Raw genomic sequence first — 115,343 nt, 5'->3', positions numbered from 1 at the left:
AATAGATGTTTTTTACCTTGATCGAAAAATTCACTATGTCGTATCTGCCAGCGTTTAGCCTTTTGTGGATCAGTCAATTGCCAGCTGTGTATATGTTCAAAGCCTAACCGCGTCGCAGAGCTAAACCTAACGGTTTGCCAAGGCTGCCCGAGTAGCTCTACGCAGGCAGGGTTGCCATGACTCAGTTGCTGGCGATGATCAAAAATGAGAATTGGCGTGTTGAGATGCTGGATGAGGCGATAGAGTAAAAAGGACTGTTCGTCTACTTGCTCTTTTTGTTGCTGCAACTGCTCACACAGTGAGAATAGCGCCTGTTGTAGTCGGGCTGACTGTCCACTTGAGTAGAAAGACTTGTGACGAAGACTGTAATCACAACTGCTGATAGCTTCGACTTGCTTTGTGGCGCGAAGCATAAGTCGTTGATGATTTTTTGTTAATTTGTAGGCGACGGTAACAACCGCGAAGCCCCAAATACCAGCTAGCGCGAATAACATGGTGAGTGAGAGCGTGAGTAACTCAAGCACGACCGCCGACACTAATAACGTGACGGGCAGCAAAGCTAGGCAAAGCAAATGCCAGCCGAGTTGCCGTTCAAATGAGTGGCTAAAGTAACGCATACTTCTCGAGGCGCCGGTATAAAGATTGTTTGGTTATTCCCAAGCGGTTGGCAGCTTGAGCCTTGTTGTTGCTACAGGCGTGTAGTGTATTTTTAATATGCTGTTTCTCGATGTCAGCAAGCGTCATATCGCTGCTATAGTGGCTCTGCGGTTGTAGTTGTGTGGTGTCGAGATTAATGTCTGTTGCAGAAATAACCTGATTTTGACTGAGTAGTACGGCGCGTTCTAATACATGATTCAATTCGCGGCTATTACCGGGCCAATGGTAGTCTAAGAGCAGTGCCGTAGCACCTTGGCTGAGCGTGTATTGCGGTTTACTGTAGCGTCGACAGTGATTGGCAATAAATAGCTCTGCTTGCGGTAGAATATCTTCAGTTCGATCACGTAAAGGTGGAATAGTAAAAGTCAGTGTATTGAGGCGAAAGAACAGGTCCTGACGAAAACCCCCTGCGCGGATTAACTGGGCAAAGTCTGCGTTGGATGCACTGATGATTCTGGCATTCGAAGATTGAGTTTTGTTGTCACCGATGGCTTCAAATTCTCCGCTCTCAAGCACCCTTAACAATTTCGCTTGTTGAGTCAGTGGCAAGCTAGCAAGTTCATCGAGAAATAAAGTGCCATGTTGAGCTTGTTCAAAACGGCCAATGCGTGCCTCTTTGGCATCGGTAAACGCGCCTTTTTTGTGACCAAATAGTTCACTTTCGAATAATGATTCAGGAATAGCAGCCATATTCGTAGCGACAAAGGGCCCTTGTGCAGCAGTCGACTGCTGGTGGACCCAATAGGCCAACTGACTTTTGCCAGTGCCATTTTCGCCAAGCAGTAAAATATTCGCATCACTTTTGGCAACGGCTTGAAGTTGGTTGATGATGGCTTGCATCGCAGGGCTTTGCCAAATGAGCTGTTCAGCAGAGGCTGGCGTGCTTGTCTTGACTTGTTTAGTTAATTGATTGACTTGTAGCTGCTGCACTATGACTTGTCGTAATCTTTGGTTGTCCCATGGTTTTTCAACAAAATCATTGGCTCCCAGTTGCATTGCAGTGACGACCAATTCGGTATTTGACCACGCCGTCATAGCAACCACAGGTATAGTGGCTGCGTGCTGTTGTTTCCAACGTAAAAATCTCAACCCTTCTTCACCAGAAGTAGAATCAAGGGTAAAGTTCATATCTAACAAAATCAAATCGGCATGCTGGTGTTGTAACCATTGTTGAGCCTGTTGAGGGTTATCAACTTCTACCGCATCAAAACCAAAGTCTTGCAGTACAAAATGTGCTGCTAGTCGAACCTCTCGATTGTCTTCAACAATGAGAATCTTAGCTGTCATCGCTTTTACATCTTCCTGAATTATTATTGTTATTTAACATTGCACTATAAATCTCCATGCAGGTACAGACAATGCTATTTGCTGGTTATGCTAGACTAAATAGCAGCCTTAAAGTAGGTAAATTGTTCTGCACAGGTAAAAAATAATGCTGCATAAACTTTCATCTACCGCGTTATTAGGGGATAATACGCCACTTTTAAATCCTAGCGGTCTATTATATGGGCTGTTTTGCACAATTAGGTGCACAGGATTAACCCACTCTTTCGAGTAATTATCTGAGTTATAGACATGAGCATTGAAAAATTACGTAATATCGCGATTATCGCCCACGTAGACCACGGTAAGACCACCCTAGTTGATAAGTTGCTTGAGCAATCAGGCACACTAGAGACACGCGGCGGTAATGAAGAGCGTGTAATGGATTCAAACGATATCGAGAAAGAGCGCGGTATTACCATCCTAGCAAAAAATACCGCAATCAAATGGAATGACTACCGTATCAACATCGTAGACACTCCAGGACACGCCGATTTCGGTGGTGAAGTTGAACGTGTTCTTTCAATGGTTGACTCAGTATTACTACTAGTTGATGCGCAAGAAGGTCCAATGCCACAAACGCGTTTCGTAACGCAAAAGGCATTTGCTTTAGGTCTTAAGCCTATCGTCGTTATTAACAAAATCGACAAGCCTGGTGCGCGTCCTGATTGGGTAATGGATCAAGTATTTGATCTATTCGACAACCTAGGTGCAACTGATGAACAGTTAGACTTCCAAGTTATTTACGCGTCAGCTATTAATGGTTGGGCAACTCTGGATTTAGACGAGCCGTCAGATAACATGCAACCAATGTTTGAAGCGATTGTTGAGCAAGTAGCACAGCCTGATGCGGATCCAGCGGGCGCATTCCAAATGCAAATCTCGCAGCTTGATTACAACTCATATATCGGTGTTATCGGTGTAGGCCGTATCAAGCGTGGTACTGTGAAAGTTAACCAACAAGTAACGGTTGTTGGCGCTGATGGCAGCAAACGTAATGGTAAAGTAGGCCAAGTATTGACTTATTTAGGCCTAGATCGTCATGAAGCACAAGAAGCGGAAGCGGGCGACATCATCGCTATTACTGGTTTAGGTGAGCTGAAAATTTCAGACACGGTTTGTGATGTAAACAATGTAGAAGCATTACCAGCGCTTTCTGTAGATGAGCCAACTGTGACCATGACGTTCTCAGTGAACACCTCGCCTTTTGCTGGTCAAGAAGGTAAATACGTCACTTCACGTAATATTCTTGAGCGTTTGGAAGCTGAACTTGTACACAACGTAGCGTTACGTGTTGAAGAAACAGACAACCCAGATAGCTTCCGTGTATCGGGTCGTGGTGAATTACACCTAGGTATCCTAATTGAAAACATGCGTCGTGAAGGTTACGAGCTTGCAGTTTCTCGTCCAGAAGTAATTTTACGTGAAGTTGATGGTCAGTTAGAAGAACCGTATGAGACAGTAACGGTTGACGTACAAGAAGAGCACCAAGGTTCTATCATGGAGCAACTAGGTCTTCGTAAAGCTGAAATGACGGACATGTCTCCAGATGGCAAAGGCCGTATTCGTATGGACTTTATGATGCCTTCACGTGGTTTGATAGGTTTCCAAACTGACTTTATGACGCTGACTTCTGGTTCTGGTTTGATGTACCACACGTTTGATCATTATGGCCCGCATAAAGGTGGTAACATCGGTCAACGTAAGAACGGTGTATTGATCGCCAATGCGACGGGTAAAGCACTGACTAACGCACTATTTAACCTACAAGACCGTGGTAAGCTGTTTATCGGTCACGGTGTTGAAGTGTACGAAGGTATGGTGATCGGTATTCACAGCCGTGACAACGACTTAACTGTAAACGCGTTGAAAGGTAAGCAGTTAACCAACGTTCGTGCATCAGGTACTGACGAAGCGCAAACACTTGTGCCACCAATCAAGATGACACTTGAACAAGCGCTAGAGTTTATCGATGATGATGAGCTGGTAGAAGTGACACCAGAGAGCATCCGTATTCGTAAGAAGTTATTGACTGAAAGTGAGCGTAAGCGCGCTAGCCGTCAAGCTAAGTAATTTACGCTTAGTTCTTATACTAGAAACGCCGCATTATATTGCGGCGTTTTTTTATGTCTCTAGTGCACTATCCGCCTAGAATAAACCATAAGCTTCGGTTTCTTCTGGTTCATAGTCCTGCAAATGAGTTGGGCGGAAGATTGCGCTGGGGTCAATGACTAAACTATGCTTTTTGCCTAACTTAATCAGTCCTTTCATTAGCTGCTTGGTTTGTTTATCTACTTCAAAGCCAATATCGGTCACTTCTGACAATGATTTAATATCGCTCTCTTCACAATGAATATTGTCTTCAACGCGGTCGACCAACAACCCTATGTAAGGTGTTTGTCCATTTTGTGTGGTAAACACAATAATCGGCTTGTGATCCAAAATTATTTGCTCTTTGGTTGCCTCGAAGAGTCGCATTAACTTGTTGTAAGTCGTATTTTTTTCTTTTTCAAACTGGATGATTGCTTCTTGTTTTTTATCTTTGGCACATAAAGTAAGCAATTTGTCGGCCAGCCCATGCAAACGGGTATGGGGTTCTTCAAACCGCGCAAGTAACGCTTTTAAATCTTCATTTTCGGTCTTAAAACTGTAATACCATTGACCAAACTTACACTGTTTTGGATCTTTGGTTTTTTCAAATGGGGCACCGTGATAAATGCTTTTCTCTAGCGCCGTCAACCACTCCTTGTGGTCTTGTTCTCGTTCAGAAAGTAAGTTTATAAGCGCTTGGTTTTCTTCATTAGACGAGTGCTTATTAAGAATTATACTGAGATCGAAGATTGGCGTTGGTTTGCCCATGTAATCTTTGATCCCCAAAAAGCTCGGGTTGTCATTAGGCAATGAAGTTAAATCATCGTCAAAGCGTTCAGTCAGAAGAATGTCGAGAATTTGTAGTGAAATAGTTTTTTTGCCGACTCGAAAATTGATCAGGTCCATATCATCTCCCCATGCCTTGAATCTTGTCTAAGCATAGAACAAGATTAGAAATATGAGCGATAAACCGGCAATTTATTCTGCTCGGGTTTGAGCATAAAAACAGAACGGACTTGTTGATTTGTATCGAGTACCTTGGTGAGTGCATTAAGCACACAGGCATTTTCTATTGGGGGTTGGCACATGGATAGCGCTTGCGTTAAAACATAGGCATTTAGGTACCCCTCAAATACTTGCTCATTGATGGCGATACCTTGTTGTTTTGCCAGCCTTCTGAAATCTTGACAGATAACGGCGCTACAGCGGCTGGGATCTGGGACCACCTCTGTCACCATGAGTTGTACAGTGGGTTGAGTAATGCGTTTGAATAGCTCTTTTGAAGAAGCAAACGAGACGGTCGTATACGCTAAATCGTGACCCGTTTGTGTACTGTTGTTGATAAACGTTGCCAGTGGTTCATAGGTTCCCACCATCGCAATAGCCTTGATCCCTGAGCCTTCTAGTTGGCTCAGTGCTTTGTCAAGATCGGCTGTATTGCGACGAAACCGAGTGATCACTGTGGGTTGTAGGTTTCTGAGTTTTAACGCAAGGGTAAGGCTTTTTTCGACGGTTAGCCCGAATTCATCTGCTTGAATTAACAATCCTATTTTGTTGATATTTTTCTCATCAACTAAGTACTTGATGGTTTCTTCTGCTTCGTCTGCGTAGCTTGCTCGCAGGTTAAATACATTGAAATTAAACGATTGATGGAGAAAGTCTGCACCAGTATAAGGCATCAGTAATGGTATTTTAGACGCTTCTAAAAGCGGCTTAATTGCAAAAGTAGTGGGTGTGCCCATGGTGCCGAACAAAGCGTTGACCCGTTCTTGGTAAATAAAATACCGTGTGTTTGCCACAGCTCTATTTGGTTCGTAACCATCATCTTTTACCAGCAACTCAATACTGGTATCTGATTTTTTAAGGCCTTGGTTAAATTCAGTAAAGTGCAACATTGCACCGGCTGTCAGCTGTTGTCCGATCTCTTTTGCCGGTCCAGAAAGCGCGGTAGACATACCAAGCTTGAATTTAGGTTGGGCAACACAATAAGCACAGTTTAACAGCAACAAAATGCCAGTAAGTAATTGACTAGCGTTGAATTTGATCATTGATTTTTCGCAATGCGTTCCTAAGCTCATTAGTGAGGCTTTTTTTCCCCGATAGTTTCAATTCTTCGAGTACTTTAGTTGGCTTGTGTTGCTGTAATATTAGTCTAATTATTAATGATTTGGAAAGGCTGGATAAATTAGTAACGACGCTTGGCTTGATTTGGATCAGTCGCAATAACTGAGGAGCGAGTTGATGCTCTGAAGCCTGTACCTTTTCTAAATGCGCTACGCGCTCAAGTAAGGGCTTTGGGATAGGCTGATCTTCCAAAGCGCATAGTAAGGCTTCTACGTCTGAAATTGAAAGCGATTGATATAGTCCGGCAAGGTGGTAACACAAACTGAGTTTAAATTCTTCATTAAGCTCGGTTGGAAAGGGAGCGTTCTTAACCATTAAAAGCGCATACTCGCCGCTGGCTTTGTCTTTTTTAAAGCCTAGCTTAACAGCTTGATAGCCAACTCCTGACCAGAAGTTGGCCAGTGTCGCAGTTAAACCAAAACTAGTACCGAAGTAATCGACTTCGCTGGCGAGCTGCTGTTCTGAAAAGTGAACAAGTTCCTTACCTATGCCTTGATGTTGCCTTGATGGATGAACCGCGATACGCACAATCCGAGCAGCTGACTTGCTCAATAACGTAGACTCTCCCAAAGTTGTGGCTAGTTGCTGTACTAGCATGTGTCCGCTGGGTCTGCGCTTTCCTGCAATGATGGCTGCTGCCATTGCGGGGTCAATATTACCTTCTAGATGGATGACGCAGACCGCTACCAAAACACGACCTTGTAATGCTACAAAAATACGGTTATTGGGTGCATCGAGTAGCTGTCGTAAGTCGTTAACACTGGTTTGATAGTGAGCGAGTACAAGTAACGAAAAAACTTGCTCAAGCAGCACCTCGTTTTCCACTAAATGCTGCTGTGAAATAGCGACATATTGAATGGGTTCGCTGGTTGACGCTAAGCTTTCCTGATGCTGACTATCGAGTATTAACAGCTGGTTTATCTGCCGCTCTAGCGGATCATGTTGCGCGTATCTAATTGGGGCATCAAGATGAAACTCTGCAAACTCAGAGTAGTGAGCCTCCAGATAGCGCTTAAACCTCAGGGTATAGCCTCTGCCATTACCTTCATAACCCACTAAAGTGCTGGAAAAAACGCAAGGATAACCAAGTTGGCATATTGCGGTGAGTAGCGGGACTGGCAAAGTGGCGGCTTCATCCACCAGAATAATATCGACTTCAGTCAATGCCTCGTGACTGAGCGCTAGTAAAGCATCTGGCGCAATATATTCAAGGTTCAACAGACGCTTTTGTTTACCGTCATACTGATGGTTAGATAATTGCGCTCGCATTCTAAAAGCACTAGTTAACGCATGATAGTGACGACTGCAGATCAAGACTCTTTTTTGCGGATGTTTAGCTGCTAACATACCTAGCAAACTACTCTTTCCACGGCCACGGTTAGCACTGAGCAAAATAGGAGTTGGTGGCTGCTGAAGCAGTTTTGCGCTGATTTTTTCCAGCACGGCTTGTTGTTGAGCGTTACCTAACGCAGGTGCTAGAGTTTGGTAATACTTAGGAAGTTGCCATCCTGAGCGCTCACTACACAGCCAGGGCGGAGTGCTTTGCCACAGACTTCGCCAACGCGCTAAAAAATGACTTCGGGTAGCGTTTGCGCCGTAGCAGCACCAAGTTTTGATTGCAGGATCAACCCAGGTGTCTAGTTGTTCAACTTCTGGTAGTAATAGTATCAGCAAGCCACCCGCTTTTACTGTGCCACTCGCTGCGGCAAACTTGTTGGGAATAATCCCGCTGAAACCGTCGTACACAACTAAGTCAAACTCTTGGCCTAAAATTTGGTGTAAATGTTCAGGCCAGCAAGCCTGTTCAAGCAGCTCACAGTGCTGACTTAACACCAACGAACTGCACTGTGTATGTTCAAACAATTGCTTGAATTGCCCACAGACCCAAGAATGTGATCCCGTAAATAACAGCAGCTGACGATGCTTCGCGTTATAAAGCTGTGCTAGAAGCGCGTTAAGTTCAGAGTGATTGCAATCGAGCATAGGCGGTGACGAGCCATTTACTGCCAACATCATCAAAATTAACTTGAATACGTGATTGTGCACCACTGCCTTCATAATTTAGTACCGTACCGGCACCGAATTTGGCGTGTAGTACGCGTTGCCCCAAATTAAAACCACTGTCTTCAAATGCTGCATGCGTAATCGATGCGCTGAATCGGCCGCTATTCATTGGTCGGGACACCTGAGTTTTGATGCGGATCTCTTCAGTGCAGTCTTCAGGTAGCTCACGTAAAAAGCGCGATGGACTGTGGTGTTTTTCTTGGCCATACAGGCGACGGCTTTCAGCATGGCAAATATACAGTTTTTCCATAGCGCGGGTCATACCAACATAGCAAAGGCGACGTTCTTCTTCCAAGCGCCCGGATTCTTCATGGCTTTGTTGTGACGGGAACATCCCTTCTTCAACACCCACCATGAACACTAGCGGAAACTCGAGGCCTTTAGCTGAGTGCAAGGTCATCATTTGCACAGCATCTTCGTGTTCATCAGCTTGGCCTTCACCAGCCTCTAGAGAGGTATAGGCTAAAAATCCCTGCAATGGCGAGGAAAAGTCTTCATCAATCGGCAGCTCGTACTGGCCACAGGCGTTAATTAGTTCTTCTAAGTTTTCGACTCGCGCGCGGCCTTTTTCACCTTTTTCTGCCTGATACATGGCAAGGAGACCCGATTGCTCGATAGTGGTTTTAGCTTGTTGCTCAAGTTCTAATTCTGCGAGTTTATCATCGAGAGACTCTACAAGTTCAACAAACTTAGTCACTGCGGTTGCGGCACGACCAGCTAAATGTTTTTGTGCCAGAATGGTTTTGGCGGCATCCCATAGCGACATTGAATTATGACGTGCGCAGTCGCGAATATGGCTTAACGTTTTATCACCAATGCCTCTTGCTGGCGTGTTTATCACGCGTTCAAAAGCGGCGTCATCATTGCGGTTACTGACAATACGTAAGTACGCAAGTGCGTCTTTGATCTCTTGGCGTTCGAAAAAGCGCATACCGCCATAAATACGGTATTTTATACTTTCTTGCAGTAAAGCTTCTTCTAATACCCGCGATTGCGCATTATTACGATAAAGTACAGCGGTGTCACTGAGTGCATTCCCCGCTTGCAGCCAAGTTTTGATTTTACCGACGACAAAGCGTGCCTCATCTAGTTCATTGAAAGCGGCATAGATTGAAATCGGCTCGCCTTGATTACCATCGGTCCAAAGGCTTTTTCCCATGCGCTCTGCATTGTTCTCAATTAAAGCATTTGATGCTTTGAGTATGGTTGCAGTCGAACGGTAGTTTTGTTCTAGGCGGATCGTTTGCGCTTCGAAGTCAGTTAAGAAGCGTTTGATATTTTCAATTTTTGCACCTCGCCAACCGTAAATACTCTGGTCATCGTCGCCGACAATCATAATGTCATTGTCGCCGCCAGCTAGCAGTTTTAGCCACATATATTGGATGCTATTGGTGTCTTGGAATTCGTCGACTAGCATGTGTCTAAAACGTTGCTGATAATGTCTTAACAAGGTGGGTTGTTGCTTCAATACTTCGTAGCAGCGCAGCAAAATTTCAGCGAAATCGACTAATCCGGCTCTGTCACAAGCGTCTTGGTAAGCTTGATAAACACGCAGCATTAATTGTTCGTTGACATCAAAAGCTTGAATATCTTTTGGTCTTAGACCTTCATCTTTTCGGGCATTGATATACCAGCATAGCTGCTTGGGAGGCCATTTTTTCTCATCAATATTCATAGCCTTAAGCAATCGACGGATCATACGTTGCTGGTCATCAGAGTCTAGGATTTGGAAGGCTTCCGGCAAATTGGCTTCACGATGGTGTGCGCGCAGTAGACGATGGGCTAACCCGTGGAAAGTACCAATCCACATGCCACCAACTGAGGCTTCTAATGTTGACTCTACGCGGGCACGCATCTCTTTTGCGGCTTTGTTAGTAAAAGTCACGGCAAAAATGCTGTAAGGCGAAGCCTGTTCTACTTGCATTAACCAAGCAATACGATGGACTAACACTCGGGTTTTGCCCGATCCTGCGCCTGCTAATACCAGCATATTCTGGATAGGAGCTGCTACAGCCTCTCGTTGCTTGTCGTTTAAGCCATCAAGTAGTTCAGATACGTCCATTACATCGCCCAATAGTGCAAATAGCAGCAGTATACCGAGTCACTCACGTAAATCCCAGCAACAACCTCAGATAACAAGGCATCCTGGGAGTAAGTGACTGACAAATAACAAATTTAAACACTGTTTTTTTATACAGTTTGCGGTGAGCTTGTCGCTATTCTTTGTCGAGCACGTCGCGCAGACGATTTTGGATCTCGTTTACCAGTAAGTCAGGTTGGAATTTAGATAAAAATGCATTACAACCCACCTTTTCCACCATGGCATGATTGAAGCTGCCGCTTAAAGACGTGTTGAGAATGATATATAAATTTTTGAGACGCGCGTCATTGCGAATTTCATAAGTAAGGCGGTAACCATCCATTACTGGCATTTCGGCATCGGTGATCACGGCGAGTAATTCTTTTTCAACGTCGATGCCCTCGTCTGCCCAATGCTGCAATAGCTTGAGGGCTTCATAACCATCGGTAGCTGGGATAATTTCAACCCCAAGCTGGGCAAGCGTGTCTGCAACTTGTCGCCTAGCGGTGGGGGAGTCATCGGCATGGAGGATTTTACGACCCTCTAGTTCTCCAATGATACTTTTATCTAAAATATCTTCAGGTATCTCAATATTGTACTCAACAATTTCGGCAAGGACTTTTTCGACATCAATGATCTCGACGATATGTTCGACGCCGTCACGTTTGATTTTTGTCAGCGCCGTTAAGTAGTGATTGCGTCCCACCGATTTGGGCGTAGGCATAATCTCTGTCCATGCGGTGTTGATAATTTGATCCACCTTACCGACTAAAAAAGCTTGGACGGTTCGGTTATATTCTGTGATGACGAGGTTACTATCAGCGTCTTTTTCGCAAGGTGGCATGCAGATAGCTTGGCGTAAGTCGATCACAGGAATAGATTCGCCGCGAATAGTTGTGACACCACAGACTTTTGGATGCGCATTAGGCATTTTGTTCATGTGAGGCAGCTTAACCACTTCCTTCACTTTGAATACATTTAATGCGAAGAAATGGCGGCTGTGTAGATGAAACAACAACAGTTCCAAGCGGTTTTCACCCACTAACTGTGTTCTTTGATCAACCGAAGCTAATACACCTGCCATTGTTTCCCCCCAACTTCATTGTTCACTTTTTAAGACTATATCAAAGTACTCGCAATGTCGTACTGTTTTTTAGTAAACACATACAGTAATGTATTGATGTAAGTCGATTTAACCGACTAGAGCAACAAAAAACTAAAAAGGAAGCAATATGCCTTTTATCTTGAGGCGCTTTGCGATATTGCTGCGCGCGCATATCGACAAAGCAAGTTGGCAGCTGCTAATAACGGCGACGTTAGCACATATGTTGGTTGTTTGGGGGCTACTTAATGGTGCAGGGGAAGCTGAACTATTAGACCCTAGCCGGTTTTTTTATTATTACGTCGTGACTACTTCCACAGTAGGTTACGGTGATTTTAGCGCCACAACTGACTTGGGCCGGTGGATTGTCGCCTTGGTGCAAATACCGTTTGGGTTAGCATTATTTGGGGTGCTATTGGGGAAAGCTGGGCAATTGGTAACTTATTGGGTGAGAAGAGGTATGACAGGAGATAAAGATTTCGCACATTTGCAAAACCACATCATTATTTTTGGTTGGCATGAAGTGAGAACCAAAAAAATGGTTGATTACATATTAGGAGACAAAAAACGCGAAGCACGGAAAATAGTACTTGCGGTTACGGACAACATTGAGCACCCACTGCTAAGCTACCCCGATGTATTGTTTGCTAAGCTCACCAGTTTTACCGATGATGAGCAACTTGCTCGCATCGGACTCGCGCAAGCTGACAAAGTGATTGTGGATGGGTTAGATGATGATCAAACTTTTACCACCGCGCTCAAACTCAGCCGAGTGGTTAAATCTGAGGCACATATTAGTGCGCATTTTTTAGATAACAGCAAAGCGAGCTTATTAAGGGAGCATTGCAAAAATGTTGAATGCTCAGCAAGTATGTCGGCGGAAATCTTAGTTCGTGCAATGCAAGATCCTGGCTCTAGTCGAATACAGGAAGAATTGTTGTCTACATTGCGTGGTGATACCCAATTCAGCTTACAAATACCTCATCAAGTCAGTGCCATGACCTTTGGTGATATATTTGGATATTTTAAGCAAAATCACGATGCGACTTTGCTGGGCGTTGCGCATGACTTGAATGGTTTTGATATGGATTTAAATCCACCGCTTAACTATGCTTTGAAAGGTGGTGATGTACTTCATTACATCGCACCACAAAGAGTATTAGCCAGTGAAGTAGCGTGGCAGTCATTATGTTCGACGAACTCTTCTTGTTGATAACTTTAATCTGTATTTATCTACTTCCGGTTGCTTTAGTTGCCGGAAGTAAACGTACAAAGAGACATGAAAAAAACGGCTGGTTAATTGCTACCTTAGTGTTTAGTTGGTTAGCTTTACTGCTGTATTTTTCAATGATACCCAAAGGTGGGCGAAAAAAGCGGCGTCGCTAGTTTTGCTGCGACATACCTAAAATAATTTGCCATTCCTTTTGGGTGACAGGCATGATGGAAAGCCTACCGCCTTTTTTCAACGCAAGTTCGGTGATGTCGTTATTTGCCTTAATCGCTTTTAATATCACTGGTCTCAGGTGTTGCTGATACTGTAGCGTCACACCAACCCAGCGAGGATTTTCTGGACTGGATTTCGCATCGTAATAATCACTATGTAAATCGAACTGATGAGGGTCGGGTTCAGCTGCTTTAACCACCGTTGCGATACCGACGACAGCAGGAACTTTACAGCTTGAGTGATAAATAAAGACATGGTCGCCGACTTTAACTTGGTCACGTAAAAAATTCCGTGCTTGATAATTGCGGATCCCTTCCCAAAAAGTTTGTTGTTTTGGCGCTTTTTTTAAGTCGTCAATTGAGAATGCGTCGGGTTCGGTTTTAAATAGCCAATAAGTCATATTCAATCCAATCTATTGAGATATAGTGTATTATTAGGTTTAGCTAAGCGGATCACAACCTCGGAGTAGAGAATGAGTCAAGTATTACAAAACCTGCTCGATTTACTAAGTCTGGAAGAAATAGAGCAAGGGATTTATCGAGGACAAAGCCAAGACTTAGGGTTTCCTCAAGTGTTTGGCGGTCAGGTTATGGGGCAGGCGCTGTCAGCAGCTAAATATACCTTGCCTGAAGGTCGCTACGTTAACTCGTTACACTCTTACTTTTTGCGTCCAGGTGACTCCAGCAAACCGATTGTATATGACGTAGAAAATATTCGAGATGGGCGTAGCTTTAGTACACGGCGTGTCAGCGCGATTCAATATGGCAAACCGATTTTTTATATGACGGCCTCTTTTCAGGGTGATGAGCCCGGTCTATCACACCAGTCTGCAATGCCAAAAGTACCTGCGCCTGAGTCACTGAAACCATCACTGCACTTCTACCAAGAGCACTCAAAACAGATCCCCGAGAGACTCAGAGCTAAATTCACCAAAGAGATGCCGATAGATATGCGTCCGGTGGATTTTCAAAACCCGTTTAGTCCTAAAAAGCAAGAGCCAGTTAGGCATGTGTGGTTTAAAGCGAATGGCGAGATGCCTGACGATAGGCGCATTCATAACTATCTATTGGCTTATGCGTCAGACTTTGAATTTTTGCCCACAGCCTTGCAACCGCACGGTTTGTCGTTTATGCAGCCTGATATGCAAGTGGCGACCATTGACCACGCAATGTGGTTTCATAGGCCATTTAGATTAGATGATTGGATTTTATACAGTGTGGATAGTCCAAGTGCTTCTAATGGAAGAGGATTGGTTCGGGGCCAGTTCTTTAACCGTAGCGGAGAACTGATTGCATCAACGATTCAAGAAGGGGTGATGCGCCAGCGAAAATAACCTCAGTTGAGGCATAAGAGTCGCTACAAAAAAGCCGTCGAGATTGACGGCTTTTTTGTTAAAAGTTTAAAGAATGTTTTGAATTGATTGATGGATCCTAGCTGGTAGCAATTCTTGCAGATGCTTTTCTAATTCAATAAGCGCATCGGTGGCTTGCATGCCTGTTGACTCAGAATGTTGAATGTAGCCTTGCTCTTTCAAACTAGTGACGAACGCGGTCAACACCTTCTTGTCAAAAAATTCAGGGCTTTTGATCCCATGCAATGTACCAAGTCGGGTAGCAAGGTCAGTACTGGTCTTTTCTAGCTCGGAGCGGGTCATACCTTTATAGTGCTTCACCAAATTAATTGTGATGGCGTAACGTTCCAAGGTGAGATGCAATACTTTACCGAGCATCTCAAGTTGAGAAAGTACCTCACTATCTTTATTCACCATCGCGACATGACCATCATAAGTAATTAAACCTTGCTCAGCAAAATAGCGGAATACATCGTCAATGTAATTGGGTTTCAAGGGGGTTAAAAACCACTCGTTAGCGAATAAAGGATACAGGACTTCTACTTGTTTTCGGCTTTCTTCTACCGTGATGCTGTAGCGGTTAAATAGTTGCTGAGCGAGTAAGCTTGGCAGTGCAAACAAGTGCAGTGTGTTATTAATGTAATAGGTCATCAAGGCGCGTTCTTTTTCCTTGATGCTGATGATTTCGCCAAAACCATCTTCAACAATATCAAATTTATCAAGTTTCAGTGCGTGAGTTAATAACTCTTCAGCGCTGCCCTCAGGCACTGTCACGTTTTTGTGATATGGCGCTTGGCGGTGTAATCCTTGATACAAACTCAATTGCTTTAGTAATAGAGACTTTGACAGTGCGAATTGCTCGTTATTAAGCAAAATTGTTGCCAGTAAGTTGACCGCATTTAATGCGGCCGAATTATTTATCTCGGTCATGATGTCATCAGCAAGATTGGCAACTTGGGTGTTAAGCCAGCTGGGCTTGGCACTGTCTGTTTTACTAATTGCGTCACGCCAATTCGGTTGATGCTGGTTTAAGTATTGGTTAAGGCAAATAGGTTCTCCAAAGTTGAGATAGCCTCGGCCATAGTTTTTCAGGTTTTTAATCGCCTTAAAGATACCGAGCACCGACTCTTTCTTTTTCGAACTGCCGGCCAGCTCTTTCAAATAGGTGTTTATTTCCATTACATGCTCGTAGCCCAAGTAAACCGGAACCACGGTTACCGGTCTGTCAATTCCTCTGAGCATGGATTGCAATGTCATCGCGAGCATACCTGTCTTCGGTGGCAGCAGACGACCAGTGCGGCTGCGTCCACCTTCAGTGTAAAACTTCACCGAGTAGCCTTTGATGAACAATTGCGTTAAGTATTCTTTGAAAATCGCGGAATAGAGTTTGTTACCGGAGAATGAACGACGTATAAAAAACGCGCCACTGCGTCTAAAAATCGGCCCCGCAGGGAAGAAGTTAAGGTTTACTCCAGCGGCAATATGCGGTGGTACCAAGCCCTGATGGTAAATGACGTAAGTGAGCAGCAAATAATCCATATGACTGCGGTGGCACGGGACATAAATGATTTCGTGACCTTTATCTGCGAGTTCGCGGACTTTGTCTGAGTTGTTTACCTCGATACCATTATACAACTTGTTCCACAGCCAAGTCAGTGCTCTGTCTGCGACACGTACCATGGCATCTGAGTAATTGGCAGCGATTTCGTCGAGCAGTTCAAGAGCTTCAAGTCGAGCTTCTTGATGACTGAGGCCCTTGGCTTTCGCTTCATCGGCAATGGCCTTTTTGATACTTGGAGCAGCAAGAATAGAATTAAACAGCTTTTCTCTTGAGGGCAGTTTGGGGCCTGTGGCGGTGAGCTTTTGACGGCGGAAATGTACGCGAGCAACACGCAGTAGCTTATGCGGTAAAGCATCTACATCTGCTTTGTCATTCAGTAGTGTTCTCAACTCGATGGGTTGAGAAAAACGTACAAAGGTATCGCGACCAGAAAACAACACCACAAAACACTTTCTTAACCAACTTGGTGTTAACGAGCTGGACAGCAGGGTACCAACACCCGGTTTTTCTTTGCCCGGATTGCGGCCCCATAATATCGTGATCGGGATCACTTGCGCTTGTAGTGTGGCGTCGGCATTCAAAGCTTCGAAAATAGCTTTACTTTTCTCTATTGCGTCGCTGGGTCGGCTCTTGTCGCTAAACACGCTTGGCGGATTTTGAATAGCAACGAATCGGTCTAATTCAATGTTGCCCAACTTTTCCTTTTTAGATGCCGCAGGCAGCCCTAGTTGTTTACACATGTTATCTAACGCGGCTAAATCAGATGCTGAGTTTAATCGGGTTAAATAAAAGGTCGGTAGCTCTGGATTGAGTCCGTAACTTTCAATGGGGTTGGCTGGCAAAACTTTGGTTTTGACAAAAATATGATTACTCCAGCGAGCCAGAGTTGTAAGCAAGTATGAAAACACGCGCATATGAATACCAAACGGTTTACTTTATTATAGAATACCAAGCTTTAACTGGACTGACCATTTATACTCACTTCATGGACTGCTTAATCCAACTGCTGATTGTATCCTGTAAATGGCTGCGAAATTATGACAGTAATTCAAGGTCTTTAAAATAACTTAGCATTAGTTGTTGCATTTATCACCAATCTCATTATAATGTGCGGACTTTCTTTGACCCTCGGGTTATAGGAAGTAAAGTAAAGGTCTGGATTTCAGACCATTAAACAGGAACTCCAATCGAGAGTTCAACGGTAGAAATAAATTAACAACCGACTTCTCAGGATTAATTGAGTTAGTCTCGGTCGTTTCTTTATGCTCTTTTTAAATGCTCTTTTTATTTTGAGGTTTAAGAATGTCAAATCAACGCATTCGTATTCGCCTAAAAGCTTTTGACCACCGTTTGATTGACCAATCAACGGCGGAAATCGTGGAAACAGCGAAGCGCACTGGTGCTCAGGTTCGTGGTCCAATCCCACTTCCTACGCGTAAAGAACGCTTCACCGTATTGATCTCTCCGCACGTAAACAAAGACGCGCGTGATCAATATGAGATCCGCACCCACAAACGTCTGATCGACATCGTAGAACCAACTGACAAGACTGTAGACGCACTAATGCGCCTAGACCTTGCTGCTGGTGTTGATGTTCAAATCAGCCTGGGTTAATCGGAAGATTAGAGAGGTTTTAGGAAAATGGCATTAGGTCTAGTCGGTCGTAAAGTGGGTATGACACGTATCTTCACTGAAGATGGTGTATCTATCCCTGTGACAGTTATCGAAGCGACGCCTAACCGTGTTACGCAGATCAAATCTGACGCAACAGACGGTTACAACGCGCTTCAAGTTACTGCAGGCGAGAAAAAAGCAAGTCGCGTAAACAAACCAGCAGCGGGTCACTTCGCTAAAGCTGGCGTTGAAGCGGGTCGCGGCCTGTGGGAATTCCGTCTTAACGGCGGTGAAGGTGAATTTGAAGTAGGTTCAGAACTAACAGTTGAACTATTCACTGAAGTGAATAAAGTTGACGTTACTGGTACTTCAAAAGGTAAAGGTTTCCAAGGTGGTGTTAAGCGCTGGAATTTCAGCATGCAAGACGCAACTCACGGTAACTCTCTATCTCACCGTGCTCCTGGTTCAATCGGTCAAAACCAGTCTCCTGGTAAAGTTTTCAAAGGTAAGAAAATGGCTGGTCAAATGGGTAACGTGAGAACGACTACTCAGAACCTTGAACTAGTACGTGTTGACGCAGAGCGTAACTTGCTTTTAGTTAAGGGTGCAGTACCTGGCGCTATCGGCGGCGACGTTATCGTTAAACCTGCTGTTAAAGCATAAGTCCTGGAGATTTAGTGATGGAATTAGCAATTAAAGGCGCTGGCGCGCTTGAAGTTTCCGAAGCTACTTTTGGACGTGAGTTTAACGAAGCATTAGTACACCAAGTAGTTGTTGCTTACGCAGCAGGTGCTCGTCAAGGTACTCGTGCTCAACTGACACGTTCTGAAGTACGCGGTGGTGGTAAGAAACCATTCCGCCAAAAAGGTACTGGCCGTGCACGTGCTGGTACAATCCGCAGCCCAATCTGGCGCAGCGGTGGTGTGAGCTTTGCAGCTAAGCCGCAAGATCACAGCCAAAAAGTTAACCGTAAGATGTATCGCGGTGCGATCAAGAGCATTCTTTCTGAGCTTGTTCGTCAAGATCGTCTAGTAGTTGTTGAAAACTTTGGTCTAGAAGCACCAAAGACTAAAGAACTAGTAGCTAAGCTTAAAGAACTTGAGCTTAAAGACGTACTAATCGTGACTGAAGAAGTAGATGAGAATCTATTCCTTTCTGCACGTAACCTTTACAAGGTTGACACGCGCGATGTAGCTGGCATCGACCCAGTAAGCCTAATCGCTTTCGATAAGGTACTTATTACTGCAGGTGCTGTTAAGCAACTTGAGGAGGCGCTAGCATGATCCGTGAAGAACGTCTTTTAAAAGTAATCCTTGCTCCACACATCTCTGAGAAGAGCACTGTATCTGCTGAAGAAAACAACACAATCGTTTTCAAAGTAGCGAAAGATGCAACTAAAGCTGAAGTTAAAGCAGCTGTAGAAAAGCTTTTCGAAGTAGAAGTAACTGGTGTTCGCACTCTAAATGTTAAGGGTAAAACAAAGCGTACAGGTATGCGTTTTGGTCGTCGTAGCGATTGGAAAAAAGCCTACGTTACTCTTAAAGAAGGTAGCGAGCTAGACTTTGTCGGCGGCGCCGAGTAATAAGGGGAGTTAGAATTATGGCACTTCAAAAGTGTAAACCAACTTCTGCGGGTCGTCGTCACGTCGTTAAAGTGGTTAACCCTGATCTACACAAGGGTAAGCCTTACGCTCCGCTATTAGAGAAAAACTCTAAATCAGGTGGTCGTAACAACAACGGTCGTATCACGGTTCGTCACATTGGTGGTGGTCACAAGCAACACTACCGTGTAATCGACTTTACACGCACAAAAGATGGCATTCCTGCTAAAATTGAGCGTCTAGAGTATGATCCAAACCGTAGCGCAAACATCGCTCTTGTAGTTTATGCAGACGGTGAGCGTCGTTACATCATCGCACCTAAAGGTCTTAAAGCGGGTGATGCTATCCAATCTGGTGTTGATGCACCAATCAAGGTTGGTAACACATTACCTATGCGTAACATCCCTGTAGGTACAACTGTACACAACGTTGAACTTAAGCCTGGTAAAGGTGCACAAATTGCACGTTCTGCAGGTGCTTACGTTCAGATCCTTGCGCGTGAAGGTCAATACGTAACACTACGTCTTCGTTCTGGCGAAGTTCGTAAAGTTGAGTCTGACTGTCGTGCGACTATCGGCGAAGTAGGTAATGCTGAGCACATGCTACGTTCACTAGGTAAAGCTGGTGCAAATCGTTGGCGTGGTATCCGTCCTACAGTTCGTGGTGTTGCCATGAACCCGATTGACCACCCACACGGTGGTGGTGAAGGTCGTACTTCTGGTGGTCGTCACCCTGTTACTCCTTGGGGTGTGCCTACTAAAGGTTATAAGACTCGTAAGAACAAGCGTACAGATAAGTTCATCGTACGTCGTCGTACTAAATAATAGTTGAGGAATTGCCATGCCACGTTCTCTCAAGAAGGGTCCATTTATTGACCTACACTTGCTGAAGAAGGTAGAGAAAGCGTTGGAAAGCGGTGACAAGAAGCCAATTAAAACTTGGAGCCGTCGTTCAATGATCATCCCTAACATGATCGGATTGACCATCGCTGTCCATAATGGTCGTCAGCACGTACCTGTGTTCATCACAGACGAAATGATCGGTCACAAACTAGGTGAATTTGCACCTACACGTACTTACCGCGGTCACGCTGCGGATAAGAAAGCTAAGAAGCGTTAATCGGAGGGTATGATGGAAGCATTAGCTAAACACAAATTCGCCTCTGGTTCGGCGCAGAAAGCACGCCTAGTGGCTGATCAAATCCGTGGACTTCCGGTAGATCGCGCGCTAGAAATCCTAGCGTACAGCCCAAAGAAAGCGGCTGTATTGGTTAAAAAAGTACTTGAGTCTGCTATCGCGAACGCGGAGCACAACGAAGGTGCTGACATTGATGAGCTTAAAGTGGCTAAAGTTTTTGTAGACGAAGGTCCTACAATGAAACGTATTATGCCACGTGCTAAAGGACGCGCAGACCGCATCCTTAAGCGTACAAGCCATATCACTGTTGTGGTTTCGGATAGCTAGGAGATATAAGTAATGGGACAAAAAGTTCATCCTACTGGTATTCGCCTAGGTATCTCTAAGCCTTGGGTATCTACTTGGTACGCGAATACAAAAGATTTCTCTGAACAGCTTTTTGGCGATCACAAAGTACGTTCTTACCTTACTAAGGAACTTAAGAGCGCTTCTGTGTCTAAAATCGTTATCGAGCGTCCAGCTAAATCAATCCGTGTAACAATTCACACAGCTCGTCCTGGTGTTGTTATCGGTAAAAAAGGTGAAGATGTTGAAAAGCTTCGCCAAGCTGTAACTAAGCTTGCTGGTGTACCTGCGCAAATCAACATCGCGGAAGTACGTAAGCCAGAGCTTGATGCACAACTAGTTGCTGACGGTATCTCTTCTCAGCTAGAGCGTCGTGTTATGTTCCGTCGTGCTATGAAGCGCGCAGTACAAAACGCAATGCGCCTAGGTGCAAAAGGTATCAAAGTTGAAGTAAGTGGCCGTCTAGGCGGTGCTGAAATCGCACGTTCAGAATGGTATCGTGAAGGTCGTGTACCTCTACATACTCTTCGTGCTGACATCGACTACGCAACTTCAGAAGCTTTGACCACTTACGGTATCATCGGTGTTAAAGTTTGGATCTTCAAAGGCGAAGTAATTGGTGGTCTTCCACTAGTTCAAGAGCAAGAGAAGCCAGCTAAGCGTGCGCCGAAGAAAGCTAAAAAAAGTGCTAAGTAAGAGGTAGCGACTAATGTTACAGCCAAAACGTACAAAATTCCGCAAGGTACACAAAGGCCGCAACCGTGGTCTTGCTACCAGCGGTAACAAGGTTAGCTTCGGTTCTTTCGGCTTGAAAGCGACTGGCCGTGGCCGAATGACTGCTCGTCAAATCGAAGCAGCTCGTCGTGCTATGACACGTCACGTCAAGCGTCAAGGTAAAATCTGGATCCGTGTGTTCCCAGATAAGCCAATTACAGAAAAGCCGTTAGAAGTTCGTATGGGTAAAGGTAAAGGTTCTGTTGAATACTGGGTTGCTGAAATTCAGCCTGGTAAAGTACTTTACGAGATGGAAGGTGTTTCAGAAGAGCTTGCTCGCGAAGCATTCAACCTAGCTGCTCGTAAATTACCTTTCAAAACAACATTTGTAACTCGGACGGTAATGTAATGAAAGCTAGCGAACTTAAAGACAAAAGCGTAGAAGAGCTAAATGCTGAGCTTCTAGAGCTTCTTCGTGAGCAGTTCAACCTGCGCATGCAAGCGAGCACTGGTCAGCTAGCTCAAACTCACGAGCTTAAGAAAGTACGTCGCAATATTGCGCGTGTTAAAACGGTTATCAACCAGAAGGCAGGTGCATAATGAGCGATAAGATCCGTACTCTACAAGGTCGTGTTCTAAGCGACAAAATGGACAAGTCAATCGTTGTTGCTATCGAGCGTCAGGTTAAGCACCCGATCTACGGTAAATTCATCAAGCGCACTACGAAAGTACACGCGCACGATGAGAGCAACACGGCACTAGCAGGTGACATCGTGACTATTCGCGAATGTGCGCCTATTTCTAAGACTAAGTCTTGGACTCTAGTTGACGTGATTGAACGTCCTAAGAAAGCTTAATTTTAGTTTTTAACTAAATTAGACTTTTGATAAAGCCCCGGCATTCGCCGGGGCTTTTGCGTTTGGGGGTGGAATTTTTGAACGCAGCTATCAAGCGTCAGGTTAACCACCCGATCTACGGTACTCTTTATGAGAAGAAAGCATCAAGCGTACAACTAAGTTGCACGCGCACGATGAGAGCAACACGTCTACTGACAGGTGACATCGTGACTATTCGCGAATGTGCGCCTATTTCTAAGACTAAGTCTTGGACTCTAGTTGACGTGATTGAAAGTCCTAAGAAAGCTTAATTTTAGTTTTTAACTAAATTAGACTTTTGATAAAGCCCCGGCATTCGCCGGGGCTTTTGCGTTGTAGACCTGATACATGGCAGCGTTATCATCATTTGGGCAGTAGTGTCCGTAATTAATCTCAATCTTAATTTGGATCTACATAATTAATCTGAAGTTTATTCGTTATCTAAGATATATTGGATACATTTGCAAAACAATTTGGTCATGTTATATTTACTTTCAATTCTCTAAAAAAGGAAATTTAGTATGAAATTATTACCATCTATCACCTTCCTCCTGCTACTCTTTTCGAATAGTGTATTAGCATCATTTGGAGGAGGTACTTGGACCTTTCAGCAAGAGACAGAACGCTGCATAACAATGCAAGGTAGAGGATATTTCAATGAGTGCCTGCAAAGAGGTTACTCATATGAAACACTTGAAACATCTTCATCTACAAGTTTTGGTGATATAACATTTTTAACTGATACCATTAAGATTGGTGGGACTGTCGTATTTCAAGGGGCTTATAAGATCCAGTTTATTTGTTCCGAGTGTAACTATAGTGATGCTAACAGTAACTTTCGCTTAGCCTTTAAAGAAGCGGCCTTAACCACAGCTTTCTCCACGAGAGCAAGATCTAGGAATGGCAGCCAAGTTAATGAACAACCCCAAAACAATAATGGAGGCTCTTTTTCTCAAGACTTTAAGAACTTCGGGGATGGTCTTAAGTCGTTCAGTGAGGCATTCCGCGGATGGTTTAAAGATGAAGTAAAAAATGAAAGCAGGATGGTAGTTGTAAAAAGCCCTCATGGGGTGATCATCATTTCATACAATGCGCAGACTGGGACACATAAAATCGTTGCAGATTTGCGAAATTCGAAGCGAAACGCAGATGGCTCAATCTCGTTTACCGCCAATATCAGTACTTCAGAATCTGGGCAGTATCTTCAAACTTTGCGAGATGTATTCGGCGCAGATGTTTTTGAAAGAGGTGGTTGTAGGTTAACGTATACGGGGTCTGGTGACAGGTACACTGTTGACACCACCTGTTGGTAGGAGGTTATGAATATGATATGGAAAGTAATTTTGTTGTTAGCTTCGTTTCAGTCTGTTGCGAGTGACGGGTTTTCCCAATGGTTTGATGAAGGCGCTGGTTGCGTATTTGTATTAAAAGGTGTTGATAAAAAAGGTGTTATAGCCGATTGCTCAGGAATGATTTGGGCAGATAGTGATCCATCGGTGTCTGATAAGAAGGTGATTATAGTTACAAGATTGGAGCAAGTGACTCTTGCTAATATCTTGGAAAAAGATCCTCACGATAATCTGACCCTTATCGCGACTATAGATAGATCGAATGAAACATCAGAGGGCACTATTCGTTTCACGGCGCGTCATCTTCTTAGGGAAGCAACTGCGTATAAACGATTTCTTGATAAACAATTTGATGGGAAATGCGAGGTTAGTTACAGCGGCGACCTCGAAGAGTTGGTTGCAGAAACAACCTGTAAAAATATTGGCAATTTGTTCTCGGAAAAGTGACCCAGTGAGCGCGGCTATCGAGCGTCAGGTTAACCACCCGATCTACGGTACTCTTTATGAGAAGAAAGTATCAAGCGTACAACTAAGTTGCACGTGCACGATGAGAGCAACACGTCTACTGACAGGTGACATCGTGACTATTCGCGAATGTGCGCCTATTTCTAAGACTAAGTCTTGGACTCTAGTTGACGTGATTGAACGTCCTAAGAAAGCTTAATTTTAGTTTTTAACTAAATTAGACTTTTGATAAAGCCCCGGCATTCGCTGGGGCTTTTGCGTTTCGGGGGGGATGTTTGAACGCAGCTATCGAGTGTCAGGTTAACCACCCGATCTACGGTACTCTTTATGAGAAGAAAGCATCAAGCGTACAACTAAGTTGCACTATCTAATCCATTGATTCTGCAACCGGATTCCCCAACAAGTCAGTATGGATAAAAATCACCTGTTCGCGTTTATCTTAACCATCATCCACGACGTACAGGTGCCATCACTAAAACACACTTTAATGCGATAAACTTTGCCCTCAGGGTTGCGATATGCTTGCCTCGCCATTTTCAAGTTTTTTCAACGGACTCCAGTTAAGTGAAGCCATATCACAGCTATCAATACACGTCGCCCTTGCTATCGCTTGGCCTTACTTCATATTTAATCTAAATATCATTTTTTATAACCATTTTTATAGATTTAGCATTTTTTTAGAACAAAAAGCAGAAAGTCAGGAATGTGATTCACCGATATTTCAAACACCGATAAAATGTTCCCAGGGGGGATTTTAAACCCAGAAAATCCGTTAAAAAACAATGTGTTAACTGTATTTTTGTCTCTTGTTTTTATGAGGTTTTTCAGCTACGGTAAATTCGGAGCTGAGGAAATGCTATTTCGAGCCTCAGTAATTTGAATATTTATTTGAGAGCTAATAATGAATCTAGAAAAATCGACATATAATCGACGTTCGAGAGGTCAAAAAATTCGCAGGCTGTTTCGAGATATCAAGTCTGGGGCGATTAAAGCCCTCGCGTACAGTGTGGCTCGGTGGATTTTTGACCATGTCAGAAAATTTATAGCTGAAAACTAATGCTATGTTATTACGCAGTATGAACTGTCGGTATCTGCTGCGAACTCGCTTCGTTTCTTTTTTAGGTCGCTATTTGTTATAGTCAAGTAAACACAATAATAACTTAACTCTATGAAGTACATCATCATTTCTACAGTGCTCTTGTTGTCGGCTTGCTCTAATCCAAATATCGTCAAACAAGCATATTCTCCGCACCAAGTCTTAGTTTACTCCAGTCATGAAGGATACGAAGACCGTTTTAGTAATCACTATAAAAAACCTGAAAAATATCCTGTGAACTGTACAGAAAATTGTTACCCAAAAACGGAGCTTATCAAGTGTGAGCAAGAAATGGAGCAATGCAAGTTCGTGGGAACAAACCCAGTTTTACCATCACGTACTGGATTTGAAATTCAATGGTTAGGTCATGCGACGTTCGTGGTGAAAACGCCAACGGGGGAGGCGGTGTTAGTTGACCCGGTTAGGCATCAATTTGATTGGCCAGTTGATTTAGGGTTTAAGCTGACTGGTGGATTTTATCGCAATGAAGTTAACTGGCCGAATGATTTAGAACAGCAAGTAGATGGCGTTGTTTACTCACATATACATTACGACCACTTCTCAATCGAAACTATCGAGTCACTCAACAAAGACACTCACTACTTTACGCCTTTAGGGTTTGCCGAGTACTTTCCAGACGATGGTTACACAATTACCGAGATGCCGTGGTTTACTTCAAAACCATTAGGCGGATCGCAGATTCACTTTGTTCCTGCACATCACTTCAGCAGTAGGGTGATCGTACCTTTTATTACCGAAGATAACAATGCAACCCTGTGGGGTGGATGGGTACTCGAATCTAATGGTTACAATGTATTTTATGCCGGTGATACAGGGTATTCTGAGCACATAGGCGCAATTGCTGAACGCTTCGACTCCTTTGATATTTGTTTAATGCCGATTGCTTCCTATTTTCATGAAGAACACGGTGAGTGGTATCGGAAAGTTCATATGACGCCAGAAGATGCACTTTATGCCGCTAATGAGTTGAACTGCAAGGTGATGATCCCATGGGGACATGGTAATGCGTCTTGGAAAATGGGTGATAAAAGTAGTCATGCGCCGCTATTTCGTTTGCTTGGTCAATATCAGCAGCTAAACACTAAAATCCCACTGATTGTATTAAATGAAGGCGAAAAAGTGAGCCTGTAAAGCGTAGCCCTAAATAATAGAGTATCAATATGCTAAATCAATTACTGTCGCCTCTTTGGATAATGGCACTGAGCTTTGTCGTTGTTTGGGTCGTTGCAAAATACTTTACTGTAAAAATAAACGTTCGTTGGCTGCTAGTTAGTGCATTGTTAGTTATCTTTCATAGCTGGGCTGGAGCAGTCGGACAGGTTTTAGCACCATTTGGTGTCATGCCACCCGGTGCTGACTGGGGCAGTAGATTGTTTTCCTTACTGTTTGTGGTTAGTGCTACTTTGTTATTTAAGCACTTCTCTAAAACACTTTCATGGACTCAATTTGGGCTGACTTTTAATCAAAAAGCCGGGGCAGTGAAAGCGGCACTGGGTGTACTGATCCTATTACTCAGTATTCGTTTTGTACTTGCCGTATTGCTAGGTGGAGACGATGGAGTGATGTCTCCAGAAGAGCTATTGTACTTAGCAGTTTCGCTGGGGACTGAAAAAGAGGTGTTTTATCATGGGATATTACTGTACAGCCTAACTCGTTCCATAACCTCTAGCTCCTATTCGATATTGGGTGTACCTGTTACTTTTGCCGGTGTGTTGTCTGTGGGTATTTTCGCCCTGGATCAAAGTGTTATAACCTCTGCTACCTTTCCTCAGTTTCATTGGGTAAGCCTGCTAAGCACGAGTGTTTTTGGGTTCGGCTATTTATGGCTCAGAGTGAGAACCGGTAGTCTTGTTTGGCCTATCATCGTCCACTGCAGTGTGGTGTTATTTTCGCAATTCCTATGATGCTGGATTGAGCTAAACAACTTCAACTGCGGATAAGCGAATTTGCCCAATAATGCTATTTTGCCCACTTTCTTCGTTGCTTTCACTTGTCATAGCTAGCTATGACAAGTGAAAGCGCCTTGATATTGAATAAAATCCCATCATTGGTATTAGAAAACTCATGGATACTTCAGTATTGACACTTTCAAAACTCTTATCCGCAGCTGAGGTTAAATTTAATCGGTTGCATGGCAAGCAAGGTTCTCGTATCTTTAATTGAAACAATAAATCAACAGGATCCCGCTTTATGTACACGCTTCACATTGCTAATAAAAACTACTCGTCTTGGTCACTACGCCCGTGGGTATTAATGACAGAACTGGGTATCCCTTTTGAGGAGAAGGTCTCTCCATTTGGAGAGACATCCAATTGGGAGGCATTTAGAGAATTCAGCCCAACAGGGCTTGTACCTTGTTTAAAAGATGAGGACATTGCGGTGTGGGACTCTCTTGCTATCACGGAATATTTAGCGGAAAAACATCAAAGCGTATGGCCTGAATCAGCGGTTGCTAGAGCTTGGGCGCGATGCGCTGCCGCGGAAATGCACTCTGGTTTTTTTGCGTTACGTAATATATGTCCAATGAATATTGCCGTTAGAGTCAAATTAAATGACACAATACCTGCACTTGAAAAAGACTTGAACCGCCTAGCTGAATTATGGAGAGAAGGATTGACTCGATTTGGTGGGCCATTTCTGGCCGGTGAGCAGTTCAGTGCGGTAGATGCATTTTTTGCACCTGTGGCATTTAGAGTGCGTAGCTTTGGTTTGCCTTTACCTAAATTGGCTATGGAGTATGTCGATAAACTGTTGTCACTTGAGTCTATGCAGCATTGGGAACGCGAAGCATTAGCTGAAGAATGGCTAGAGCCGAGCCATGAGCGAGAGACCACTGAGCACGGTGAGCTGATAGAAGACTTGCGGATAAAATAATAGTGGAGGGGCGCTGGGCGCCCCAAATAACTAAGAGCGGGTCGCGTTCATTTCTTCAATAAACTTGTTGGAATCTTCAATTGAGCGATTCATATCGGCGATTAATGCGCTGATGTCTCGTTTTAATGTATTAAACTCCCCTTTTATTGCAGAAATAGCCTGGGCGTTAAGATTGTGTTTTAAAAACAGTACGTTGTCTTGCAAAGAGTCTAACACGGGCTGCATTTTTGCCTCACTACTGCGCATCGAGCGAAGTAAGCGCTCAAATTGGCGCTGAGTATCGTTGAGCTGGCGACTACTGGCTCGTTTTAACTTTTCACTTGAGTACTGCTCTAATTCATCTTGCCACTCATTGAACAAAGCATTCGCAACGTCTTCGACCTTATCAATATTGCTGGTCACAAGTTGTGCGGATTGTAGGCTTGCTTGATAGTCATCATTGAGCTGATCATAGACACTTTGCAACTCACCGCCGTCAAAATTAATTAACGTAGATAGTCGCTCCAGTGCAGACTGAAATTCCTGTTGAGAAGCTTGTTGTGATTCTTTCGTTGCCTCTACGCGGTCAACGAGTATTTCCCGTTTGTGTACACCAAATTTTTCCATGGTGGCATAGTAGGCACTTTGACATCCAGATAATACAATTAAACAGAGCACGCTCATGATGAGTCTTTTCATACATGTTCCCTCGAAAGTTAGTTCGCTACCAATTATGGTGGGGCTTGGTATGATGTGTAAAGTTTAGATCTACGTAAAAAGTGAGTTTATGGAAGATAAAATGGCGTTAGTTAAACAGCAACTATGGCGCTTCTTAAAGTTGCAACCAAGCTGGTGGCGACTGTATGTAAGGCGCTGTAAGGAAGATCAAATTGCTGTCAATGCTGGCTATTTAGCTTATGTAACGCTGTTGTCCTTAGTGCCGCTTATTGCTGTTGGTGTGGCGGTATTTTCTGCATTTCCAGGTTTCGAAGACGCAAGACTTGCCATTGAAAATTTTATTTTTACTAACTTTGTGCCCACTTCCACAGATACGATTAAAGATCACATTAGTGCGTTCACCGGTAACGCAAACAAAATGACAGCCGTCGGGGTGAGTTTTTTAGCTGTAGTTGCATTGTTGCTCATCCGCAACGTGGATACCACATTAAATCGGATCTGGCGGGTACAACAAAAAAGACCGCTAATGATTTCTTTTGCGGTGTATTGGATGGTACTAACTTTGGGACCCGTGTTACTTGGCGCCAGTATCGGTATGACATCTTACATTGTGTCTTTGGTGTCGTTTGCCGATAAAGGGATCCCTGGATTCAGTGGCTTTTTGATCAAAACTTTGCCGTATGTCATTTCCATGGCTGGCTTTATTATGCTCTATACTTTAGTTCCAAATACCAAGGTCTCGTTTCGGGCGGCGATCCCCGGAGCGCTTTTTGCGGCGTTATTGTTCGAGTTAACAAAGAAAGGATTTGCCATGTACATCAGTCACTTTCCTTCGTATGAGGTGATTTATGGCGCTCTGGCAACGGTACCCATTTTGTTTGTATGGGTGTATCTGTCTTGGATTGTGGTGCTATTAGGGGCTGAGTTCACGGTATGCCTCACCCACTACATGAATGAACAACAGCAGGAAGCTAACTCGGAGCTTAACCCACCTCAATAAGGGGGGCGAATGAGTTTAGTTTATCAACATGGGGACCCGTTACACCAATTTCACCTTGCGGTTGGTGATGGTCATCAAATAGCAGTAGAAGAGTTTGGTGTATCAAATGGAGTGCCCGTACTGGTTTTACATGGCGGCCCGGGCACTGGTTTATGCCGCAATTCATTACGTTTTTTCAATCCTAACAAATATCGAGTCATTTTATTTAGCCAACGAGGCTGTAAAGATTCAACTCCCCATCAATTTGATCACATCACAACAGACTCGCTGCTAAGAGATATACAAACTCTTAAAAATCATTTCGACATAGATAAAACGCTCCTTGCTGGCGGCTCTTGGGGAGCAACATTGGCATTATTGTTTGCACAGCAGTATCCAGAGCAAATCAACGGACTCATTTTATGGTCGACATTTTTGGCAAGTCGGGAAGACTTACACTGGTTATATGGTGCAAATGGGGCTGCTGCACAATTTTATCCTGAGCAATATCAACAGTTTTCGATGGGCGTTGACGGTACTGACGAGTTATTAGAACGATACCGAAAAGGTTTATTTTCTGAAGATGAGCTGCGACGAAATAAACTGGCTACGCTTTGGTGTGATTGGGATCACCTGATCACAACTAATGGAAATGAACACGGCTTGCGACTGAATTGTATGGACAGCCAACTACAAAAGGCAAAATACATGAGCTACTTTTTTTCTCATCAATGCTTTATCAATCAACGCCAAATTATTGAAAACGTAGCTGAGCTCAAAGGTTTCCCTATCTGGTTTATTCACAGCCGTCATGATTTAATGTGTCGATATGCAGCGGTCTATGAACTTGCAACACGGTGTAATGCCCAATTGTCGATTTTAAATGGCGTCGGTCATGACAGTAATGCAGAATGCTATTCTGAAGCAGTCAGACGTGCTGCCGATTTGATGTTATGCAAATTAAGCAAGAGGTAAAAGTGCAGGGGTTAATTCAAAGAGTAACAGAAGCTCAAGTGGCTGTGGACGGGGAAATTGTAGGGCAAATTGCGAAAGGGGTTTTGTTGCTATTGGGTGTCGAAAAACATGATGATCAAACTTCGGCAGACAAGTTGCTGCATAAAGTCACTAATTATCGTATTTTCACGGATGCAGAAGGAAAAATGAATCTGAGCTTGAAAGATATTTCTGGTGAGTTGCTGGTTGTCTCACAGTTCACCTTGGCGGCAGATACCAAAAAAGGCATGCGTCCAAGCTTTTCAAGTGCTGGCACACCACAACAAGCGAATGACCTGTATGAATACTTTATTGCTCAAGCCAAAGCGTTAGGCATACGGGTTGCGACCGGTCAATTTGCCGCGGACATGCAGGTGAGTTTGACGAATGATGGGCCGGTGACTTTTAACCTCAGCGTTTAACCTCAATAATCATATTGCTGTAATCTGGCACGGTTTCTATTAAAGGTTTCATGCCAAAATTAGTGATCAACAAATGCTGAAGTTGGCGGACTTGTGACTCGTGCTCCGCCAAAAAGTTAATATACAATCGACCATTTTCATTTAAGGCAGCACGTATCAAGCGGTAAAACTGGTGTTGGAACAAAAACATAGGTGCATCAATACCACTGAACAAATCAAGAATAATCCAATCATAACGCTTGTTTTGTTGTAGCGCGCCCAACACGTCTGCGCAACTCACGTCACACAGAGGATCACCGCCGAAGTATTTTTTATAGCAACGAATGACTTCTGGGTTGTTATCAATCGTGGTTATTTTGCAATCTGGGTAGGTGGTATTCAAGTAGTCGCGGATGGCTCCCGCTCCTAATCCTAGTTCTAGCACGTTCTGCGGGGCTGGTAGCTGTTGCCACAGTCTGGCGAATACTTGTAAATGAGGAAATAATAGGTGCTCCGGGTGGTTTAACTCCACAACGGATTGTAAAGTGTCGTTTATCAGTAACCATCTAAGCGATTTTTCTTGCCGGACTTGAATGCTGCTGCGGCCCTGTTTATGCCAGTATAGCAAGTGTCCAAGCTGATGACTTTGATTCACAAAGTCATTACTAATGGTGCCTGAATGTGTAATGAAATCTCCCATGATTACATCATGATAGTTCAGCTTTTTATTAATGCCAGCTTGTCCAGCAGTTTTTACAGTCAAATACATTCGTTTTGTATGGTTTTGTTCCAAGCGCTTTGATTATCTTGTAATCTAGCCTGCACAATAACAGTGCTAGCTCAGCACTAAAAAATACAAAACAGGAGTCTTTATGTTTGAGGTTTCATCACCACAAAGTAGCGAGGAGTGGCAAGCCTATTATCAGTTGCGTTGGCAAGTATTGCGTGCCCCATGGGATCAACCCAGAGGAAGTGAACAAGATGATTTAGAGCAAGAATCTGAACACCGCTATATCAAAGATAATGAAGGCAACGTGCTCGCAGTGGCGCGATTGCATTTTAACAACCATAAACAAGCGCAAGTCCGTTATATGGCCGTCGATGAAGCACATAGAGGCAAACATTTAGGTAGTCGATTATTACATGAGCTTGAGAAGCTCGCTTGGAGTCAACAAGCCGAAGAGCTTGTGCTATTCGCTCGAGAGCGTGCTTTAGCTTTTTATGAGCGACACGGTTATGCGGTGATCGAAAAAGCACATTTAGCTTATGATGACATCCAACACTGGAAGATGGTGAAGCAGCGACCTGTCGAGCCTGGTTGGTTTAGACAACCGGATTGGACTCAGGTATTACAAGACATTTGGAGAGAATCGATTCCAATTAGCGATGTGATGGGTATAAAGGTTGATACCTACACGGATTGGCAGTTTTCTACTCGAGCTGACTTGAAAGCTAACCTTAACCCTCATAACTCAATGTTTGCTGGTTCTATATATAGTATGGCGACGTTAACGGGGTGGGGAGCCACTTATCTGGCACTACGAGAGCGAGGACTAGACGGTGATATTGTTCTTGCAGATGCAAATATAAAATATATGAAACCATTGATGAAAGAGCCTTCTGCCTCTGTGACAATTAGTGAATGTGTCGGAGAACTGGAAACGCTTACGACCGAAGGCAGGGCACAATACACGGTTCCTGTTAAAGTTTATAGCGGTGATGTGTTAGTAGCTAAGTTTGAAGGTCAGTTTGTCGTTTTACACAAGTAACTTTAGTTACGAATAAGCAAGAGATGATGGTGGTAAATTAGAACTTACCGCCATCATAGCACTACAAAATATCAGTCAGTAACACACCAATGCCCAGCCTTTGCGTGTGAGTATTGTAGTCGATGAGACTCTCACCATAACCGTTAAAGTATTGGGTGTAGCCTCTCAACCTCCCCCAAATTGGAAATGACCAGTCGAGGCGAATTGCACCTCGGTTGTCACCATTAAGGTTATTGCGCCACATAAAGCCAAATTCATGATCACGATATCGATAAGCACCACCAAACTCAAAGTAGCCTAAGTATTTATAGATATCGGGGTTATCATCCCCTTTGGGATCTAATAGGTCGGTTTTGTCATCTTCAGGCAGTCGATACCAAGGCTTCAGACTGAAGACAAAGCCGTTATTTTCCCAAATAAAGTTAGCGTAGATGCGATTCCAAGAGCGTGAATTAGGCTGGCTGCGACCATTAGATTGATGCGATATACCAACAGCAACAGCCATCTCATCGCCCCAAAACACGTGCTCTTCATCCAAAAAATTTATCCAAAAGATTTCTGGTTCATAATTGGTTTCTCGAAACGGTGAAGAGACGTCTTTGTTGTATAACTGCCAGAACGATTGCAACGTAAATGCGAAGTAGACGGCCTGATCTTTATCTGAAAATCCGTTGTAAATTGGTGCTTTCAGAGATATCTGGTACTTGGCTTCAAAATTATCCAGTGGCTCGCCTTGCTCGTCTGTGATTGCCTTTAAGCCATCAAATGGTCGGCTGTTCACGTTGGTCATGTACGAGATGGGTAGAATGTAGTTACGTTTATGCGGAGTGATTACGTTACGGTTTTCTTGGGTAAGACGTTCACGTACCATACGCTTATCAAGAGCGGTCACCTTCTTTGCAGGTGTAGTCTCGGCACATGCGGCACGCACCTGTTGGACTGTTTGTGTTTGATCGCCAGTTAAAACGGCATTCACGATACACTGCTTGATCAAGTCAACATCATCTTGTTTTTCGTTAGCCTCCGCGTGAACACAGCCAATGAGTGTAAACGCAGCTAAAAGCCATTTTGAAGATATCATCATTATGCAGCCAGTTGCTTGAATTAGATGATTGTATTATCGGGGAATTAGGCTGAAAGTGAAGTGAATAACAAAAAAAGGTTGGCGGCCAAGCCGCCTCACCTTGGTAAGTTAAGATCGCAGTCGATCTAGACTTACTCTCACGCAATAAGACTATAGAATTTCGTATTTGGTAAAAAACTTAAATAGCTCAGTACCTTGATTCACACTCGCTGAGGCAAAGTGCAAAATTGTGATGGCATCTTCATCGATGCTAATTGTGTTTAGTGGATTTTCAGAGAGGTAGCGTTCCATGCGTAATATTTTTGCGATGGTTTGTCCAGCCTCTACTTTATCACCGGGCTTTGCTGTGTACTCAATCATGCCACCCATCGGCGCATAAAACGTACGATAGTTTTCTAACGTACAGGCATAGCGTGTCATCTCTTCGGGTTGCTGCGGGCTGCCAGAAAAAGCTTGTTTATAAGTCAGATAACTAACAAGGCTGTTTGCATCGTTAAGCGCTTCTTCAAGATCTATTTTTTCTTGAGAGCCAAGTTCTACGGTAAAAGCTTCAGTAAACACTGGAATTTGACGACCTTTTTCTGCATAGGCTTGTTGTAACTTCCACCAAGGACAAAAACTTGCCTCATCCATAGCCCCGTCAAAGTCATTTGGGATCAAAAGCACATGAGGAATGTTAAAGTAGCTCGCGCTTGGTTTGGCATATTCTGGGCAATAAAGGTGTTTTGCCGAAATGGGACCGGTGTGCAGATCTAGCACGATGTCAGCCTCATGCGCGAGCCGTTGTAAGTTCAGTGCAATGCGTTTTCCGGTATTTATTCTGTCATGGGGTTGCGCAAGCTGTGTATTAGTGTGATCGAGCAATCGCTGGCGAAAGGAAGCTTTTATTTGCTCTAACGAACAATCCAAGTGTGTTTCGATAAACTCCTCAACCAAGTGAGAGTGGTCGACATACATTCGATTCCAATTAGTTCCGGTAATTGGATCAAAGCGGCCTAGCGTGAACTCTCCCGATTTTTGGTTGCAGCCGATTGGGTTTGCATAAGGCACGAGTGTCACATCGGCTTTCAACGGGAGGTGTTTAAGTTGTTCAAGTAATTGATAAATAACCGCATTCCCTTGCACTTCCGCACCATGCATATTGGCCTGGATATAGACTTTAGGTCCACTGCCATCACCTTGAACTCGGTAAACGGGAATGCTCAGAGGCAGGCCATTGGCAATTTCACCAACTTGAATATTTTCTTGTGTTATCTGGTTCATATTTACCTCAAATAACTCGCCGCCGGTTCAGATGGGCGAACACAAATACTTTTGCCGTTTTCGATGACATATTCTGCGGGTAATTCATGGCATAAAAAGAATGGCATGCTTTCCGTGTAGCCGTAGGCACCACATTGGCTGAATACTAGCCAATCACCGCTGCTTGTGTCTGCGGGAAGCGGCAAATCACCAAGATGATCCAAAGCAGTGCAAAGCGGTCCATGAACATGGAATTTCTGTTCACTTGCTGCGGAATCTCTGAGTAGTTGCGCAGGAAATGCTTGTCCAGTAACAGCTGGTCTAAGCAAATGATTGATGCCACCAGAGACAATTAACTGCAGTTCACCATAGTTGGTTTTTTGTTCAACAACAGGATTCAAATAAAACCCGCATTCGCCTACGGCGTAACGACCTAGCTCCATCCAAAGCTCTTCAACCCCGGTCTGTTGTTTTATTTGTGCTAGTGCTTCGACGAGTGATGGCCAGTCTAATGAAGCTTGCTGTGGCTGATAGGGGATCCCTAAACCACCACCTAAGTCAAGGACTTTCAGTTCGATACCAAGTGTATCTGCTAATTCAAGCAATGGTTTAACCATGGCTTGCCATAGCTCAGCAAGTGTTTCAGTTGAGAGCATATTGCCCCACTGAAATATGTGCAGGCCGACAAACTCGAGCGCCTTAAACTCCTTTAGGTCTAATTGTTGCCATTGCTCACAACCTAATCCAAAAGGAGTCAGTGTATTGCCTCCTAAGGGGTTGTGTTCAGCTTTGTCGAAGCGCAATTGTACGCGCAACAGTACTTGAAGCTGTATATCATACTCATTCGCCACTTGATTTAACCAAATGACTTGGTTGTGGCTTTCGGCAACAAAAATACGCACACCTTGTGCAACGAAGTGGCGGATCTGCTGAAGCGATTTTGCAGGGCCAGTATTGAGCACGCGTTCGGGGCTGATACCTTGGGACAACACTTGATTCAATTCACCGTTAGAGGCTACATCAAAATTGAATCCGGCTTTATCTAAGGTCTGTATTATCCGCGATAAAGGGTTAGCCTTTACCGCGTACCATAACTTAACAATTTGTTGATCAACCAGCGGAATGAGATGCGCCGCGAGTTGGTCCAAGTCATAACAGAAAAATGGCGTGGTCTCTCGTTGTGTTAAGTTTTGTGCAATGGCCCTTTGTGACGTGCTCAAACAGTGCATTATCGCAATACCTCTTCAAGTGCTAAAGAGGCGTCGCTCTGTTCGTCACGATACTTGACGATTAATGCACACGACATGCTAAGGCCTTGAGATTGAGCCCATTCGCTAGACGCTGGACGAGAACCAGGGATCACGATTGCGTTTTCAGGGATTGCTTCGCCTTTATCGAGCATTCTCTCGTTTACACAGTCGTAGACAGGAATGCTCGCTGATAGGCGAACGCCTGGTGCTAATACCGCCCCTCTTTTTACGACGACGCCTTCTACCAATACGCATCCGGCACCGATGAAGGCATCGTCTTCAACAACTACTGGGCTTGCGCCAATTGGCTCAAGTACACCACCAACTTGCACAGCAGCACTTAAATGCACATTCTTACCAATTTGTGCGCATGACCCCACTAATGCATGACTGTCCACCATAGTGCCTGAGTCGATGTAAGCACCAATGTTGACGTAGGCTGGAGGCATGATGATGGTGCCTGCTGCGACATATGCGCCGCGGCGAACACTACTGCCACCAGGTACCATTCTTACCCCGTCTTGTGCAGCAAAACCTTGAGGGGCTAAGTTATCCTTGTCAACGAAGCCACCTGGATACTCAGTGTTTACACCGTTTTTGAACGCTTCTAATATACCTTGCTTTACTTCAACGTTAGCATGCCATTGGCCTTGCTCGTCTTGTGTTGCTGCTCTAACGGTACCGTTTTCTAAATCGTTTAATAATGCTAACCAGCTCATGTTACTTTACTGCCTTAATTCCAAGATAAAATGCTGTCGTTTGCGCGAAGAATCGCGTCTGTAGTTGTGAGTTCTAAATGTGTCAGTGGTGGACGTAAGTGTGGTGTTTTCAACTTGCCTTGCAGGTGCATCAAGGTTTTCACTGGGATAGGACTGGCAACAGCAAATAAGCTATCGACGGCCGCTGACCAGGTGGTAAATAAGTTGGGAGAAGTGCCACTTAAGGAGCGCTTCACAAACTCTGCGGTTTGTTGCGGCCACGCATTGGCAGCGACAGAGACAAGTCCTTTAGCACCGGCTTGCGCGAAATACGGCATTAATCCGTCATCGCCACTATAAATTTCAATGTTTGGTGCGGCTTGACGAAATGCTTCGAAGTTATTGATACAGCCACTGGCTTCTTTTACGGCCCAGAGGTTAGGGTGTGATGCTAGGTTTTTTAGTAGCTCAGGTGCGATTGCGACGGCGCTCCGTCCCGGCACATTGTACAGCATGCATGGCACACTACTGGCGTCTAACAATGTGTTAAACCACTGAGTCTGGCCAACTATTCCTGGTTTCGCATAGATGGGAGTACCAAGTAATAAGGCATCAACGGGTTGCTGATTACAAAACGCAACCCACTCGAGTTGATGAGCCAAGTTGCTACCACCAACCGCAACCATCAATGGTACTTGAGGCGCAAGATTGCAAACAAATTGAACAATTTCTTTTTGTTCTTCAAAGGTGAGTGCTAACCCTTCACCTGTGCTACCAAGTAGTAAGATACCATTGCCTGCCGCTTGCTGTTCCAAAACGAGCGCTTCCAATACGGAATAATCCACTTGGTCTTGAGCCGTAAAGGGCGTAACTAACGCTGTCCACAATGGATAGTCAGACAAATTATATTGTGATTTCATCTCTACCGAACTTAAATCATGTTCGGAGTTTAGGCGGGTATAAGACGTCCAAACTTCGAACCGTTAAAATTCGAAGAGCAATGGACTTAAAAAAACGATAAGGCAAATGGCCTTATTTTTTCTAAGACCAGAAGCTCTCCACCATGTATTTTGGTGACAGTCGATGGGATTCAGCCCAATCGCCCGAAACACGTTATAGCAAATTAACGTATTTCTCGGCGTGTATTCCCCTCATTAAGCGTCGATGGAGTTTGCTCTCCTCAACTTAACTACCTGAATAACGCACCTCTTCCAGCCCTTAAGTTCGCCGATAAGGGCAAACTTTGTGAAATAGGGTGAGCGCGCATTGAAACATTTTGGCCGTCTAAGTGTCAACACTTCGGATGTAAATAATGCAATTGTTAACTACACTAAGCTCAATACCATAGGATCTGACTTAGCAATGCACAATGTAAAAACTAAATATAGAATGGCGCTGTTTGTGATGGCATCGCTAATCACCACCAATATGGTGATTATGCAATATTTGTTTATACAACAAGCAGATGACGCCAATGTGATTAACATTGCTGGGATGCAGCGGATGTTATCCCAGCGCATTGCACTACTGAGTGATAGTGTGGGTTCTGAGCAATACACGCAATTTAAGAACAGTATCGAACGATTCGAGCAAAATCACGACTTTTTACTTCAAGACGATGGACGAGATTATAAGTTTCTAACGCCAGAGTTGATGCAGTTATATTTTTCAGCTCCTGTTGAATTAGATAAACAAGTTCAAGCATTTATTCAGTTAGCCAAAGTACAAATACAGACGCCAAGTTCGGAGAGTAAGCGTTTATTAATGGCAACATCACAACAAATTTTACCTCGATTAAATGATGCAGTAACGCTTTTTGAGCAAATGTCGGAGGACAAAACGCAGCGCTTGAGAGAAGTTGAAGCGGTGCTATGGCTGCTGGGGCTTCTGGTTCTGTTTATTGAACTGAGATTTGTTTTCAACCCAATGCACCAACGGATCCATAGTACCTTGAAGCAAATTACGCAGGCCAAACAAGAGGCCGAAGATGCATTGCAATCTAAATCAAGATTTTTAGCGAGGGTTAGTCATGAGCTACGTACGCCACTGCAAGCTGCTCAAGGATACTTGCATTTGTTTAGAGAGAACAAATCGCAGAATTATTTACAAGAAACAGAGCGCTCAATTCAGCAATTAGGCCACTTGATTGCGTCTGTTGAAGATTTTAATAAGCTTAAAAATCAAGAAATAGTCATTGAGAGTCAGCGAACACACTTACAAGAAATCGTAAAATCTGCTTGTTTGCCCTACCGTTTGAAAGCTCATGAGAAATCATTGAATTTTAATTTGGCACTTAGCAATGACTTGGACGTTTGCTGTCATTGTGATCAAACTCGAGTCGCGTGGTTAATCGGTGAGTTGATAGAAAATGCGATTAAGTTTACCGAACGAGGGAGTGTGCAAATCTTTGCAGATCTACTCGTGTTGGAATCAGATACATTTTTAGAAATCCTTGTGGAAGATTCTGGCCCTGGTTTTGATTATGAAACATGGCTTGAATCTCATCAAAATGAGCACTTTCAAGGAATACAGTTAGGACTTCAGCGCTGTAAGTTGTTGGCTTCTGCGATGGGAGGAAGTTTGAGTTTTCACCCTATTGAACCAGTCGGGACCCGTGCGTATTTGTCACTGCCGCTGAAGTTTGAACACAATCATCAGTTGGAAAGCTGTACTTCGGTGTTGGGAGCAAAGTTACTATTGGTGGAGGATAACACGTTAAACGCCAAGGTAATTGAAAAAATGTTGCAAAGCATTGTACGTTCTATTGATCATGCAGAGCATGGTAAGCGCGCTTTAGAGTTGTTTAGTGACAATGACTATGACTTGATCATTATGGACTTAAATATGCCGGTGATGAATGGGTTTGAAGCAATAGCTGCGATACGAGAAACGGATCATACTATCCCGATTATTGTCGTTACTGCTAATACTTCAGAAGAAGATATTTTAAAAGCATACAAAATGGGTGCAACAGCTCACTTATTTAAGCCATTGCAACCAGATGCATTACAGCAAAAAACGTTAATGTTACTGAATCCTGTCGCTCAATCAGCGACTTCTTAACTTAACGTTACCCACCCCCGACTCTGCATCAATAATGAATTGCCCTTGACCGGAGTAAAAGCTTTCGGAGCCAACCATGCTCTTTCTCTTGTCATCACCGGTGAACCCTTTCAACGCCGTTTTACCTACACCTGATGCTAATTCAATGGACCTAAAATCTGAAGAATGGGTTGTGATGTTGATATTACCCACACCCACCTCGATGTCAGCAGAATTTTGCAGTTCGCTAATTTCGATATTGCCAACACCAACTTCGATATCCAGTGATAATGATTTAGGTACTCTAACATGCCAAGTTAGGTCATAATCGTCATTGTTTATTGCTAACGCAAGTTCACCTGCCGTACGTTTGGTCTCCAATTTGGCATCATCAACGCTGGTTGAATTACCAAACCAACTGTCTTTGTTACCTGGGTTTACAATGATTTCGACTTCGATATTTGAGCCTGAATACACTTCTAAGTCTAACTTTCCTACAGGAAAGTCGATCTCTAATTGCGTGGCATCATCTAGCGAAAATGATTCTTTAATGGTTTTTGAATCTGCTGCATGAGCAAATACACAAAGAGATGAAATAACAACGGCTAAGGCAAGTTTTCTCATAACGATTTCCTTTATTCAACTTATATTCAGTAAGTCGCAACAGAAACTACAAAAGGTTTAAACTGTTGCAAAAATAACAGCTGAAAAAATCGTTATGAGAATTTAAAATTTTGTTTCTTTATATTTTTTTAATATCAAAACCTTGTTGTTTTAACTGTGTGATCAGACCATGTTCACCAACGAGATGGAGAGCACCCACCGCAATAAATAAAGATTGCTGTTTAAGCAAAGGTGCTAATGTGGCGACCCAAGCATTATTACGTTGTATTATCATCTGTTTTTCAGCCAGTTTACCGTATTCTGAATCATCAAAACTTAACTCGTAGTAGTGTTGTAGTTTGTTCAGATCACCATTGCGCCAAGCAGAAACTAAATCTAGAAAATAGCTATCGACATCAGTGAGTTGTTCAAAAGTTTCTCTGATCATGTCATCACCGTATTTACCTAACATCGCAAACATTTCTAATTGTTGCTCCAGTGATTCAAGTTCCATAACTGGCTGATTATTTTCGTCTGCAAGCACTAGGATTTGTTTGTCTATGCCATTTGCTTCACTGAAACCTAAGCGCTGATACTCAATTTGCAACATGCTGACCATAACTGCCCAAGGGGCATAACGCTCAAATAAACCAATATCAATGTTTTTATTGGCAAAGTACTTTTTAAGTTGAAGATAGGTTTTTGGCTTTAACACTTGCTCTAGTGATTGGTTGGCAGGTAATAGCATAAAAGGTGCTGAACGCTGTTGAATCTCAACAGGAGAAAGCTGCTCTAAATTGATTTCTACAACTATTTTCTCGCTTTGTTTTAGTGCAGTGGACACTTTTGTTGGTAAGCCTTCCATTTGTTTGTCACCAACATGGACAGTACCAAATAGGTAGGAGGTTGAATTTCCCTTAGTAATTTGCCACAAACCCACTTCTGCATCGCTTTTTCCGCTGATAAAAAGCATAACGGCGCAGATCGCGAACCAAAATATAGAAAAACTCCGAGTCTTCATTTTTTCCTCTGAATATGAAATTTTCAGTATTAATTGCTCCCTATTGTGCCTTTATTTTGAGTGGTTGATAACCAAAAGAGAAAAATTAACAAATATTTCGATTGAATAATTAGGCAATAATCAACTGCTTATAAAAAAGTCTCCTTGCTCATTTTAGGTACTTGAGGGGGTTTATGCTCAATTTGCTTTAAATGGGGATATTCGTTTCTTTTATTGAGTTTTTGCTCTTGGTTTTGACATAAAATCTTTTGTTGACTTAGTGGCGTTAAACGCGGTATTAATAAAAAAAGAACGATGTTTAGTACATCAAACAAGTAAATATTTTTGGAAATTCGTAAATGCTATTAACAGTATCTATCCTAGTCGTGATTATTAACGTGGTGATTATTATTACCGCGGGGGCTAGTTAGTGCTGTAAGAAAAGTATCAGCATAAACGCCCCCCGCACCAAAAGGTTCGGGGGGCGTTTTCGTTTTAGGGCTAAACCAAGGCAAATTGAGAGCAAAAACAATGACTAATTCACTAACAGGAGCACAACTTGTCATCAAGGTGCTTGAGCAACAAGGCGTTAAAGAAGTATTTGGCTACCCAGGTGGCGCGATTATGCCAATTTACGATGCGCTTTATGGTGCACCTGTTAAACATTACCTTACTCGCCATGAACAAGGTGCGGGTTTTGCCGCCGTTGGTTATGCGCGCAGTACCGGAAAATTAGGAGTATGTTTTGCAACGTCAGGTCCAGGTGCCACAAACCTCATTACCGCGCTTGCTGACGCGATGATGGACTCAGTGCCGCTAGTTGCTATCACGGGTCAGGTTCCAACTGCAGCCATTGGCTCTGATGCGTTCCAAGAAGTGGATGTATTGGGGATGTCGTTATCTTGTACAAAACACAGTTACATGGTTGAAAGAGCTGAAGATTTAGCGGAAGTGCTGCAAGAGGCCATGTACTTAGCCCAGTCGGGCCGACCAGGACCTGTTTTAGTTGATATTCCTAAAGATATTCAACTTGCCAAAGTGCCATTCCATCCTTACGAAGTTCCAAGTGACGCGCAATATTCTGATTTATCAGCTTCGCAAGTCGAAAAAGCCAATGCGTTGCTGAGAGAAGCCAAACAGCCTGTTGCTTATATCGGGGGGGGAGTTCACAACGCCAATGCTCAACAGCAATTGATGGCGTTTTTAGAAACTACTCAGATGCCAGCCGTTTCAACTCTAAAAGCACTAGGAAGTGTGTTACCTGAATATGAATACGATTTGGGCATGCTTGGCATGCATGGTACCCAAGCCGCTAATTTGGCCGTGCAGCACTGTGATCTGCTGGTTTGTATTGGAGCGCGATTCGACGACCGAGTCACCGGTAATCTCACTAAGTTTGCTGCAGGTGCTAAGGTAATTCACCTTGATATTGATGCCGCAGAGGTGAGCAAACGCAAAAAAGCGGATGCGGCTCTAATTGCTGATTTAAAAAGCTCACTGGTGGCATTGCAGGGAGTGAAGACTGATGCAACTTGGCTTGATCATATCCTGACCTTAAAAACCCAGCATGCTTGGCGTTATGACTACCCTGGTGAAAAAGTCTATGCCCCTTATCTTCTTAATAAACTAAGCCAAGAATTGCCAAAAAGTGCAGTGGTTTGTTGTGATGTTGGACAGCATCAAATGTGGGTCGCACAGCATATGCAATTTTCTCATCCAAGTAATCACTTAAGTAGTGGCGGTGCGGGTACCATGGGCTTCGGTTTACCTGCAGCTATCGGTGCTCAGATTGCCAGACCTGAAGACATGGTGATCACTGTCTCCGGTGATGGATCGATCATGATGAATATTCAAGAGCTAGCGACGATTAGACGTAATAATTTACCGGTAAAGATTTTAATTTTGGATAACCAAAGGTTAGGCATGGTGAGGCAATGGCAAGAGTTGTTCTTTGAAGGTCGCTACAGTGAAACAAATCTATCAGACAACCCTGACTTTGTAGCGCTCGCTGCCGTGTTTGGTATACCAGGTCAAACCATCACACTTGCCAGCGAGGTAGATGCAGCTATTGATGCGCTTGTTCAGGCCCCTGGCCCATATATTTTACACGCGTGTATTGATGATAAAGAAAACGTTTGGCCGCTGGTGCCGCCAGGCGCAGCAAATGATGAAATGATGACGGAGAGCCTATCATGAAACATCACCTAACGGTTTCAGTTAAACAGCAAAGCATCGCTGTGGAGCGTTTTTTACGTGTTGCAAGACATCGTGGATTTCGTTTGACCAATTTGGAATTACAAGGTCAAGATGACCTGTACCAGGTCAAAATGACAGTAGATAGTGACAAACCTATCTATTTATTAACCTCACAACTGAGTAAGCTAGTAGAGGTGCAAAGTGTGAATTTGCACACACTACAGAAACAGGCAATTTAGAAGAATTAAGGTAGTTAATAATGACACAAACATCTGAAGTAATTTGGCACAACGGGGAAATGGTTCCTTATCACAAAGCAACCACACATGTGCTAAGTCATGCAATACATTATGGTAGCTCGGTTTTTGAGGGGATCAGAGCTTACGACACACCAAACGGCCCAGCGGTATTTCGTTTAACCGATCATATTCAGCGCTTATTCGATTCTGCAAAAATTTATCGTATGGAGATCCCTTTCACACCGGAAGAGGTGATTGAGGCTTGCAAAGAGACGATTCGCGCTAATGAATTTACCAATGCTTATTTGCGTCCGTTTGCGTTTCTAGGTCACGTTGGTCTTGGTTTGAATCCAAAATCGCACCGTGCAGACATGACCGTTGCAGCGATGGAGTGGGGAGCTTATCTTGGTGAAGAAGGGCTTGCACAAGGTGTGGATGTTTGTGTGTCGTCTTGGTCGCGTTTGGCACCGAACACGATGCCAACGGCTGCCAAAGCGGGTGGTAACTATTTATCTTCACAGCTTATTTCAGGGGAAGCTAAGCGTAATGGCTACGTTGAGGGGATTGCACTGGACGTTAATGGTTATCTCAGTGAAGGTGCAGGTGAAAATCTATTTGTGGTTAAAAAAGGCGTGTTATACACCCCACCAACTACAGCGTGTATTTTACCTGGCTTGACCCGCGATACGATCATTCACCTTGCTAAAAAGCGCGGCTATGAAGTACGTGAAGAGCCGATTGCTCGTGAAGCACTTTATCTTGCTGATGAGTTTTTCATGGTGGGAACTGCGGCGGAAGTCGTACCGGTGAGAAGTGTAGATAAAATCCCGGTCGGCAATGGTGGTCGAGGTCCTATTACTGAAGAACTGCAAACTGCTTACTTTGCCTTGGTGAAAGGTGAAGCGGAAGACGAAAACGGTTGGTTGGAATACGTTTAACAACCAATATTGAACTGGAATGAGGAAAAGCACCGCACAGCGGTGCGCTATAAAAAATAGGTGAAGCATGGCTAAATTACGGAGTAAAACAACAACTGAGGGCAGACAAAGAGCGGGTGCTCGAGCGCTGTGGAGAGCAACCGGCATGACCGACAGCGATTTTCATAAACCGATCGTCGCAGTGGTTAATTCTTACACCCAGTTTGTTCCGGGCCATGTACACCTTAACCAGCTCAGTGCGTTAATGGCAGATGCGATTTCCGAAGCTGGTGGTGTGCCGAGAGAATTTAACACCATTGCGATAGATGACGGTATTGCCATGGGACACGGCGGTATGCTGTATTCGCTTCCGTCTCGTGATTTGATAGCGGATTCTGTGGAATACATGGTGAATGCGCATTGTGCGGACGCCATGGTATGTATTTCTAACTGTGACAAAATTACGCCAGGAATGTTGCTGGCTGCACTGCGTCTTAATATTCCCGTTATCTTTGTTTCTGGTGGACCGATGGAAGCTGGAAAAACCCGTTTGGCGGATATCGACCTGAAGCTTGACTTGGTTGATGCCATGGTTAAAGGTGCCGATCCATCCGTTAGTGATGAAGATTCAGAGCAAGTAGAGCGCTCAGCTTGCCCAACCTGTGGTTCATGCTCAGGTATGTTTACCGCAAACTCTATGAATTGTTTGTTAGAAGCGCTAGGTCTGGCCCTGCCAGGTAACGGCACCACACTTGCCACGCACAAAGATCGTGAACAACTGTATTTAGGAGCTGCGCAGCGTATCATGGCTCTTTGTGATGAATATTATGGTAAAGACAACGAGCAGGTTTTACCGCGTAATATTGCTAATCAGGCAGCGTTCACCAATGCGATGACACTGGATATTGCGATGGGGGGATCATCAAACACGGTACTGCATTTATTAGCCGCAGCGCAAGAAGGCTTTGTTGATTTTGATATGAATGATATCGACAGGCTATCCCGAAGCACGCCATTTTTATGTAAAGTCGCGCCCGCGACACAGCAATATCATATCGAAGATGTTCACCGCGCAGGTGGGATCATGGCAATTCTTCATGAATTGGCGCAAGGGGACAAGCTTGATTTGAGTGTTGGTCATGTTGCCGGTGGTACTTTAGGTGATGTTATCAGTCGTTGGAATGCTTCAGATAGTAGCAATGAAAGAGCACAGACTTTTTATCGTGCCGGACCTGCCGGTATTCGAACAACGCAAGCAATGAGCCAAGAGTATCGCTGGGAAAGCCTTGATTTAGACAGACAAGAAGGCTGTATTCGCAGCATTGAACATGCTTTTAGACAGGATGGTGGGTTAGCAGTATTAAAGGGCAATTTGGCCCCTGATGGCTGTATTGTAAAAAGTGCTGGTGTTGCTGACGAAATGCTATGTTTCACAGGGCCTGCGGTGGTATTTGAATCTCAAGACGATGCAGTTGAAGGTATCTTGGGTGGCAAAGTTCAAAAAGGCGACGTGGTCATTATTCGCTATGAAGGGCCCAAAGGTGGCCCGGGTATGCAAGAAATGCTTTACCCGACCAGTTATTTGAAATCCATGGGATTAGATAAAGATTGTGCACTACTTACTGATGGTCGTTTTTCAGGCGGTACGTCAGGACTATCAATTGGTCACGCTTCGCCAGAAGCGGCAAGCGGTGGCAATCTGGCGTTAATTGAAAACGGCGACCTAGTAGCGATAGACATACCGAATCGCAGCATTGACGTAAAACTCGATGCAACAGAACTATCACTCCGCCATGAAAAGCAACTAGCGCGTGGTAAAGATGCTTACAAGCCTCTTAATCGCGAACGTTACGTTAGCCCTGCCCTCAAAGCGTATGCATTACTGGCAACAAGTGCAGATAAGGGAGCCGTGAGAGACTTGAATAAACTCGAGGAGCTTAGTTAGCTATGGTTTCTCAAGAACTCGACTACTTTCGAGCCATCATTCAAGCCAATGTCGCGCCTTTAGTCGAAGTGACTCAAGTGAGTCACCTTGAACAGCTTTCAAGTCAATTAGGCAACAAGATATGGTTGAAGCGCGAGGATCAGCAGCCTGTCTATTCGTTCAAGTTGCGTGGTGCATTTAACAAACTGAGGCAGCTACCCAAAGGTACGCGAGTATATACGGCGTCTGCAGGTAATCATGCGCAAGGGGTGGCGCTGAGTGCGACTTACTTAGGGCAGCATGCAACTATTGTAATGCCTGTGACAACGCCTGAAATCAAAGTCAATGCAGTGCGTAAATTAGGCGCAGAAGTGATTTTGCATGGTCATCATTTTGATGCGGCTAAACATCATGCATTAGCACTTTGTGAACAGCAACAAGGTGTATTTGTACCACCTTTTGATGATAGAGATGTCATCGTTGGTCAAGGCACCGTTGCGCGTGAACTAATTCAACAACTTGATGAACTCGATGTGGTTTTTATTCCCGTCGGTGGTGGTGGGTTACTTGCTGGCATGGCGGTTTATTTGAAATCACTCAGGCCGGATATTCGGGTTATCGGTGTTGAAGCACAAGACAGTGCTTGTCTTAAAGCCGCTTTGGAAGCTGGGGAGCCTGTGGAGCTGGAACGCGTGGGTGGATTTGCCGATGGCGTAGCAGTAAAGCTGGTTGGCACAGAAACGTTTCGGTTGGCACAAAAGTTTTGCGATGAAGTGGTCACCGTATCAGCAGACGAAATTTGTGCTGCCGTGCAGGACATTTTTATCGAAACCCGTGCAACGGCAGAACCATCAGGTGCACTTTCAATTGCGGGGCTGAAGAAGTGGATTGAGCAGAATAAAGCGCAAGGTCTGAATTTAGCGGCGATATTATCAGGGGCTAACTTAAATTTTGATCGCTTGCGCTATATCGCCGAGCGTACCGCGCTTGGTGCAAAACACGAAGCGTTGTTTGGGGTCACCATAAGTGAAGAAAAAGGCAGTTTTAAGCAGTTTTGTCAAACCCTTGGTGGCCGCGCGATAACCGAGTTTAATTATCGATATGCAGGACCGGGGCAAGCGCAAATTTTTGTTGGTGTGGGGTTGCGTGCAGGCCAGCAGGAACTTGATGAGCTTAAGCAAACGCTGACAACGCATGCGTATGGTTTTGAAGATTTGTCTGATAATGAGCTAGCCAAACTACATGTGCGATATATGGTCGGTGGCAAACCGCCGGCTGGACTGCATGAGCGCTTGTTACGTTTTGAGTTTCCGGAATATCCAGGTGCGTTGGCGCGATTTTTAGAAATGCTGGGCAGTGATTGGAATATTACCTTATTTCATTATCGTAATCATGGGGCAGCACAAGGCAATGTGCTTGCGGCATTTGATGTTCCGCCTTGTGATTATGCCAAGTTTGATGCCCATTTAGCTAAGCTAGGTTATGAATTTCAGGATGAAAGCGATAATCCCTGCTTTGCTCGATTTCTGCAAGGGCAGCAAGTGCATGCTCATGATCAAAAAGCTGGGTAGATAAGCAAACCCGGAATTGGTTTGTTTTGGGATTGTTTAGGGTTCTCAATTATTGCGAACTCTAAACCATAAACTATAGTTATCCATTATTTACAAAGGATAGTGGAAACATGACATTAAGGGCGTTTACCTTTGTATTGCTGTGTAGTGTCACGTATGCAACCCAAGCCCTTGAGCAGGTCAATCTGCAGTTAAAGTGGACCCATCAATTTCAATTTGCCGGTTACTATGTTGCTAAAGAAAAAGGCTTTTATGAACAAGAAGGATTAAAGGTCAATATTTTACCAGCGGATCCGAGTAACCCAAACCCCGATTTTAAAGTGCTTTATGGGCAGGCGCAGTTTGGCATTTTTCATTCTGGTATCTTAAAGCAGCGACTCAGTGGCAAACCTTTTGTCGCGTTAGCGGCAATTTTACAATCTTCTCCCTACTGCTGGATGGTAAAAGCCGAGAGTGATATATACGAACCAGCCGACTTCAAAGGCAAAAAGGTCAGCCACCTAGGGCATATAGAAAATGCTGAGCTGCTTTATATGTTGCAACGCGCAGGGGTAAATGTGCAAACGCTGCCGCTTTACGCCGGAGAAAACCCTATCCAAGATTTTATTGCAGGACGCTTTGATGCAATGCAAGTGTACAGTACCAATGAACCGTATGTGATGCGACAGCAGGGTATTAAAGTCAGAGAAATCTGTCCAAAACACTATGGATTAAACGTGTATGGTGACATTTTATTTACCACCGAAAACGTTATTGCTCAGCGGCCGGATCTGGTGCAGCGGTTCCGAAGAGCTTCTTTGAAAGGCTGGCGTTATGCATTTTCATATATGGATGAAGCATTGCGTATTACTCACCAGCAGTACGCTACTCATAAGACCATGGCGCAGTTAGCGTTTGAAGCGGAACGATTGGGAGCACTGGCGAACTTAGCCAATCTGCCAATTGGAAATATGTCTGATGCCAAGTGGGCTTGGATTGCTGAATTATACCAACTTGACACCGCTCAGCTTCAAAGCGAAAAAGCGAACTTTATTTACAGTGAAACGGTAGAAAGTGAAAATAGCTGGTCTTGGATGCTGATTATCGCGGCAATTTTAACCCTGATCTGTGTGCCGATGTATGTGAAGCTGATCTTTTTAAAGAAAAATAACTACCAATTGCGCTAAAATAGCGAAAAAACAGTCAGAGTAGTGATTTTTGTGTCTTTGCTTCAACAATTTCTCCAGCTTGATGCTTTATTGCGGCAAACCAAACCGTATTGGCAGCTGATGGCATTTCAACATCATACATTGCCATGGTTGGATCTTGCCCCCGTGCTTGAGCAACTCAGTGATCAAGAAGTGAATGACATTGACTCGTGTGAGCAACGGCTACACGCACTGTTTTTACCGTATATTGAGCCGCTAGTAACGCTTAATAAACTATGTCATTTACCTCACTTACACGCGCCACGAACTGAGTTACCATTTTGGTTGAGCAACGGTGTAAAAGGGCGAAAACTAGCGCAATTACAAGACTTCGTTAGTGCGGTAGACGAACAGCAACTACCCGTATTGGAATGGTGTGCAGGAAAGGGACATTTAGGACGTTTACTGGCGTTTCACGGCGCGCCAAAGGTGGATAGTGTTGAGTTACAAGCAGGGCTCTGCGAACAAGGGCGGGCTGCGGCAAAAAGTCAGGAGCTAGCCGTTCAGTTTCATTGTGCAGATGTACTAAATGATCAGGTTGAGCATCTTTTTAATGAACATCAGCACGGCGTTGCGTTACATGCGTGTGGCCAACTACATAGGGTATTCTTAACTCATGCGGTCACGCAGCAAACCAAGAAGCTATCGTTATCGCCTTGCTGTTATCACCTGTTCACCCCCTCACTATATCAATCTTTGAGTCAGGCTGCACAGACAACAGAGTTAGCGTTAACTCATCATGATATGAAGCTTGCGTTGCAAGAAACCGTGACTGCACCTGCACGAGTAGCATCAATCAGAAAAACGGAAGTCAGTTGGCGGTTAGGGTTTGATGCATTACGTAAAGATCTGACCGGAGAACAGAGTTATATCAGCGTTCCTTCCGTTAACAAGGCGATTTTCTCAACCAGTTTCAAGGAATTTTGTGAGTGGGCAAGTGAGCAAAAACAACTTCCTTTGCCAACAGGAATTGATTACGAAAAGTATCAGGCATTGGGAGAAGCGCGTAAACGCATCACGGACAGAATCGAATTGGTTCGACATTTGTTTCGACGCCCGATTGAAATGTGGTTAGTGCTAGATAGAGCTTTATATTTACAAGAGGCTGGGTATGATGTTCGAGTGAGTACGTTTTGTGACAAGCGACTCACACCAAGGAATATTTTAATACAGGCCACTAAATAGGTGGCTGGAGAATAAAAATGTGTAAACACCCTACCAGCCAGTTGGAGCACTTGCTTCAAAACAACAAGAACTGGGCAGCGCGAACAGAAGCCGCAGATCCCGAGTTTTTCAAAAAGCTGTCGCAACAACAAAACCCGGATTACCTGTGGATTGGCTGTTCTGACTCGAGAGTACCCGCCAATGAAATTGTCGATCTTATGCCTGGCGAGCTGTTTGTACATCGTAACGTAGCAAATGTGGTTGTACACACCGATCATAACTGTCTGTCGGTAATGCAATATGCCGTGGAAGTTTTAAAAGTCGAGCATATTATGGTGGTTGGTCACTACGGTTGTGGTGGTGTGCAAGCCGTATTAGATGAAGCTAAATTTGGTCTTATTGATAATTGGCTGCGTCATGTTGCTGATGTTAAAGAAAAACATCAGTCGATATTAGAAAAAGTATTAGCAGATAAGCAGTGTGCGGTCTTGTGTGAACTGAATGTTATCGAGCAAGTTCGCAATGTATGTATGAGTAACATTGTTCAAGAGGCTTGGCAGCGTGGACAAGCTTTATCGGTACACGGTTGGGTTTATGGTCTAGCTGATGGGCTACTTAATGAAGTAGCGAATGCGGTGGACGCAGCAGATACGGTTGCTTTAAATTACGAAAAGGCGCTGCTAAAACTAAATCAGCGCTATGTAGAGAAACAATGAGTAAGGGTTAACCTTACTCAGCACTTTCTGTCGGAGTTGCTTGTTTCGCTTCCAATTCAGCAACGCGCGCCTCTAGCTCGGCTAGCTTTTCACGCGTGCGGATCAGCACTTTGCTCTGGATATCAAATTCTTCACGACTGACAAAATCCATCTCAGATAATTTAGATTGGATCACTTGCTTTGTCTTGGCTTCGAATGTATCCGCCAGGTTTTTTACACCTTGGGGCATGTTACTTGAGATCTGCTTGGCGATTTCTTCGAGCTTTGCTGGGTTAATCATATTTATACCTTTGCTTTTCGCATCATATATCTGCATCTTACCTCAACAGCGGGAGAGGGAAAAGTATACGCTTATGATTGCTTCATAGTTAGCCGTTGATGCGGTAAAATGCCGCGCTGTTTTACCTTAACACTAGAGCCAACCGGAACACCACGATGAAACTGAATCCAAAACAAGATGAAGCTGTTAAATACATCAGCGGTCCCTGCTTAGTACTGGCTGGTGCAGGCTCTGGTAAAACTCGTGTTATCACCAATAAAATAGCGTATTTGGTGCAGAAGTGTGAGTACAAAGCGAGAAATATTGCCGCGGTTACTTTCACCAATAAAGCGGCGAAAGAAATGCGAGAGCGCGTTTCACAAACTCTGGGTAAGCAAGAGGCGAAAGGACTGTGGGTTTCGACTTTCCATACTCTTGGACTAGAGATCATCAAAAAAGAAGTGAAAACATTAGGCTACAAGCCGGGCTTTTCTTTATTTGATGATCAAGACACCAATCAACTGTTAGCGGAACTTACGGAACAAGAGCTTGATAGAGATAAGGACTTGCTCAACCTACTAAAAATGCAGATCGGTAATTGGAAGAATGAATTAATTTTACCCGAACGCGCTATCCGAGAAGCAAGAGAACCACAAAAAGCATTATTCGCACAACTCTATGCGCGTTATCAAACTCAGCTCCGTGCTTACAATGCATTGGATTTTGACGACCTCATCATGATCCCAACTTTATTATTGAACCAATCTGTAGAAGTTAGGGAACGTTGGCAGCAGCGCTTTCGCTATCTGTTGGTTGACGAATATCAAGATACCAATACCAGTCAGTATCAGTTGGTAAAGCTTCTGGTCGGCGAACGAGCGCGCTTTACTGTGGTTGGAGATGACGATCAGTCGATTTATTCTTGGCGTGGCGCTAAACCGCAAAACTTGGTACTGCTAAGTAAAGACTTTCCAGGGCTAAGATTAATCAAATTGGAACAAAATTACCGCAGTGCTGGACGGATTCTGAAAGCGGCAAATATTTTGATTGCTAATAATCCGCACGAGTTTGATAAACAGTTATTCAGTGAGTTGGGCTATGGAGATCCACTGCGGTTAATTGCAACGCGAGATGAAGAACATGAAGCCGAACGCGTTGTTGCAGAGATCATTTCTCATAAGTTTATGAAGCGCACGAGCTTTAAAGACTATGCTATTTTGTATCGCGGTAACCATCAAGCTCGGGTGTTTGAAAAAGCGCTGATGGCAAACCGTATTCCCTACAAGATCAGTGGCGGTATGTCATTTTTTGCGCGCAGTGAAATTAAGGACATCATGGCCTATTTACGCTTATTGGTGAACCAAGATGACGATAATGCATTTCTGCGTATCGTGAACACACCAAGGCGTGAAATAGGTCCAGTGACACTTGAGAAATTAGGCAGTTTAGCTAATGAGCTACATATTAGTTTGTTTGCAGCATGCTTTGAAACGTCTTTGGCTGAGCGTTTGGGCGGAAGAGGGTTTAATGCGTTGATGGGTTTTGCGCGCTGGGTTGTGGAATTATCGGATCGAGCTGTGCGAGGAGATACCCTCGAAGCTGTGAAAGACATGGTACGAGAAATTAACTACGAAGCTTATTTGTATGAGTCTTCACCCAGTGCCAAAGCGGCTGAAATGCGAATGAAAAATGTCTCTGAACTTTATCGCTGGATCAGTGACATGTTGACAGGTGATGCAGATAACCCAGCAATGACTTTACCTGAGGTAGTCAGCAAACTAACCCTAAGAGACATGTTAGAACGCAATGAAGAAGAAGATGATTCGGACGCCGTGCAATTATTGACGTTACATGCCTCTAAAGGACTTGAATATCCCCATGTGTTCATGGTGGGTATGGAAGAAGGGCTACTACCTCATCAAACCAGTGTTGACGAAGATAACGTGGAAGAAGAGCGGCGCTTAGCATATGTCGGGATCACGCGAGCCCAACAAACCCTCACGATGACCTATGCGAAATCAAGGCGGCAGTTTGGAGAACAGATCACGCCAGAGCTGAGTCGTTTTGTACAAGAACTACCGCAAGATGACATTCAAGTTGAAGGAAAACAAGCCGTCGCGTCGCAAGCGGAAAGAATGGAAAAAGGCCAAGCTAAGGTTGCAAACTTAAGAGCGATGTTAAGACGGGATTGATTCGCTGGAAAGCGGTTGGCTGTATGAAGTTGCTTCCGTTTCCGTTTTCGTTTTCGGATTCAAGGTGCGTTGCTTTCCAAAAAACAGCTCTAGTCCATGTTTTTCCAGTAGACTTCTAAAGTTTAAAATCGCTGGACCTCTGGCGATGACTTTGACTCCCTTGGCTTTAGTCACTGCTAAGATACCATGCAGCTGGATCTCATAGCTGTTTTGTTGCAACACACGTTTGCTGAATGTGGAGCTTAGTAAAAGATAAGTAAAGCCGACTTGACTTAGTAATGTCAGATCACAGCGATCTTTACCATAATTATTTAAGCCAACTGAAAAGCCAAGTTCCGCGAGCACTTTTAAATTAGTTAACTGTTGGCTTGATGCATGGCGAAGTTCACTTTCCTCAAATAAGATACAAATGTCGCAATCGTACTTGTGAAGTTGCTTTTTCAGTACATCAAAATGAATGCTTTCAAGTAATACTGCAGAGCAACAAAATAACACTTCATGTCTTAAAGAGAGCGCAAACTTTTGCGCTTGATTTAGCAGAGATAGCTCTATCTCTAATAGCTGTGCTTTTTGCGCCGCGAATTTTTTCAGTACGTCAAAACTGGTGCTACCTAAAATGGGGTGTTCACCAAAGGCTTCTAAAAATGAAATTTGTTGGTTGGTATCAGACCAGTTAACTATTTCTGTGCCTCTAAAGTGAGTTGGTAACTCATCTAGGTGGTGTTGCTCTATCTGTTTACTCGAGCCGCTACCAGCGGTAAGTAGAGGGTGATAGAATTCGTATCGGCCTCGTCCCGCATTTTTTGCGTAATACATGGCAGCGTCAGCATCACGAATGATTTCATCGGTATTTTTGTACTGCTTATTACTGTATGTGATCCCAATACTGGCACCACTTTGCATACACACTCCCTTCATACAGAAAGGTTGTTGCATGACTTTAATAATGCGCTTGGCAACGTCTTCAGCTTGTTGTCGTTCGGATAAATGATCCAATAAGATCACAAATTCGTCTCCAGCAAGGCGAGCAAGCAGATCGTGATCACGAATACACTGTGCAAACGACTGACTGACACTGACAAGAAATTGATCACCAGCTTGATGACCAAGTTCATCATTGATCTCTTTAAATTTGTCCAGATCAATAAATAGTACAGCAAAATTGTCTTCGGGGTAGCGGTGATGCTTTTTCAGGGTTTTGTCTAGTTGCATTAAAAACAAACTGCGATTAGGCAAACCGGTGAGTGAGTCATGGTGTGCATCGTGGTAAAGTTGTTGTTCTACTTTTTTACGCTCTTCAATTTGCATTTGTAGATGCAAATTGGTTTGCTGTAGCTCTTTGGTTTTTTCGGCAACGCGGTGCTCTAGTTGCTGGTGACTGGTTTTAAGCGCTTGATTTGCAAGATGAGTTTGTAATACCGAAGCTACTTGGTTGGAAACAAAAGAAATTAATTCAACATCTTCATAATTAAATTCATAGCTATGATTATAGGCTTGGCAAGCGATCAATCCGATAACACCAGATGCGGTTTTTAGTGGTGCGCCTAACCAACTTGTGGCAGAGCCTGTCAGGTCATAGTGTTTAGGGCGCACAACCTCGCCACTTTTCAGTAACTGCTTTGCTCTTTTGGTATCGATAAGTTGGCTTTGTTCTGAGCGAATGACCAGTTCACTATAGCCTCGGTCAAATGGACGAGGCTTATATTGAGTGACTTCATCGACACTATAAGGGAAATTGAGCCAGTTGTTATCACGGTCATATAAGGCGATATATAAATTATCGGCAAACGTGATTGAACGAATGATGTCGTGTACTTGCTTATATACATCATCAATGTCCGTAAATTGCGTTGCCAGTTCTGAAATCTTAAATAGGATCTGCTGCCGATCAAGCGCGCGTTTGCGGTTTTCTATTTCTTTATTTAAAGCTTCATTACTTTGCATGAGTGCACGAGTGCGGATTTTGACTTCTGACTCTAAAAGCTCACGTTTTTTAACTCGTTCAATGGCTGTCGCAAGATAAAGCGACATCACCTCAAGCAGCTCGATTTGGTGCTCGCTGTAAGGTTGATCGAGATGATAGCTTTGAGACACCATAACGCCGATGATGGTGCTTTCACGATAAATAGGTACACCGACCCAATATTCTGCCATACTTCCCATGAGTTTAAACTGACCCGCTTTGGCGCGGTCCAGCATATCAGTTTTATTCATGTACACCGTTTCGCCTGTACGGAATACAAAGCCAGTTACGCCTTGATTAAAATGATGAGACTCATTGAGGGGAACGGAAATACCATCTTTTTCGTCAACAAAATATGATAACTCAAGTGCTTGAGTAAACTGGTTTTGTAGTACGACGTAGAAGCTTTTACTCGGAAGATATTGGGCAAGAATATTATGAATAGCTGGATACAACAGGGTTAACTCAGCAACAGTACTGGCCTGTTCTGATAACTGAAGAAGCGTATGTTGAAGTTGAGACTTTCTTTTGTACTTTTTTAATAAAGACTCTAACCGAGTGGTTCTTCTAGAGAGTTTCTCAACCTGTTGCGTTAGGTTTGCCAATGATGAAACCAATTATTATTTTTGTCTAATTATTGTACGTAATAGTTTCACTTTTAGGGGGGTGGGTCAAGTGCAAAATTATAATGAAAGTGCAGCGAAAATGCTGCACTTTGCTTTGTAAACATTCTGTTTACAAATGAACGTGTTTTTTATTGTTTGGTCATGAAATCAATTGCTGCTGAGATTTCTTCATCAGAACAAGTTGTACATGTACCACGCGGTGGCATCGCGTTAAAGCCATTGATTGCATGGTCTAGCAATACATCCATACCCTTAGCGATACGAGGTGCCCAATCGTCTGCCGTTTTAGGTGCACCAAGCGCGCCAGTACCGTGACAAGCAAAACAAGCAGCTTGATAAACTTGTTCACCAGAGCGAGGGCCAGTTGGTGCTGCTTCTGCTGCACTTTCAGCGCCAGCTAAGTAAACTGAGCCTACAGGTTGTAAACGTTTTTTAATCGCTTCATCAGTTAAAGCATTGTCGAATGGCTGCGCGACTGCCGCAGTAGATAGCAATAATAGTGCTGCTGAAAGTTTTTTCATTTGCCTTGCTCACTTCGTTTGAATGTGTTCAATCACGATAATGGATGACGGAATTAGCGGGATTATAACGTCACCTGTTCATTTATAAAACGTAAACTTGAGTATAAATCCCTAAAAACTATAATTTGTTGTGCTAGGGCAAAGATATTGCCCTTTTTGATCCATGAAGTTCACAAAGCTAGGCAAGCTCGATAAGCTTATTCACTGCTTTCTCGATCCCTTTAGCAGCTTCCAGTATTGAAGTCGCCAACATATAGGCTGGTGTACTAATCACTTTTGCTTGTACGTCAAAGACGATATCTTCGACATTACAATTGACGTGTTTTGCGCCCAATGCGTTTACTGCAGAAGCAGTATCTGGATCGTTACCAATGGTAGCAAGTGTATTCTCTGGGTGAATGTGGCCAATAAGTGCAGGTGCGATACACAAGTAAGCAATTGGTTTATGTTGAGTGCTAAAGGCCGTACAAGCAGCTTTGACAGTTTCCAGCACATGCGATTCGGCGCCTTTGAAAGCAAAGTCAGAAAGATTTTTGGCAATGCCAAAACCGCCAGGAAGTAGCAACGCGTCAAATTCGTCAGGGTTTAGTGAGGCAAGATCTGCGATCTCACCTCTGGCTATACGAGCAGCTTCAACCAACACATTTCTAGTTTCCGGTTGTGGCTCACCGGTAAGGTGGTTGATCACATGGTACTGCTCGATATTAGGAGCGAAGCATTGGTATTGAGCACCAGCTTGCATGACATAAAGCATCGATAAAGTAGACTCATGGATCTCAGCACCATCAAATACACCGCAGCCACTCAGGATGATTGCAACTTTTTTCATTTTATTCTTCCTTCTAAATCAAGATACACGCGCTATATGCATAATAGTTACGTTAAACGAAATAAAAAATTATAAAGGATCATCTATGATCTTTGATCAATTGTGGTAGTATACTCGTCCTCTCAAAAATAGCAGTTCGTTTTTTATTCATTTGAGGGTTTAGAAGTATCTGATTTATTTCCTTATTCACAATGTAGGAAAAATAATAACAATAAAAGAGCCGATAAACTCTTTTTAAAATCAATAAGTTAATTTTTTTAGAGCCACTCGGTTAGAGAATTGGTTCTCTTTTTCGTATTTATCTACAAAGTTATCCACAGGTTTTCTTTCTGTTTTATCCCTTGCCGTTAACAATCAAACTCGTTTTATAGTTGGGCTTGTGGCATGCTATCGCACTACTTAATTGTTGGACTTAATTTAGGATCCTTTTCTATGTCGCAGATCCCAGAAAATCCTTTGATCTTGGTTGATGGCTCTTCTTATCTATTTCGTGCGTATCATGCGCCACCACATTTAACTAATTCTAAAGGTGAGGCTACTGGTGCAATTTATGGTGTGATTAACATGCTGAAAAGCTTGCTTAAGCAATATCAGCCCAGTCACATGGTGGTTGTATTTGATGCGAAAGGTCCAACGTTCAGAAACGACATGTATTCTGAATATAAAGCGCATCGTCCACCGATGCCGGATGATCTGAGAACGCAAATTGAACCCATTCACGAGATCATTAAAGCGATGGGATTACCGTTGGTAAGTATATCGGGTGTTGAGGCCGACGATGTCATTGGTACATTTTCTCGTATCGCGACGGAGCAACAAAGGCATGTCTTGATCAGTACCGGTGATAAAGATATGGCTCAGTTAGTTAATGAACACGTTACCTTGATCAACACCATGACGAATACCATTCTAGATCCACAAGGTGTGGTAGAAAAGTTTGGTATTGGTCCTGAGCTTATCATCGATTATCTGGCATTAATGGGAGACAAGGTCGATAACATTCCTGGTGTACCTGGAGTGGGTGAAAAAACCGCTTTGGCTATGTTGCAAGGGTTGGGTTCAATAGACCAGCTTTATGAAAACTTGGACAAAATCGCTGCGCTCGGGTTTAGAGGTTCGAAAACCATGGCCAAGAAGCTGGAAGAACACAAATCCCAGCTGGAATTGTCTTATGAGCTCGCAACAATCAAGTTAGACTGTGACGTTGAGCAAGATTTAGAGCAGTTCAAAATTGCAGAAATGGACAAAGACCGGTTGATTGAATTGTACGGTCAATGCGAGTTTAAACGTTGGTTAGCTGAATTACTGGACGGTAAGTCACAAGCTGCTATTACAGAAGTAGAAGCACAAGGCTCAGCGCCTCTCGTTGATGATATAGAGGCGAGTTACGAAACTATCTTAACGGAAGCACAACTTAGCGCGTGGGCTGATAAGCTGAGATCCGCAGAGCTTGTTGCGTTCGATACCGAAACGACCAGCCTAGATTATATGCAAGCTGAGCTTGTGGGCATGAGTTTTGCGGTCGCTCCAGGCGAGGCCGCTTATCTACCGATTGCACATGACTATGTTGGTGCACCAGAACAGTTGAGTAAAGAACTGGTGTTTTCAGTTATGGCACCAATCTTAGCAGATGACTCGATAAAAAAAGTCGGACAAAACCTTAAATATGATCAAAGCGTCCTTGCTCGTGCGGGCTTAGCGCTTAATGGTATCGCTTTTGACACAATGCTTGAGTCGTATGTGTTTAATAGTGTGGCTACACGACACGACATGGATTCATTGGCGTTGAAGTATCTAGGCCACAAAAACATCAGTTTTGAAGACATAGCAGGTAAAGGTAAAAAGCAACTTACCTTTAACCAAATTGAGTTAGAAAAAGCTGCGCCTTATGCCGCTGAAGATGCCGATATCACACTGAGGTTGCACCAGCACTTGTGGCCGTTGCTCACTAAAGAACAAACGCTCCAAACGGTCTTTAACGATATCGAGCTACCTTTATTGAGTGTGTTATCTCGGATCGAAAGAACAGGGGTGCATATCGACTGTGAGATGCTTGCACAACAAAGCTTAGAAATTGAAAAGCGTCTACAGGAACTCGAGCAAGAAGCGTTTGCATTGGCTGGAGAAGAATTTAACCTCAGTTCAACTAAGCAATTGCAAGGGATCTTATTTGAGAAACAGGGGTTGCCGGTAATTAAAAAGACGCCTAAAGGGGCACCTTCGACTGCTGAAGATGTGCTGCAAGAATTGGCGCATGATTATCCACTGCCTAAGTTGATCATCGAACACCGAGGATTGGCTAAGTTAAAGTCGACGTATACAGACAAGCTGCCAAAGTTAATCAACCCTGAAACTGGTCGTGTGCATACTTCTTATCATCAGGCAGTGACCGCGACGGGTCGGTTAAGTTCTAGCGATCCTAATTTGCAAAATATTCCAATCCGCAACGAGGCTGGACGAAAAATTCGTCAGGCATTCGTCGCGGATAAAGGTAAACAAATCGTCGCCGCTGACTATAGCCAAATTGAATTGCGGATCATGGCTCATTTATCGCAAGATAAGGGACTGCTGAACGCCTTTGCCGAGGGCAAAGATGTACACAAAGCAACCGCCGCTGAAGTATTTTCAGTGCCCCTAGAAGAAGTAACTTCAGATATGCGCCGCAAAGCGAAAGCGGTAAATTTTGGTTTGATCTATGGTATGAGTGCGTTTGGTTTATCGCGGCAACTCGATATTCCTCGCCATGAAGCACAACATTATATGGATAAGTATTTTGAGCGCTTCCCAGGCGTATTGGAATATATGGAGCGAACCCGCGCGGAAGCCGCGGAGCAAGGATATGTTGAGACATTATTTGGCCGCAGGCTCTACTTGCCGGATATCAAAGCAAGAAATGGTGCTAGACGTAAAGCTGCAGAGCGTGCCGCGATAAATGCACCGATGCAGGGAACCGCTGCAGATATCATTAAAAAGGCAATGATCAACGTTGATAAGTGGTTGCAGACATGTAGTAGCGAAGATATTCAGCTGCTGATGCAGGTACACGATGAACTGGTCTTTGAGATAAAAACCGAGAAAGTGGATGAGTTTAGCGAGCAAATTTGTCGGTTAATGAGCGGGGCAGCGAGTTTGGATGTACCTTTGTTAGTTGAGGCTGACAGTGGAGATAACTGGGACCAAGCTCATTGATTAATTGTTGTTTGACCAAGTTTGTTGGAGCAAATGCAAATAGCTGAACTTGAAGTTAGATAAATCTGGTGGCACAGTAAAAACTAGACAAACTGTGCTACCTTGTCGCATTACGTAGCGACAGCAAGGACATTCTCGCGTTTATGTTTCGCAAATTAATGCGCGAGACGTTACAAATGTTGGAAAATATAAAGGATTAACTATGAACAAGACATTGATTGCTTTGCTTTCTCTGGCCCTGATTGGATGCCAGTCCCAAAAGGATAAAGCGCCACCGTCAAAAAAATTAAATCAGCCTTTAAACTATCTCGATTTTTCTGATGACCAAAATGTCTCCAAAACAGACCTGTATTGGCAAGTAAAATCTTCTCAGCACCCACAATATCCAGCGTCTCAACTCAGCAAAAGAGCTTCTGGATGCACCATAATAACTGTTGGCATTGGACCAGATGGCAATCCAGTAGGGTATAAAATCAAAAAATCTTTTCCAGAGGGGGCGTTTGATAAAAGCGCGATCCAAGCGCTGAAAAATTGGCAGTGGGAACCCACGGTTTCCAATAAAGATAGGCAACCTGTATTGACTTCAATTAAATTGGATTTCTATGTGGATGGTTCAAGAAACAAACGAGAGGCTGAGGAGCACTGCGGTAAGCGGATTTGATACCAGCTTAAAGATCATTGAATCATATCCAGTGGGGTGCGGACTAGTTCAATTGCTATCGAGTCGGTCAATTTGTATTTACCATAAAAAAGTAACTTCGTGCCTAGTACGCGAGTGGTTACTATCAACAAAGCGTTATAAAAAAGTACCGCTGTTAAACTTTCGTAAAATAGACTAAGTTTGCGTTGATATTACATCAAATTGGCGCAAATTTTGCTTTTTAATGTTTATTTCCTTTTTTCTATTTGATAGAGTTCGCGCCGTCCTCATCCTGTAGGACATCCTGTTGATGATGTATCTCTCGCAAGAGGATACAGTGTATTGATAGCTTCTCCCCAGATTGCTATAGCGGCTCGCCTATCATAGCGAGCCGTGTTTTTCTGATCTTTCCGTGTTTCGCCTTCGTTAATTGTTTATTCTGATGAATAATCATTTACACTATAAAAAGTGATTTTATCGTGCTTAAATTCGGAGTGTGCATGTTTAAACAATTTCTTATCGGCTGTGCTTTATTTTCTGCCCAAGCATTCGCTGGCTGGCAGTTTTCCCCTGCGCAAAGTGACTTAAGCTTTGTGTCTATCAAAAAAAACACGATTGCAGAAGTTCATCACTTTAAGCGCTTTGATGCGCAACTAAGTGAAAGTGGCGAGTTAGCAGTAACCATTGATCTCGCAAGTGTTGAGACAATGATCCCGATCCGCAACGAGCGTATGCGCGACATGTTATTTAACGTTGCTAAATTTCCAACGGCTGTAGTTAAGGCGGAAGTAGCCAAGACTTTGCAGGCATTAAAATTCGGCACGCAACAAGTCAATTCGGTATCAGCTACATTAACGCTTAACGGTGAAACGCAGCCATTGTCTTTAGATTTGCAGATCACTAAGAGTAAACAGGGTCTGCACATAGTACCCATCCGAGCGGTGATAGTGAACGCGAACCAGTTTGGCTTGGGCGACGGTATTGAAGCTCTAAGAAAAATCGCGGGGCTTGACAGTATTGCGACCAGCGTACCAGTAAACTTCCAATTGGTTTTTGATGCAAAACCTTGATTCATTAGTTGAGTATTACAAGCAACATCATGCGCCGACAGAATCTTGGACGGCGCAAGACTGCGCGAGTAGCAACATAAGTATCAAACGTGATGGAACGTGGTATCACGATGGCGCACCCATAAAGCGACAAGCGTTGGTTAAGTTATTTGCTAGTCTTTTGAGCTTTGATGGCGATGGGCATTGGTTGAAAACGCCAGTTGAAAAGTGTCTGGTAGATGTCGAAGACAGCGCGTTTGTGATAGTGAGCTGGTATCATTGTTCGATAGCTGACGCTTTGGGACTTGCACCATGCATTGTTGCAGTGGACAACGTGCAAAGAAGCTGGCCGATTTGTGCTACATACCCACTACAGCTTAGGCACGTCAACGGCTGTGATGTCCCTTATTTAAAATTAGATTACGGCTTGGAGGCGAGGGTCTCTCGCAATGTTTATTATCAGTGGGTTGAACAATTACAGGCTGACAAAAGTGGCGCGCATTACTTGCTGTCAGCCCAATCGAAGTTCTATTTCGAATAATACAGAAAGCTACGCCTCTGGCTCCGTGCTTTCAGGCTTGACATAAGGACCTAGAAACCAGTCATCCAATTGCCATGCTAATTCATTCAAGCCAATCCCTTTCAACGATGAGAAAGCATGTACAGTGATATTTCCGTCGAGCTCAGATAATGCTCTACGTACTTGCAATACTTCTGCTTTTCTTTTTCCTTGTTTTAACTTGTCTGCTTTGGTCAGCAGTGCCAATACTGGTATTTTGCTGCCAACGGCCCAGTTAATAAGATCCATATCCAAGTCTTTTAACGGGTGACGAATATCCATTAATACCACGATACCTTTTAAACATTGACGCTTTTGTAGGTATTCACCTAAAGACTTTTGCCATTTCTTTTTCATCTCTATAGGAACTTTGGCAAAACCATAGCCGGGCAAATCGATTAAACGCTGATCTTCGCCTAAAGAAAAGGTATTAATAAGTTGGGTTCGGCCTGGTGTTTTACTGGTACGAGCCAGCTTTTGGTCAGTTAGGGCGTTTAACGCACTTGACTTGCCTGCATTTGAACGGCCTGCAAAGGCAACCTCAATACCGGTATCTGCAGGCAGTTTACTGATATCTGGTGCGCTGGTGACAAATTCTGCCGTATTATACTTAATGCGAGACTTTAACACGCGAACTCCTACTAAAGTGGACTGAAAATTAAAGCTAATAAGGTATTTTATAACAGTCTCGTGGTTTTCTAAAGCACAACAAGTTTGCGCTGACGCTTGGTTTCCGGCGGTAAGCGTAAATTATGACTGTTTAATACTTAATCTAGGTCAAAACCCTATAATTTATAAGCCTAATATGGGTAGAAAACGTGCCACACAATCTAATATCGTGTAGAATGTAGAAATTGCATCGTCAATCTAGTGTTTGTACCGTCAGTCATAACACTTAACAGAGATTGCGTGCTGGAGTTTATAGGGTTGATCCGCATTGCTTCAAGCCTTGTAAGTTCTGGTTATCAACATAGTTTATATATAGTACTGATTGGTATCATCAGCTCAGATAAAAGCATAGACACTTTTATCGGGTGAAAATTACAGGGTCGGAAACAGAGAATTTACCATGAAAAAAATAGCATTAACTTTAACAATGTTGCTTGGTACGTTGTCAGCAAGCAACGCAACGGCATTCGATGGTGACGCAGAAGCAGGTAAAGCTAAATCTGCTACATGTGCAGCTTGCCATGGACCAGACGGCAATGCTCCTGTAACTATGTATCCAAAAATAGCAGGTCAGCATGCTGACTATATCTACAAACAGCTACATGAGTTTAAACTGGGCATGACGTCCGGTGGTAGTGAAGGCCGTATGGACCCAGTGATGAGTGGGATGGCTATGCCGCTTTCTGATCAAGATATGAAAGACCTAGCAGCATACTTCGCATCATTAAACATGTCAGCAGGAACTACTCCTGAAGATGTCGTCGTAGCAGGTCAAAAACTTTACAAGGCGGGTGATGCAGAGCGCGGTATCCCATCTTGCGCGGCATGTCATGGACCTCGTGGTAACGGTACATCACTTGCGAAGTTTCCAAAAATTTCTTTCCAGCATCCAGAATATATCAAGTCTCAGCTTGAAAAGTTCCGTGACGGTACACGCAGTAACGACCTAAATGGCATGATGGGTGATATTGCGAAGAAACTAACGGATAAAGATATAGAAATTTTGTCTAAATACTTGGGTGGACTGCACTAAAGTATTATATAGACGCCAGCACTGTTTTGATAAGCTGGTATCATTGTGAAAAAGGCAGCACAAGCTGCTTTTTTTGTGTGCCAATCTGTGAGATATATCTCACTTTTGGTGTGAGATAATCGCCCTCCTTCTGTGTGAGTTTTAGCTCATTTTACAAAATAATTAAAATGTAAGTTTATGTAATTTATCTTGTTCTTTATTTACAAAAAATACTTTGGTAAGAAAATTGTTATTACACAGTTGTAACTCGCGCTCAGAAGCGTAGATTATTCGTTGTCGCCAGGCAATACAAAAAAAGGGACAAGGCGCATAGGAAGCGTAGGTGGCAGTTTAGTGTCTAAATTTGGATGCAAAGGATTATTAAGAAAGCGTTAGGAAGACCGAGAAAAATAAATCTCATGGAAGTCTCATAATAAAAACAATATGGAAAGCGTCACGGAAGTATCAAATAAAAACAATACGGACTGACAACAATTAAGAAGAATAATAATAACAGACTTTTAAAAGTCGAAGGGAGAAGTGTCCAGTTGTGACGCTCAGATTAGTAGGCGGTAGAGAGCAATCTCTGCCGCCTTTTTATTTGGTTGGCGTCAAGTAACCTGATACAATAGGCGCCTTAATAAGCAATTTTTAGTTTATGCTGCAAAATCCATATCCAACGCAATGTGGCTTATGTCAAAGCACTCACGTTATTTCATACTATCAAGACAAAAAACGCAGTTACTGGCAATGTCAGCAATGTAGCCTTGTTTTCGTTGATCCGCGAGAGCGGCTTTCACCTGAGCAGGAAAAAGCTATTTATGATAGTCACGAAAACGATCTGGAGGATGCGGGTTATCGGCGTTTTTTATCGAGAGTGTTGGAACCACTATTGGCTAGATTAAAGAAGCCTTCTCGCGGGTTAGATTTTGGTTGTGGTCCAGGCCCTTTGTTGGCAAAAATGTTGGCAGAAGCGAAACATGAAGTTGCTTTATTTGACTTATTTTATGCAAATCACCCTGAAGTACTGGAGTCACGATATGACTTTATTGTTTGTACAGAGGTGATTGAGCATGTGGCGGAGCCGGGAAAAGTACTAGCCAAGTTGTTGTCTATACTTGAACTCGGAGCGCCTTTGGCATTAATGACTAAATTGGTCATTAATAAAGAAAGGTTTGCGAGTTGGCATTATAAAAACGATTTGACGCATATTTCGTTTTTTAGCCGCTCGACATTTGAGTATGTGGCACGACACTTTGATTGCGAACTTGAGTTTATCGGTACCGACGTCATCATACTCACCAAGCACGCAAGTGCGCTAAACAATGGTAATTAGTTATGACGAGAAAGAAAAAGACCCGCAAAGTAGCTTCTAATGGCACGCCTAGACTGAGCAAAGATAAGCTAAAAGAACTTCGTGCGCTAAAAGAGCAGCGCAGTAAAAAGCTCAAAGGTAAAAAACCGGGCTCACGTAATGCACCCGCTGTTAAAGCTGTTGATGATGGTAAAGCGTCTAAGAATACCGATCCACGTGTTGGTAGTAAAAAACCGATTGCATTAGTAGCTGGGACTACATCATCAAATGAAAACAACCAGCCAGAGTTGAAACGTCATTTACAACCTCAAGTTCAACTGCGAAAAGTACAAGAGACACTCTCACCAGAGCAAGAGCTAGAGCAACTTGAGAACGATGAGCGTTTAATGGCATTACTTGATCGCCATGAACGCGGCGAGTTACTGACAGGTAAAGATGCTAAATACTTCAATCGCGGTATAGCACGTCATCAGGAGCTATGTGAACTACTTGGAATTGACGACGAGTTTGAAGAGCAAGATATGCAAGACGATGATCCATTAGAGCAGTTTATGAGTAATGATTTAGCCAATGAATGGTTAACTGACGACTTTGAAGGTGAAGATAAGTAATGACGACAGCATGGATCATCGCCATCATAATTGGCGCGATAATCATTGCAGGTTTGGCATTTTATGCAGGAAGATTACTTTGGCAGTTGAAGGTGCAAAAAGAGCAAATTGCAAAGTACCAACAACAAAAAGCAGCAGAGCTCGCAGAATCGCGCCAAAAGCGTAATGCTAAGCTAGCTGATAGTATCAACCTCATTGCCAGAGCAATGAAAGAACAGCAATGTGAGTATTCAGAAGGCTGCTTGCGTGTCTGGGTGTTGGTGTCTCAGTACAGCTTTGATCAAGAAATCACGCTAGAGGAAGCGTATCCTGGTGTGTACAAAATGTACGATGAAGTAAAAGAAATGCCAACCCATGATGCGCGAAAAAAGTACTCCAAGAAAGAAATCTTCAAACTAGACTCACAGCGTTGGCGAGCAGAAGAAGCGCTAGAGCAAGAAATACTGGCGGACTGTGAAAAGCTGATTAAACAGTTTAAAGCAGCACCGGGAAGCGACAACGTTGTTTTCCAGTAACAGAATGGATGAAGTTATAAAGCGCGCTTAAATTGGCGCGCTTTTTTATTGTGTGTTAGATAACTCTAGAGAAGCGAGTATTCATAAGTTGCTTTTGTAGATAAGCATCAAAACACATACAAATGATACGAATAAACAAGTTACCTTTATCGGTGACTTGGATTTGTGTTGGTGTATTCACTACTAACTCATCTTTAACCAGAGGTTGTAGTGCTTCCAGAGCAGTTTGGAAGTAGTCATCAAAGTTGATATTAAATCGAGCTGAGAACTCGGCTTTATTAAGACTAAAGTGACAGATAAGTTGTTTGATGACTGCAGCTCTTATTTCATCATCATGATGTAACGTAATGCCTTTTTTTATGGCACTTTGGTTTTCTTCCAAGGCATGGTAATAAGCCCGAAGCTCTTTCTCATTTTGCAAAATTTGGTGTCCAACTTGCGAGATAGATGAAACGCCCAAACCTAGTAAGTCGCAGTCGCCATGGGTGGTATAGCCTTGGAAATTTCTATGCAAATGTCCTTCCCGCTGAGCAATCGCTAATTCATCATCGTGCTTGGCAAAGTGATCCATGCCAATAAATTGATAGCCGGCAGTCGTCATTTGCTCCAGCGTTTGTTTGAATATTGCCAGCTTGTCAGCAGCACTTGGCATGTCACTTTCTTTGAGTTTTCGCTGCGCGGCGAAACGTTCTGGAAGGTGCGCATAGTTAAACACTGAAACACGATCAGGCGACAGCGCAATGAGTTGCTCTATCGTTTTCCTGTAGCTGGCTACAGTTTGAAAAGGAAGCCCATAAATCATATCCATATTGATAGATTTAAAACCTAGTTCGCGAGCGTGACTCAGCGTGGCCAATACATCATCAATTTGTTGTGGTCTATTTACGGCTTCTTGCACTTTGTCGTTAAAGTCTTGGACACCAAAAGAAACACGGTTAAAGCCTAGCGTTTTTAAGGTATCTAACATGTTGTCAGCGAGCGAACGAGGGTCTATTTCTATTCCTCTTTGTGCCTGCTCAGCAAACAGAAAATGGTGTTCAAGTAGCGCAACTAAGCGCGTCATTTGTTCGGCTGTCAGAAAAGTTGGCGTACCACCACCTAAATGCAGTTGGTGGACCTGATAGTCTTTAAATAATGGCGCTTTTGCTGCGATCTCTTGCTCGAGATGATCAAGATACACATCGGCTTTTGACTGATGTCTGGTAATTATCTTGTTGCAGCCGCAGTAATAACAAAGCTGGTGGCAAAACGGAATATGAATATATAAAGAAAGTGCACGAGTTTTTGAGCGCGAGATCGCTTCACAAAGGTCTTTTTCTCCATAGCCTTCATTCAGTGATAAGGCTGTGGGGTAGGAAGTGTATCTGGGACCAGAGATATTATATTTTTTTATAAGGGGAGCATCCCAAATTGGTAAGTTAATCACGATACGCACACTCAAGTAATTTATTTGTGCGGTAGTGTAACTTGGGATGGGCGCCGTGCTTTTGCCTTAGATCAAAACACGCCACTTCTGCGGCGTGTTTTGATATCCGTAGCGATAGTAAGTTACAGTTTGAACTGATTCACGGTAGCATTTAACGCTTTTGCTAAATCGTTCAAGTCCCTTGCTTCGTCTGCTAACACGCTGGCATGATTAGCAGTGCTGTTAACTAGCTCGTTGATCTGATTTAAGCTGTTGTTGATGTCTTCTGCAACGACCGTTTGCTGCTCAGTTGATGTGGCGATCTGATGGCTCTGATCTTGTACAGTATTGACAGACTCGGTGATTTCTTTCAACGCGTCTAATACAGCTTGTGTTTCTTCTACGGAACCTTCGGCTCGTTGCTGGCCTTGTTGCATCATGGTCGATGCTTTCTGCGCGATTTGTTGTAGGCGAGAAATCATATTACGAATATCGTCGGTAGACTCTTGTGTGCGGCTAGCCAGAGAGCGAACTTCATCGGCAACAACAGCAAATCCTCTGCCTTGCTCTCCGGCTCTGGCTGCTTCAATCGCTGCGTTCAGAGCAAGTAGATTAGTTTGCTCAGCAATACCATTGATGACATCAATTACTGCGCCGATACTGTTTGCCTCTTGCTCTAGTCCTGCCACGACCTTAGATGCCTCACCAATGTGTAATGCAAGTTGAGTCATTACCTCTTGTGCTTGAGACGAACGGTTTGCGCCATCGGTGGTGATGCGCTGTACATCGTCAGCGGCTTGGTTGGTTTCTTGTGCATTTCTTGAAATCTCTGTGACTGTTGCGGCCATTTCAGTTACCGCAGCGCTAACGCTATCGACTTGCTCTTTTTCTCGCTGGATTTCACTGTTGGTATTGTTTGATACTTCACGTAGCTGCTCAGCTGCGCTACCCAGTTGTTCAGCTTGCGCCGCGGTGTCGATCATCATGGCACGAAGTTTATCGATAAAAGTATTCATGTGATGGGCGAGCTGGCCGACTTCATCTTTACTGTTGATCTCGATACGACGAGTAAGGTCACCCTCACCTGACGCAATATCTCTCATCGTATCGGTGAGAGTGGTAATGGGACCTGCAATCATTCTTGTGGCAAAGAATATCATCGCCACAATTATGGTCAGTATAATAATAACCCCAGTGATAGTACTCATCACCGCAGCATTCACTGGCTCTTCGATCAACGAGACCGGTATCAACATACCAACATGCCAATCAACAATTGGACTATCTAACTTAACGTTGTCGAACACAACATAATAATCGACCCCTTTGAAAGTGACAAAAGCACTACCTGCTGCGTTGGCTTTCATTGCTTTATTTAGCGCTGAAAAACCCGATGTATCAGCAAACTGACTTTCTAATCCGTCCAACCCTTCTTTGCCCTTAGGACCTTCATCGGTTGTTGAAAGCTTATGGTTCGTACGCTTGGATAAATGTACCACATTGAGATCACCATCAAGCAAGAATCCATAACCTTGGTTAGCAAACTTAATAGACTCAACAAGGGCATTAAGCTTGTTAATTTGTAAGTCAACACCACCCATTGCAATCAGTTTTCCACTGGCGTTATAGACAGGCTTTCGGATCACGGCTGAGACATCACCAGTGTTAATATCCACAGCGATAGGGCCTACGTGCAGTCCGCCATAATTTAGGGTGTCTTGCCACCAAGGTCTTTGGTATGCGTAGTAAGGACGACCATCCCCATATGCTGAAATGCGCTCATTTTCTTTAAAGTATTCGCCTGTACCTGCTGAGGCGATAAATGCAGAAAGGATGTTGTCATCCCCTTTCGCAATACGCACCAAGTCATTGTTCATTTGCTGGTAATCATCGTCATTGGTTAGGTCAACACCGCGAGTGTTGTAACGTTCAAACCACCTAACTGTATGCGGAGTGCCAACAAAAGTTTCAACAACCCTGCCGTATTGTGCGAAAAAGGTTTCCATCGCGAGTTTTTCAGAATGAATATAGCTTTGGGCTTCGCGCTCGATGCTGCTTCTGGATAAAGTCGCAATATGGTTGACAAAAAAGCTGGATGCGATGATAAGCAATACCGAAATGGTACCACCGATCAATAGCAGAATTTTCTTTCTTAACGACAGATTCTCTAGCATGATTCTTTTCTTTTTATTTTTACTCAGCAAACTTTAATAAAATCACAGATAAACAGAGAACACCATAGTTTGCGTTAACTCGCAGTATCTGGATACACTTATTACCCAGTTTAGTTATTTGGCAATGAAGTGACAATGACAGTGAAAGAAAAACAGCTAGTTGTCTTAGGGGCAGGATGGTTAGGTCAGCCATTATGTTCACTATTTAGCAACGCAGGATGGCATGTTGAAGGAACAAGAACAGAGCAGCACCATAATTTTTCATGGCAACGACAATTTAAGCTTGAAGAAAGTAACTTATCACATAATTTAACCCTAGCAGATGCCTATTGGGTATGTGCAGTACCACCGCGTGCCCGTCATGCCGATTCAAACTATCTAAAAACACTGGAAGTGGCTTTACAGTTAGCTGAGCAAATGCAATCGAAAGGCTTTTTGCTTTGTTCAAGCACTGGCGTTTATCCAAGTACGGGGGGTTGTTATGATGAGAGTTCAGAACTTGCGGATAAATCAAACTCTCGAGTCTCAATATTGAGAACTGCTGAAGAGATGGTTTTTAATGCACAGGGTAAGGTGCTGCGGTTAGCTGGTCTACAGGGTCCACAACGGGAGCCCGGACGGTTTATCGCTGGTAAAGAATTGCCAAGTGCAGCGCAAGGTTGTGTGAACATGGTCCATCAGGGGGATGTGTTAAATGCCATTAAAGTGGTACTAGATAATTGGGATGAAGCAGAGACAGTATACAATATCTGTTATCCAGAACATCCAACTCGCGAAGACTTTTATCGTCATCATTGTGCATTACAAGGAACTGAACTCCCTACATTTAGACAACAACATGAACATTCGCGAATCATTGATGGTTCACGTATTACCAAGTTAGGTTTTAGTTACCAGTTTCCGATCTGTTGAGTTTTACTTCTTACGCTTGAAGGTGAGGTGTCCACCAAGACGATATTTACTGCCTGGAGAGATCAGGCGAGCAAAGCTGACAATTCCGTGTTCAGACCAGGTACGGCGAATAAGTTGAAGACATGGTTCTTCGTTATACATATTGAGCCATTGACAGACTTCAGGTGAAGGAGCAATGGCTTCTACTGTATGCCTCGCTTCTGTGAGTGGTGCTACCTGTGATAAGTACTCATGGGGTGTTATAAGCTCAAAATTCTGATCTAAGTACTCTGGTGCAAGCTCAGGATTGACAAACCTTTCCTCGACTTGCAAAGGTAGCTCATTTTCGTTGTGTACAATGACACTTCTAAATACGGGGGATTCTACTTCAACCCCTAATGCAATCGCGATAGGAGCTATTGCTGCAATAAGCTCAAGGTGCAATACCGTGCATGAATATTGGCCATTTCTTTCATTGACTTCTTCGGAGATATTGCGGATCTCCAATAATGATGACTGAGACTTTAAGCTCGCAACAAAAGTGCCTAAGCCTTGGCTACGCGTCAGTATTCCAGAGTCTGTGAGCTCACTCAGAGCGCGTCTGGCGGTCATGCGACTGACGTTAAATTGTTCTGCTAGTTCATTTTCCGAGGGAACTCGTTCGTTTTCGAGCCAATTTGCAGCTCTGATATTATCGATTATATGTTGTTTTATTTGAGCAAACTTAGGTAACTCATGCACTGGAATCGTCCTCGACAACGGTAACATCATGGTAAAGATGGCATGCTTTTCTTGTATATACAAGTTTCCCTGTTACACTCTGAAAGAAATTATTTTGTACGCTTTGGTTACGAGGAACAATCGATGTTGGAAGCAGATCTGGTCATTGTAGACGTTAATATTGCCACCATGGATAGTACTATTGATAAGCCCTATGGGCTTATTGAGCAAGGGGCAATTGCAGTTAAGAATGGCACTATAGTTTGGCTTGGGGCGCAACGCGCATTGCCAGAAATTGACGCAATAAATACTCCGATACTAAATGGCCGCGGGCAATGGATTACGCCGGGTCTGATTGATTGCCATACGCATATCCTGTTTGCCGGTTCCAGAGCAAATGAGTTTGAACAACGTTTGCTGGGGGCGTCTTATCAAGAGATCGCTGCACAAGGGGGCGGCATTGCGAGTACTGTAAAATCGACTCGTTTGGCGGATAACGAAACCTTATTTGTGCTGGCAAAAGATCGCTTGAACAGTTTGCTCAATGAAGGGGTCACCACCGTTGAAAGCAAATCAGGATATGGCCTAGATACCGAGAACGAGTTGAAGCTACTAGAAGTGAATCAATTACTAAATGAACATCACCCCATCGATATTCAGAGTACGTTCTTAGGTGCCCACGCATTACCTCCTGAATTTAAGGGGAATGCCGATGGTTATATTGATTTGGTGTGTGAGCAAATGATGCCAGAAGTTGCAAAACGTGAGCTTGCCAGTGCAGTGGATGTGTTTTGTGAAAATGTAGGTTTTAGTTACGAGCAAACCGAACGTGTGTTCAATAAAGCAAAATCGTTAGGCCTAAAAGTCAAATGCCATGCAGAGCAGCTATCTAATCAACATGGCACTGAATTAGTTGCTAAGTTTAAGGGGTTATCAGCGGATCATATTGAATTCCTCGATGAACAAGGCGTGAAGGCGATGGCAGCAGCCGATGTGACTGCAGTACTGCTACCTGGTGCATATTATTTCTTGAGAGAAACACAACAACCACCTATTGAGCTCTTGCGAGAATATCAAGTACCGATGGCCATTGCCAGTGACTTTAACCCTGGTACCTCACCGCTTTGTTCGTTGCGTCTGATGTTAAATATGGCTTGTACATTATTTCGAATGACGCCTGAAGAAGCATTACAAGGGGTCACATGTCATGCAGCCAAAGCGCTTGGATTAAATGATCGAGGCGTGCTCAAAGCCGGGATGAGGGCGGATATTGCAATGTGGAATATCACTCATCCTGCTCAGTTGAGCTATCAATTTGGTGTAAACGAACTATCAAATCTGTGGATCTCGGGTACACTTATTAAATAGCCGAACCACTATGTTGGTCTAACATGCTGACAACTTTTATTGCGCTAGGGTCGCAAATAGGGTTGCATGAAGGAACATCAATCAATATAACGCCAATTGCCTCAGGGTTAATTGGCGCTGTTATTGTTGCTATCTTAACACTAAACATTCGTATTGTTTCACTACCGACTAAGTTGACGTATACGCTCAGCGCCGTATTGACAGTATTGCTGTTATTAACCAATAGTAGCGCGCTGGTGTATGTGTTATGCGCTCTCATGCTGTTACCAATTTACTTGGCTGTAATAAATCAGCAGAACACTTTGATCGTATGTCATTGTCTAAGTACTGTGCTGATGGTGGTACAGCTACTCTTAGTATTATGGTTGGACCTACCATATTACTACTTTGCGATTGGCGTACTACTTTGGTTCTTTGCTCTGATGTTCATTGAATTAACTCCGCAAAGCACAATGGATGTAGTGCCAGGAGGTGCGATTGATTCGCATACTGAGTTAGGGCTGCCAGATACTGAAGCACTTCGTGATGCATATATGCAGTATGATCGAACAGCGGCAACCAGCATCTTAGTGTTAATTCGCTTGGAAGGGTTTATACAAGTGAATCAGCATTTGGGGAGGGAATTTGGTGATTTACTGCTCACTCAATCGGCAAATAGAATTGCAGAATGTGTCCAACTGATGGATGTGATGCCGATCGGTAGTGGTCGATATATCAATCGGGTAGCGCATTTAGGTGGCTTGCAATTTGCGTTTATTTGTTCACTCATTCAAAGTCGGCATTTTCACAAGCAGCTGATTGAAGAAATCATCGCGAAAACAAGAACGCCCTTTAATGTAGGTAACTGCACCATTGAAATATCTGCACGAGCCAGTTATGTAAATTGTGAGGAAGAGTCTGGAGAGTTAGACGCCTTATTGGCATGTGCGTATCTTGCGCTTGACCACTACCCAAACAGAACAATCAGCCCTTACCAACACAAAATGCGGATCGAGTGGTTAGCTCAACAAGAAAGACTAAGTGAACTTACCAAGGTGAAATTCCATCAAGACTTTGCTGTGTATTTTCAACCAGTCATTAGACACAGTGATCAAGGGGTTGAATTTGTAGAGCTTTTACTACGTTGGCATCACCCAACCCAAGGTTTGTTGAGTGCTGCGGAGTTCATTGCAGACCTTAAATTAGTAGGATCAGCCATTCCTGTGGCAGAATTTGTTTTCGAACGAGCATGTGAACTTGCTATGGCACTGCGTGTTGAAGATCTGATTACGCCTATCAGTATCAATATTTTTGGCCCGGAATTGCTCAATGAAGCATTTATTGAGTTTGTAGATACCAAGTTGCACGAGCATCAGCTAGATCCCGGCGATATTATTATCGAATATCCGTCGTCACTTATCGCTGAAATTTCTCCAGAATCGGTTGCTATGATGAGTCGTTTGAAACGCTTGGGCGTTGGGTTGTGTGCAGACCGTTTTGGCGAAGCACCGTTAGTCTTAGCCAAAGTCCCAGAACTAAGGTTCGATTACATTAAACTTGCAGCATCAATGACTAGCTCACCTGAACGCGTCGAAGCAGTCAAAGAGGTCGTACAGGGAGTCGTAGAAGTCCACCTCAGGCACGGTTGCGAAGTGATAGGTGAGTGCATCGAAACGCCCCAGCAATTGGCTTTTGCAAAATCATTGGGCACCACGGCTGCACAAGGTAACTTACATTGTGAGCCGAAAAGTAGCGACAAGTTGATAAGCTGGATAAAATCTCAGCAGCGTGTCGATTAAAACCTCGTTACTCGAGTTGAAACCGGTTACCTGGCTGCAGATAAAAACGCATTGACTAAGGCCGCAAGGATTTGTGAACAGTGCAGCATACCTGCTTCTTTACCTTGAGGATGTTGTGCAGGTGCAGCTTCACACAGGTGCAAGTATGCGGCTCGTTTGTCACTGGCACATAGATGCACGAAATGCTCAGCATCTTGGCTTGAAAAGCCTTGATAAGTCAGAGCGCTAGCCGGCATACCAACAATAGCGTCAACGTCTAATTCAATACCAAGTGGAGACGTAATTGCTCTTGAATCAATCGCCTGTTGGCAAGCTCTAGTAATAGAAATCGTTCGTCTGACACAAATTTCTTGATAGCTGGTATAAGAGAAACCTGCGGTATTTAAGTTATCCAAGATGGTTTGATTATTCTTTTGCTCATGGAGTCCAATGACATGATAATCATGCAGTGCGCCGTTGGAAAACGCATAGCTGAATCCATTGCCACTATGGCGACCTTCATGGGCTCTAAAATCGGCATGCGGATCAAAATTTATTGCCCCCGCAGGAGTCGCTTTAGCATTCAAGTGTGCTTGTAATATCCCAAAGGCGTTATTATGACCACCGCCAATGACGATAGGTATCAAGCCGGCGGCAAAGATATCGCTCAACACCGCAATAACCCTAGAATCCACATGCCCACATAATTCTCGCAATTGAGCTAATTGCTCTTTATCGCGGTTGTCCAGACCTTCGCTGGTAGTTTGGAGATCTTGCACATCCACTTCGCCAAGCAGTAGCACTTTATCGACGTTTAAAAATTCATTCACGGGTTGGTTTAAAAAGCGCTTCAGAAAAGCATGCCAACCTTCATGACTTCCACCTTTGCCACAATTGGCACGAGGGCCGATATCTTCGGCAATGCCGACAATCACATATCTAATGCCAAACTGTGCCGCATCTTTTAGAGCGGCAGAGAAGTCATTGGCAGCTTGTAAAAAGCTAATAGATTGCCAAACACGAGTTTCCCCTGAGCGTTCCTCAACAAGCGCAGAAATGCTGGTTTCATTATATATTTTTGCAGGATTGTTCATTTGGTGCGTTATTCTTCGTCTTCTTCTAAAACCAGCTCTTCAGCAGAAATCAAAATACCTGTTGAATCGGCATAGACAAAATCATCTTCGTAGAAAGAGACACCTGCAAAGTTGACAGGGATCCCGACTTCGCCACTGCCTTCACTGTCGGCAGCTACCGGAATTGACGCAATCGCTTGAACACCAAGGTCACACTCTTCCAGTTCATCGACATGTCTTACAGCACCATAAACAATGATGCCTTGCCAGTTGTTTTCGACTGCGAGTTCAGCAAGATCTATATCGATAAGTGCACGACGCGTTGAGCCGCCACCGTCTACTAGTAACACTCGGCCCGCTCCATCTTGTTGAAGTACTTCTAAGATTTGTTCGTTGTTCTCAAAACATTTTATTGTCGTGATGCGGCCACTAAATGCTGATTGACCACCAAAGTTGATAAACATCGGTTCTAAAACATCGACGACATCGGCAAAGTGATCACACAAATCAGAAGTGCTGTATTCCATAACTAACCCTCGAGTATTAACAGTCATCAATCAGTATACTCTCATACTCTTGCTAAGCAATGCTTTGATTCAACATACATATTTGTGTCTTAAAAATGTCACGGGATTGTTATTTTGCTCTTCTATGCTGAGAATGTGAGCAATTTAAGTAGAGCAGCTATGAAAACGAAACTTGCTGAACTCGATACCGCATTATATTTCATCGTCTTTTGTCCTCGGCCAAAACATTGGCAGAGGTTAGCGGCTCTAGGCCTATCAAAAAGCGGTAACGGTGGTTTATACGTTTTGGTAGCGATACTGTGTGCATTATTTTTAGAACAGCTAGGTCAGCGCTTCGCGTTAACAGCCGTGTTAGCGTTTCTGATTGAACGACCGCTGTATTTTTATTTAAAAAATCGCATTGCGCGGCTTCGACCATGTGATTGTCATGCGGTGCAGGCATTATTGACCCCTAGTGACAAATTTAGCTTGCCTTCCGGTCATAGTGCGGGAGCTTGGTTATATGCAACTTGCTTAATGGAGCAGATCCCGGTTTTGTCTTTACCGTTGGTGATTTGGGCCTCAGGCGTTTCGGTATCACGAGTAGTTGTAGGGGTGCATTACCCTCTTGATGTAATAGTTGGCGGTCTAATGGGAACCGCTTGTGCGAGCGTGGCGATAGTAATTATAGGAAGTATATGAAGATTTTATATGGTGTTCAGGGAACAGGGAATGGCCACACTACACGTGCAAGAGTGATGGCAAGTGGTTTTGAAAAGCTTGGTATTGAGGTCGATTACTTCTTTTCTGGGCGTGCATCTGAAGACTACTTCGATATGTCTATTTTTGGTGATTACCGCAGTTGCAAAGGATTATCTTTTGTTACCGAGCATGGTCAGCTGAACCATCTAAAAACGATTAAGTCACTTAAAATTGGGCAGTTTATCAAAGATGTGAAGCAACTGGATGTTTCCAGTTATGACTTTATTTTTAATGACTTTGAGCCGATCAGTGCATGGGCGGGAAAAATGGCTAAAAAGCCAGTGATTGCGATGAGCCATCAGGCTTCCTACTTGTTCAATGATGTTCCTCAATATGCGGTGCAACCTTGGCACCGAGGATTAATCAAGTATTTCGCGCCGGCGGATGTACATTTGGGTGTGCATTGGCATCCGTTTGCTGAAAATATTATTCCTCCGTTTATTCCCTACAATCCTCCAGGTGAGCAATGTCCGTCAGTTGCAAACAAGGTGTTAGTGTACTTACCATTTGAGGACCTAGATAGTATTGTTGAGTTGTTAAAAGACTTTCCTGACAAAGAATTTTATTGCTATCACCCTCAAGCGCAAAACCATTCTATACAACATATTCATTTGCGCTCTCCAAGCCGGGAAGGATTTATCAATGATTTGACGAACACGAGTGGCGTTGTTGCCAATGCCGGATTTGAACTTTCCAGTGAAGCGTTAAAATTAGGAAAAAAGCTATTATTGAAACCGTTGGATGGCCAATTTGAGCAGCAGAACAACGCCCAAACATTGGCCTCGCTTGGCCTAGCGCAGGTCATGAATTATCTAAGCAGCAATGCGTTAGAGGAATGGCTTGGCACTAATAAAAATAGCTCAATACATTTTCCATCAGATCCAACGCCATTGATCCAGTGGTTGCTACGTAAAGATTGGCAAGATGTTGCTTCATTACATCGACAATTGTGGCTTGGTGTTAACCACCATGCTGTTAAAGCGGCATGATGTAACTCTTTGTAATATAAAATATAAAAAAATAATATTCTGAGGCAGCTTGTGCGTCAGTCGGCTATACTTGCAAATAATTAATTTATATTGCAGGTGAGACGATGGCTTTATTGGAAAACTTAACCATTAAACGTCGATTGCAAGTGAATGCACTAGTGGTAGGGATTGCCTTAATTATCATGCTCATAGTAATCATCTATGAAGCCAGAACGATGTTGAGATTTAATCAAACCATACAAGACGCGGAAGAAGTGGCTGTACATGCGATTTCTATGCGCAAACATGAAAAAAACTTTCTCTTCTATAAAGATCAAGACTCTTTGATCGAACATGAAAATGATTTTAATAAACTCAACAGTCAGCTTGCTGATTTGCAAAGCATGTTTGCAGACTTTGATATTGATGCTAGCAACGTAGAAGAACTCAAGCGTTTGGTTGATGCCTATCATAAAGATTTTAAAAATGTCGTTGCTTTGCAAAAAACCATTGGATTACACCCAAAAGACTCTCTTTACGGTGAGCTTCGTTCGGCGGTACATGAAGTAGAAACGCTTCTGAAAGAGCAAGAAAACTATCAGCTGTTGTCTAGCATGCTGCAGTTAAGGCGAGCAGAGAAAGATTTTATGCTGCGTTTAGATAAAAAATACTTAACTAGTTTTAATGACGCGGTTAGTACGTTTACCAATGAGATACGTGGTGCGGGGTTCACTCAAGATTATCAACAGCGGTTACTTGGTTTTCTGAATACGTATCAGAGCAAATTTGACCAACTTGTCAAAGCGCAAGAAAAGCTGGGCCTTGATCTCGAAAGTGGAGCGCTGGGTAAAATGAAAGCCAGCGTTGAACGCAGTGATAGTCTTGTGGTTGAAGTTGTCGACCAAGCTAAGGCTGAGATCGAAGCCCATGTGGGCCGTACACAAATGATCGCCATTGCGGTATTTATTACTGCTGGTGTGATTGTGATGGTGTTGGTGTTATCGACTAGTCGGTCAATTGTTGAACCCGTTGAACGAGTGTACATGACGATTGAAAGGATCAGAAAAGAAAACGACCTGAGTCTACTAATCGACCAAACAGGCAATGATGAAATTACCATTATGACGAGGGACTTTAATAGTTTGATTTCTGATTTTAGAGATCTGATCGCCGAAGTGAATGTGGCCCTATCTACCATTAATGAAGCCACAAATCACCTTACAGAAACGACAGCACAGACCAGTTCTGGCACGCGCGAACAGTTACATGAAGCGGATATGGTGGCTACTGCGGCAACGGAAATGCAGGCGACTATTCAAGATATATCGAACAATACCAATGAGGCAGCACATAAAGCCGAGTCAACCAATGGTAACGCACAGCAAGGTCGTAGAGAGGTAACAGCAACCATCGAGTTAATTATGGAGCTGTCTGAGTCATTAGGTGGCGCGTCTGATGTCGTCGCTCAGCTGGAAAAAGATGGCGAAACCATTGGCTCGGTGTTGGATGTTATTCGTGGTATTGCCGAACAAACAAATCTATTAGCACTCAATGCTGCTATTGAGGCAGCCCGTGCCGGAGAGCAAGGCAGAGGGTTTGCTGTGGTTGCTGACGAAGTTCGCTCACTGGCACAACGGACTCAAGACTCTACTCGAGAGATTGAAAATATTATATCTACGCTTCAGCAGCGTACTCGAGAGGTCGTGAATATCATGGAGCAGTGTCGAGAGCAGGGTAGCGAGAGTGTTTCGCAAGCCGAAAAAGCGGGTGAGTTACTTGGTATGATCACTGAGGATGTACAAACCATCATGGAAATGAGTACTCACATTGCCACCGCGATTGACGAGCAAAACCAAGTTGCTTCCGAGGTGAATCAAAACGTAGTTAAAATCAGAGATATTGCGCAGGTTGCGTCTGAACATGCCAGCTCTAATGCGCAAAGTAGTGAAGAAGTCGCTGAACAAGCCAGAGTATTACATGAGGCGGTAGCGAAGTATAAAGTTTAGAAACCGATAATTAAACGCGTCTTTTGAAGGCGCGTTTTTTTAAGGTATAAATTTGATAGGTACACTATCTTTTTGCTCACTATACTCTTGAACCGCGTGAATATAATCCTGCCATAGTTGATCCTGATTCAGCGCGAGGTGGTGAAGATATTGCCAGCTAAATAATCCCGAGTTATGCCCATCATCAAATGTTAATCTTACAGCGTAATGACCAACAGGCTCGATGTGCGTGATTGCAACTGATTGTTTATTCATAACCAGTTGTTTTTGTTCAGGGCTGTGGCCTTGGACTTCTGCGGAAGGGGAATGTGTACGCAGCAATTCCGCCGACAAAGTGTAACAACAATCATTGTCGAAATAGACATCAAGTATTTTACTTACAGCGTGATAATGAAGTTTGGTTACTTGTTGCATAGTGTTAGCCTAAAAAAAGCGGGTATGAATACCCGCTTGCTTGCCATATTTATGACTACTATAGAATAAAGCGACTTAAGTCTTCGTCCTGCACCAACATATCTAAATGTTGCTCAACATACTGAGCGTCGATGGTGAAAGTATGGCCTGCTTTTTCACTGGCATCGAACGAGATTTCCTCCATCAGCTTTTCCATAACGGTATGCAAACGACGAGCACCGATATTTTCGGTTTTTTCGTTTACTTGGAAAGCGGCCTCAGCAAGACGTTCAATAGCATCATCAGTAAACTCGATAGTAACGTCTTCGGTTTTCATCAATGCCAACTGCTGTTCTGTGAGTGAAGCATTTGGTTCAGTGAGAATACGTTTGAAATCACTTGCCGTCAGCGCTTCTAATTCTACACGGATCGGTAAACGACCTTGCAGCTCAGGGATCAGATCAGAGGGTTTTGCCATTTGGAATGCACCAGAGGCAATAAACAAAATATGGTCTGTTTTCACCATACCATGTTTGGTATTGACGGTTGAGCCTTCAATCAGTGGCAGTAAATCGCGCTGAACACCTTCACGGCTCACGTCTGGACCAGAAGACTCACCGCGCTTACAAATTTTGTCGATTTCATCTAAGAACACAATGCCATTTTGTTCAACTGCGTCGATAGCCTGCTCTTTCAACTCTTCAGGATTAACCAGTTTAGCGGCTTCTTCTTCCACAAGCAGTTTAAGTGCTTCTTTAATTTTCAGTTTACGTTTTTTCTTTTTGTCTCCACCCATGTTCTGGAACATGCTCTGCAGCTGGTTGGTCATTTCTTCCATTCCAGGTGGTGACATGATCTCCACGTGAGGTGCGGCTTCAGCGATATCGATTTCAATTTCTTTATCGTCTAAAGTGCCTTCGCGAAGCTTCTTACGAAATACTTGGCGGGTTGAACTGTCTTCTGTTTGCTGTGATTCACCCCAAGCGTCTTTCGCTGGTGGCAATAGTGCGTCCAAAATACGCTCTTCCGCCGCTTCTTCTGCACGATAGCGGTGCTTTTTAGTTTGCGCTTCACGGGTCATTTTGAAGGAAACTTCCACTAAGTCGCGGATAATGGTTTCAACTTCTTTACCTACATAGCCGACTTCGGTGAACTTTGTCGCTTCCACCTTAATAAATGGGGCATTAGCAAGCTTTGCTAGGCGTCGTGCGATTTCGGTTTTACCCACACCGGTCGGACCAATCATGAGGATGTTCTTTGGTGTCACTTCTGCGCGCAGCTCCTCATCAAGCTGCATACGGCGCCAGCGGTTACGAAGTGCGATCGCGACGGCTTTTTTTGCTTTATCTTGACCAATAATGTGTTGGTCAAGCTCATGTACGATTTCTCTTGGCGTCATTGCTGTCATGACTATTCCCTACTTACAATTCTTCAATAGTTTGGAAATTATTAGTGAATACACAGATATCACCAGCGATTTTAAGGCTTTTTTCTACAATATCGCGTGCGCTTAACTCTGTGTTTTCTAATAAGGCTGTTGCCGCTGCTTGAGCAAAGTTGCCACCACTGCCGATGGCGATTAGGTCGTGTTCAGGCTGCACAACATCACCATTACCCGTGATGATCAGTGACGCCGTTTCATCGGCCACAGCCAATAGTGCTTCTAATCGACGTAATGCGCGGTCAGTACGCCAGTCTTTGGCCATTTCCACGGCAGCTTTAGTTAAGTGGCCTTGGTGCATTTCAAGTTTTGCTTCAAAGCGTTCAAATAGGGTAAATGCATCGGCTGTACCGCCAGCAAAACCCGCTAGTACTTTACCATTGTATAGGCGGCGTACTTTGCGTGCATTGCCTTTCATTACAGTGTTGCCAAGAGAGACTTGGCCGTCTCCGCCGATAACAACTTTGTTGTCGCGGCGAACACTAACGATGGTAGTCATAGTGATCCTTTTCTAGGCATATTTTGCCTTTGTAACTCATGATTAATGGGAGGTATGGGTTTTATTGCAAAAATCAAGTCCAACCCCAGATCGCACACCCAAAAATACCAACACGTCTGAGCTTATTCTTATCACTCTCCGCTTGGCGTTTCGTATCAAAAGGACCTAATCTAACTCGATACCAAACACCGTTACTGCCTTCTGTTTGCCTGATTTCTGAAATTAACCCAGCAAATGCAATTTTGGCTTTCATTTCTTCCGCTTGTGCATATGTTTTAAAAGAGCCGCATTGCATTTGGTAAGGACCCTTACTTTCTATCTCTTTGACTTCAACTTGAATTTCATGGTTCTTTATTTGTTCTATGAATTCTGGTGGTCGTGGCTTTGGCTTGGCTTTTGGTTGTTCCACTACCTGAGTTGGATGCTTTGCTTGCTCGACTTGTTCAGGATCCGCGTTGGTCTTGATATACCAAAGGCCATAGGCGAATCCGCCTATCAGCACGAGCGCCGCAATAATCGCAAAAACCGGCAGCTGCTTTGCTGGTTTGGTCTTTTGCTGTTTTTTGTTGGTCGGTTTCTTATTGATGTAGTCGTGTTGTGCCATAACTGATTAATAGGTATCCATCGGATCGACATCTATACTCCATTTGACTCTGTTGGCCAGTTCATGCTCACTCATATAGCGAGCCAGCTGTGCCAGATAGTCATGCAGTACAGGGCGTTGTTGTGCATGTATGTGTAACTGATATCTATACTTCCCTGCTATACGTTCAAGTGGTGCAGGGATGGGTCCTAGCAATTGTATACCAGGGTAGGGGGTAGCAGGAACCAAATCCGACAAAAAGCGCAGAACAAAGTTCACATTTGTTGCTTCTGCTCGAATTATCACGAGGTGTGCAAAAGGAGGAAGTAATGCTTCTTCACGTTCTTGCAAGGCATAACGAGCAAAGTCACCATAACCATTATTAATTAGATCTTGTAGTAATGGGTGTTCTGGAAAGTGCGTTTGTAATAACACGGTACCGGCTTCACCTGCCCGGCCTGCTCGACCAGCAACTTGAGTGATCAGTTGTGCCATTTGTTCGGTGGCTCTGAAATCACAAGAATATAAACCCGAATCAACATCTAAGATTATCACCAGGCTCACATCGGCAAAATGATGTCCCTTTGCAAGCATTTGTGTACCAACTAGTATTCTAGCGCCACCTTGATTGATTTCATCCAGCGCAGATTCTAGGCTGCCTTTTTTTCGGGTGGAGTCACGATCAATGCGAGTCAATGGAATGTCGGTAAACTGCTCAGTGAGAAATTGCTCTAATTGCTCAGTACCAACACCATTTGGAATAATTTGGGTGCTGCCACAATCAGGACATTGTTTTGGCACAAAATCTTGTTCGCCACAGTGGTGGCAAACTAAACGGTTCATTGCGCGGTGATAGGTGGCACTCGTCGAGCAGTGCTGACACGTGTTGAGCCAGCCACATTCATGGCACATTAACGTTGGTGCAAACCCTCTGCGATTTAAAAACACCATGACTTGTTTGCCACGATTAAGCGTTTTTTGCATCCAATGGATACTCATTGGCGATAGGCCACATTGTTGCGGTTGACCCTTCATATCCACGAGGTGGAATTGGTTGTCTTGTTGCGTTTGTGCTCGTTTGGTTAAGCTGAGCAATTGGTATTTGTTACTTAATGCTTTTTGTAATGTGTCCAGTGCAGGGGTCGCTGTTCCCAACAATAATGGACATTGTTGCTGATGCGCGCGATACACCGCTAAGTCTCGGGCGTGATACTTCAAACCATCTTGTTGCTTGAAAGAACTATCATGCTCTTCATCAACGATGATCATGCCGAGATGTTTAAACGGCAAAAAAATCGCTGAGCGAGTGCCGATCACCAGTGCGTTGCTGCCTTGCTCTGCTCGCCGCCATGTATGTAGTCGTTCGTTGTCGGTGAGGTTGGAGTGCCATAAATCAATGGGCATGTTTTGAAAGCGCTTTTTGAAGCGGTTAACGGTTTGCGGAGTCAACCCAATTTCAGGGACCAGCACCAGAGCTTGCTTGCCTTGGGCTAAGACATTTTCCAAGCATTGTAGATAGACTTCCGTTTTTCCGCTGCCAGTAACCCCTTCGACTAAAAAAGTACGATATCCCTGTTGCGCATTGACTGCGCTACAAATGGTTGCCTGTTGCTCGTTTAACGTGGGTTTATCACCAAGTGCCAAAGTTTGTTCTGTCCAGTCTTTGTCGTGAACAATGGTTTGCTCTATCAGTGCTTTTTCTTCGAGTGATTTAATGGTTTGAGCCGCAAAGCCCAGCGCTTTTAATTCGCTCAGTTTTATTTCCCCACCATGAGTTAGCTGACTCAGTAAGGCTTGTTGCTTTTTAGAACGTAATGTAGGTAACGTTTTGCCTTTTTCCGTTAGACTAATGGTTGGGATTTGTGTTTTATCAGGGTGTCCACCTTCTCGTAGTACCGCTGGAAGTGCGGTAAAAAAAGTATCGCCAATCGGGTGGCAGTAGTATTGCGCGACAAACTGCAAAAAAGCGATATGTGGTGGCGTTAACACTGGCTGTTTATCTAATACCGAAGAAATTGTTTTTAACTTTTCTGGCGGTACATCGCTATGACTTTTAATCGCCAGTACCAAAGCCGTGCATTTTCTGTTTGCAAACGATACTTGTACGCGCATACCTGGGCGCAGATCACCGATCTCCGATATTAAATAATCAAACGTACGGTGTAGCGGTAGTTTTATTGCTACTTCAAGAATGGGCATAGAAATACGGAACAATTGTCGTAGATGCGGTTAGAATAACGTTGGCACACTGGGAAATAAACCTCTACTTTTGCATACTGAACTGGTCGCAGCCATAAGCTGGTTAAAAAACTGCCAGAGAAAGAGAAATAGTGCTTGTGGATTGAACGGTTAAGTCCTAAAATACGCGTCCACAATTTTTGTATAACTACGTATGGTGCCAGACTTCGGGTTTGGAGAGCGATACGGCCTTAACTAGAGGTTGCTATGAAAGAAGGTATTCACCCTAATTACGAGACGATCACAGCATCGTGCTCATGCGGTAACAAGTTCGAAACTCGTTCAACGCTTTGTAAAGATATTCACCTAGACGTTTGTTCTGCATGCCACCCGTTCTATACTGGTAAGCAGAAGATCCTTGACACAGGTGGCCGTGTAGATCGCTTCAACAAGCGTTTCGGCGCACTTAGCAGCAAGAAGTAATTCTTGTCGTCTAGCAAAAAAAGCACCTTTTGGTGCTTTTTTTGCGCCTGAAATCAGCGTTAAAGCGCGTTTTTCTTTTATTATTTTTTCTCCGTCCCTATTTATTGATAGCTTTTTCCAATAGCTCACTTCATTAAGTGAATTGGTATAATTAGCATTCAAATCAATGGATACTAGATTTCTCCTGCTAGTACCGAGTCAGCAGCTCAACATAGTCTATTAGTTATGTGATTAGAAAAAGCAGAAATGGCAGGTTTTCTTTACTAAAAAATTAGAGTTTTTACTTTATTTTCTTCTTGAATGGTGGCTATTTTTTCAGGTGTTTTGAATGAGAGATTTATGCATCTATAGTGAATTGTAGTAAATAAATTTTTCTGCTCTAAAATTGCTCTTTGGCTATTATTTGTTTTAATAAAGCGCTTAAAGTCAGTAAAAGTAAGTGAAAATTCACTAAAATCGAGTTTTATCAATAATTATCTAAAAGTGGATAAAAATACACCATTAAATACTCAAATTTCACTAGAAATAGACACTTTAAAGAAACTGAAATGTGAAAACTTTGCGTAAAAATTCTGGTAATTTCGACGAAAAATAACAGAATTTGCTTGATGCTGGATCGACCTGATTTTACTTGAATATCTCTTTAAACTCGGTATCGTGTAGCTGCGGTCGATTAACTATGTGCTCAATTAGCAATACGTTTTTAGTATAAGTATGGCAAGGTAGAGTTTACATTGCTCATATAGTTAATCGCACTGTTTGATGCTTAACTGCACCGAGTAGCCCAGTGCTACGTTTATTGCGTCACGGTTACTCATCCAACAATGCGAATGTTACTCACACTCTCACAAAAACATCGTAGGAATAGAACGCGCCATGACCGATTTTCGTCAACAAGCTTTAGATTATCACGCTAAACCCGTTCCAGGTAAAATCAGTGTTGAGCTGACCAAACCCGCCGAAACCGTTAAAGACCTTGCGCTTGCATACAGCCCCGGTGTGGCTGAACCTGTCCGTGAAATTGCTGCCGACCCAACGAATGCATATCGTTACACAGGCAAAGGTAATTTGGTGGCAGTGATCAGTAATGGCACCGCGATTCTTGGTCTGGGGAATCTGGGGCCGTTGGCTTCGAAGCCTGTAATGGAAGGCAAAGCTTTACTGTTTAAACGTTTTGCTGGATTAGACTCTATAGATATCGAAGTTAATCATAATACGACAGAAGATTTCATTAATACGGTAGCAAATATCGCTGATACTTTTGGTGGGATTAACCTAGAAGATATTAAAGCTCCAGAGTGTTTTGAAATTGAACGTGCACTCATCGAGCGCTGTGACGTACCGGTATTCCATGATGATCAACATGGTACCGCTATCGTTACCGCTGCGGGCATGCTAAACGCGCTAGAAATCCAAGGTAAGAGTATTCATGATGCGATCATCGTGTGTCTTGGCGCGGGTGCAGCAGCAATCGCGTGTATGGAACTTCTCATCAAGTGCGGGGCGCAGCGTGAACACATTTATATGCTTGATAGAAAAGGGGTGATCCATACTCGCCGTGACGATTTAAATGAGTACAAAAAACTATTCGCCAACAATACAGACAAGCGCACTTTGCAAGATGTTATTGAAGAAGCAGATGTGTTTGTGGGTGTATCTGGTCCGGACTTGTTGTCGGCAGAAGACTTGAAACTTATGGCAGATAAACCGGTGGTGTTTGCTTGTTCAAACCCGGATCCTGAAATCAGTCCAGAAGTTGCTCATGGTGCTCGTGATGATTTAATTATGGCGACGGGTCGTTCTGATTATCCAAATCAGGTTAACAACGTGTTGTGTTTCCCGTTTATCTTCCGTGGTGCGCTGGATGTGCGCGCGACCGCGATTAACGATGAAATGAAAATCGCGGCGGTCGAGGCGATCCGTAGTATTGCCAAAGAACCGGTACCTGCTGAAGTGCTCAAAGCTGCAGATGTTGAAAGCTTAGAGTTTGGTCCTCATTACATTATTCCAAAACCGATGGATCCAAGGTTGCTACCGCGTATCGCAAGAGCTGTAGCAGAAGCTGCGGTTGACTCTGGTGTGGCCCAAGTCGAAATGCCTGACACTTACATGAGATAAGTAGTCAAAAATCGCGTACCGTTGCTTTGCGGTGTCGCTACGAAAAAAGCCTCAATTGAGGCTTTTTTATTATTCTTCGTTTATTTCTGGAATTTCCAGTCCACGCTCTATCATGATGTTTCTAACCTCTAGCGGGATCTTTTCTGGGTTATCTTTTCGTAAATCTTCATCGCTGGGTAGTGGTTGCCCAGTGAAGGCGTGAAGAAATGCCTCACATAAAAGTTCACTGTTAGTTGCATGACGTAAGTTATTCACTTGACGGCGAGTACGCTCATCAGTGAGTACTTTCAGTACATTGAGTGGTATAGATACGGTGATCTTTTTAACCTGTTCTGCTTTTTTACCGTGCTCTGCGTATGGGTGAATATATTCACCATTCCATTTTGCCATAATTGTGTACTTGCCTCAGTTACATCAATGCCAATATGACTAGGTTCTGACAGGCTGAACTTTACGCAGCTTGGCGTGATTGATAGTTCTCTGCCATAGTTTCAAAAACTCAGTCGTATTAGCATATTAAACGCCTAAAATGGCGAAATTTTATCGGTTTAAAAAAGATAGTCAAATACTAGTTATTTAGCCATTTAGCAGTATAAATGTTTTGACTTCTCTATTTTGTTGAATTAACCTTTTAGACGTCTAAACATCCAATTATCTAGGTGGCCAAATGAGTCAACGCAACAAATCTACAATTGCAGTACGCCACGGCATAGAAGCTGACAAAGCCCACGGTGCAGTAGTGCCCCCTCTTTATTTATCGACCACTTACTCGTTTGCCGATTTTGATACCAAACGAGATTATGACTACGGACGCAGTGGCAATTTCAATAGAGACGTTTTGGCTGAAGCGTTAGCTGAATTAGAAGGCGGTCAGCGGGGAATTATTACCGCAACGGGCATGGCAGCGGTCCATCTAGTTACTCAGTTACTTAATCACGATGATACGCTAGTGATCCCACATGATTGCTATGGTGGTAGTTATCGGTTGTTTACGTCATTAGCAAAACGAGGACTGTTAAAAGTTGAGGTGTTAGATTTAACCGATTCAGCCAGTTTAGAAAAACTCGGTGCTATCAAACCTAAGTTGGTATGGATAGAAACGCCGAGCAATCCAATTTTACGCTTAACGGATATTGAAGCGGTAGTAAAGGCTGCAAAGTCGGTCGGTGCACTTGTTGCGGCTGATAATACTTTCCTATCTCCTGCGCTACAAAATCCTATTTTGTTTGGCGTAGATATTGTGGTGCATTCCACCACCAAATACATTAACGGCCACTCAGATGTTGTTGGTGGCGCGGTGATCACAAAGACTGCTGAGCTGGGCGAGGAGCTTGCTTGGTGGGCAAATAACATTGGGATCACGGGTGCACCTTTTGATAGCTATCTCACGCTTAGAGGCTTAAGAACGTTAAAGGTGAGATTACGCCAGCATCAAGAAAATGCATTACAAATAGCACAATACCTTGAACAGTCACCCTTTGTAAGCCAAGTGTATTACCCCGGTTTAGAATCACATCCTCAACATGAATTAGCCAAAAAGCAACAGTTCGGCTTTGGTGGTATGGTTAGTTTTGATATCAAGGGTGACCTGACTACATCTGCGAAGTTCTTGACTTCTTTAGCTCAATTTTCACTGGCTGAGTCGTTAGGTGGTGTAGAAAGCTTGATTTGTCACCCTGCAACAATGACGCATGCGGGTATGGATGCACAGGCAAGACTAGAAGCCGGAGTCGGTGATACTTTAATCCGAATTTCGGTGGGCATTGAAGACGTGCAGGATTTAATTGCGGACTTAGAGCAGGCATTTACTCAGTTAAATGAGCAACCAGCATCGGATGAAGCAAAAGGCTTTAAATTAACGCCAGCCCACACGGCATTATGGTGATCAAATGGCAAAAGTAGTACATAAATTCGGTGGTTCTAGTTTAAGTTCCGCCACGCGTTATCAAGCAGTTGCAAATATTGTGCTGTCGCAGTGTCAGCCAGGGGATTGTGTGGTCGTTTCCGCAGCGGGAAAAACCACAAACACTTTGGTGAAATTGTGGCAAAGCCATGAGCAATCTGATGTTCGAGCGTTTAATGATATTTTGTTACAGCTGGAGAATCACCAGCGTGAGCTTATAGATGCGTTGTTTCATGGTGATCGACATGCAGAGCTACTTGCTCAGTTACTTAACGAATTACAGACTATTGCTGCCGAGAGTGAAAGCGGTCGATTGCATAATGCCAGTCTACTCGCCCACGGTGAAGTATGGTCAGCACGTGTTTTATCTAATTTCTTGCAGCAGCAAGGAGTGGCTTCTAGAGCGCTAGACGCGAGGAAGTTATTTACGTTAAATGATGGAACGTTATTGCATGCACAAAATCGAGAAGCCTGTCATGGCGCTGTCACCACTGACGAGATCCATGTAGTTACGGGGTTTATCGCTGCTGATAATCAAGGTGTAACGGTAACGTTGGGCCGTAATGGCAGTGACTACAGTGCGACTTTGCTGGCCAGCTACCTGGATGCAAGCCAAGTGGCAATTTGGACCGATACACAAGGTGTATTCAGCACCGATCCGCGAAAAGTAGCAAATGCGATTAAATATTCCAAGGTATGTAGGGGGCAAGCGGAACTCCTTGCCCGATTGGGTAATCCTGTTTTACATGCTAAGACGCTTTCGCCGTTAAAAGATACGGATATCAAACTGCAAGTACGCAGTAGTTACGATCCAGACGCGTTAGGCACCGAAATCGTCAAAGCTGGTTACTCCAAAGAAAAGCGCTTTATCACTACCTTTGAACAGCTTGATTTATTGCGAGTAGAGCAGCTACACAGTGGTGAAGTAAAACAGTTAAGCCAGTTGATCCAGCACAGCATTCATCATTTCGTAAAAGCAGGGGAAGCGTATTTATTGGTGCCTTCTGCGTATAGCAACTTGATCATCAATAGGCTTGAACATCGCGCAAACTTAGTCGAATCTCAAGTGCAAGGTTTTGCAGTTGTTGCTCCTGAGCAGGACGTTACGCACTTGATGGCACAAGCGCAGGAATTATTGGCTGAGCATCAAATTGTAAAGCGCTTCACATTACAAGAGCAAAATTATAGTTTGGTATTGACGGATCAAGTGATCGACAGTGATTTACTGGCGTTACTTCATGAGAAACTGATTAATAAGGGCCGTGAACTTGCTGTCATTGTGGCGGGCATTGGTAATGTCGGACAAGTGTTTATCGAGCAATGCCAAAAACAAATCACCAAACTGAGTGAGCACTTTGACCTGAAACTTGTCGGTCTATTGCGCTCAGAATCAATGTTATTTTGTCCAAGTGGATTGAACTTATCTGCATGGCAAACGCAGTGGCAGAATGAAGCGGTTGCTTACAGTGAGCAAGAGCTGTTTGCGCGGATCAAAGAATTGGATTACGAACACAAAGTCGTTATCGATATTACTGCGAGCGAACCCTTTAGTGAGTTGTATCCGCAGTTTGTGGAGCATGATTGTCATCTTATCAGTGCAAATAAATATGCTGGTACAGCGAAGCAAAGCTGGTACTTGTCACTTCGTCAACAGCTCCAAGAGCGTGACCTATTATGGCGATATAACACCAGCGTAGGAGCAGGATTGCCTGTCAACTTTGCGTTGGCAGATCTACAAAATAGTGGTGATACAGTTAGTAAAATCGAAGGGGTATTTTCAGGAACACTATCTTGGCTCTGTAGTAGTTATAATGGCAGTTGCGCCTTTTCTGAGTTGGTGCTGCAGGCGCAAGAGATGGGTTATACCGAACCGGATCCAAGAGAAGATTTATCTGGTCGTGATATGCAGCGCAAGCTACTGATTTTGGCTCGTGATCTTGGCATAGAGTTAGAACTTGAAAACATAGAGTTAGAGCCATTAATGCCTGAGGCTTTGGCGCTAGGCTCTTGGCAAGATTTTCTCGCACAAACAGAGTTGTTGGATAACTTTTACGCACAAAAATATCAACAAGCGGCTGCACAAAATGGGGTGTTGCGCTATACCGGCAAACTTGAACTGCAGGATGATGGTAAGGTGCATGCTAAAGTGGGAGTCGCTATCGTTCCTGTGGGCAGTGCTATCGCGAATTTAACTCCAGGTGATAATATCTTTGTGATCCACACGAAATGGTATGAGCAAAATCCTTTAGTTATCCAAGGACCTGGTGCTGGTAAAGAAGTTACCGCCTCTGGGATCCATTCCGATCTGTTCTGGTTATGCCAAAACCTTAAGTGACTTTAGCTTTGCTTAAATTGGAGGCTATAAACCAGATTTTGCGTAAAAATACATAAGCCAAGAAAAGCCGATATCACTCAATATCGGCTTTTTGATTTATTTAAAATAGCTCATCTTGCGCGGGCAGTGGTGCGCTGTCATCAAATGGGGTGCTCTGCTCAGTATCAAGCACATATTTTGTTGGTGCGGTACCTTCTTCGAAATATTCAAAGCGGCTGGTGTGATCATTTTTACGCGATAATAAACCTGTCTTGAGGTCGATACGGGTAGAAACCAGCCCTTGAGGTGGTTCTATCGGGGCAAGTGGTTCACCAGCTAAGACATCGCGCATGAAATCTACCCAGGCTGGCAAAGCGGTAACTGCACCAGCTTCTGCACCGGCTAATTGGTTCGTGCCTAAGTTTGCATTATAGGCGGCGCGTCCAAGTGAGCGACCTGCATCGTCAAACCCGACCCATACAGTGGTAAGAACATTACGATTAAAGCCAGTAAACCAAGTATCAACAGATGAGTTCGTGGTTCCCGTTTTTCCGGCTAAATCCCGTCTCTTAAGCGACTGTCCACGCCAACCTGTGCCACTCCAACCTGTGTTATGACGCCAGCTTCCACCGCCCCAAATTGTGCTTTTCATTGCATCCGCGATGAGAAACGCATTTTGTTCCGAAATCACTTTTGGTGCACAGCGTTCCGGATGCTGCTCCCACTGTTCTTCATCACATACTAATAGTGGTGCAGCTCGCCCTAGCTCATTGCCAAACGCATCGGTGATCCGATCAATGTAATAGGGTTCTATAAGGTGCCCGCCATTAGCAAATGTACTCATGCCTCGAGCTATTTCCAGCGGAGTCATCGCCGCACTACCTAAGGCGAGAGATTCGCTACGGTTAATGTCACTGTCTTGAAAGCCAAACTTCAGTAAGTGATCAGCGGTGTTGTCTAGCCCAACGCCTTTTAACAACCTTACAGAAACTACATTTTTGGATTGCGCTAGTGCGCGGCGAATGCGAATTGGGCCGTTGTAGACTTCTGGGCTGTTGGCTGGTCGCCATGCTATGCCAAGGCTTTTGTCCCATTGATTAATTGGCGCATCGTTAATAATGGTGGCTAATGTGTAACCGTTTTCGAGCGCTGCTGAGTATATAAATGGTTTAATGTTAGAGCCGACTTGGCGTTTTGCCTGTGTGGCTCGATTGTATTGACTTTGTGCAAAGCTATAACCACCAACAATGGCTTTGATCCGTCCATCTTGCGGATCAAGAGAAACCAGAGCACTGGATGGTTGAGGAATTTGCGCTAGCGTCCACTGGTTATCTTCAAGCTGTTTGACCCAAATTTGCATGCCAGGAGCCAGCACTTCAGATGCTACTTTTGGTGGCAGACTTTGACGTTCGTCGCTGATGTATTTACGAGCCCATTTTATGCCATCCCAGCCAAGAGAGATAAACTGGCCTGACTTAAGTAATAATTGCGCGGATTGTTCATTCACTTGAAGCACTACTGCGGCTTGTAATGGATCGAGCTCTTCGATGTTATCCAACTTGGCCAAAATTGCTTCACTATCCCACGGTGTATCCGTCTCACTGTCCCACAGCAGGCGTTCTGGTCCACGGAAACCATGTCGCATGTCGTAGCGATGTAGATTTTCAATGAGCGCGGTTTGTGCGGCTTTTTGAACATCTGACTCGACACTGGTATAGACCTTCATTCCAGAGTTATAAGCCTTGTCTTTACCGTAGCGTTCGACCATGTAGGCACGCACCATCTCAGAAATGTACGGTGCATACAATTCAATTTCAGCACCGTGTCTTTCTGCTGTGATTGGTGCCTCAGTAGCTTCTCGGTATTGTTCTCGAGTAATGTAGTTTTCTGCGAGCATTCGCCCCAGTACGACGTTTCTTCTTGATTTTGCTCTGCTGGGGTTGCTGATAGGGTTTAACGTAGAAGGTGCTTTTGGCAGTCCTGCAATCATTGCCATTTGCGGCAGCGTTAGCTCTGATAGGCTTTTACCGTAGTAGACTTGGGCTGCAGCTCCGATCCCGAATGCACGGTGACCAAGCTCAATTTTGTTTAGGTAGAGTTCTAATATTTCGTCTTTATTCAGCACTTGTTCCATGTGTAAAGCGATAAAAATCTCTTTTACTTTACGAATATAAGCTTTTTCCCTCGTTAAAAAGAAGTTCCTTGCCAACTGCATTGTGATGGTGCTTGCACCTTGTTTTTTCTCACCAGTCGTAATTAACACAAATGCGGAACGGACGATGCCTATCGGATCAATACCAAAATGCTCGTAAAAGCGGTTATCTTCAGTGGCGAGAAAAGCCTTCTTGAGAGGTTCTGGAACTTCACTTAACTTTACTGGAATACGTCGTTTCTCACCAAATTGATTTATCAGCTTGCCATCACGAGTAAAGACCTGCATTGGGGTTTGCAGTTGCACATCTTTCAATACCTCTACACTTGGGATATCAGATTTGACATAATAATAAAGGATGACGAGAATAAGTACGCCTAATAGGGTACAAGCAAGACTGAATTGTAAAAATCTTTTCAATAATTTCACTGAATTATCCCTAGTTGGACTCCCAATTATAGGTAGACACTGCTAGTATATCTTGATTAAAAAACGATTAATATTTCCGTGTGCTAGTTTTTAGCGTAACACCACAAAGGATAATAGGCATACCCGATGCTGAGTCAGTTATTTAACAAACAAGCGCCACAAATGATCGGTATCGATATTGGTTCCCATTGTGTTAAAGCGGTTTTGCTTTCAAAGGCGAATATCGGTTTTCGTGTCGAGGCTGTAGCAATTGAGCCTATCCAAAAAGGTGCGGTTAACGAACGCACTATTCAAGACATTGAAGCCATTGCTAATGCTATCACAAAAATAAAAAAGCGCCTGCCTCGTTTGACACAGTATGCTGCTGTTGCTGTTTCTGGACAGACTGTAATAACCAAGGTGATCTTCATGGACGTGTCATTAACAGATGCTGAATTAGAGTCTCAGATCGCCATTGAAGCAGATAGTTTGATCCCCTATCCGCTTGATGAAGTCAGTCTAGACTTCGAGAAAATCGGGGTAAATGAAGCCGATCCTTCTAAGGTGAATATATTGCTCTCAGCAGCACGCACTGAAAGTGTTCAAGCCCGAGTTGGCGCGCTAGAAGAAGCAGGGTTGAAAGCAAAAGTAGTTGATGTTGAGTGTTATGCCCTTGGTCGCGCTTTGGACGTACTTTATCCACAACTCCCCGATGATGCCTATGACAAAGTGGTCGCGGTTGTTGATGTCGGAGCGGTGATTACATCCATGAGTGTGGTGCAATCGGGGAAAGTGATTTATACCCGAGAGCAAATGTTTGGTGGTGAACAATACACAAATAGCATCGTTGCTTACTACAATAAAAGTTATGACGAGGCCGAATTAGCAAAAACCACGAAAGACTTGCCGCCAAATTACATTTTTGAAGTCTTGGCACCATTTCAAACCGCGTTGCTACAGCAGGTTAGACGTGCATTACAGATGTTTATGACTTCAAGCGGGAAAGAACAAGTCGATTATATTGTCATGACAGGAGGAACCTCCTTGGTCGAAGGACTAGATAAACTGCTTATCGATGAATTGGGTATTCACACTGTCGTTGCTGACCCATTTGGCCAGATGGAAGTTGCCCCAAAAGTAGACCGTCATGTATTAGATAAACACAAGTCACAATTTGCTTTGGCAACTGGATTGGCGTTGAGGAGTTTTTCAGCATGCCACATATAAATCTGCTGCCTTGGCGTGAACAGCAAAGGCAAGCTTCGCAGCAACTCTTTTTAGTGATCATTGCGCTGATCATTGCTGTGTGTTTAGTTGTTATGTATTTTCTCGGCAGCTTTTACGATAGTCTGCGCTCGGGGCAAGACGTAAAGAATCGCTATTTAGAAATGGAAATAGCAAAACTAGACACGCGCATTGTGGCTATTAACGACCTGAATGAAAAGAAAGATAGTCTTCAGCGTCGTATCCGGCTAATTGAAGAGCTGCAGCGCAATCGTAATTTAGGCACGCAAATCATTGACGAAATTGCTCGAGTGGTGCCTGCTGGTGTGTATTTAACTAACTTACAGCGAGAAGGCAGCTTGATCAAGGTGGTTGGCAGAAGCGAGTCCAATAACCGCTTATCGCAAATGCTGCGTCAAGTAGAGTCTTCTTATTTGCTTGAAAGTCCAAGCATTCAAGGGATTGTTGCAGGTGAACAGTCATCTAAGTTACTTAGTGACTTTACGATGCACTTTACTATTAAGTCTTTCCAAGAGGTTGACGCTGCCAATCTAAAACGTAAGCACGGTGGGAAGTGATGAAGTTGGATATCAACAGCTTAAGAGAAATAGACTGGAACGAGATCGAACTAGACAATATTGGTGAGTGGCCTTTTGCGGTAAAACTACTTTGCTCAATACTGGTCGTGATTGTTATGTTGGTCTTGGGTTACAACATTATGGTGGCCAGTTCTATCAGCCGTTATGAGAGTGCTCAAGCTAAAGAACAAGAGCTTAGACGTAATTATGAGATAAAGTACGCTCGAGCTAACAATCTTGAGTTGTATAAACAACAAATGAGAGACATGGAAGCACAATTCACCGAACTACTGCGACGTCTGCCGAGCTCGAATGAAACCCCAGGATTGCTGGACGATTTAACCTATGTTGGCACCTCAAGTGGATTAACGTTCTTAAAGATTGGCTGGATGCCTGAGGTTAAAAAGGAATTCTATACTGAGCTACCTATAAGACTAGAAGTCATTGGTAAATATCATGAATTTGGAGAGTTCGTGAGTAAAGTTGCAGAGTTGCCGAGGATCGTTAGCCTACATGATTTTAGAATTGAAAATGCGGGTAATGGAGAACTTGTATTCAGTGTTGTGGCGAAAACTTACCGATATGAGCAAGGGAAAGCGTAATGAGGTATTGGTTAGCTATCAGTGTCGTACTTTTGCTATCTGGTTGTAATGACGGTACGGCAGAGCAAAAAGAATTTATAGATAAGGTAAAGGCGAGTTCTACTCCAAAAGTTGAGCCTTTACCAGAAATGAAAGATTTTAGTCATTTTAAATATAGTGCATCGACGCTGCGTAGCCCGTTTGTTGCACCCGAACCTGAAGTCATAGAAAATAAACTCATTCAGGTAAAAAACTGTCTACATCCAGATCCAGATCGAGGCCGAGACCCACTTGAGAAGTACCCATTGGATAACTTGAATATGAAAGGCGTTATTGCATTAGACGACGAACGATGGGCTTTAATACAGACCTCTAATCAAGGACTCTATCGTATCAAAGCGGGCCAATTTATGGGGCTATATCATGGTAAGGTGCTAAAAGTAGATGCAGATTCATTGGAATTACTAGAGCTGATCCCCGATGGCTCCGGGTGTTGGAAAGAGCGACTTACAAAAGTTGAAATGTTAGAGGTAGAACAAGGTGGCACAAACGATGTTTAACAGGAAAGTTAGGTGCAAAAATATCCGCTTGATGGATAGCATATTTGGTGCTCTTTGCTGCTTTGTGTTGATGGCGGTTAGCTCTTTGGTACATGCATTACCCATGCTTTACGATGTACGCTACAATCCGGTGCCTGCGGGTGAAACCCAGCTGCAACTGGTATTTGATGAAAAACTTACAACTAAACCCAATGTCAGTGTAAGCAATTCTCCAGCAAGTATTCAGTTGTTTTTTCAAGGCGCTGAATTTGAAGAGAGTTTACGCGTTGTCGAGATTGTTCAAGCGGGTATTACAAATGTTACCAGTGAGCTTCGAGAGGATGGCTTTGCCCTTACCATCAATCTAGATAAACTCAAACTTTATAAAACGGAAGTCAAAAATAATCTTGTGAATGTTCATATCTCCGACAATCCCATTGTAAGTGAGGGTGAACAATCTAATTCTGTTACTTCCAGAATTAATCAAATCCAAGCAATAGACTTCCGTCGCGGAGATAAAGGCGAGGGCAAAATACTTGCCTTCCTTGAACACAATCAAGCGGCGGTTGATGTGCAGGAGCGAGGTGGCAAAATCATTGCTGATTTCCATCATATAGACCTTGCTGACGATCTGTTGTACGAACTTGATGTGACTGACTTTGGTACGGTAGTATCGAGCATTGAAACGTTCAGAGAAGAGAATAAAAGTCGGTTAATTATTCAACCAAATGCTGCGTTCAAGTATAGCTATCAGCAGCTAGGCAATATTTTTACTTTGACGGTTAGAAAAGACCAAGGCGCTGCCGCCTTTGGTGAACAAAAAGCCTATAGTGGTCAACCCATTTCACTTAATTTTCAAGATATCCCTATTCGTTCAGTGTTACAGATTATTGCAGATACAAATGACTTTAATTTAGTCACTAGTGATTCTGTTGCCGGTAACATTACGCTTCGCTTGGACGGTGTGCCTTGGGATCAGGCGCTTGATGTTGTGTTGCGCGTTAAAGGTCTCGACAAAAGAATGGATGGTTCGATTTTGATGGTTGCACCATCGGAAGAATTAGCAGCCAGAGAAGCCAAAGAGCTCCAGGCCCGTCAACAAGTAGAAGAGTTAGAGCCGTTATATAGTGAATATATTCAGCTCAACTATGCCAAAGCAGCTGAGTTCGCAGGCCTACTAAAAACTGATATTAATTCTATCGTTAGTGCACGAGGCAGTGTTTCTGTTGATCAGCGCACAAATACTTTGTTGATCAAAGATACAGCACGTAGCATCGAAAGCATTCGTCGTATGGTGGAAACGTTGGATGTTCCGGTTAAACAGGTGCGTATAGAGTCTCGTATGGTTACGGTCGACGACAACGTGCAGGAAGACTTAGGAGTTCGTTGGGGGTTTAGTGATCAACAAGGTACTGACGGTATTTCAGGTTCACTGGAGGGGGCTGGAACCCTTGCTGGTGGCACCATCCCCACGCTTGATAACCGTTTAAATGTTAACCTCGGTGTGCAAAGTACTGCTGCGGGAAGTATCGGAGTGCATATTGCAAAGCTTGCAGATGGCACTTTGATTGATTTGGAATTATCCGCGCTAGAGCAGGAAAATAAAGGGGAGATCATTGCTACCCCAAGTATCACCACGGCAAATCAAAAGAAAGCAAGAATAGAGCAAGGTACAGAGATCCCTTATGTGGAAGCGTCTTCCAGTGGGGCAACGTCGGTAAGCTTTAAAAAGGCGGTACTGAGCCTAGAAGTAACCCCACAAATTACACCGGATAACAAAATTATTTTAGATTTAATCATCACTCAAGATACGAAAGGTGATATTGTGCAAACGCCAAATGGACCGGCTGTTGCTATCAACACCCAACAAATACAAACACAAGTACTGGTTGAAAATGGCCAGACAATTGTATTGGGAGGTATTTATCAACAAGAGCTGAAAACGGCGGTAAGTAAGATCCCATTGCTTGGCGACATCCCGTACCTTGGTATGTTTTTCAGAAATTCTCGTGACATAAATGAGAAGAGAGAACTGTTGATATTCGTGACCCCTAAAATCATTCAGGACGGTTTATAATTCGCGGACCAGCAAAAGTATTAGTCTTTTTGTATGGTTTGACTTGAAATTGCTCTTTGATTACTGAGATAATCCCCTCCTTAATTTTGGGGCCAGGTCGTTAGGCGGGGTTTTATTTCAAATTTTAGAGTTCGTTTGTACTAAAAAGATATGGCTGAGAAACGTAATATATTTCTAGTAGGCCCGATGGGGGCTGGTAAAAGCACGATTGGTCGTCACATTGCTGATCAATTACACCTTGAATTTTTTGACTCGGATCAGGAAATTGAACGCCGTACTGGCGCCGATATCTCGTGGGTTTTTGACATTGAAGGTGAAGAAGGCTTTCGTAAGCGCGAAGAAACTGTTATCTCTGATCTAACAGAAATGCAAGGCATTGTGTTAGCAACAGGTGGCGGTTCAGTGATCAGCAAAGAAGTACGTAACAAGCTGTCAGCGCGTGGTATTGTTGTATACCTTGAGACACCAATTGAAAAACAAGTTGCTCGTACTCAGCGTGATAAGCGTCGTCCACTGCTACAAACAGAAGAAGACTCTCGTGACGTATTAGAACGACTGGCAGGAGAACGAGAGCCTCTATATAAAGAGATTGCAGATCACGTTGTTCGCACAGATGAACAAAGTGCAAAAGTCGTAGCAAATCAAATCATTGAAAAACTAGGTTTCTAATTAGACAAAAAGGTGGGTGGCTCATGCTTGAATTAAAGGTTGATTTAAACGAGCGAAGCTACCCTATCTATATTGGTGCAGGGGTACTCGCAGATACGCCTAAACTTATTACTCACATTGGTAAATGCCGCCCGGTTATTATTACCAACGAAACCATTGCACCACTTTATTTACCTTCATTACTTGAACAGTTAAATGGTTTATCACCTTTAAGCTTTGTAATACCAGACGGAGAGCAATACAAATCTCTTACATGGTTTGAAAAGATTTCAGCTTTTCTGCTCGAACATAATTGTGGTAGAGATACTTGCCTTGTGGCCCTAGGTGGTGGGGTAGTGGGAGATTTGACTGGTTTTGTGGCGGCATGCTATCAACGTGGTGTGCCATTTATACAAATTCCGACGACACTACTGTCGCAAGTTGACTCCTCAGTAGGCGGAAAAACTGCTGTAAATCATGCCTTAGGCAAAAACATGATTGGTGCGTTCTATCAGCCCAAAGCGGTTTTTATCGATACAGACACCTTGAATACATTACCTGCCAGAGAGTTTGCCGCGGGGATGGCTGAGGTTATAAAGTATGCATTAATTTATGATGCTGATTTTCTTGAGCAGTTAAATGAATTGCATCCGAAACTGTCCCAATTAGATACATCAAGCTTACAGTATGTCATCCACAAGTGTTGTGCAATCAAAGCAGAGATTGTCGCTCAAGATGAAACTGAAGCCGGGTTACGGGCGTTACTTAATCTTGGGCACACTTTTGGTCATGCTATTGAAGCTCAAATGGGTTACGGAAACTGGCTGCACGGAGAAGCCGTAGCGGCGGGTATGGTATTAGCAGTAAAGTTGGCTGCGAGACGAGGTGATTTAACTCAGCAACAGGTTGAACAAATTACGAAAGTGATTGAGAAATATGATTTACCAACCTTGCCTCCGTCACAAATGAATGCTGAGCAGTTTTTATCCCACATGCGTAAGGATAAAAAGAACAAGCAAGGCCGTATTCGCTTTATTTTACCCACTCAGCTAGGTCGTTGCGCCTTGGTTGATGATGTTTCTGATGAGAATGTGATTGAGTTAATAGGCCGCTAAATGCAGTCACAAATATTACCAAGCCGAGCTGCCTTGGTTGACAGAATTGCTATGCAATTCGAATACGGACAGAGCCTGATCACTTTGGTGGGTCCATCCGGTGTGGGTAAAAGCTACCTTGCTGAGACGTTACTTACTGATAAATATCCTGATTTTAATAAAGCTTATGTTAAGCTTACGGCAACTAGCGCAGAGCTTGATGTCATCCGCCAGCTATTAGAGCACAGTTTTCGAAGCCCAATCATCGACCAAAAGTTGTCACTAAGTGAGAATTTCCGGCTGTTGTATTCAGAGCAACCGAGCGGGCCGTGTTTGTGGGTGATTGATGGAGCTCGGCATTTGACTCAGGAACTAGCGGAAGAATTAAGCAAAATTGCACAGTTTGGATTAGAGACTGTCTATATTCTAGTTACCGCTCAACAACCTAATTTAATTCCTAATTCTCTTGATATACATATTGAACCACTATCAATCGTTGAAAGTAAGCGGTTAATGAGTATGTTCTTTAGTACTTTGCCACCCGATGAAGATCCAATTTTCAAAACGTTTCTAAATGAATCAAGCGGTAACCCGAGCATCTTACTTTCTTGGCAAAGTGAGTCTGAAAAGCTGGAATTGAGAGATGAGAGTGACTCTTTAAGAGTTAAAGCTCAGTGGCAATGGTATGCAATTTTGGGTTGTGTACTCCTGAGTTTGTTCATGGCGGCATTTTTATATCAGGAAGACTTGAGTCAGTTATTGTCAACACAGCCTGAGTCTTCAGAAAATATAGCAACGGTTATTCCAGCAACCCAAGTGTTTGATGATAAAACAGCAAATACTAAAGTAACCAAAGTTACTATACCTGAAGAACCAGTGACAGAAACTTCAAAAGGCGTTTCTGCAGAAGAGCCTGAATCTGAAGCCAGTCAATCTGCTGAGGTAGCAGGAGTTAACACCATTTTAAACGTAATTACGGCAGAGACTAAAAGTGCAGAGCCAGAAAGTATACCAAGATCTGATGGCGCAGCAGTTTTCGCTACAGAGCCCTTTCAAGCCAATACAGAGACCATAATTACTCAGCAAGAAGAACAATCTCAAGTAACATCTGAGCAAGCCGATCCAGTGCCTGTCGCAACACCGTCAGCTTTAGCTGCTGTTGTCGATAATACGTGGTTCCTTGCTCAACGGGATGAAGACTGGACTATCCAATTACTTGCAGTGCGCGATGTATCAATAGCACAAGATTTTATCGCTCAGTATTCTCAGCTGGAATTACATATGTTCCAAGTCATACGCGGAGGACAGAAACTCTACATAGTCTGTTTTGGCGCGTTTGCGAACGGAAATTTAGCGAATGAAGCGAAGTCGACGCTGCCTAAAGCTATTTTAGAAAACCAGCCATTCCTTAAACAGCTCAATAAAATTAAACAAGAAATAACGGACTCTCTCGGTAATTGAGTTCATTTAGTGTAGAATCGCTCAACCAATCATGAAACAGACCAAGCATGCAACAAAAGACTAGAGCCTTCTTAAAATGGGCTGGTGGGAAATATAGTTTGGTGGAAGATATCGCCAAGCGTTTACAATCTGCAAGTCAAGAAGCAGACACGCTAGTAGAACCTTTTGTTGGAGCTGGCTCCGTGTTTTTAAACACACATTTCAAGCATTATGTACTAAATGACATCAATGCTGATTTAATCAATTTATACAAAGAACTACAGCGCACGCCTGATGAATTTATTAGCGATGCAAAAAAGCTGTTTGTAGAATTGAATAACCACCCTGAGGCGTACTACGGCTACCGTACACAGTTCAATGAGAGCATTGATGTTTATGAGCGAGCTATTCTATTTTTATACATGAACCGCCATGGTTACAATGGTCTATGCCGTTACAATTTAAAAGGTATCTTTAATGTTCCGTTTGGAAAATATAAGAAGCCTTACTTTCCAGAACGTGAGTTGTACATCTTCGCCGAGAAGGCACAGCATGCGACCTTTACTTGTCAAAGCTACCCAGAAGTATTCAAAAAGTTGCCTAACAATGCGGTTGTGTATTGTGATCCGCCTTATGTTCCCTTAAGTAAAACAGCTTCATTTACCAGTTATGCTAAAGGTGGATTTGATCTGGATGATCAGGCAAGACTTGCTATTTTGGCGGAGCAGAGTGCTTTTGAACAGCAAACACCGGTGTTAATTTCTAATCATGATACTGTTTGGACACGGAAAATTTACGCTCAAGCTAAGCTAGATGTGATCCAAGTGAAACGAACGATCAGTCCCAAAGGTAATGGTCGAAACAAGGTTGATGAGCTAATGGCGCTTTTTCATAAAGATTAAGCTGTCAGTACCACAGAATTAACGAACCATAGCAAAGAAGCAACAAAAAATAAGACAAAAAATAAGCCAGCGATTACAAAAGGCCAGAATTTGCTGCCAGAAAAGTCATATTGATATTTGCTTTGGCTTTGTACCCCAAACATCGCAGCGATGACGCTTTGTAATATAGCTAGCTTATCTTTCCAGAATGACACGAGGCAACTTTATTATAAAGGTGACGGTGTGTCAGAACGGCTTTGTTCGTCATTAGAACCGACGAGTAACTCAAGCAAATCTAAATAATGAAACTGTCCGCTTGAACTTCCACCAGTTAACCAAGCAGCCCAACTTGTATGAGCTTCTGGTTGGCATTGTTCGTAAGAACTTGATAGTTCATTGCAAGCACATGTTTCATTTTTAACTGTAACATTTTGCTCTGAATCGTTGAATGATAATACACCTGCTGTCATCAATAAACTTGCCGACACCAGTGCTATCCGTGCTTTGTACTTAGTAACCATAACCCTAACCCCAACGAATGGATTCGAACATTATGATACACAATGTTCGTTTCTTGCACAATCATTAAAAACCAAGGATCGCAGACTTTTATGCCGATTTAGGGTAGAGTAACGCTGTCTAAAATGTAAGGGGTTGTCATGTCTGACTTTTTAATTGCACCATCAATTCTTTCCGCTGATTTCGCTAGATTGGGAGAGGAAGTTGAAAACGTGATATCGGCAGGAGCAGATGTCGTTCATTTTGATGTAATGGACAATCATTACGTGCCCAACTTAACTTTTGGTCCTATGGTGTGTGAAGCACTGCGCAATTATGGAATCACCGCGCCAATTGATGTGCACTTGATGGTTAAACCTGTTGATAGCCTTATCCCCGAGTTTGCCAAAGCGGGAGCAAGTATTATTACTTTTCACCCGGAAAGTAGTGAGCACATAGATCGAAGCTTAGCGCTAATTAAAGATGCTGGATGTAAGGCGGGTTTAGTATTTAACCCGGCAACACCACTACATTATCTCGATCATGTGATGGATAAAATTGATCAAATCTTACTTATGTCGGTAAACCCAGGCTTTGGGGGGCAGAGTTTTATTCCACACACGCTAGAAAAATTAAAAGAAGCGCGTCAACGCATTGAAGCGTCAGGCCAAGAGATTAGGTTGGAAGTAGATGGCGGTATCAAAGTGGATAACATTGCTGAAGTTGCAGCTGCAGGTGCTGATATGTTTGTAGCAGGTTCTGCTATTTTCAATCAGCCTGATTACAAGTCAGTCATTGATGCCATGCGTGCCGAATTGGCAAAGGTGAAATAATGAAGTTTGAAGGCGTTATTTTCGACCTTGATGGCACGCTTGTAGATAGCGTTGAAGATATGTATGTAGCGCTAAATCTGACACTGACCGAGTTGGCTTACCCCGTGATAGGTAGATCGCAAGTGCGTGAGTGGGTAGGAAACGGTATTGATACTTTGGTGTTAAGAGCGCTAAGCGGGAGTACGCAAATTAGTGAGCATTTAAATCATCATGATACAGAATTTGCGCAGGCTAGATTTAAACTACATTATGGCGAGCTTGTCGGCCAATATGCAGGATTATACCAACATGTCATCACTGGATTGAGTGCTTTGGCGCATTTACCTAAAGCGATAGTTACGAATAAAAACAGAGACTTTACCAAACCGTTAATCGAAAAACTAAACTTACAGACACATTTTGATGTATTGGTGTGTGGTGATGATGGAGAAAAAAAACCATCGCCAGAGCCTTTATTGAATGCTGCCAAGCAACTGTCAGTTTCACCCGACAAGCTTATTATGGTTGGTGATTCAAAGAGCGATATTGTTGCAGCTCATCGCGCCAACATCCCTGTGATTGCGCTCAATTATGGGTATAATCAGGGATTAGATTTACAAGAGTTCAATCCGCAGTACCTTTGTGATGAATTCTTAGATATTATTCCCATTATTAATCAAAGATAACCGAAGAGATAAAGGAACGACATGACTAAACCTGTAGTGTTAAGTGGTATTCAACCAAGTGGGGGGATGACAATCGGCAATTATGTAGGTGCCATAAACCAGTGGCTTGAACTACAGAAAGATCATGACTGTTACTTTATGATGGTTGACTTACATGCCATTACAGTTCGCCAAAAGCCTGAAGAATTGCGCGAACGCATTTTGGATGGTGTGGCACTTTACACCGCATGCGGTATTGACCCGAACAAGTCAGCCTTATTCGTTCAGTCGCAGGTACCAGCACACGCACAGCTAGGTTGGGTATTGAACTGTTATACGCAAATGGGCGAATTGAACCGTATGACGCAGTTTAAGGACAAATCCAGTAAGCATTCGAACAACATTAACGTTGGGTTATTTGCTTACCCCGTCTTACAAGCTGCTGATATTTTGCTGTACCAGGCTGATCAAGTTCCTGTAGGTGAAGATCAAAAACAGCACCTAGAGTTGACTAGGGATATCGCGACTCGTTTCAACAATTTACATGGCGATGTCTTTAAGATCCCAGAGCCTTATATTCCGAAGCTGGGCGCTCGAGTAATGAGCCTGCAAGATCCGCTTAAGAAGATGTCGAAATCTGATGAGAACCCGAACGGTTTTGTAATGCTGCTCGACGAGCCGAAAAAGATTGAGAAAAAACTCAAAAAAGCAGTAACAGACTCTGATGAACAAGCGCGTATTTACTTTGACAGAGAAGAAAAGCCAGGCGTATCGAACTTACTCACTTTGTTGAGTGTTGCTACCAAGCGTTCAATTGAAGAGCTAGTGCCTGAATATGAAGACAAGATGTATGGACACTTAAAGAAAGATACAGCTGAAGCTGTAGTTAATATGTTGGAGCCGATTCAAGCGAAATTTAAAGAGATCCGTGAAGACCGTCCACTACTTGATAAAATCATGCGTAATGGTGCGGAAAAAGCGAGTGCTCGAGCTGAGGTTACACTGAAAGCTGTTTATGATGCAGTGGGCTTTATACCTCGCGGTTAACGCTCTCAAAAGGGCATCTTATCGGTGCCCCTTTACCCTGTATTCCACAGACTCTTCCAATACTTGATCTATGGTGAAGTTTCCATGCTGTTAATGATCGATAATTACGACTCTTTCACTTATAACCTAGTGCAATATTTTCAGCGTTTGGGGCAAGATGTACTTGTAAAACGTAATGACGCAGTATCGCTGACAGACATTCAACGGCTTAACCCCAGATATTTAGTGATATCCCCCGGCCCCTGCAGCCCAAATGAAGCGGGTATTTCCTTGCAAGTGGTACGTCAATTTAAAGGTGAAATCCCCATTATGGGTATTTGCTTGGGTCATCAAACCATCGCGCAAGAAATGGGGGCGAGCATCGTCAGAGCAAGAGAGGTAATGCACGGTAAAACGTCGACACTTTATCATAACGGTATGGGCTCGTTTTCAGGTTTACCGTCTACTTTTTCTGTGTGCCGATACCATTCATTGGTTATTGATAAAGACACCCTACCAAGCGCGTTGAAAACTACAGCGTGGACAAACACTGAGACTGGTGAAATCGATGAAATCATGGGGATCTTCAGTGATGATTTAGCACTTGAAGGGGTACAGTTTCATCCGGAAGCAATTCTGACGGAGCATGGTCTGTCTTTACTTGATAACTTTCTAAAACGTTTCTAAAGTTTAGTGAAAGAATCCTTATCAACATAATGGATGAGCTTTTGGCTGTTGAGCGTAAGCTTAGATGAGAAAGATTCTTTGTTGTCGATAATTGGATAAACTCAGTCGTAATAATTGCAGGGTAAAGTACCTTATTTGGCTCCATTCTCAATATAAAGAAGCATGCATGACGCAAGATAATAAGCAAACTCTAATGGCACAAGCACTCGCAGAGCGTGCACATGACTTACTCATTAGTCTGAACTTTGCTCAGCAGCAAATCGGCTATATTCATACGTTTGATGCGAATTACGGCGAAAAAGTAGAAAAGCGCACTCTGCTCGAGGTTGAAATTGCAGCAGCAGCTAAGCGCAAGCAGTCCAGCACCAGTCATCACAAATACATCGCGAAAGCCAGCAAGCACTTACATTCAGTGATCGAAACGGCAATCAACAAGCAAATAGACGATTTTGATACCATATACAGCGAAGTCGTTGGTATTCAAGATTCTGTTCCTGCTATTTTGGATCTTCTATGCGTCCGCTCCGCATCAGTGGGGCGATTAGAGCCTTTAGTCAATGATTTAAGTTGGCTTGGGCGAGAACTGGTTGCGTTGGTGAACTTGCCGCAATATCGAAAAAAAACCAGTAAAGGCACTACTGTGACGGTTGACAGTCCTAAGCTAGCTTTGCGTTATTTAGGGCTTGAAAACCTCCAAACTGTAGTCCCAACCTTTTCTATGCGTCATTGGATGCCACATTCCACTGAACCTTTTACACTTATGAAAAGGAAGATGCATGATCTGAGCATGACGACCGCTATTGCTGCCAAAGAGTTAGCGCCTTTGTTTGGTGCTAATGAAAATCATGCTTTTACACTTGGTATGCTGCTCGATTTGGGGAAAATTGCACTGGCCCGTTTGTACCTAAGGACCTTTGAGAAGGTTTGGCAAAGTAAGGTACAAATCGCAAGGGATAAACAGCAAAAGGATCTACACACAGCATTATTAGAGTTGTCGCCAGACCCTTTGTTTTTGAGAAACTTGATGCTTGAACGTTCAGCTGTGTTGACTCGCAAGTTGATTGAAAAAATGGAATTAAAATACTTGCCTCTAAACGCACCAATGGAAGAGTACGCGCAAATTTATCTACCTAAAATGCATAATAAAATCGCCGAACCATTACCAATGACGCAGGTCATGGTTAAAGCTTATGGATACGCTCAATACCTTGTTTTAAAAGACAGTAATTTAATTGAGGATGATGAAGCTGAAGTGTGGTTTAGTCATTTAGGTTTAACAGCGGAAATGCGAGAGATGCTTGAAAAATGCTCGTTCCACAGTTTGCAGCTGAAAATTTTATAAAAAGTAAGCAAATTTTTTTGCGACTATTCATTCAAGGCATAAGCTTAGCAGAATCAGCCTCGAGTAAGCATTATGCCGCTTGCCACTAAAACTGATATTTAATAGTTATTCACTCGGCGTGAAATTTTATGTTAAACCCTTGAATATCAAGGGCTGAGAAGTTTCGCAAGGTGAGACAAATCCTAGATTTTCTGAAATAATGAGCGAATAAATTTTGTGCCGTTAGGAATGTACTTTGTCGAGTTGTGCTCGATAATCAGTGCATAATTATCTCAAACTGAATTCAGATGCAAAGAATTCAGTTTACCCAAAGTTAGGTTCGGAGATAATGCATTCCTAACATATGTCACTTGCTAAATATGAGGAAATAACATGGCTATCAATCGTGAATTGTTTGATGAAGTAATGGTTCCAAACTACGCTCCATCTGCTGTAATACCAGTTAAAGGAGAAGGTTCTCGCGTATGGGATCAGGAAGGTCGTGAGTACATCGACTTTGCAGGTGGTATCGCTGTAAATTGTTTAGGCCATTGCCATCCGGCTTTAGTGGGTGCTTTAAAAGAGCAAGGCGAGAAACTTTGGCACTTATCAAATGTGATGACCAATGAACCAGCGCTACGTTTAGCGAAAAAGCTGACGGATGCGACGTTTGCAGAAAAGGTTTACTTTGCAAATTCTGGCGCAGAAGCAAATGAAGCCGCATTGAAGTTGGCTCGTCGTTGGGCTCTAGATAAATTTGGTGCTGAAAAATCACAGATCATCTCTTTCAATAAAGGTTTCCATGGCCGTACTTTCTTCACAGTAACTGTGGGTGGCCAAGCTGCATATTCAGATGGTTTTGGACCAAAACCTGGAGACATCATCCACTCTGATTATAATGATTTAGCTGCACTTGAAGCGATTATCTCAGACAAAACTTGTGCAGTAATGATGGAGCCTTTACAAGGTGAAGGTGGCATCGTTTCACCTGAATCGGAATTCGTGAAAGGTGTGCGAGAACTGTGTGATAAGCACAATGCTTTGCTTATCTTTGATGAAGTGCAAACGGGTGTTGGTCGTACTGGCGACTTATATGCTTATCAAGGTTTAGGTGTAACTCCTGATATTTTAACCACAGCTAAGGCGTTGGGTGGTGGTTTCCCTATTGGTGCAATGATCACTACAACAGAAATAGCAGTACATTTGAAAGTAGGTACTCATGGTTCTACTTATGGTGGTAACCCACTTGCTTGTGCTGTAGCTGAAGCTGCTTTTGACACTGTGAACACTCCAGAAGTATTGGCTGGTGTTAAAGCTAAAGAAAAGTTATTCCGTGAGTTGCTGGCTGAAATTAACGATAAGCACCACGTGTTCAAAGAAGTCCGTGGTAAAGGATTGTTGCTAGGTGGTGTTGTTTCAGAAAAATACCAAGGCAAAGCAAAAGAGTTTTTGGTCGAAGGTATTAAGCAAGGCGTCATGTCATTAGTTGCTGGTGCTGACGTAGTGAGATTTACCCCTTCACTTGTGATCCCTGAAACCGATATTCGTGAAGGTATGGCGCGTTTTGAAAAAGCGGTCGCAGCGGTCGTTGCAAATAACGCTTAATTGCCAAAGTAGGGCTACAATTTTTTGCAGCCCTGTTGTTACCCATTATTTTTAGGAGTAAGCGGGCTCATGATGATCCTTCGCCCAATCCAAGAAAGCGATTATCCAGCGCTTTTAAACATTGCTCATGAGTCAGGTCATGGCTTTACTTCATTACCTGTCAATGAAGAGCTGCTGCAGAAGAAAATAGCGCGTTCAGTTGCTTCCTTTGGTAAAGATGCCGATAAGCCGTTTGATGAAGGTTATTTGTTTGTACTTGAAGACAGCGATACTGGTGAAGTTGTAGGTACAAGCGGTATTGAAGCAGCGGTTGGTTTAGATGATGCGTTTTATCATTACCACCTGAGCAAAGTGATCCACTCTTCTCGTACACTCGATGTTTACAAAGCTGTGGATATTCTCACGTTGTGTAACGATTACACTGGAGCAACTGAGCTATGCACCTTGTTTTTAAAAGACGGATATAGAAAAGGGCCTAATGGCAAGTTGCTATCACGCTCACGTTTTTTATTCATCAATGCCCATCGAGCTCGCTTTGCAGAAACCGTGATTGCGGAAATGCGAGGGGTATCTGACGAAAATGGCGAAAGTCCATTTTGGCAATGGTTGGAAGAACATTTTTTCTCGATGGACTTTCCGACGGCGGATTATCTTACTGGTATCGGTCAGAAGGTATTTATTGCCGAATTGATGCCGAAGTACCCCATTTATGTGAACTTGCTTAGTAAAGAAGCGCAAGCGGTGATAGGGCAAGTCCATGACAATACTCGACCAGCAATCCAACTGTTAAAAAATGAAGGGTTCACCTTTAACGGTTATGTTGATATTTTCGATGCAGGTCCAACTGTTGAGGCAAAAGTCGACAATATTCGTACAGTACGCAACATCGAGAAGCGCAAAGTAAAAATCGGCGACAGCACAGGGGGATATCCTGTGATGATCGCAAATGATAGACTGGTCGATTACAGGGCGTCAGTTATTGAGGTTAATCTGACTGACGACAGCGGTGACGTTATATTGGCTCCGCACGTCGCGGCGGCACTAAACGTTGCAGAAGGCGATATTGTAAGCCTGACTAAGATTTAAAAGTAGGAACAAATTATGACAACACATGCTGCACAATTGATAAACGGTGAGTGGCTAGAGGGGCAAGGTAGTCGCTTTAGTTCCATAAACCCTGCAAATAATGAAGTACTGTGGACCGCTCAGTCAGCGACTGCAGAACAAGTTGACTCAGCGGTCAAATCAGCGCGCCAAGCTTTTTACGCTTGGAGTGATATGAGCTTTGAATCCCGTTTAGAGATCGTCAAGCGTTTTGCTGAAGTATTAAAAGAAAACAGCGAAGAGCTTGCTGTTGCGATTGCTAAAGAAACGGGTAAGCCACTTTGGGAAACGCGTACAGAAGCCGGTGCAATGGTTGGTAAAATAGCGATTTCTGAAAAAGCATATCATGAACGTACTGGTGTTGTTGAAAACCCAATGCCAGTTGGTCGTGCTGTGATCCGCCATAAAGCACATGGTGTAGTTGCAGTGTTTGGTCCATATAATTTCCCTGGACATTTACCAAACGGACATATTGTTCCTGCACTACTCGCTGGTAATACCGTCATTTTCAAACCATCAGAGTTAACTCCCTACGTTGCAGAATTAACACTTAAATACTGGCAACAAGCGGGTCTGCCAGCTGGCGTGATAAACCTAGTACAAGGCGAAGTTGAAACGGGTAAAGCGCTCGCGTCTCATGCGGGTATCGATGGCTTGTTCTTCACAGGTTCGTCTCGTACCGGTCACTTATTGCACGAACAATACGCTGGCCAACCTGGTAAAATTTTGGCGTTGGAGATGGGGGGAAATAATCCGCTTATCGTGAAAGATGTTGCAGACACAAAAGCAGCTGTGCATGACATTATCCAATCAGCGTTTATTTCAAGTGGTCAACGCTGTACTTGTGCGCGGAAGCTGTTCCTACCTGCAGGAGAGCAGGGCGATGTGATTCTTGCACAACTTATCAAAGCAACTAAAGCAATCAAAGTGGGTAACTTTGATGATGCGGACCAGCCATTTATGGGTTCTATGATTTCAAATGCAGCGGCAGCAGGTATGGTAAAAGCGCAGCAGCAACTTGTTGAGCTTGGGGGAGAGTCGTTAATCGAGCTGACTCACACAGAAGGTACTGGATTTGTCACCCCAGGGATCATTGAATGTACAAACATTTCAGAATTCCCAGATGAAGAACATTTTGGCCCGCTGTTAAAAGTTTTCCGCTATACAGAGTTCGATTCAGCGATAGAAAAAGCAAATGAAACTAGCTTTGGCTTATCAGCAGGTCTTCTTGGCGATAATGAAGCGGACTACGAGCATTTTCTACGTCGCATTCGTGCCGGCATTGTAAACTGGAACCGTCCAATTACGGGGGCTTCAAGTGCTGCACCGTTTGGTGGTATCGGCGCTTCAGGTAATCACCGTGCAAGCGCATACTATGCAGCTGACTATTGTGCATATCCAGTAGCTTCAGTGGAGCTAGAAAAGGTAACTTTACCTGCAAGCTTGAGCCCAGGTTTGTCTTTAGATTAAAATACTTATTGTTGAGTACGCCTCAATAATATTGTTGTCAAAAAAGCAGCTTAGGCTGCTTTTTTGTGTCTAGTTGGCTACAAAAGTAGCATTCGAAAAAACTTTCTGCTTAAATCATAGGAGATGTCTTTGATAGTTTCGGGTGAGCGAAGTATGGTATTGGATAAACAAGGGTATGATGAATTAGTCATGTATTTGACACAAAACCTAGCCTTGTTTGAAAAACCGGGAGAAATCAAACCTGGTGCGCCTAAAGTAATGGAACTGATTGAAGATGTGATCGCTGAGCATGTGATAAAAATCTGCGAACAGCACTCAGAGTTAACTACTGAACAGCGAAGCATGATTGTTCGAGAGGTAGATGGTATTGTCTATGACCTTCAAGAGGTGCTGTCTAGTGTTGTTGATCAACAAGTCACAGTTGAGCAAAGAGAATTTATTGAAGAGTTTGCGGGTTTGGTGAAAAACCTGTTTGACTCAGCTGTTTAGACTGGCACAATCTAATTGTCGTTTTAAAGCACCGCCAAAAGGCGGTGCTCGTCGTTTATAGAGGAAGATTATGCTAGCAAGTGTGAAATGGGTTGAAGGGGATACATTTATAGGCCGTTCTGCATCAGGCCACAATGTTGTATTTGATGCTGGATCTGACAGCGCAGCTCCAAGCCCTATGGAAATGGTATTGATGTCGGCAGGTTGCTGTTCGTCGGTAGATGTTGTAAGTATTTTGCAAAAAGCCCGTCAAGACATTGCAGACGTAGAAGTGAAACTAACGGCCGAGCGTGCTGAGACTGCCCCTAGAGTGTTCACTAAAATTAATCTACACTTTGTGGTTCGAGGCCGCAATGTTTCAGAAAAGCACCTAGAAAGAGCCGTGAGTTTGTCTGCAGAAAAGTATTGTTCTGTAGCCTTAATGCTTGAAAAAGCAGTAGAAATTACCCATAGCCACGAGGTGATCGAAATTGACGAAAAATAACGCTTTTTCATGGCGCTAATTTCGTATAAAATCCGCGAACTTTTATTTCTGCAGCGCAGATTTTTTGCTTTAAGGTGGGTCTATCGTGAACAAGCCCTTTGACAAAATTAAACTCCATGGCTTTAACAACTTAACTAAGAGTTTAAGCTTTAGTATTTACGATATTTGCTACGCTAAGACCGAGCAACAACGTAAAGAATATCTGGAATATATTGATGAGCAGTATAGCGCTGATCGACTAACCGATATCCTAAAGGATGTAGTAGACATCATTGGTGCGAATGTTTTGAATATTGCGCGTCAAGATTATGAGCCGCAAGGGGCTAGTGTAACCATTTTAGTTTCAGAAGAACCTGTCGAGCAGCAAACTTTCGATAGCGAAGAAACACCAGGTCCATTACCTGAGTCTGTGGTTGCGCACCTAGACAAGAGTCATATTTGTGTACACACATATCCTGAAGCACATCCACATGATGGAATTTGTACTTTCAGAGCGGATATTGAAGTGTCAACTTGTGGCATCATTTCGCCATTAAAGGCATTGAACTTC

General features: G+C 43.5%; 111 protein-coding genes and 1 riboswitch (2 of these 112 running past the window's edge). Of the genes, 74 read left to right on the top strand and 37 right to left on the bottom strand.

What is annotated here, in order from left to right; all coding sequences use genetic code 11:
- On the bottom strand, window positions 1-617 hold the start of the coding sequence (locus ACSLBF_RS16695) for a sensor histidine kinase (RefSeq protein ID WP_440054462.1). Its footprint begins 673 nt before the window's first position; the window shows 617 of its 1,290 coding nt (coding positions 1-617); its start codon is at window positions 615-617; its stop codon lies beyond the left edge, outside the window.
- Window positions 604-1,944: a sigma-54-dependent transcriptional regulator gene (locus ACSLBF_RS16690; RefSeq protein ID WP_440054461.1), complete on the bottom strand. Its 1,341-nt coding sequence runs from the start codon at window positions 1,942-1,944 to the stop codon at window positions 604-606. Before ACSLBF_RS16690 ends, ACSLBF_RS16695 begins: the two co-directional genes overlap by 14 nt.
- Window positions 1,945-2,232: 288 nt before the next feature.
- On the opposite strand from ACSLBF_RS16690, the gene typA reads away from it, so the two are divergent.
- Window positions 2,233-4,053 (top strand): translational GTPase TypA, encoded by a 1,821-nt coding sequence (gene typA, locus ACSLBF_RS16685; protein WP_440054460.1) that lies wholly within the window; start codon window positions 2,233-2,235, stop codon window positions 4,051-4,053.
- Between the two features lie 75 nt (window positions 4,054-4,128).
- Here typA and ACSLBF_RS16680 read toward each other — a convergent pair whose 3' ends face one another.
- The 5 genes from ACSLBF_RS16680 to ACSLBF_RS16660 all read right to left on the bottom strand — a co-directional run bounded on the left by ACSLBF_RS16680 (window position 4,129) and on the right by ACSLBF_RS16660 (window position 11,423).
- Window positions 4,129-4,977, bottom strand: a complete 849-nt coding sequence (locus tag ACSLBF_RS16680; protein ID WP_440054459.1) for a chemotaxis protein CheW — start codon at window positions 4,975-4,977, stop codon at window positions 4,129-4,131.
- A 44-nt stretch (window positions 4,978-5,021) separates the two neighbouring features.
- Window positions 5,022-6,119 (bottom strand): ABC transporter substrate-binding protein, encoded by a 1,098-nt coding sequence (locus ACSLBF_RS16675; RefSeq protein ID WP_440054458.1) that lies wholly within the window; start codon window positions 6,117-6,119, stop codon window positions 5,022-5,024.
- Window positions 6,100-8,253 (bottom strand): GNAT family N-acetyltransferase, encoded by a 2,154-nt coding sequence (locus ACSLBF_RS16670; protein WP_440054457.1) that lies wholly within the window; start codon window positions 8,251-8,253, stop codon window positions 6,100-6,102. Before ACSLBF_RS16670 ends, ACSLBF_RS16675 begins: the two co-directional genes overlap by 20 nt.
- On the bottom strand, window positions 8,156-10,321 hold the full coding sequence (gene uvrD, locus ACSLBF_RS16665) for a DNA helicase II (protein ID WP_440054456.1): 2,166 nt from the start codon (window positions 10,319-10,321) through the stop codon (window positions 8,156-8,158). The genes ACSLBF_RS16670 and uvrD overlap by 98 nt, the downstream gene beginning before the upstream one ends.
- A gap of 154 nt (window positions 10,322-10,475) precedes the next feature.
- Window positions 10,476-11,423 carry a chemotaxis protein CheV gene (locus ACSLBF_RS16660; RefSeq protein WP_440054455.1) on the bottom strand — a complete coding sequence of 316 codons (948 nt, stop codon included), beginning with the start codon at window positions 11,421-11,423 and terminating at the stop codon, window positions 10,476-10,478.
- A 148-nt stretch (window positions 11,424-11,571) separates the two neighbouring features.
- Here ACSLBF_RS16660 and ACSLBF_RS16655 point away from each other — a divergent pair, with 148 nt between their 5' ends.
- Window positions 11,572-12,654: an ion channel gene (locus tag ACSLBF_RS16655; RefSeq protein WP_440054454.1), complete on the top strand. Its 1,083-nt coding sequence runs from the start codon at window positions 11,572-11,574 to the stop codon at window positions 12,652-12,654.
- The gene (locus ACSLBF_RS16650) at window positions 12,630-12,827 is read left to right on the top strand and encodes a hypothetical protein (RefSeq protein ID WP_440054453.1); all 198 of its coding nucleotides are present in this window, start codon (window positions 12,630-12,632) and stop codon (window positions 12,825-12,827) included. The genes ACSLBF_RS16655 and ACSLBF_RS16650 overlap by 25 nt, the downstream gene beginning before the upstream one ends.
- Here the strand turns inward: ACSLBF_RS16650 and ACSLBF_RS16645 are convergent.
- Entirely contained in the window at window positions 12,824-13,285 is a 462-nt protein-coding gene (locus ACSLBF_RS16645) for an EVE domain-containing protein (protein WP_440054452.1), read from the bottom strand. The two genes, ACSLBF_RS16650 and ACSLBF_RS16645, sit on opposite strands and share 4 nt — an antisense overlap.
- Before the next feature lie 72 nt (window positions 13,286-13,357).
- Between ACSLBF_RS16645 and tesB the strand changes: the two genes are divergently transcribed.
- Complete coding sequence (gene tesB / locus ACSLBF_RS16640) at window positions 13,358-14,218, top strand: acyl-CoA thioesterase II (protein WP_440054451.1); 861 nt, start codon at window positions 13,358-13,360, stop codon at window positions 14,216-14,218.
- 66 nt (window positions 14,219-14,284) lie between these two features.
- Here the strand turns inward: tesB and plsB are convergent, their stop codons facing one another.
- Complete coding sequence (plsB, locus tag ACSLBF_RS16635; RefSeq protein WP_440054450.1) at window positions 14,285-16,711, bottom strand: glycerol-3-phosphate 1-O-acyltransferase PlsB; 2,427 nt, start codon at window positions 16,709-16,711, stop codon at window positions 14,285-14,287.
- A gap of 388 nt (window positions 16,712-17,099) precedes the next feature.
- Between plsB and rpsJ the strand changes: the two genes are divergently transcribed.
- From rpsJ to ACSLBF_RS16545, 18 genes are all read left to right on the top strand, one after another.
- Window positions 17,100-17,411 carry a 30S ribosomal protein S10 gene (gene rpsJ / locus ACSLBF_RS16630; protein WP_010376390.1) on the top strand — a complete coding sequence of 104 codons (312 nt, stop codon included), beginning with the start codon at window positions 17,100-17,102 and terminating at the stop codon, window positions 17,409-17,411.
- Window positions 17,412-17,438: 27 nt separating this feature from the next.
- Window positions 17,439-18,074 (top strand): 50S ribosomal protein L3, encoded by a 636-nt coding sequence (gene rplC, locus ACSLBF_RS16625; RefSeq protein WP_440054449.1) that lies wholly within the window; start codon window positions 17,439-17,441, stop codon window positions 18,072-18,074.
- Between the two features lie 17 nt (window positions 18,075-18,091).
- The gene (rplD, locus tag ACSLBF_RS16620; protein WP_440054448.1) at window positions 18,092-18,694 is read left to right on the top strand and encodes a 50S ribosomal protein L4; all 603 of its coding nucleotides are present in this window, start codon (window positions 18,092-18,094) and stop codon (window positions 18,692-18,694) included.
- The gene (gene rplW / locus ACSLBF_RS16615) at window positions 18,691-18,993 is read left to right on the top strand and encodes a 50S ribosomal protein L23 (protein ID WP_010376382.1); all 303 of its coding nucleotides are present in this window, start codon (window positions 18,691-18,693) and stop codon (window positions 18,991-18,993) included. The genes rplD and rplW overlap by 4 nt, the downstream gene beginning before the upstream one ends.
- A gap of 17 nt (window positions 18,994-19,010) precedes the next feature.
- Window positions 19,011-19,835, top strand: coding sequence for a 50S ribosomal protein L2 (gene rplB / locus ACSLBF_RS16610; protein WP_440054447.1), 825 nt, complete (start codon window positions 19,011-19,013; stop codon window positions 19,833-19,835).
- A 16-nt stretch (window positions 19,836-19,851) separates the two neighbouring features.
- A complete protein-coding gene (rpsS, locus tag ACSLBF_RS16605) occupies window positions 19,852-20,130 on the top strand; it encodes a 30S ribosomal protein S19 (protein WP_010376377.1) in 279 nt (92 codons plus the stop codon).
- Window positions 20,131-20,142: 12 nt separating this feature from the next.
- Entirely contained in the window at window positions 20,143-20,475 is a 333-nt protein-coding gene (gene rplV / locus ACSLBF_RS16600) for a 50S ribosomal protein L22 (protein ID WP_010376375.1), read from the top strand.
- 12 nt (window positions 20,476-20,487) lie between these two features.
- Complete coding sequence (gene rpsC / locus ACSLBF_RS16595; RefSeq protein ID WP_440054446.1) at window positions 20,488-21,189, top strand: 30S ribosomal protein S3; 702 nt, start codon at window positions 20,488-20,490, stop codon at window positions 21,187-21,189.
- 13 nt (window positions 21,190-21,202) lie between these two features.
- Window positions 21,203-21,616: a 50S ribosomal protein L16 gene (gene rplP / locus ACSLBF_RS16590; protein WP_340072032.1), complete on the top strand. Its 414-nt coding sequence runs from the start codon at window positions 21,203-21,205 to the stop codon at window positions 21,614-21,616.
- The gene (gene rpmC, locus ACSLBF_RS16585) at window positions 21,616-21,807 is read left to right on the top strand and encodes a 50S ribosomal protein L29 (protein ID WP_010376372.1); all 192 of its coding nucleotides are present in this window, start codon (window positions 21,616-21,618) and stop codon (window positions 21,805-21,807) included. The genes rplP and rpmC overlap by 1 nt, the downstream gene beginning before the upstream one ends.
- Complete coding sequence (rpsQ, locus tag ACSLBF_RS16580) at window positions 21,807-22,064, top strand: 30S ribosomal protein S17 (protein ID WP_440054445.1); 258 nt, start codon at window positions 21,807-21,809, stop codon at window positions 22,062-22,064. Before rpmC ends, rpsQ (ACSLBF_RS16580) begins: the two co-directional genes overlap by 1 nt.
- Before the next feature lie 77 nt (window positions 22,065-22,141).
- A complete protein-coding gene (gene rpsQ / locus ACSLBF_RS16575) occupies window positions 22,142-22,354 on the top strand; it encodes a 30S ribosomal protein S17 (protein ID WP_440054444.1) in 213 nt (70 codons plus the stop codon).
- Window positions 22,355-22,603: 249 nt separating this feature from the next.
- Window positions 22,604-23,395 (top strand): hypothetical protein, encoded by a 792-nt coding sequence (locus ACSLBF_RS16570; RefSeq protein WP_440054443.1) that lies wholly within the window; start codon window positions 22,604-22,606, stop codon window positions 23,393-23,395.
- A 6-nt stretch (window positions 23,396-23,401) separates the two neighbouring features.
- Window positions 23,402-23,878, top strand: a complete 477-nt coding sequence (locus tag ACSLBF_RS16565) for a hypothetical protein (protein ID WP_440056263.1) — start codon at window positions 23,402-23,404, stop codon at window positions 23,876-23,878.
- Window positions 23,784-24,095 (top strand): 30S ribosomal protein S17, encoded by a 312-nt coding sequence (gene rpsQ, locus ACSLBF_RS16560; RefSeq protein WP_440056261.1) that lies wholly within the window; start codon window positions 23,784-23,786, stop codon window positions 24,093-24,095. Before ACSLBF_RS16565 ends, rpsQ (ACSLBF_RS16560) begins: the two co-directional genes overlap by 95 nt.
- Before the next feature lie 969 nt (window positions 24,096-25,064).
- On the top strand, window positions 25,065-26,144 hold the full coding sequence (locus ACSLBF_RS16555) for an MBL fold metallo-hydrolase (protein WP_440054442.1): 1,080 nt from the start codon (window positions 25,065-25,067) through the stop codon (window positions 26,142-26,144).
- A gap of 29 nt (window positions 26,145-26,173) precedes the next feature.
- Window positions 26,174-26,917 (top strand): CPBP family glutamic-type intramembrane protease, encoded by a 744-nt coding sequence (locus tag ACSLBF_RS16550; RefSeq protein WP_440054441.1) that lies wholly within the window; start codon window positions 26,174-26,176, stop codon window positions 26,915-26,917.
- Window positions 26,918-27,203: 286 nt separating this feature from the next.
- Window positions 27,204-27,887, top strand: a complete 684-nt coding sequence (locus ACSLBF_RS16545) for a glutathione S-transferase family protein (RefSeq protein WP_440054440.1) — start codon at window positions 27,204-27,206, stop codon at window positions 27,885-27,887.
- A 30-nt stretch (window positions 27,888-27,917) separates the two neighbouring features.
- Here the strand turns inward: ACSLBF_RS16545 and ACSLBF_RS16540 are convergent, their stop codons facing one another.
- On the bottom strand, window positions 27,918-28,565 hold the full coding sequence (locus tag ACSLBF_RS16540; RefSeq protein WP_440054439.1) for a DUF2959 domain-containing protein: 648 nt from the start codon (window positions 28,563-28,565) through the stop codon (window positions 27,918-27,920).
- A gap of 88 nt (window positions 28,566-28,653) precedes the next feature.
- On the opposite strand from ACSLBF_RS16540, the gene ACSLBF_RS16535 reads away from it, so the two are divergent.
- The 3 genes from ACSLBF_RS16535 to dtd are packed head-to-tail and all read left to right on the top strand — an operon-like array spanning window position 28,654 to window position 30,938.
- On the top strand, window positions 28,654-29,544 hold the full coding sequence (locus ACSLBF_RS16535; RefSeq protein ID WP_440054438.1) for a virulence factor BrkB family protein: 891 nt from the start codon (window positions 28,654-28,656) through the stop codon (window positions 29,542-29,544).
- A 9-nt stretch (window positions 29,545-29,553) separates the two neighbouring features.
- Entirely contained in the window at window positions 29,554-30,498 is a 945-nt protein-coding gene (locus ACSLBF_RS16530; RefSeq protein ID WP_440054437.1) for an alpha/beta fold hydrolase, read from the top strand.
- 2 nt (window positions 30,499-30,500) lie between these two features.
- Window positions 30,501-30,938, top strand: coding sequence for a D-aminoacyl-tRNA deacylase (gene dtd / locus ACSLBF_RS16525; RefSeq protein WP_440056260.1), 438 nt, complete (start codon window positions 30,501-30,503; stop codon window positions 30,936-30,938).
- On the opposite strand, the gene ACSLBF_RS16520 is transcribed toward dtd, so the two are convergent.
- The gene (locus tag ACSLBF_RS16520; protein ID WP_440056259.1) at window positions 30,928-31,617 is read right to left on the bottom strand and encodes a spermidine synthase; all 690 of its coding nucleotides are present in this window, start codon (window positions 31,615-31,617) and stop codon (window positions 30,928-30,930) included. The genes dtd and ACSLBF_RS16520 overlap by 11 nt on opposite strands.
- A gap of 172 nt (window positions 31,618-31,789) precedes the next feature.
- Between ACSLBF_RS16520 and ACSLBF_RS16515 the strand changes: the two genes are divergently transcribed.
- On the top strand, window positions 31,790-32,686 hold the full coding sequence (locus tag ACSLBF_RS16515; protein WP_440054436.1) for a bifunctional GNAT family N-acetyltransferase/hotdog fold thioesterase: 897 nt from the start codon (window positions 31,790-31,792) through the stop codon (window positions 32,684-32,686).
- 61 nt (window positions 32,687-32,747) lie between these two features.
- Here the strand turns inward: ACSLBF_RS16515 and ACSLBF_RS16510 are convergent, their stop codons facing one another.
- The 5 genes from ACSLBF_RS16510 to dapA form a co-directional block, all read right to left on the bottom strand.
- The gene (locus ACSLBF_RS16510; RefSeq protein ID WP_440056258.1) at window positions 32,748-33,767 is read right to left on the bottom strand and encodes a phospholipase A; all 1,020 of its coding nucleotides are present in this window, start codon (window positions 33,765-33,767) and stop codon (window positions 32,748-32,750) included.
- Window positions 33,768-33,920: 153 nt separating this feature from the next.
- A complete protein-coding gene (locus tag ACSLBF_RS16505; protein ID WP_440054435.1) occupies window positions 33,921-35,033 on the bottom strand; it encodes a succinylglutamate desuccinylase/aspartoacylase family protein in 1,113 nt (370 codons plus the stop codon).
- A 2-nt stretch (window positions 35,034-35,035) separates the two neighbouring features.
- Window positions 35,036-36,241, bottom strand: a complete 1,206-nt coding sequence (locus ACSLBF_RS16500) for a PLP-dependent decarboxylase (protein ID WP_440054434.1) — start codon at window positions 36,239-36,241, stop codon at window positions 35,036-35,038.
- Entirely contained in the window at window positions 36,241-36,981 is a 741-nt protein-coding gene (locus ACSLBF_RS16495; protein ID WP_440054433.1) for a 2,3,4,5-tetrahydropyridine-2,6-dicarboxylate N-succinyltransferase, read from the bottom strand. Before ACSLBF_RS16495 ends, ACSLBF_RS16500 begins: the two co-directional genes overlap by 1 nt.
- Before the next feature lie 14 nt (window positions 36,982-36,995).
- Window positions 36,996-37,880 carry a 4-hydroxy-tetrahydrodipicolinate synthase gene (gene dapA, locus ACSLBF_RS16490; RefSeq protein WP_440054432.1) on the bottom strand — a complete coding sequence of 295 codons (885 nt, stop codon included), beginning with the start codon at window positions 37,878-37,880 and terminating at the stop codon, window positions 36,996-36,998.
- A gap of 123 nt (window positions 37,881-38,003) precedes the next feature.
- A riboswitch (Lysine riboswitch) is annotated at window positions 38,004-38,179 on the bottom strand.
- A 47-nt stretch (window positions 38,180-38,226) separates the two neighbouring features.
- Between dapA and ACSLBF_RS16485 the strand changes: the two genes are divergently transcribed.
- Complete coding sequence (locus tag ACSLBF_RS16485) at window positions 38,227-40,023, top strand: response regulator (RefSeq protein WP_440054431.1); 1,797 nt, start codon at window positions 38,227-38,229, stop codon at window positions 40,021-40,023.
- Here the strand turns inward: ACSLBF_RS16485 and ACSLBF_RS16480 are convergent.
- Both ACSLBF_RS16480 and ACSLBF_RS16475 read right to left on the bottom strand, forming a co-directional pair.
- Window positions 40,009-40,626, bottom strand: a complete 618-nt coding sequence (locus tag ACSLBF_RS16480; protein ID WP_440054430.1) for a hypothetical protein — start codon at window positions 40,624-40,626, stop codon at window positions 40,009-40,011. The genes ACSLBF_RS16485 and ACSLBF_RS16480 overlap by 15 nt on opposite strands.
- A 118-nt stretch (window positions 40,627-40,744) precedes the next feature.
- Window positions 40,745-41,626 (bottom strand): TraB/GumN family protein, encoded by an 882-nt coding sequence (locus tag ACSLBF_RS16475; RefSeq protein WP_440054429.1) that lies wholly within the window; start codon window positions 41,624-41,626, stop codon window positions 40,745-40,747.
- Window positions 41,627-42,136: 510 nt separating this feature from the next.
- Between ACSLBF_RS16475 and ilvG the strand changes: the two genes are divergently transcribed.
- The 8 genes from ilvG (at window position 42,137) to can (ending at window position 51,519) form a co-directional block, all read left to right on the top strand.
- Window positions 42,137-43,801 carry an acetolactate synthase 2 catalytic subunit gene (gene ilvG, locus ACSLBF_RS16470; RefSeq protein ID WP_440054428.1) on the top strand — a complete coding sequence of 555 codons (1,665 nt, stop codon included), beginning with the start codon at window positions 42,137-42,139 and terminating at the stop codon, window positions 43,799-43,801.
- Entirely contained in the window at window positions 43,798-44,040 is a 243-nt protein-coding gene (gene ilvM, locus ACSLBF_RS16465) for an acetolactate synthase 2 small subunit (RefSeq protein WP_440054427.1), read from the top strand. The genes ilvG and ilvM overlap by 4 nt, the downstream gene beginning before the upstream one ends.
- Before the next feature lie 20 nt (window positions 44,041-44,060).
- Window positions 44,061-44,978: a branched-chain amino acid transaminase gene (locus ACSLBF_RS16460; protein ID WP_440054426.1), complete on the top strand. Its 918-nt coding sequence runs from the start codon at window positions 44,061-44,063 to the stop codon at window positions 44,976-44,978.
- A 67-nt stretch (window positions 44,979-45,045) separates the two neighbouring features.
- On the top strand, window positions 45,046-46,902 hold the full coding sequence (ilvD, locus tag ACSLBF_RS16455) for a dihydroxy-acid dehydratase (protein ID WP_440054425.1): 1,857 nt from the start codon (window positions 45,046-45,048) through the stop codon (window positions 46,900-46,902).
- A 2-nt stretch (window positions 46,903-46,904) separates the two neighbouring features.
- A complete protein-coding gene (gene ilvA / locus ACSLBF_RS16450) occupies window positions 46,905-48,452 on the top strand; it encodes a threonine ammonia-lyase, biosynthetic (RefSeq protein ID WP_440054424.1) in 1,548 nt (515 codons plus the stop codon).
- 110 nt (window positions 48,453-48,562) lie between these two features.
- Window positions 48,563-49,618: an ABC transporter substrate-binding protein gene (locus tag ACSLBF_RS16445; RefSeq protein ID WP_440054423.1), complete on the top strand. Its 1,056-nt coding sequence runs from the start codon at window positions 48,563-48,565 to the stop codon at window positions 49,616-49,618.
- 33 nt (window positions 49,619-49,651) lie between these two features.
- Window positions 49,652-50,824 (top strand): methyltransferase, encoded by a 1,173-nt coding sequence (locus ACSLBF_RS16440; protein ID WP_440054422.1) that lies wholly within the window; start codon window positions 49,652-49,654, stop codon window positions 50,822-50,824.
- 17 nt (window positions 50,825-50,841) lie between these two features.
- A complete protein-coding gene (can, locus tag ACSLBF_RS16435) occupies window positions 50,842-51,519 on the top strand; it encodes a carbonate dehydratase (protein WP_440054421.1) in 678 nt (225 codons plus the stop codon).
- A gap of 13 nt (window positions 51,520-51,532) precedes the next feature.
- On the opposite strand, the gene ubiK is transcribed toward can, so the two are convergent.
- Window positions 51,533-51,799: a ubiquinone biosynthesis accessory factor UbiK gene (ubiK, locus tag ACSLBF_RS16430; RefSeq protein WP_440054420.1), complete on the bottom strand. Its 267-nt coding sequence runs from the start codon at window positions 51,797-51,799 to the stop codon at window positions 51,533-51,535.
- A gap of 155 nt (window positions 51,800-51,954) precedes the next feature.
- On the opposite strand from ubiK, the gene rep reads away from it, so the two are divergent.
- Complete coding sequence (gene rep / locus ACSLBF_RS16425; protein ID WP_440054419.1) at window positions 51,955-53,970, top strand: DNA helicase Rep; 2,016 nt, start codon at window positions 51,955-51,957, stop codon at window positions 53,968-53,970.
- Here the strand turns inward: rep and ACSLBF_RS16420 are convergent.
- The 3 genes from ACSLBF_RS16420 to elbB form a co-directional block, all read right to left on the bottom strand.
- Window positions 53,956-56,538, bottom strand: coding sequence for a diguanylate cyclase domain-containing protein (locus tag ACSLBF_RS16420; protein ID WP_440054418.1), 2,583 nt, complete (start codon window positions 56,536-56,538; stop codon window positions 53,956-53,958). The genes rep and ACSLBF_RS16420 overlap by 15 nt on opposite strands.
- Window positions 56,539-56,687: 149 nt before the next feature.
- Window positions 56,688-57,080 carry a c-type cytochrome gene (locus ACSLBF_RS16415; RefSeq protein ID WP_440054417.1) on the bottom strand — a complete coding sequence of 131 codons (393 nt, stop codon included), beginning with the start codon at window positions 57,078-57,080 and terminating at the stop codon, window positions 56,688-56,690.
- Between the two features lie 178 nt (window positions 57,081-57,258).
- Window positions 57,259-57,909, bottom strand: a complete 651-nt coding sequence (gene elbB / locus ACSLBF_RS16410; protein WP_440054416.1) for an isoprenoid biosynthesis glyoxalase ElbB — start codon at window positions 57,907-57,909, stop codon at window positions 57,259-57,261.
- 432 nt (window positions 57,910-58,341) lie between these two features.
- Here elbB and polA point away from each other — a divergent pair, with 432 nt between their 5' ends.
- The 4 genes from polA to ACSLBF_RS16390 all read left to right on the top strand — a co-directional run bounded on the left by polA (window position 58,342) and on the right by ACSLBF_RS16390 (window position 63,328).
- Window positions 58,342-61,098 (top strand): DNA polymerase I, encoded by a 2,757-nt coding sequence (gene polA / locus ACSLBF_RS16405; protein ID WP_440054415.1) that lies wholly within the window; start codon window positions 58,342-58,344, stop codon window positions 61,096-61,098.
- A gap of 202 nt (window positions 61,099-61,300) precedes the next feature.
- The gene (locus ACSLBF_RS16400) at window positions 61,301-61,759 is read left to right on the top strand and encodes an energy transducer TonB (RefSeq protein ID WP_440054414.1); all 459 of its coding nucleotides are present in this window, start codon (window positions 61,301-61,303) and stop codon (window positions 61,757-61,759) included.
- Between the two features lie 479 nt (window positions 61,760-62,238).
- Window positions 62,239-62,808: a YceI family protein gene (locus tag ACSLBF_RS16395; protein ID WP_440054413.1), complete on the top strand. Its 570-nt coding sequence runs from the start codon at window positions 62,239-62,241 to the stop codon at window positions 62,806-62,808.
- A complete protein-coding gene (locus ACSLBF_RS16390; protein WP_440054412.1) occupies window positions 62,795-63,328 on the top strand; it encodes a DUF1285 domain-containing protein in 534 nt (177 codons plus the stop codon). Before ACSLBF_RS16395 ends, ACSLBF_RS16390 begins: the two co-directional genes overlap by 14 nt.
- A gap of 9 nt (window positions 63,329-63,337) precedes the next feature.
- On the opposite strand, the gene yihA is transcribed toward ACSLBF_RS16390, so the two are convergent.
- On the bottom strand, window positions 63,338-63,976 hold the full coding sequence (gene yihA / locus ACSLBF_RS16385; protein ID WP_440054411.1) for a ribosome biogenesis GTP-binding protein YihA/YsxC: 639 nt from the start codon (window positions 63,974-63,976) through the stop codon (window positions 63,338-63,340).
- A 439-nt stretch (window positions 63,977-64,415) separates the two neighbouring features.
- Here yihA and ACSLBF_RS16380 point away from each other — a divergent pair, with 439 nt between their 5' ends.
- The 4 genes from ACSLBF_RS16380 (at window position 64,416) to ACSLBF_RS16365 (ending at window position 67,468) form a co-directional block, all read left to right on the top strand.
- Window positions 64,416-65,048: a c-type cytochrome gene (locus ACSLBF_RS16380; RefSeq protein WP_440054410.1), complete on the top strand. Its 633-nt coding sequence runs from the start codon at window positions 64,416-64,418 to the stop codon at window positions 65,046-65,048.
- A 637-nt stretch (window positions 65,049-65,685) separates the two neighbouring features.
- On the top strand, window positions 65,686-66,363 hold the full coding sequence (locus ACSLBF_RS16375; RefSeq protein WP_440054409.1) for a class I SAM-dependent methyltransferase: 678 nt from the start codon (window positions 65,686-65,688) through the stop codon (window positions 66,361-66,363).
- Between the two features lie 2 nt (window positions 66,364-66,365).
- Window positions 66,366-66,953, top strand: a complete 588-nt coding sequence (yihI, locus tag ACSLBF_RS16370; RefSeq protein ID WP_440054408.1) for a Der GTPase-activating protein YihI — start codon at window positions 66,366-66,368, stop codon at window positions 66,951-66,953.
- A complete protein-coding gene (locus tag ACSLBF_RS16365) occupies window positions 66,953-67,468 on the top strand; it encodes a DUF2489 domain-containing protein (RefSeq protein ID WP_440054407.1) in 516 nt (171 codons plus the stop codon). The genes yihI and ACSLBF_RS16365 overlap by 1 nt, the downstream gene beginning before the upstream one ends.
- A 55-nt stretch (window positions 67,469-67,523) precedes the next feature.
- Here the strand turns inward: ACSLBF_RS16365 and hemN are convergent, their stop codons facing one another.
- Both hemN and ACSLBF_RS16355 read right to left on the bottom strand, forming a co-directional pair.
- Window positions 67,524-68,894 (bottom strand): oxygen-independent coproporphyrinogen III oxidase, encoded by a 1,371-nt coding sequence (gene hemN / locus ACSLBF_RS16360; protein ID WP_440054406.1) that lies wholly within the window; start codon window positions 68,892-68,894, stop codon window positions 67,524-67,526.
- A gap of 122 nt (window positions 68,895-69,016) precedes the next feature.
- Window positions 69,017-71,047, bottom strand: coding sequence for a methyl-accepting chemotaxis protein (locus ACSLBF_RS16355; RefSeq protein ID WP_440054405.1), 2,031 nt, complete (start codon window positions 71,045-71,047; stop codon window positions 69,017-69,019).
- A 135-nt stretch (window positions 71,048-71,182) separates the two neighbouring features.
- Here ACSLBF_RS16355 and ACSLBF_RS16350 point away from each other — a divergent pair, with 135 nt between their 5' ends.
- The gene (locus ACSLBF_RS16350) at window positions 71,183-71,959 is read left to right on the top strand and encodes an NADP-binding protein (protein ID WP_440054404.1); all 777 of its coding nucleotides are present in this window, start codon (window positions 71,183-71,185) and stop codon (window positions 71,957-71,959) included.
- A gap of 3 nt (window positions 71,960-71,962) precedes the next feature.
- On the opposite strand, the gene hutC is transcribed toward ACSLBF_RS16350, so the two are convergent.
- Window positions 71,963-72,706, bottom strand: a complete 744-nt coding sequence (gene hutC / locus ACSLBF_RS16345) for a histidine utilization repressor (protein ID WP_440056257.1) — start codon at window positions 72,704-72,706, stop codon at window positions 71,963-71,965.
- Window positions 72,707-72,802: 96 nt separating this feature from the next.
- On the opposite strand from hutC, the gene hutI reads away from it, so the two are divergent.
- Window positions 72,803-74,026 (top strand): imidazolonepropionase, encoded by a 1,224-nt coding sequence (gene hutI / locus ACSLBF_RS16340; RefSeq protein ID WP_440054403.1) that lies wholly within the window; start codon window positions 72,803-72,805, stop codon window positions 74,024-74,026.
- Between the two features lie 23 nt (window positions 74,027-74,049).
- Window positions 74,050-75,804, top strand: coding sequence for an EAL domain-containing protein (locus ACSLBF_RS16335; protein ID WP_440054402.1), 1,755 nt, complete (start codon window positions 74,050-74,052; stop codon window positions 75,802-75,804).
- Between the two features lie 26 nt (window positions 75,805-75,830).
- Here ACSLBF_RS16335 and ACSLBF_RS16330 read toward each other — a convergent pair whose 3' ends face one another.
- Both ACSLBF_RS16330 and rraA read right to left on the bottom strand, forming a co-directional pair.
- Entirely contained in the window at window positions 75,831-76,877 is a 1,047-nt protein-coding gene (locus tag ACSLBF_RS16330) for an arginase family protein (protein ID WP_440054401.1), read from the bottom strand.
- An 8-nt stretch (window positions 76,878-76,885) separates the two neighbouring features.
- Window positions 76,886-77,383 (bottom strand): ribonuclease E activity regulator RraA, encoded by a 498-nt coding sequence (gene rraA / locus ACSLBF_RS16325; protein WP_440054400.1) that lies wholly within the window; start codon window positions 77,381-77,383, stop codon window positions 76,886-76,888.
- A 159-nt stretch (window positions 77,384-77,542) separates the two neighbouring features.
- Here rraA and ACSLBF_RS16320 point away from each other — a divergent pair, with 159 nt between their 5' ends.
- The 3 genes from ACSLBF_RS16320 to ACSLBF_RS16310 all read left to right on the top strand — a co-directional run bounded on the left by ACSLBF_RS16320 (window position 77,543) and on the right by ACSLBF_RS16310 (window position 81,098).
- Window positions 77,543-78,064 (top strand): phosphatase PAP2 family protein, encoded by a 522-nt coding sequence (locus tag ACSLBF_RS16320; RefSeq protein WP_440054399.1) that lies wholly within the window; start codon window positions 77,543-77,545, stop codon window positions 78,062-78,064.
- Window positions 78,061-79,113, top strand: coding sequence for an MJ1255/VC2487 family glycosyltransferase (locus ACSLBF_RS16315; RefSeq protein ID WP_440054398.1), 1,053 nt, complete (start codon window positions 78,061-78,063; stop codon window positions 79,111-79,113). Before ACSLBF_RS16320 ends, ACSLBF_RS16315 begins: the two co-directional genes overlap by 4 nt.
- Window positions 79,114-79,217: 104 nt before the next feature.
- Complete coding sequence (locus tag ACSLBF_RS16310; protein WP_440054397.1) at window positions 79,218-81,098, top strand: methyl-accepting chemotaxis protein; 1,881 nt, start codon at window positions 79,218-79,220, stop codon at window positions 81,096-81,098.
- A gap of 39 nt (window positions 81,099-81,137) precedes the next feature.
- Here ACSLBF_RS16310 and ACSLBF_RS16305 read toward each other — a convergent pair whose 3' ends face one another.
- The 5 genes from ACSLBF_RS16305 to priA form a co-directional block, all read right to left on the bottom strand.
- The gene (locus tag ACSLBF_RS16305) at window positions 81,138-81,512 is read right to left on the bottom strand and encodes a gamma-butyrobetaine hydroxylase-like domain-containing protein (RefSeq protein ID WP_440054396.1); all 375 of its coding nucleotides are present in this window, start codon (window positions 81,510-81,512) and stop codon (window positions 81,138-81,140) included.
- A gap of 58 nt (window positions 81,513-81,570) precedes the next feature.
- Window positions 81,571-82,899, bottom strand: coding sequence for an HslU--HslV peptidase ATPase subunit (gene hslU, locus ACSLBF_RS16300; protein ID WP_440054395.1), 1,329 nt, complete (start codon window positions 82,897-82,899; stop codon window positions 81,571-81,573).
- Window positions 82,900-82,912: 13 nt separating this feature from the next.
- Window positions 82,913-83,431 carry an ATP-dependent protease subunit HslV gene (hslV, locus tag ACSLBF_RS16295; RefSeq protein ID WP_440054394.1) on the bottom strand — a complete coding sequence of 173 codons (519 nt, stop codon included), beginning with the start codon at window positions 83,429-83,431 and terminating at the stop codon, window positions 82,913-82,915.
- A gap of 73 nt (window positions 83,432-83,504) precedes the next feature.
- Complete coding sequence (locus tag ACSLBF_RS16290; protein ID WP_440054393.1) at window positions 83,505-84,035, bottom strand: SPOR domain-containing protein; 531 nt, start codon at window positions 84,033-84,035, stop codon at window positions 83,505-83,507.
- A 6-nt stretch (window positions 84,036-84,041) separates the two neighbouring features.
- On the bottom strand, window positions 84,042-86,213 hold the full coding sequence (gene priA / locus ACSLBF_RS16285) for a primosomal protein N' (protein ID WP_440054392.1): 2,172 nt from the start codon (window positions 86,211-86,213) through the stop codon (window positions 84,042-84,044).
- A 246-nt stretch (window positions 86,214-86,459) separates the two neighbouring features.
- Here priA and rpmE point away from each other — a divergent pair, with 246 nt between their 5' ends.
- Window positions 86,460-86,675 (top strand): 50S ribosomal protein L31, encoded by a 216-nt coding sequence (gene rpmE, locus ACSLBF_RS16280; protein ID WP_010607053.1) that lies wholly within the window; start codon window positions 86,460-86,462, stop codon window positions 86,673-86,675.
- An 876-nt stretch (window positions 86,676-87,551) separates the two neighbouring features.
- Window positions 87,552-88,793 (top strand): malic enzyme-like NAD(P)-binding protein, encoded by a 1,242-nt coding sequence (locus tag ACSLBF_RS16275; protein WP_440054391.1) that lies wholly within the window; start codon window positions 87,552-87,554, stop codon window positions 88,791-88,793.
- Between the two features lie 69 nt (window positions 88,794-88,862).
- Here the strand turns inward: ACSLBF_RS16275 and metJ are convergent, their stop codons facing one another.
- Entirely contained in the window at window positions 88,863-89,183 is a 321-nt protein-coding gene (metJ, locus tag ACSLBF_RS16270) for a met regulon transcriptional regulator MetJ (protein WP_440054390.1), read from the bottom strand.
- 277 nt (window positions 89,184-89,460) lie between these two features.
- Between metJ and metB the strand changes: the two genes are divergently transcribed.
- Both metB and metL read left to right on the top strand, forming a co-directional pair.
- The gene (gene metB, locus ACSLBF_RS16265; protein ID WP_440054389.1) at window positions 89,461-90,678 is read left to right on the top strand and encodes a cystathionine gamma-synthase; all 1,218 of its coding nucleotides are present in this window, start codon (window positions 89,461-89,463) and stop codon (window positions 90,676-90,678) included.
- A gap of 4 nt (window positions 90,679-90,682) precedes the next feature.
- A complete protein-coding gene (gene metL, locus ACSLBF_RS16260; RefSeq protein WP_440054388.1) occupies window positions 90,683-93,031 on the top strand; it encodes a bifunctional aspartate kinase/homoserine dehydrogenase II in 2,349 nt (782 codons plus the stop codon).
- A gap of 100 nt (window positions 93,032-93,131) precedes the next feature.
- On the opposite strand, the gene ACSLBF_RS16255 is transcribed toward metL, so the two are convergent.
- A complete protein-coding gene (locus ACSLBF_RS16255) occupies window positions 93,132-95,591 on the bottom strand; it encodes a penicillin-binding protein 1A (protein ID WP_440054387.1) in 2,460 nt (819 codons plus the stop codon).
- A gap of 126 nt (window positions 95,592-95,717) precedes the next feature.
- Between ACSLBF_RS16255 and ACSLBF_RS16250 the strand changes: the two genes are divergently transcribed.
- The 9 genes from ACSLBF_RS16250 to ACSLBF_RS16210 all read left to right on the top strand — a co-directional run bounded on the left by ACSLBF_RS16250 (window position 95,718) and on the right by ACSLBF_RS16210 (window position 104,653).
- Entirely contained in the window at window positions 95,718-96,797 is a 1,080-nt protein-coding gene (locus ACSLBF_RS16250) for a pilus assembly protein PilM (RefSeq protein ID WP_440054386.1), read from the top strand.
- Window positions 96,785-97,372, top strand: a complete 588-nt coding sequence (locus ACSLBF_RS16245) for a PilN domain-containing protein (RefSeq protein WP_440054385.1) — start codon at window positions 96,785-96,787, stop codon at window positions 97,370-97,372. Before ACSLBF_RS16250 ends, ACSLBF_RS16245 begins: the two co-directional genes overlap by 13 nt.
- Window positions 97,372-97,974 carry a type 4a pilus biogenesis protein PilO gene (locus ACSLBF_RS16240; protein WP_440054384.1) on the top strand — a complete coding sequence of 201 codons (603 nt, stop codon included), beginning with the start codon at window positions 97,372-97,374 and terminating at the stop codon, window positions 97,972-97,974. Before ACSLBF_RS16245 ends, ACSLBF_RS16240 begins: the two co-directional genes overlap by 1 nt.
- Window positions 97,974-98,513, top strand: a complete 540-nt coding sequence (locus ACSLBF_RS16235) for a pilus assembly protein PilP (protein ID WP_440054383.1) — start codon at window positions 97,974-97,976, stop codon at window positions 98,511-98,513. The genes ACSLBF_RS16240 and ACSLBF_RS16235 overlap by 1 nt, the downstream gene beginning before the upstream one ends.
- A 31-nt stretch (window positions 98,514-98,544) precedes the next feature.
- Window positions 98,545-100,569, top strand: a complete 2,025-nt coding sequence (locus ACSLBF_RS16230; protein ID WP_440056255.1) for a type IV pilus secretin PilQ — start codon at window positions 98,545-98,547, stop codon at window positions 100,567-100,569.
- A gap of 150 nt (window positions 100,570-100,719) precedes the next feature.
- A complete protein-coding gene (gene aroK, locus ACSLBF_RS16225; protein WP_440054382.1) occupies window positions 100,720-101,238 on the top strand; it encodes a shikimate kinase AroK in 519 nt (172 codons plus the stop codon).
- A 23-nt stretch (window positions 101,239-101,261) separates the two neighbouring features.
- The gene (gene aroB / locus ACSLBF_RS16220; RefSeq protein WP_440054381.1) at window positions 101,262-102,332 is read left to right on the top strand and encodes a 3-dehydroquinate synthase; all 1,071 of its coding nucleotides are present in this window, start codon (window positions 101,262-101,264) and stop codon (window positions 102,330-102,332) included.
- Window positions 102,333-103,772: an AAA family ATPase gene (locus ACSLBF_RS16215; RefSeq protein WP_440054380.1), complete on the top strand. Its 1,440-nt coding sequence runs from the start codon at window positions 102,333-102,335 to the stop codon at window positions 103,770-103,772.
- Between the two features lie 47 nt (window positions 103,773-103,819).
- On the top strand, window positions 103,820-104,653 hold the full coding sequence (locus tag ACSLBF_RS16210; RefSeq protein WP_440054379.1) for a Dam family site-specific DNA-(adenine-N6)-methyltransferase: 834 nt from the start codon (window positions 103,820-103,822) through the stop codon (window positions 104,651-104,653).
- Here the strand turns inward: ACSLBF_RS16210 and ACSLBF_RS16205 are convergent.
- Window positions 104,650-104,847: a DUF2970 domain-containing protein gene (locus tag ACSLBF_RS16205; protein ID WP_440054378.1), complete on the bottom strand. Its 198-nt coding sequence runs from the start codon at window positions 104,845-104,847 to the stop codon at window positions 104,650-104,652. The genes ACSLBF_RS16210 and ACSLBF_RS16205 overlap by 4 nt on opposite strands.
- 12 nt (window positions 104,848-104,859) lie before the next feature.
- Window positions 104,860-105,153 carry a hypothetical protein gene (locus ACSLBF_RS16200; protein ID WP_440054377.1) on the bottom strand — a complete coding sequence of 98 codons (294 nt, stop codon included), beginning with the start codon at window positions 105,151-105,153 and terminating at the stop codon, window positions 104,860-104,862.
- 138 nt (window positions 105,154-105,291) lie between these two features.
- Here ACSLBF_RS16200 and rpe point away from each other — a divergent pair, with 138 nt between their 5' ends.
- The 11 genes from rpe to speD form a co-directional block, all read left to right on the top strand.
- A complete protein-coding gene (rpe, locus tag ACSLBF_RS16195) occupies window positions 105,292-105,963 on the top strand; it encodes a ribulose-phosphate 3-epimerase (RefSeq protein WP_440054376.1) in 672 nt (223 codons plus the stop codon).
- On the top strand, window positions 105,963-106,628 hold the full coding sequence (locus tag ACSLBF_RS16190; protein ID WP_440054375.1) for an HAD-IA family hydrolase: 666 nt from the start codon (window positions 105,963-105,965) through the stop codon (window positions 106,626-106,628). The genes rpe and ACSLBF_RS16190 overlap by 1 nt, the downstream gene beginning before the upstream one ends.
- A gap of 21 nt (window positions 106,629-106,649) precedes the next feature.
- On the top strand, window positions 106,650-107,654 hold the full coding sequence (gene trpS / locus ACSLBF_RS16185) for a tryptophan--tRNA ligase (RefSeq protein ID WP_440054374.1): 1,005 nt from the start codon (window positions 106,650-106,652) through the stop codon (window positions 107,652-107,654).
- Window positions 107,655-107,738: 84 nt separating this feature from the next.
- A complete protein-coding gene (locus ACSLBF_RS16180) occupies window positions 107,739-108,320 on the top strand; it encodes an anthranilate synthase component II (RefSeq protein ID WP_440054373.1) in 582 nt (193 codons plus the stop codon).
- Window positions 108,321-108,486: 166 nt separating this feature from the next.
- Window positions 108,487-109,662, top strand: a complete 1,176-nt coding sequence (locus ACSLBF_RS16175) for an HDOD domain-containing protein (protein WP_440054372.1) — start codon at window positions 108,487-108,489, stop codon at window positions 109,660-109,662.
- Window positions 109,663-110,034: 372 nt separating this feature from the next.
- Entirely contained in the window at window positions 110,035-111,246 is a 1,212-nt protein-coding gene (locus tag ACSLBF_RS16170; protein WP_440054371.1) for an aspartate aminotransferase family protein, read from the top strand.
- A gap of 69 nt (window positions 111,247-111,315) precedes the next feature.
- The gene (gene astA, locus ACSLBF_RS16165) at window positions 111,316-112,332 is read left to right on the top strand and encodes an arginine N-succinyltransferase (protein ID WP_440054370.1); all 1,017 of its coding nucleotides are present in this window, start codon (window positions 111,316-111,318) and stop codon (window positions 112,330-112,332) included.
- Between the two features lie 15 nt (window positions 112,333-112,347).
- Complete coding sequence (gene astD / locus ACSLBF_RS16160) at window positions 112,348-113,820, top strand: succinylglutamate-semialdehyde dehydrogenase (RefSeq protein ID WP_440054369.1); 1,473 nt, start codon at window positions 112,348-112,350, stop codon at window positions 113,818-113,820.
- A 153-nt stretch (window positions 113,821-113,973) separates the two neighbouring features.
- Window positions 113,974-114,309, top strand: coding sequence for a DUF3802 family protein (locus ACSLBF_RS16155; RefSeq protein ID WP_440056254.1), 336 nt, complete (start codon window positions 113,974-113,976; stop codon window positions 114,307-114,309).
- A 70-nt stretch (window positions 114,310-114,379) separates the two neighbouring features.
- Window positions 114,380-114,793: an OsmC family protein gene (locus ACSLBF_RS16150; RefSeq protein ID WP_440054368.1), complete on the top strand. Its 414-nt coding sequence runs from the start codon at window positions 114,380-114,382 to the stop codon at window positions 114,791-114,793.
- Window positions 114,794-114,878: 85 nt separating this feature from the next.
- On the top strand, window positions 114,879-115,343 hold the 5' portion of the coding sequence (gene speD, locus ACSLBF_RS16145) for an adenosylmethionine decarboxylase (RefSeq protein ID WP_440054367.1). Its footprint extends 345 nt past the window's final position; the window shows 465 of its 810 coding nt (coding positions 1-465); its start codon is at window positions 114,879-114,881; its stop codon lies off the right edge, out of view.

The organism is Pseudoalteromonas sp. T1lg65 (assembly GCF_051930985.1).
Lineage (GTDB): Bacteria > Pseudomonadota > Gammaproteobacteria > Enterobacterales > Alteromonadaceae > Pseudoalteromonas.
The sequence above is the reverse complement of the archived record's forward strand: the minus strand, read 5'-3'. Positions and strand labels throughout refer to the sequence as shown.

Excerpts from the sequence above, each read along its gene's own strand:
- ACSLBF_RS16155 (WP_440056254.1), top strand. The coding sequence starts at position 113,974 with ATGGTATTGGATAAACAAGGGTATGATGAATTAGTCATGTATTTGACA.
- hslU (WP_440054395.1), bottom strand. The coding sequence starts at position 82,899 with ATGACAGCAATGACGCCAAGAGAAATCGTACATGAGCTTGACCAACAC.
- hutI (WP_440054403.1), top strand. The coding sequence starts at position 72,803 with ATGTTGGAAGCAGATCTGGTCATTGTAGACGTTAATATTGCCACCATG.
- ACSLBF_RS16330 (WP_440054401.1), bottom strand. The coding sequence starts at position 76,877 with ATGAACAATCCTGCAAAAATATATAATGAAACCAGCATTTCTGCGCTT.
- ACSLBF_RS16175 (WP_440054372.1), top strand. The coding sequence starts at position 108,487 with ATGACGCAAGATAATAAGCAAACTCTAATGGCACAAGCACTCGCAGAG.
- ACSLBF_RS16215 (WP_440054380.1), top strand. The coding sequence starts at position 102,333 with ATGCAGTCACAAATATTACCAAGCCGAGCTGCCTTGGTTGACAGAATT.
- ACSLBF_RS16275 (WP_440054391.1), top strand. The coding sequence starts at position 87,552 with ATGACCGATTTTCGTCAACAAGCTTTAGATTATCACGCTAAACCCGTT.
- ACSLBF_RS16510 (WP_440056258.1), bottom strand. The coding sequence starts at position 33,767 with ATGATATCTTCAAAATGGCTTTTAGCTGCGTTTACACTCATTGGCTGT.
- aroK (WP_440054382.1), top strand. The coding sequence starts at position 100,720 with ATGGCTGAGAAACGTAATATATTTCTAGTAGGCCCGATGGGGGCTGGT.
- ACSLBF_RS16500 (WP_440054434.1), bottom strand. The coding sequence starts at position 36,241 with ATGCACTGTTTGAGCACGTCACAAAGGGCCATTGCACAAAACTTAACA.
- ACSLBF_RS16335 (WP_440054402.1), top strand. The coding sequence starts at position 74,050 with ATGCTGACAACTTTTATTGCGCTAGGGTCGCAAATAGGGTTGCATGAA.
- ilvM (WP_440054427.1), top strand. The coding sequence starts at position 43,798 with ATGAAACATCACCTAACGGTTTCAGTTAAACAGCAAAGCATCGCTGTG.
- typA (WP_440054460.1), top strand. The coding sequence starts at position 2,233 with ATGAGCATTGAAAAATTACGTAATATCGCGATTATCGCCCACGTAGAC.
- rpmC (WP_010376372.1), top strand. The coding sequence starts at position 21,616 with ATGAAAGCTAGCGAACTTAAAGACAAAAGCGTAGAAGAGCTAAATGCT.
- ubiK (WP_440054420.1), bottom strand. The coding sequence starts at position 51,799 with ATGATTAACCCAGCAAAGCTCGAAGAAATCGCCAAGCAGATCTCAAGT.
- ACSLBF_RS16495 (WP_440054433.1), bottom strand. The coding sequence starts at position 36,981 with ATGAGCTGGTTAGCATTATTAAACGATTTAGAAAACGGTACCGTTAGA.
- hslV (WP_440054394.1), bottom strand. The coding sequence starts at position 83,431 with ATGACTACCATCGTTAGTGTTCGCCGCGACAACAAAGTTGTTATCGGC.
- astD (WP_440054369.1), top strand. The coding sequence starts at position 112,348 with ATGACAACACATGCTGCACAATTGATAAACGGTGAGTGGCTAGAGGGG.
- ACSLBF_RS16475 (WP_440054429.1), bottom strand. The coding sequence starts at position 41,626 with ATGAAGACTCGGAGTTTTTCTATATTTTGGTTCGCGATCTGCGCCGTT.
- rplV (WP_010376375.1), top strand. The coding sequence starts at position 20,143 with ATGGAAGCATTAGCTAAACACAAATTCGCCTCTGGTTCGGCGCAGAAA.
- ACSLBF_RS16535 (WP_440054438.1), top strand. The coding sequence starts at position 28,654 with ATGGAAGATAAAATGGCGTTAGTTAAACAGCAACTATGGCGCTTCTTA.
- ACSLBF_RS16375 (WP_440054409.1), top strand. The coding sequence starts at position 65,686 with ATGCTGCAAAATCCATATCCAACGCAATGTGGCTTATGTCAAAGCACT.
- ACSLBF_RS16445 (WP_440054423.1), top strand. The coding sequence starts at position 48,563 with ATGACATTAAGGGCGTTTACCTTTGTATTGCTGTGTAGTGTCACGTAT.
- rpsQ (WP_440054445.1), top strand. The coding sequence starts at position 21,807 with ATGAGCGATAAGATCCGTACTCTACAAGGTCGTGTTCTAAGCGACAAA.
- ilvG (WP_440054428.1), top strand. The coding sequence starts at position 42,137 with ATGACTAATTCACTAACAGGAGCACAACTTGTCATCAAGGTGCTTGAG.
- ACSLBF_RS16645 (WP_440054452.1), bottom strand. The coding sequence starts at position 13,285 with ATGACTTATTGGCTATTTAAAACCGAACCCGACGCATTCTCAATTGAC.
- ilvA (WP_440054424.1), top strand. The coding sequence starts at position 46,905 with ATGGTTTCTCAAGAACTCGACTACTTTCGAGCCATCATTCAAGCCAAT.
- priA (WP_440054392.1), bottom strand. The coding sequence starts at position 86,213 with ATGCCCATTCTTGAAGTAGCAATAAAACTACCGCTACACCGTACGTTT.
- rplP (WP_340072032.1), top strand. The coding sequence starts at position 21,203 with ATGTTACAGCCAAAACGTACAAAATTCCGCAAGGTACACAAAGGCCGC.
- ACSLBF_RS16200 (WP_440054377.1), bottom strand. The coding sequence starts at position 105,153 with ATGGTTACTAAGTACAAAGCACGGATAGCACTGGTGTCGGCAAGTTTA.
- ACSLBF_RS16660 (WP_440054455.1), bottom strand. The coding sequence starts at position 11,423 with ATGGCAGGTGTATTAGCTTCGGTTGATCAAAGAACACAGTTAGTGGGT.
- ACSLBF_RS16250 (WP_440054386.1), top strand. The coding sequence starts at position 95,718 with ATGCTGAGTCAGTTATTTAACAAACAAGCGCCACAAATGATCGGTATC.
- ACSLBF_RS16415 (WP_440054417.1), bottom strand. The coding sequence starts at position 57,080 with ATGAAAAAACTTTCAGCAGCACTATTATTGCTATCTACTGCGGCAGTC.
- ACSLBF_RS16650 (WP_440054453.1), top strand. The coding sequence starts at position 12,630 with ATGTTCGACGAACTCTTCTTGTTGATAACTTTAATCTGTATTTATCTA.
- ACSLBF_RS16505 (WP_440054435.1), bottom strand. The coding sequence starts at position 35,033 with ATGAACCAGATAACACAAGAAAATATTCAAGTTGGTGAAATTGCCAAT.
- ACSLBF_RS16675 (WP_440054458.1), bottom strand. The coding sequence starts at position 6,119 with ATGATCAAATTCAACGCTAGTCAATTACTTACTGGCATTTTGTTGCTG.
- tesB (WP_440054451.1), top strand. The coding sequence starts at position 13,358 with ATGAGTCAAGTATTACAAAACCTGCTCGATTTACTAAGTCTGGAAGAA.
- ilvD (WP_440054425.1), top strand. The coding sequence starts at position 45,046 with ATGGCTAAATTACGGAGTAAAACAACAACTGAGGGCAGACAAAGAGCG.
- ACSLBF_RS16395 (WP_440054413.1), top strand. The coding sequence starts at position 62,239 with ATGTTTAAACAATTTCTTATCGGCTGTGCTTTATTTTCTGCCCAAGCA.
- ACSLBF_RS16540 (WP_440054439.1), bottom strand. The coding sequence starts at position 28,565 with ATGAAAAGACTCATCATGAGCGTGCTCTGTTTAATTGTATTATCTGGA.
- metL (WP_440054388.1), top strand. The coding sequence starts at position 90,683 with ATGGCAAAAGTAGTACATAAATTCGGTGGTTCTAGTTTAAGTTCCGCC.
- rpsC (WP_440054446.1), top strand. The coding sequence starts at position 20,488 with ATGGGACAAAAAGTTCATCCTACTGGTATTCGCCTAGGTATCTCTAAG.
- elbB (WP_440054416.1), bottom strand. The coding sequence starts at position 57,909 with ATGAAAAAAGTTGCAATCATCCTGAGTGGCTGCGGTGTATTTGATGGT.
- ACSLBF_RS16655 (WP_440054454.1), top strand. The coding sequence starts at position 11,572 with ATGCCTTTTATCTTGAGGCGCTTTGCGATATTGCTGCGCGCGCATATC.
- rplW (WP_010376382.1), top strand. The coding sequence starts at position 18,691 with ATGATCCGTGAAGAACGTCTTTTAAAAGTAATCCTTGCTCCACACATC.
- ACSLBF_RS16180 (WP_440054373.1), top strand. The coding sequence starts at position 107,739 with ATGCTGTTAATGATCGATAATTACGACTCTTTCACTTATAACCTAGTG.
- rplB (WP_440054447.1), top strand. The coding sequence starts at position 19,011 with ATGGCACTTCAAAAGTGTAAACCAACTTCTGCGGGTCGTCGTCACGTC.
- ACSLBF_RS16240 (WP_440054384.1), top strand. The coding sequence starts at position 97,372 with ATGAAGTTGGATATCAACAGCTTAAGAGAAATAGACTGGAACGAGATC.
- ACSLBF_RS16390 (WP_440054412.1), top strand. The coding sequence starts at position 62,795 with ATGCAAAACCTTGATTCATTAGTTGAGTATTACAAGCAACATCATGCG.
- ACSLBF_RS16305 (WP_440054396.1), bottom strand. The coding sequence starts at position 81,512 with ATGCAACAAGTAACCAAACTTCATTATCACGCTGTAAGTAAAATACTT.
- ACSLBF_RS16315 (WP_440054398.1), top strand. The coding sequence starts at position 78,061 with ATGAAGATTTTATATGGTGTTCAGGGAACAGGGAATGGCCACACTACA.
- uvrD (WP_440054456.1), bottom strand. The coding sequence starts at position 10,321 with ATGGACGTATCTGAACTACTTGATGGCTTAAACGACAAGCAACGAGAG.
- rplD (WP_440054448.1), top strand. The coding sequence starts at position 18,092 with ATGGAATTAGCAATTAAAGGCGCTGGCGCGCTTGAAGTTTCCGAAGCT.
- rplC (WP_440054449.1), top strand. The coding sequence starts at position 17,439 with ATGGCATTAGGTCTAGTCGGTCGTAAAGTGGGTATGACACGTATCTTC.
- ACSLBF_RS16150 (WP_440054368.1), top strand. The coding sequence starts at position 114,380 with ATGCTAGCAAGTGTGAAATGGGTTGAAGGGGATACATTTATAGGCCGT.
- rpe (WP_440054376.1), top strand. The coding sequence starts at position 105,292 with ATGTCTGACTTTTTAATTGCACCATCAATTCTTTCCGCTGATTTCGCT.
- ACSLBF_RS16190 (WP_440054375.1), top strand. The coding sequence starts at position 105,963 with ATGAAGTTTGAAGGCGTTATTTTCGACCTTGATGGCACGCTTGTAGAT.
- ACSLBF_RS16210 (WP_440054379.1), top strand. The coding sequence starts at position 103,820 with ATGCAACAAAAGACTAGAGCCTTCTTAAAATGGGCTGGTGGGAAATAT.
- ACSLBF_RS16555 (WP_440054442.1), top strand. The coding sequence starts at position 25,065 with ATGAAGTACATCATCATTTCTACAGTGCTCTTGTTGTCGGCTTGCTCT.
- ACSLBF_RS16460 (WP_440054426.1), top strand. The coding sequence starts at position 44,061 with ATGACACAAACATCTGAAGTAATTTGGCACAACGGGGAAATGGTTCCT.
- ACSLBF_RS16480 (WP_440054430.1), bottom strand. The coding sequence starts at position 40,626 with ATGAGAAAACTTGCCTTAGCCGTTGTTATTTCATCTCTTTGTGTATTT.
- ACSLBF_RS16565 (WP_440056263.1), top strand. The coding sequence starts at position 23,402 with ATGAATATGATATGGAAAGTAATTTTGTTGTTAGCTTCGTTTCAGTCT.
- rep (WP_440054419.1), top strand. The coding sequence starts at position 51,955 with ATGAAACTGAATCCAAAACAAGATGAAGCTGTTAAATACATCAGCGGT.
- dapA (WP_440054432.1), bottom strand. The coding sequence starts at position 37,880 with ATGAAATCACAATATAATTTGTCTGACTATCCATTGTGGACAGCGTTA.
- ACSLBF_RS16400 (WP_440054414.1), top strand. The coding sequence starts at position 61,301 with ATGAACAAGACATTGATTGCTTTGCTTTCTCTGGCCCTGATTGGATGC.
- ACSLBF_RS16290 (WP_440054393.1), bottom strand. The coding sequence starts at position 84,035 with ATGGCACAACACGACTACATCAATAAGAAACCGACCAACAAAAAACAG.
- ACSLBF_RS16350 (WP_440054404.1), top strand. The coding sequence starts at position 71,183 with ATGACAGTGAAAGAAAAACAGCTAGTTGTCTTAGGGGCAGGATGGTTA.
- ACSLBF_RS16380 (WP_440054410.1), top strand. The coding sequence starts at position 64,416 with ATGAAAAAAATAGCATTAACTTTAACAATGTTGCTTGGTACGTTGTCA.
- can (WP_440054421.1), top strand. The coding sequence starts at position 50,842 with ATGTGTAAACACCCTACCAGCCAGTTGGAGCACTTGCTTCAAAACAAC.
- hutC (WP_440056257.1), bottom strand. The coding sequence starts at position 72,706 with ATGTTACCGTTGTCGAGGACGATTCCAGTGCATGAGTTACCTAAGTTT.
- ACSLBF_RS16170 (WP_440054371.1), top strand. The coding sequence starts at position 110,035 with ATGGCTATCAATCGTGAATTGTTTGATGAAGTAATGGTTCCAAACTAC.
- ACSLBF_RS16690 (WP_440054461.1), bottom strand. The coding sequence starts at position 1,944 with ATGACAGCTAAGATTCTCATTGTTGAAGACAATCGAGAGGTTCGACTA.
- ACSLBF_RS16680 (WP_440054459.1), bottom strand. The coding sequence starts at position 4,977 with ATGGACCTGATCAATTTTCGAGTCGGCAAAAAAACTATTTCACTACAA.
- polA (WP_440054415.1), top strand. The coding sequence starts at position 58,342 with ATGTCGCAGATCCCAGAAAATCCTTTGATCTTGGTTGATGGCTCTTCT.
- trpS (WP_440054374.1), top strand. The coding sequence starts at position 106,650 with ATGACTAAACCTGTAGTGTTAAGTGGTATTCAACCAAGTGGGGGGATG.
- rpsQ (WP_440056261.1), top strand. The coding sequence starts at position 23,784 with ATGGGAAATGCGAGGTTAGTTACAGCGGCGACCTCGAAGAGTTGGTTG.
- ACSLBF_RS16550 (WP_440054441.1), top strand. The coding sequence starts at position 26,174 with ATGCTAAATCAATTACTGTCGCCTCTTTGGATAATGGCACTGAGCTTT.
- metB (WP_440054389.1), top strand. The coding sequence starts at position 89,461 with ATGAGTCAACGCAACAAATCTACAATTGCAGTACGCCACGGCATAGAA.
- plsB (WP_440054450.1), bottom strand. The coding sequence starts at position 16,711 with ATGCGCGTGTTTTCATACTTGCTTACAACTCTGGCTCGCTGGAGTAAT.
- ACSLBF_RS16245 (WP_440054385.1), top strand. The coding sequence starts at position 96,785 with ATGCCACATATAAATCTGCTGCCTTGGCGTGAACAGCAAAGGCAAGCT.
- ACSLBF_RS16355 (WP_440054405.1), bottom strand. The coding sequence starts at position 71,047 with ATGCTAGAGAATCTGTCGTTAAGAAAGAAAATTCTGCTATTGATCGGT.
- ACSLBF_RS16235 (WP_440054383.1), top strand. The coding sequence starts at position 97,974 with ATGAGGTATTGGTTAGCTATCAGTGTCGTACTTTTGCTATCTGGTTGT.
- ACSLBF_RS16310 (WP_440054397.1), top strand. The coding sequence starts at position 79,218 with ATGGCTTTATTGGAAAACTTAACCATTAAACGTCGATTGCAAGTGAAT.
- ACSLBF_RS16230 (WP_440056255.1), top strand. The coding sequence starts at position 98,545 with ATGGATAGCATATTTGGTGCTCTTTGCTGCTTTGTGTTGATGGCGGTT.
- rpsS (WP_010376377.1), top strand. The coding sequence starts at position 19,852 with ATGCCACGTTCTCTCAAGAAGGGTCCATTTATTGACCTACACTTGCTG.
- ACSLBF_RS16515 (WP_440054436.1), top strand. The coding sequence starts at position 31,790 with ATGTTTGAGGTTTCATCACCACAAAGTAGCGAGGAGTGGCAAGCCTAT.
- ACSLBF_RS16670 (WP_440054457.1), bottom strand. The coding sequence starts at position 8,253 with ATGAAGGCAGTGGTGCACAATCACGTATTCAAGTTAATTTTGATGATG.
- rpsJ (WP_010376390.1), top strand. The coding sequence starts at position 17,100 with ATGTCAAATCAACGCATTCGTATTCGCCTAAAAGCTTTTGACCACCGT.
- yihI (WP_440054408.1), top strand. The coding sequence starts at position 66,366 with ATGACGAGAAAGAAAAAGACCCGCAAAGTAGCTTCTAATGGCACGCCT.
- ACSLBF_RS16365 (WP_440054407.1), top strand. The coding sequence starts at position 66,953 with ATGACGACAGCATGGATCATCGCCATCATAATTGGCGCGATAATCATT.
- ACSLBF_RS16320 (WP_440054399.1), top strand. The coding sequence starts at position 77,543 with ATGAAAACGAAACTTGCTGAACTCGATACCGCATTATATTTCATCGTC.
- astA (WP_440054370.1), top strand. The coding sequence starts at position 111,316 with ATGATGATCCTTCGCCCAATCCAAGAAAGCGATTATCCAGCGCTTTTA.
- rraA (WP_440054400.1), bottom strand. The coding sequence starts at position 77,383 with ATGGAATACAGCACTTCTGATTTGTGTGATCACTTTGCCGATGTCGTC.
- aroB (WP_440054381.1), top strand. The coding sequence starts at position 101,262 with ATGCTTGAATTAAAGGTTGATTTAAACGAGCGAAGCTACCCTATCTAT.
- ACSLBF_RS16530 (WP_440054437.1), top strand. The coding sequence starts at position 29,554 with ATGAGTTTAGTTTATCAACATGGGGACCCGTTACACCAATTTCACCTT.
- ACSLBF_RS16520 (WP_440056259.1), bottom strand. The coding sequence starts at position 31,617 with ATGGGAGATTTCATTACACATTCAGGCACCATTAGTAATGACTTTGTG.
- rpmE (WP_010607053.1), top strand. The coding sequence starts at position 86,460 with ATGAAAGAAGGTATTCACCCTAATTACGAGACGATCACAGCATCGTGC.
- ACSLBF_RS16545 (WP_440054440.1), top strand. The coding sequence starts at position 27,204 with ATGTACACGCTTCACATTGCTAATAAAAACTACTCGTCTTGGTCACTA.
- ACSLBF_RS16570 (WP_440054443.1), top strand. The coding sequence starts at position 22,604 with ATGAAATTATTACCATCTATCACCTTCCTCCTGCTACTCTTTTCGAAT.
- metJ (WP_440054390.1), bottom strand. The coding sequence starts at position 89,183 with ATGGCAAAATGGAATGGTGAATATATTCACCCATACGCAGAGCACGGT.